The organism is Nocardiopsis flavescens, assembly GCF_900141985.1.
Classification (GTDB): Bacteria; Actinomycetota; Actinomycetes; order Streptosporangiales; family Streptosporangiaceae; genus Nocardiopsis; species Nocardiopsis flavescens.
In genome coordinates, this window is sequence record NZ_FQZK01000003.1 from 285,180 (window position 1) to 400,247 (window position 115,068).

General features: G+C 74.0%; 102 protein-coding genes and 2 tRNA genes (1 of these 104 cut by a window edge). 56 read left to right on the plus strand and 48 right to left on the minus strand.

Features of this window, described 5'->3' with window-relative positions; all coding sequences use genetic code 11:
* The 5 genes from BUE45_RS07950 to BUE45_RS07970 form a co-directional block, all read right to left on the minus strand.
* A protein-coding gene (locus BUE45_RS07950; protein WP_073376978.1) for a polynucleotide kinase-phosphatase crosses the window boundary here: on the minus strand, nt 1–2,197 show its 5' portion. It extends 404 nt beyond the left edge of the window; the window shows 2,197 of its 2,601 coding nt (coding positions 1–2,197); it begins with the start codon at nt 2,195–2,197; its stop codon lies beyond the left edge, outside the window.
* Nucleotides 2,194–3,738, minus strand: coding sequence for a 3' terminal RNA ribose 2'-O-methyltransferase Hen1 (locus tag BUE45_RS07955; protein WP_073376980.1), 1,545 nt, complete (start codon nt 3,736–3,738; stop codon nt 2,194–2,196). Before BUE45_RS07955 ends, BUE45_RS07950 begins: the two co-directional genes overlap by 4 nt.
* Nucleotides 3,739–3,828: 90 nt before the next feature.
* A complete protein-coding gene (locus BUE45_RS07960; protein ID WP_073376982.1) occupies nt 3,829–4,854 on the minus strand; it encodes a hypothetical protein in 1,026 nt (341 codons plus the stop codon).
* Nucleotides 4,855–5,215: 361 nt separating this feature from the next.
* On the minus strand, nt 5,216–6,937 hold the full coding sequence (glpD, locus tag BUE45_RS07965) for a glycerol-3-phosphate dehydrogenase (RefSeq protein WP_073376984.1): 1,722 nt from the start codon (nt 6,935–6,937) through the stop codon (nt 5,216–5,218).
* Nucleotides 6,938–7,019: 82 nt separating this feature from the next.
* Nucleotides 7,020–8,483: an MFS transporter gene (locus BUE45_RS07970; RefSeq protein ID WP_084737024.1), complete on the minus strand. Its 1,464-nt coding sequence runs from the start codon at nt 8,481–8,483 to the stop codon at nt 7,020–7,022.
* 147 nt (nt 8,484–8,630) lie between these two features.
* On the opposite strand from BUE45_RS07970, the gene BUE45_RS07975 reads away from it, so the two are divergent.
* Entirely contained in the window at nt 8,631–9,128 is a 498-nt protein-coding gene (locus BUE45_RS07975; RefSeq protein ID WP_073376986.1) for a MarR family winged helix-turn-helix transcriptional regulator, read from the plus strand.
* 154 nt (nt 9,129–9,282) lie between these two features.
* Here the strand turns inward: BUE45_RS07975 and BUE45_RS07980 are convergent, their stop codons facing one another.
* The 7 genes from BUE45_RS07980 to groES form a co-directional block, all read right to left on the minus strand.
* Complete coding sequence (locus BUE45_RS07980) at nt 9,283–9,807, minus strand: hypothetical protein (protein ID WP_073376988.1); 525 nt, start codon at nt 9,805–9,807, stop codon at nt 9,283–9,285.
* 66 nt (nt 9,808–9,873) lie between these two features.
* A complete protein-coding gene (locus BUE45_RS07985; RefSeq protein ID WP_073376990.1) occupies nt 9,874–10,734 on the minus strand; it encodes a lytic transglycosylase domain-containing protein in 861 nt (286 codons plus the stop codon).
* A 152-nt stretch (nt 10,735–10,886) separates the two neighbouring features.
* Entirely contained in the window at nt 10,887–11,993 is a 1,107-nt protein-coding gene (locus BUE45_RS07990; RefSeq protein WP_073376992.1) for a GuaB3 family IMP dehydrogenase-related protein, read from the minus strand.
* 150 nt (nt 11,994–12,143) lie between these two features.
* Nucleotides 12,144–13,637 (minus strand): IMP dehydrogenase, encoded by a 1,494-nt coding sequence (gene guaB, locus BUE45_RS07995; protein ID WP_073376994.1) that lies wholly within the window; start codon nt 13,635–13,637, stop codon nt 12,144–12,146.
* A gap of 288 nt (nt 13,638–13,925) precedes the next feature.
* Nucleotides 13,926–14,567, minus strand: coding sequence for a sigma-70 family RNA polymerase sigma factor (locus BUE45_RS08000; RefSeq protein ID WP_084737057.1), 642 nt, complete (start codon nt 14,565–14,567; stop codon nt 13,926–13,928).
* A 252-nt stretch (nt 14,568–14,819) separates the two neighbouring features.
* Entirely contained in the window at nt 14,820–16,427 is a 1,608-nt protein-coding gene (gene groL / locus BUE45_RS08005; RefSeq protein ID WP_073376996.1) for a chaperonin GroEL, read from the minus strand.
* 118 nt (nt 16,428–16,545) lie between these two features.
* Nucleotides 16,546–16,857, minus strand: coding sequence for a co-chaperone GroES (groES, locus tag BUE45_RS08010; RefSeq protein WP_073376999.1), 312 nt, complete (start codon nt 16,855–16,857; stop codon nt 16,546–16,548).
* 247 nt (nt 16,858–17,104) lie between these two features.
* Between groES and BUE45_RS08015 the strand changes: the two genes are divergently transcribed.
* Both BUE45_RS08015 and BUE45_RS08020 read left to right on the plus strand, forming a co-directional pair.
* On the plus strand, nt 17,105–18,355 hold the full coding sequence (locus tag BUE45_RS08015; RefSeq protein ID WP_073377001.1) for a THUMP-like domain-containing protein: 1,251 nt from the start codon (nt 17,105–17,107) through the stop codon (nt 18,353–18,355).
* A gap of 433 nt (nt 18,356–18,788) precedes the next feature.
* A complete protein-coding gene (locus tag BUE45_RS08020; RefSeq protein WP_073377003.1) occupies nt 18,789–21,173 on the plus strand; it encodes an apolipoprotein A-IV repeat region-like domain-containing protein in 2,385 nt (794 codons plus the stop codon).
* 92 nt (nt 21,174–21,265) lie between these two features.
* On the opposite strand, the gene BUE45_RS08025 is transcribed toward BUE45_RS08020, so the two are convergent.
* Entirely contained in the window at nt 21,266–22,207 is a 942-nt protein-coding gene (locus tag BUE45_RS08025; protein WP_073377005.1) for a zinc-binding dehydrogenase, read from the minus strand.
* 263 nt (nt 22,208–22,470) lie between these two features.
* Here BUE45_RS08025 and BUE45_RS08030 point away from each other — a divergent pair, with 263 nt between their 5' ends.
* The 3 genes from BUE45_RS08030 to BUE45_RS08040 all read left to right on the plus strand — a co-directional run bounded on the left by BUE45_RS08030 (nt 22,471) and on the right by BUE45_RS08040 (nt 25,595).
* Entirely contained in the window at nt 22,471–22,776 is a 306-nt protein-coding gene (locus BUE45_RS08030) for a lactococcin 972 family bacteriocin (RefSeq protein ID WP_073377007.1), read from the plus strand.
* A 66-nt stretch (nt 22,777–22,842) separates the two neighbouring features.
* Nucleotides 22,843–24,900: a hypothetical protein gene (locus BUE45_RS08035; protein ID WP_073377009.1), complete on the plus strand. Its 2,058-nt coding sequence runs from the start codon at nt 22,843–22,845 to the stop codon at nt 24,898–24,900.
* A gap of 38 nt (nt 24,901–24,938) precedes the next feature.
* Nucleotides 24,939–25,595 carry an ABC transporter ATP-binding protein gene (locus tag BUE45_RS08040; RefSeq protein WP_073377011.1) on the plus strand — a complete coding sequence of 219 codons (657 nt, stop codon included), beginning with the start codon at nt 24,939–24,941 and terminating at the stop codon, nt 25,593–25,595.
* 23 nt (nt 25,596–25,618) lie between these two features.
* Here the strand turns inward: BUE45_RS08040 and BUE45_RS08045 are convergent, their stop codons facing one another.
* The 6 genes from BUE45_RS08045 to alr form a co-directional block, all read right to left on the minus strand.
* Nucleotides 25,619–26,935: a PQQ-binding-like beta-propeller repeat protein gene (locus BUE45_RS08045; RefSeq protein WP_073377013.1), complete on the minus strand. Its 1,317-nt coding sequence runs from the start codon at nt 26,933–26,935 to the stop codon at nt 25,619–25,621.
* A gap of 216 nt (nt 26,936–27,151) precedes the next feature.
* The gene (gene tsaD, locus BUE45_RS08050) at nt 27,152–28,192 is read right to left on the minus strand and encodes a tRNA (adenosine(37)-N6)-threonylcarbamoyltransferase complex transferase subunit TsaD (RefSeq protein ID WP_073377015.1); all 1,041 of its coding nucleotides are present in this window, start codon (nt 28,190–28,192) and stop codon (nt 27,152–27,154) included.
* Complete coding sequence (gene rimI, locus BUE45_RS08055) at nt 28,185–28,622, minus strand: ribosomal protein S18-alanine N-acetyltransferase (RefSeq protein WP_073377477.1); 438 nt, start codon at nt 28,620–28,622, stop codon at nt 28,185–28,187. The genes tsaD and rimI overlap by 8 nt, the downstream gene beginning before the upstream one ends.
* 68 nt (nt 28,623–28,690) lie before the next feature.
* The gene (tsaB, locus tag BUE45_RS08060) at nt 28,691–29,368 is read right to left on the minus strand and encodes a tRNA (adenosine(37)-N6)-threonylcarbamoyltransferase complex dimerization subunit type 1 TsaB (RefSeq protein WP_073377018.1); all 678 of its coding nucleotides are present in this window, start codon (nt 29,366–29,368) and stop codon (nt 28,691–28,693) included.
* 4 nt (nt 29,369–29,372) lie between these two features.
* Complete coding sequence (gene tsaE / locus BUE45_RS08065; protein WP_073377021.1) at nt 29,373–29,894, minus strand: tRNA (adenosine(37)-N6)-threonylcarbamoyltransferase complex ATPase subunit type 1 TsaE; 522 nt, start codon at nt 29,892–29,894, stop codon at nt 29,373–29,375.
* 190 nt (nt 29,895–30,084) lie between these two features.
* Nucleotides 30,085–31,209, minus strand: a complete 1,125-nt coding sequence (gene alr / locus BUE45_RS08070) for an alanine racemase (protein WP_073377023.1) — start codon at nt 31,207–31,209, stop codon at nt 30,085–30,087.
* A gap of 127 nt (nt 31,210–31,336) precedes the next feature.
* Between alr and BUE45_RS08075 the strand changes: the two genes are divergently transcribed.
* Nucleotides 31,337–31,876, plus strand: a complete 540-nt coding sequence (locus tag BUE45_RS08075) for a DUF6069 family protein (RefSeq protein ID WP_073377026.1) — start codon at nt 31,337–31,339, stop codon at nt 31,874–31,876.
* 107 nt (nt 31,877–31,983) lie between these two features.
* Here the strand turns inward: BUE45_RS08075 and BUE45_RS08080 are convergent, their stop codons facing one another.
* Nucleotides 31,984–33,210, minus strand: coding sequence for an ROK family transcriptional regulator (locus tag BUE45_RS08080; protein ID WP_073377028.1), 1,227 nt, complete (start codon nt 33,208–33,210; stop codon nt 31,984–31,986).
* 114 nt (nt 33,211–33,324) lie between these two features.
* Between BUE45_RS08080 and BUE45_RS08085 the strand changes: the two genes are divergently transcribed.
* The 8 genes from BUE45_RS08085 to BUE45_RS08120 all read left to right on the plus strand — a co-directional run bounded on the left by BUE45_RS08085 (nt 33,325) and on the right by BUE45_RS08120 (nt 42,324).
* Nucleotides 33,325–34,467: a Gfo/Idh/MocA family protein gene (locus BUE45_RS08085; RefSeq protein ID WP_073377030.1), complete on the plus strand. Its 1,143-nt coding sequence runs from the start codon at nt 33,325–33,327 to the stop codon at nt 34,465–34,467.
* The gene (locus BUE45_RS08090) at nt 34,464–36,152 is read left to right on the plus strand and encodes a sugar ABC transporter ATP-binding protein (protein WP_073377032.1); all 1,689 of its coding nucleotides are present in this window, start codon (nt 34,464–34,466) and stop codon (nt 36,150–36,152) included. The genes BUE45_RS08085 and BUE45_RS08090 overlap by 4 nt, the downstream gene beginning before the upstream one ends.
* Nucleotides 36,149–37,300, plus strand: coding sequence for an ABC transporter permease (locus BUE45_RS08095; RefSeq protein WP_073377035.1), 1,152 nt, complete (start codon nt 36,149–36,151; stop codon nt 37,298–37,300). The genes BUE45_RS08090 and BUE45_RS08095 overlap by 4 nt, the downstream gene beginning before the upstream one ends.
* Nucleotides 37,297–38,352, plus strand: a complete 1,056-nt coding sequence (locus tag BUE45_RS08100; protein ID WP_073377037.1) for an ABC transporter permease — start codon at nt 37,297–37,299, stop codon at nt 38,350–38,352. The genes BUE45_RS08095 and BUE45_RS08100 overlap by 4 nt, the downstream gene beginning before the upstream one ends.
* 2 nt (nt 38,353–38,354) lie before the next feature.
* A complete protein-coding gene (locus BUE45_RS08105) occupies nt 38,355–39,557 on the plus strand; it encodes a substrate-binding domain-containing protein (RefSeq protein ID WP_073377039.1) in 1,203 nt (400 codons plus the stop codon).
* An 11-nt stretch (nt 39,558–39,568) separates the two neighbouring features.
* Nucleotides 39,569–40,426: a sugar phosphate isomerase/epimerase family protein gene (locus tag BUE45_RS08110; protein WP_073377041.1), complete on the plus strand. Its 858-nt coding sequence runs from the start codon at nt 39,569–39,571 to the stop codon at nt 40,424–40,426.
* Nucleotides 40,427–40,586: 160 nt separating this feature from the next.
* Nucleotides 40,587–41,267 carry a hypothetical protein gene (locus BUE45_RS08115; RefSeq protein WP_073377043.1) on the plus strand — a complete coding sequence of 227 codons (681 nt, stop codon included), beginning with the start codon at nt 40,587–40,589 and terminating at the stop codon, nt 41,265–41,267.
* Between the two features lie 52 nt (nt 41,268–41,319).
* Nucleotides 41,320–42,324: a sugar phosphate isomerase/epimerase family protein gene (locus BUE45_RS08120; protein WP_073377046.1), complete on the plus strand. Its 1,005-nt coding sequence runs from the start codon at nt 41,320–41,322 to the stop codon at nt 42,322–42,324.
* A gap of 24 nt (nt 42,325–42,348) precedes the next feature.
* Here the strand turns inward: BUE45_RS08120 and BUE45_RS08125 are convergent, their stop codons facing one another.
* From BUE45_RS08125 to BUE45_RS08140, 4 genes are all read right to left on the minus strand, one after another.
* A complete protein-coding gene (locus BUE45_RS08125; RefSeq protein WP_073377048.1) occupies nt 42,349–42,585 on the minus strand; it encodes a hypothetical protein in 237 nt (78 codons plus the stop codon).
* Nucleotides 42,586–42,679: 94 nt separating this feature from the next.
* Nucleotides 42,680–43,051, minus strand: a complete 372-nt coding sequence (locus BUE45_RS08130) for a hypothetical protein (RefSeq protein WP_073377050.1) — start codon at nt 43,049–43,051, stop codon at nt 42,680–42,682.
* A 98-nt stretch (nt 43,052–43,149) separates the two neighbouring features.
* Nucleotides 43,150–43,644 (minus strand): hypothetical protein, encoded by a 495-nt coding sequence (locus tag BUE45_RS08135; protein ID WP_073377053.1) that lies wholly within the window; start codon nt 43,642–43,644, stop codon nt 43,150–43,152.
* Between the two features lie 307 nt (nt 43,645–43,951).
* Nucleotides 43,952–44,647 (minus strand): carbonic anhydrase, encoded by a 696-nt coding sequence (locus tag BUE45_RS08140; RefSeq protein WP_073377055.1) that lies wholly within the window; start codon nt 44,645–44,647, stop codon nt 43,952–43,954.
* A 444-nt stretch (nt 44,648–45,091) separates the two neighbouring features.
* On the opposite strand from BUE45_RS08140, the gene BUE45_RS08145 reads away from it, so the two are divergent.
* From BUE45_RS08145 to rsgA, 4 genes are all read left to right on the plus strand, one after another.
* The gene (locus tag BUE45_RS08145) at nt 45,092–45,688 is read left to right on the plus strand and encodes a TetR/AcrR family transcriptional regulator (RefSeq protein ID WP_073377057.1); all 597 of its coding nucleotides are present in this window, start codon (nt 45,092–45,094) and stop codon (nt 45,686–45,688) included.
* Between the two features lie 138 nt (nt 45,689–45,826).
* Nucleotides 45,827–46,660, plus strand: coding sequence for an MHYT domain-containing protein (locus tag BUE45_RS08150; protein ID WP_073377060.1), 834 nt, complete (start codon nt 45,827–45,829; stop codon nt 46,658–46,660).
* 166 nt (nt 46,661–46,826) lie between these two features.
* Nucleotides 46,827–47,717, plus strand: a complete 891-nt coding sequence (locus BUE45_RS08155; protein ID WP_073377063.1) for an MHYT domain-containing protein — start codon at nt 46,827–46,829, stop codon at nt 47,715–47,717.
* A 211-nt stretch (nt 47,718–47,928) separates the two neighbouring features.
* Complete coding sequence (rsgA, locus tag BUE45_RS08160) at nt 47,929–49,041, plus strand: ribosome small subunit-dependent GTPase A (RefSeq protein WP_073377066.1); 1,113 nt, start codon at nt 47,929–47,931, stop codon at nt 49,039–49,041.
* 120 nt (nt 49,042–49,161) lie between these two features.
* Here the strand turns inward: rsgA and BUE45_RS08165 are convergent, their stop codons facing one another.
* Nucleotides 49,162–50,085: a TatD family hydrolase gene (locus tag BUE45_RS08165; protein ID WP_073377068.1), complete on the minus strand. Its 924-nt coding sequence runs from the start codon at nt 50,083–50,085 to the stop codon at nt 49,162–49,164.
* A gap of 95 nt (nt 50,086–50,180) precedes the next feature.
* Nucleotides 50,181–52,001: a methionine--tRNA ligase gene (metG, locus tag BUE45_RS08170; RefSeq protein ID WP_073377071.1), complete on the minus strand. Its 1,821-nt coding sequence runs from the start codon at nt 51,999–52,001 to the stop codon at nt 50,181–50,183.
* Between the two features lie 181 nt (nt 52,002–52,182).
* Here metG and BUE45_RS08175 point away from each other — a divergent pair, with 181 nt between their 5' ends.
* Nucleotides 52,183–52,632, plus strand: a complete 450-nt coding sequence (locus BUE45_RS08175) for a hypothetical protein (protein WP_245832888.1) — start codon at nt 52,183–52,185, stop codon at nt 52,630–52,632.
* A gap of 90 nt (nt 52,633–52,722) precedes the next feature.
* Nucleotides 52,723–55,386 carry a protein translocase subunit SecD gene (gene secD, locus BUE45_RS08180; RefSeq protein ID WP_073377073.1) on the plus strand — a complete coding sequence of 888 codons (2,664 nt, stop codon included), beginning with the start codon at nt 52,723–52,725 and terminating at the stop codon, nt 55,384–55,386.
* A gap of 70 nt (nt 55,387–55,456) precedes the next feature.
* Here the strand turns inward: secD and BUE45_RS08185 are convergent, their stop codons facing one another.
* Both BUE45_RS08185 and rsmI read right to left on the minus strand, forming a co-directional pair.
* Complete coding sequence (locus BUE45_RS08185; RefSeq protein WP_073377075.1) at nt 55,457–56,122, minus strand: AIM24 family protein; 666 nt, start codon at nt 56,120–56,122, stop codon at nt 55,457–55,459.
* Nucleotides 56,123–56,200: 78 nt separating this feature from the next.
* On the minus strand, nt 56,201–57,085 hold the full coding sequence (gene rsmI, locus BUE45_RS08190; protein WP_178378478.1) for a 16S rRNA (cytidine(1402)-2'-O)-methyltransferase: 885 nt from the start codon (nt 57,083–57,085) through the stop codon (nt 56,201–56,203).
* A 106-nt stretch (nt 57,086–57,191) separates the two neighbouring features.
* Here rsmI and BUE45_RS08195 point away from each other — a divergent pair, with 106 nt between their 5' ends.
* The 3 genes from BUE45_RS08195 (at nt 57,192) to BUE45_RS08205 (ending at nt 59,890) form a co-directional block, all read left to right on the plus strand.
* Nucleotides 57,192–58,838 (plus strand): dolichyl-phosphate-mannose--protein mannosyltransferase, encoded by a 1,647-nt coding sequence (locus BUE45_RS08195; protein WP_073377079.1) that lies wholly within the window; start codon nt 57,192–57,194, stop codon nt 58,836–58,838.
* Nucleotides 58,839–59,136: 298 nt separating this feature from the next.
* Nucleotides 59,137–59,343: a cold-shock protein gene (locus BUE45_RS08200; protein WP_073377082.1), complete on the plus strand. Its 207-nt coding sequence runs from the start codon at nt 59,137–59,139 to the stop codon at nt 59,341–59,343.
* 232 nt (nt 59,344–59,575) lie between these two features.
* Nucleotides 59,576–59,890, plus strand: coding sequence for a sec-independent translocase (locus BUE45_RS08205; protein WP_073377084.1), 315 nt, complete (start codon nt 59,576–59,578; stop codon nt 59,888–59,890).
* Nucleotides 59,891–59,896: 6 nt separating this feature from the next.
* Here BUE45_RS08205 and BUE45_RS08210 read toward each other — a convergent pair whose 3' ends face one another.
* From BUE45_RS08210 to galU, 8 genes are all read right to left on the minus strand, one after another.
* A complete protein-coding gene (locus BUE45_RS08210; RefSeq protein WP_073377481.1) occupies nt 59,897–60,421 on the minus strand; it encodes a hypothetical protein in 525 nt (174 codons plus the stop codon).
* A 1,603-nt stretch (nt 60,422–62,024) separates the two neighbouring features.
* A tRNA-Ala gene (locus BUE45_RS08215) sits at nt 62,025–62,098 on the minus strand.
* Nucleotides 62,099–62,169: 71 nt separating this feature from the next.
* Nucleotides 62,170–62,760, minus strand: coding sequence for a divisome protein SepX/GlpR (gene sepX / locus BUE45_RS08220; protein ID WP_073377086.1), 591 nt, complete (start codon nt 62,758–62,760; stop codon nt 62,170–62,172).
* Nucleotides 62,761–63,152: 392 nt separating this feature from the next.
* Nucleotides 63,153–63,872, minus strand: a complete 720-nt coding sequence (locus tag BUE45_RS08225) for a GNAT family N-acetyltransferase (protein ID WP_073377088.1) — start codon at nt 63,870–63,872, stop codon at nt 63,153–63,155.
* Nucleotides 63,873–64,080: 208 nt separating this feature from the next.
* Nucleotides 64,081–64,593 (minus strand): MogA/MoaB family molybdenum cofactor biosynthesis protein, encoded by a 513-nt coding sequence (locus tag BUE45_RS08230; protein ID WP_073377090.1) that lies wholly within the window; start codon nt 64,591–64,593, stop codon nt 64,081–64,083.
* Nucleotides 64,586–65,089: a cyclic pyranopterin monophosphate synthase MoaC gene (gene moaC / locus BUE45_RS08235; protein WP_073377092.1), complete on the minus strand. Its 504-nt coding sequence runs from the start codon at nt 65,087–65,089 to the stop codon at nt 64,586–64,588. The genes BUE45_RS08230 and moaC overlap by 8 nt, the downstream gene beginning before the upstream one ends.
* A gap of 137 nt (nt 65,090–65,226) precedes the next feature.
* Entirely contained in the window at nt 65,227–66,453 is a 1,227-nt protein-coding gene (gene glp / locus BUE45_RS08240) for a molybdotransferase-like divisome protein Glp (protein WP_073377094.1), read from the minus strand.
* A 124-nt stretch (nt 66,454–66,577) separates the two neighbouring features.
* Nucleotides 66,578–67,507, minus strand: coding sequence for a UTP--glucose-1-phosphate uridylyltransferase GalU (gene galU / locus BUE45_RS08245; RefSeq protein WP_073377097.1), 930 nt, complete (start codon nt 67,505–67,507; stop codon nt 66,578–66,580).
* Nucleotides 67,508–67,658: 151 nt separating this feature from the next.
* Here galU and BUE45_RS08250 point away from each other — a divergent pair, with 151 nt between their 5' ends.
* The 4 genes from BUE45_RS08250 to mscL all read left to right on the plus strand — a co-directional run bounded on the left by BUE45_RS08250 (nt 67,659) and on the right by mscL (nt 70,537).
* The gene (locus tag BUE45_RS08250; protein ID WP_073377099.1) at nt 67,659–68,273 is read left to right on the plus strand and encodes a 5-formyltetrahydrofolate cyclo-ligase; all 615 of its coding nucleotides are present in this window, start codon (nt 67,659–67,661) and stop codon (nt 68,271–68,273) included.
* A gap of 178 nt (nt 68,274–68,451) precedes the next feature.
* Entirely contained in the window at nt 68,452–68,805 is a 354-nt protein-coding gene (locus BUE45_RS08255; protein WP_073377101.1) for an FmdB family zinc ribbon protein, read from the plus strand.
* Between the two features lie 501 nt (nt 68,806–69,306).
* Nucleotides 69,307–69,960 carry an SAF domain-containing protein gene (locus BUE45_RS08260; protein ID WP_073377103.1) on the plus strand — a complete coding sequence of 218 codons (654 nt, stop codon included), beginning with the start codon at nt 69,307–69,309 and terminating at the stop codon, nt 69,958–69,960.
* Nucleotides 69,961–70,129: 169 nt separating this feature from the next.
* Nucleotides 70,130–70,537, plus strand: coding sequence for a large conductance mechanosensitive channel protein MscL (gene mscL, locus BUE45_RS08265; protein WP_073377106.1), 408 nt, complete (start codon nt 70,130–70,132; stop codon nt 70,535–70,537).
* Between the two features lie 60 nt (nt 70,538–70,597).
* Here the strand turns inward: mscL and BUE45_RS08270 are convergent, their stop codons facing one another.
* The gene (locus tag BUE45_RS08270) at nt 70,598–71,710 is read right to left on the minus strand and encodes a M15 family metallopeptidase (RefSeq protein WP_073377108.1); all 1,113 of its coding nucleotides are present in this window, start codon (nt 71,708–71,710) and stop codon (nt 70,598–70,600) included.
* Between the two features lie 432 nt (nt 71,711–72,142).
* On the opposite strand from BUE45_RS08270, the gene BUE45_RS08275 reads away from it, so the two are divergent.
* From BUE45_RS08275 to BUE45_RS08285, 3 genes are all read left to right on the plus strand, one after another.
* Nucleotides 72,143–72,215, plus strand: a tRNA-Arg gene (locus BUE45_RS08275).
* A gap of 165 nt (nt 72,216–72,380) precedes the next feature.
* Nucleotides 72,381–72,935: a TetR/AcrR family transcriptional regulator gene (locus BUE45_RS08280; RefSeq protein ID WP_073377110.1), complete on the plus strand. Its 555-nt coding sequence runs from the start codon at nt 72,381–72,383 to the stop codon at nt 72,933–72,935.
* A 321-nt stretch (nt 72,936–73,256) separates the two neighbouring features.
* Complete coding sequence (locus BUE45_RS08285) at nt 73,257–73,484, plus strand: calcium-binding protein (RefSeq protein WP_073377112.1); 228 nt, start codon at nt 73,257–73,259, stop codon at nt 73,482–73,484.
* Nucleotides 73,485–73,821: 337 nt separating this feature from the next.
* Here the strand turns inward: BUE45_RS08285 and BUE45_RS08290 are convergent, their stop codons facing one another.
* From BUE45_RS08290 to BUE45_RS08300, 3 genes are all read right to left on the minus strand, one after another.
* A complete protein-coding gene (locus BUE45_RS08290; RefSeq protein WP_073377114.1) occupies nt 73,822–75,057 on the minus strand; it encodes a phospholipase D-like domain-containing protein in 1,236 nt (411 codons plus the stop codon).
* Nucleotides 75,058–75,191: 134 nt separating this feature from the next.
* A complete protein-coding gene (locus BUE45_RS08295) occupies nt 75,192–75,977 on the minus strand; it encodes a class I SAM-dependent methyltransferase (RefSeq protein ID WP_073377116.1) in 786 nt (261 codons plus the stop codon).
* 64 nt (nt 75,978–76,041) lie between these two features.
* Entirely contained in the window at nt 76,042–76,659 is a 618-nt protein-coding gene (locus BUE45_RS08300) for a class I SAM-dependent methyltransferase (RefSeq protein WP_073377118.1), read from the minus strand.
* A 76-nt stretch (nt 76,660–76,735) separates the two neighbouring features.
* Between BUE45_RS08300 and BUE45_RS08305 the strand changes: the two genes are divergently transcribed.
* The 21 genes from BUE45_RS08305 (at nt 76,736) to BUE45_RS08405 (ending at nt 97,896) form a co-directional block, all read left to right on the plus strand.
* Entirely contained in the window at nt 76,736–77,215 is a 480-nt protein-coding gene (locus BUE45_RS08305; RefSeq protein WP_084737062.1) for a MerR family transcriptional regulator, read from the plus strand.
* 122 nt (nt 77,216–77,337) lie between these two features.
* Nucleotides 77,338–78,405: an STM4015 family protein gene (locus BUE45_RS08310; RefSeq protein ID WP_073377122.1), complete on the plus strand. Its 1,068-nt coding sequence runs from the start codon at nt 77,338–77,340 to the stop codon at nt 78,403–78,405.
* Nucleotides 78,406–78,463: 58 nt separating this feature from the next.
* Entirely contained in the window at nt 78,464–79,483 is a 1,020-nt protein-coding gene (locus BUE45_RS08315; RefSeq protein ID WP_073377124.1) for an STM4015 family protein, read from the plus strand.
* Nucleotides 79,484–79,523: 40 nt separating this feature from the next.
* The gene (locus tag BUE45_RS08320; RefSeq protein WP_084737027.1) at nt 79,524–80,546 is read left to right on the plus strand and encodes an STM4015 family protein; all 1,023 of its coding nucleotides are present in this window, start codon (nt 79,524–79,526) and stop codon (nt 80,544–80,546) included.
* A gap of 46 nt (nt 80,547–80,592) precedes the next feature.
* A complete protein-coding gene (locus BUE45_RS08325) occupies nt 80,593–81,588 on the plus strand; it encodes an STM4015 family protein (protein ID WP_073377126.1) in 996 nt (331 codons plus the stop codon).
* A gap of 151 nt (nt 81,589–81,739) precedes the next feature.
* A complete protein-coding gene (locus tag BUE45_RS08330; RefSeq protein WP_073377128.1) occupies nt 81,740–82,759 on the plus strand; it encodes an STM4015 family protein in 1,020 nt (339 codons plus the stop codon).
* 415 nt (nt 82,760–83,174) lie between these two features.
* Nucleotides 83,175–83,507, plus strand: coding sequence for a hypothetical protein (locus tag BUE45_RS08335; RefSeq protein WP_073377130.1), 333 nt, complete (start codon nt 83,175–83,177; stop codon nt 83,505–83,507).
* Nucleotides 83,504–84,637, plus strand: coding sequence for an STM4014 family protein (locus BUE45_RS08340; RefSeq protein WP_245832890.1), 1,134 nt, complete (start codon nt 83,504–83,506; stop codon nt 84,635–84,637). Before BUE45_RS08335 ends, BUE45_RS08340 begins: the two co-directional genes overlap by 4 nt.
* Nucleotides 84,638–84,645: 8 nt before the next feature.
* Entirely contained in the window at nt 84,646–85,509 is an 864-nt protein-coding gene (locus tag BUE45_RS08345) for an STM4013/SEN3800 family hydrolase (protein WP_073377133.1), read from the plus strand.
* Nucleotides 85,506–86,852 (plus strand): STM4012 family radical SAM protein, encoded by a 1,347-nt coding sequence (locus tag BUE45_RS08350; protein WP_073377135.1) that lies wholly within the window; start codon nt 85,506–85,508, stop codon nt 86,850–86,852. The genes BUE45_RS08345 and BUE45_RS08350 overlap by 4 nt, the downstream gene beginning before the upstream one ends.
* The gene (locus BUE45_RS08355; RefSeq protein ID WP_073377137.1) at nt 86,852–87,757 is read left to right on the plus strand and encodes an STM4011 family radical SAM protein; all 906 of its coding nucleotides are present in this window, start codon (nt 86,852–86,854) and stop codon (nt 87,755–87,757) included. Before BUE45_RS08350 ends, BUE45_RS08355 begins: the two co-directional genes overlap by 1 nt.
* A 102-nt stretch (nt 87,758–87,859) precedes the next feature.
* Nucleotides 87,860–88,663 (plus strand): HAD family hydrolase, encoded by an 804-nt coding sequence (locus tag BUE45_RS08360; RefSeq protein WP_073377139.1) that lies wholly within the window; start codon nt 87,860–87,862, stop codon nt 88,661–88,663.
* A gap of 125 nt (nt 88,664–88,788) precedes the next feature.
* Complete coding sequence (locus tag BUE45_RS08365) at nt 88,789–89,283, plus strand: DUF2087 domain-containing protein (RefSeq protein ID WP_073377141.1); 495 nt, start codon at nt 88,789–88,791, stop codon at nt 89,281–89,283.
* A gap of 50 nt (nt 89,284–89,333) precedes the next feature.
* Nucleotides 89,334–90,167, plus strand: coding sequence for a formate dehydrogenase accessory sulfurtransferase FdhD (gene fdhD, locus BUE45_RS08370; protein ID WP_073377143.1), 834 nt, complete (start codon nt 89,334–89,336; stop codon nt 90,165–90,167).
* Nucleotides 90,168–90,677: 510 nt separating this feature from the next.
* Complete coding sequence (locus BUE45_RS08375) at nt 90,678–91,061, plus strand: DUF485 domain-containing protein (RefSeq protein WP_073377145.1); 384 nt, start codon at nt 90,678–90,680, stop codon at nt 91,059–91,061.
* Complete coding sequence (locus BUE45_RS08380) at nt 91,058–92,758, plus strand: solute symporter family protein (RefSeq protein ID WP_073377147.1); 1,701 nt, start codon at nt 91,058–91,060, stop codon at nt 92,756–92,758. Before BUE45_RS08375 ends, BUE45_RS08380 begins: the two co-directional genes overlap by 4 nt.
* 438 nt (nt 92,759–93,196) lie before the next feature.
* Entirely contained in the window at nt 93,197–94,213 is a 1,017-nt protein-coding gene (locus BUE45_RS08385) for a sensor histidine kinase (protein ID WP_073377149.1), read from the plus strand.
* Nucleotides 94,210–95,028 carry a LytR/AlgR family response regulator transcription factor gene (locus tag BUE45_RS08390; protein WP_073377152.1) on the plus strand — a complete coding sequence of 273 codons (819 nt, stop codon included), beginning with the start codon at nt 94,210–94,212 and terminating at the stop codon, nt 95,026–95,028. Before BUE45_RS08385 ends, BUE45_RS08390 begins: the two co-directional genes overlap by 4 nt.
* Nucleotides 95,025–95,417: a hypothetical protein gene (locus tag BUE45_RS08395; protein ID WP_073377154.1), complete on the plus strand. Its 393-nt coding sequence runs from the start codon at nt 95,025–95,027 to the stop codon at nt 95,415–95,417. The genes BUE45_RS08390 and BUE45_RS08395 overlap by 4 nt, the downstream gene beginning before the upstream one ends.
* 8 nt (nt 95,418–95,425) lie before the next feature.
* Nucleotides 95,426–97,066, plus strand: coding sequence for a sodium/solute symporter (locus BUE45_RS08400; protein WP_073377487.1), 1,641 nt, complete (start codon nt 95,426–95,428; stop codon nt 97,064–97,066).
* A gap of 83 nt (nt 97,067–97,149) precedes the next feature.
* A complete protein-coding gene (locus BUE45_RS08405; protein ID WP_073377156.1) occupies nt 97,150–97,896 on the plus strand; it encodes a hypothetical protein in 747 nt (248 codons plus the stop codon).
* On the opposite strand, the gene BUE45_RS08410 is transcribed toward BUE45_RS08405, so the two are convergent.
* The 4 genes from BUE45_RS08410 to BUE45_RS08425 form a co-directional block, all read right to left on the minus strand.
* Entirely contained in the window at nt 97,890–98,675 is a 786-nt protein-coding gene (locus BUE45_RS08410) for a bestrophin-like domain (RefSeq protein WP_073377158.1), read from the minus strand. The genes BUE45_RS08405 and BUE45_RS08410 overlap by 7 nt on opposite strands.
* Nucleotides 98,676–98,955: 280 nt before the next feature.
* Nucleotides 98,956–101,748, minus strand: a complete 2,793-nt coding sequence (gene pulA / locus BUE45_RS08415) for a pullulanase-type alpha-1,6-glucosidase (protein WP_073377172.1) — start codon at nt 101,746–101,748, stop codon at nt 98,956–98,958.
* A gap of 180 nt (nt 101,749–101,928) precedes the next feature.
* Nucleotides 101,929–103,725: a phosphoenolpyruvate carboxykinase (GTP) gene (locus BUE45_RS08420; protein ID WP_245832903.1), complete on the minus strand. Its 1,797-nt coding sequence runs from the start codon at nt 103,723–103,725 to the stop codon at nt 101,929–101,931.
* A 795-nt stretch (nt 103,726–104,520) separates the two neighbouring features.
* Nucleotides 104,521–105,426: a universal stress protein gene (locus BUE45_RS08425; protein ID WP_073377174.1), complete on the minus strand. Its 906-nt coding sequence runs from the start codon at nt 105,424–105,426 to the stop codon at nt 104,521–104,523.
* Nucleotides 105,427–105,677: 251 nt separating this feature from the next.
* On the opposite strand from BUE45_RS08425, the gene BUE45_RS08430 reads away from it, so the two are divergent.
* Nucleotides 105,678–106,391: a DUF998 domain-containing protein gene (locus BUE45_RS08430; RefSeq protein WP_073377176.1), complete on the plus strand. Its 714-nt coding sequence runs from the start codon at nt 105,678–105,680 to the stop codon at nt 106,389–106,391.
* Nucleotides 106,392–106,608: 217 nt separating this feature from the next.
* On the plus strand, nt 106,609–106,842 hold the full coding sequence (locus tag BUE45_RS08435) for a hypothetical protein (protein ID WP_245832892.1): 234 nt from the start codon (nt 106,609–106,611) through the stop codon (nt 106,840–106,842).
* A gap of 23 nt (nt 106,843–106,865) precedes the next feature.
* On the opposite strand, the gene BUE45_RS08440 is transcribed toward BUE45_RS08435, so the two are convergent.
* Both BUE45_RS08440 and coaA read right to left on the minus strand, forming a co-directional pair.
* Nucleotides 106,866–109,013, minus strand: a complete 2,148-nt coding sequence (locus BUE45_RS08440; RefSeq protein ID WP_073377180.1) for a HelD family protein — start codon at nt 109,011–109,013, stop codon at nt 106,866–106,868.
* A 180-nt stretch (nt 109,014–109,193) separates the two neighbouring features.
* Entirely contained in the window at nt 109,194–110,099 is a 906-nt protein-coding gene (gene coaA / locus BUE45_RS08445; RefSeq protein ID WP_218619513.1) for a type I pantothenate kinase, read from the minus strand.
* 450 nt (nt 110,100–110,549) lie between these two features.
* Between coaA and glmS the strand changes: the two genes are divergently transcribed.
* Nucleotides 110,550–112,403 carry a glutamine--fructose-6-phosphate transaminase (isomerizing) gene (gene glmS / locus BUE45_RS08450; RefSeq protein ID WP_073377184.1) on the plus strand — a complete coding sequence of 618 codons (1,854 nt, stop codon included), beginning with the start codon at nt 110,550–110,552 and terminating at the stop codon, nt 112,401–112,403.
* Nucleotides 112,404–112,547: 144 nt separating this feature from the next.
* On the opposite strand, the gene BUE45_RS08455 is transcribed toward glmS, so the two are convergent.
* Together BUE45_RS08455 and BUE45_RS08460 are read right to left on the minus strand one after the other, a co-directional pair.
* On the minus strand, nt 112,548–112,913 hold the full coding sequence (locus BUE45_RS08455; RefSeq protein WP_073377186.1) for an STAS domain-containing protein: 366 nt from the start codon (nt 112,911–112,913) through the stop codon (nt 112,548–112,550).
* 140 nt (nt 112,914–113,053) lie between these two features.
* Entirely contained in the window at nt 113,054–113,599 is a 546-nt protein-coding gene (locus BUE45_RS08460; protein WP_073377188.1) for an ATP-binding protein, read from the minus strand.
* A 285-nt stretch (nt 113,600–113,884) separates the two neighbouring features.
* Here BUE45_RS08460 and BUE45_RS08465 point away from each other — a divergent pair, with 285 nt between their 5' ends.
* On the plus strand, nt 113,885–114,796 hold the full coding sequence (locus BUE45_RS08465; RefSeq protein WP_084737029.1) for a helix-turn-helix domain-containing protein: 912 nt from the start codon (nt 113,885–113,887) through the stop codon (nt 114,794–114,796).
* The last annotated feature ends 272 nt before the right edge of the window (nt 114,797–115,068 follow it).

The window sequence follows — 115,068 nt, forward strand, 5'->3', positions numbered from 1 at the left end:
GCACCAGCGGGTCGGCCTCGGCCAGCCGCTCCGCCGTGGCCATGTGCCACAGGTGGTCGGCGTCGGAGTACTCGCGCCCCTGGGAGGCCAGGACCGCGAAGGGCGCGAACCGGAGCCCGGCGATACCGTCGGTGTCCCAGGAGTAGCGCCGGTACACCCGGCTGAACTCCTCCATCTGCTCCGCGCTCCGCGCCGTCTTCTCCGCGAGGCGGCCCACGTCCAGGCCCCGCGCGGCGGCAGCGGCCAGGGCCGCGCCGGCCGCGGGCAGGGCGGCGCGGGCGGCGGCGCCCACCGAGGCGTACTGGTCGCGGATGAGCGTGCGGGCCTTGGCCGACCAGGGCAGCACCTCGCCGTCCAGGGCGATCCAGTCGGTGCCCAGCCGGTCCCACAGGCCGGCTCCGGTGACGGCGGCGCGCAGCCGGTCCACCACCCCGGCCCCCAGCGCCCGGTCGGCGAAGAAGGGCCGGCCGGTGCGGGTGTACACGGTGCCCGTGGAGCCCGGCGCGAACCGCCGCTCCGCCGCCGCCCCGTCGCGGCACAGCACGGCGACGGCGCGCGAGCCCATGTGCTTCTCCTCGCACACGACCTGCCCGATGCCGGCGGCGCGGTACCAGGCGAACGCCTCGTCGGGGTGCTCCAGGTACCCGGCCTCGGAGGCGGCCGGCGCCGGGGCCATGGTCGGCGGCAGGTACAGCAGCCACCGGGGGTCGACGGAGAACCGGCTCATCACCTCCAGGGCGCCCAGGACGGACGGCCCGCCGGCGCGCACGGTCCCGAACTCCGTCTCCACGAACAGCCCCGGGCGGCGGCCGCCCGCGCCCACGTCGGTGATGTCGACGACCGTGTCGGAGCGGTCCCCGCCCGCGGAGGGGCCCGGCCCCTCTCCTGCCAGCGGGCGGACCGGCTCGTACCAGGTCCGGCGGGCGGCCACGTCGACGGTCTCGCGCTCGGGGTAGCGCAGCGCGGTGAGCTTTCCGCCGAACACGCAGCCGGTGTCCAGGCAGAGGGTGTTGTTGACCCACTCCGCCTTGAGCACGGGGGTGTGCCCGTAGACGACCGCCGCCCTCCCCCGGTAGTCGCGCGCCCAGGGCAGGCGCACCGGCAGGCCGTACTCGTCGGTCTCCCCGTTGGTGTCGCCGTACAGGGCGAAGGACCGCACCCGCCCGGAGGCACGGCCGTGGTAGGCCTCCTTGAGTCCGGCGTGGGCCACCACCAGCCGCCCGCCGTCGAGGACGAGGTGGCTGACCAGGCCGTCGCAGAAGTCGAGGACCTCCGCGCGGAACTCCTCGCTCTCCCGGCCCAGCTGCTCCAGGGACTCCGCGAGCCCGTGGGTGGGCGTGACCTTGGTGCCCCGCAGCGCCCGGATCAGCTTGTTCTCGTGGTTGCCGGGCACGCACAGGGCGTCGCCGTCGCGCACCATGCCCATGGCCAGGCGCAGGACTCCGGGGGTGTCGGGGCCGCGGTCCACGAGGTCCCCGACGAACACGGCGGTGCGCCCGTCCGGGTGGCGGGCGCCGACGGCCCGCCCCCGGTCGTCCCGGGTGAACGCGTAGCCCAGTGCGGCCAGCAGCTCCTCCAGCTCCTCCCGGCAGCCGTGGACGTCGCCGATGACGTCGAAGGGGCCGGTCAGCTCGGTCCGGTCGGGCCAGGCGCGCTCGCGCTCGACGACGGCGGCGTCGACCTCCGCGACGCCCTTGAGGACGTGGACCTTGCGGAACCCCTCCTTGCGCAGGCGCTTGACGCTCTGGCGCAGGTCGCGGCACTGGCGGGCGATGACGTGGTCCCCGAAGTCGCGGTCGGGCCGAACGCGGTTGCGCCGGCGGGCCACGGACTCGGGCACGTCCAGGACGATCGCGGTGGCCGGCACGTCGTTGGCCTTGGCCACGGCGAGGAGTTCGGCGCGGGCGCGCTGCTGCACGTTGGTGACGTCGACCACGGCGAGCAGACCGCGGCGCAGCCGCACGTCCACGATGGTGTGCAGCAGGGCGAAGGCGTCGGCGCTGGCGGCCTGGTCGTTCTCGTCGTCGCTGACCAGGCCCCGGCAGAAGTCGGAGGAGACGACCTCGGTGGGCCCGAAGTGGCGGGCCGCGAAGGTGGACTTGCCCGAGCCGGACACCCCGACCAGCACGACGAGGCCCATGGCGGGCACGCCGAGGACCCGCGGGGCGGTGTCCGGGGCGGTCGCGTCGGTGTTCATCGGGTGAACACTCCCATCTGGGTCGGGGAGCCGGTGGCCGGGTCCTGGGGACCCACCGGCAGGTGGCGGACGGTGTAGCCGTTGCGCTCGGCGACGGCGTCCGCCCACCGGGCGAACTCGGCGCGGGTCCACTCGAAGCGGTGGTCGGAGTGGCGGAGGGCGCCCGGCGCCAGGCGCTCGTAGTGGACGTTGTACTCGGCGTTGGGGGTGGTGACCACCGCGATCCGGGGGCGGGCGGCGGCGAACACCGTCTCCTCCAGGGCGGGCAGCCGCTCGGGGTCGAGGTGCTCGACGACCTCCATGAGCACGACGGCGTCGTATCCGCAGAAGCGGGCGTCCCGGTAGACGGCGGAGCCGACCAGCAGCTCGGGCCGGGGCGGGCGGGCCCCCTGCTCCCGGACGGCGCCGGTGTCGCCGAACAGGTCGCGGTGCCGGCCCCGGCCGCCCGGGGCGCAGCCGCGGCAGGTCCTGCGGTGGGCCCTCTGGAGGGAGGCGGTGTCGACGTCCGCTCCGGTGATCCGCTCCAGGGCGGGGTCGGCGACCAGCTCGGCCAGCAGGGCGCCGGGGCCGCAGCCCAGGTCCAGGACGCTGGAGGCGTTCTCGGCGCGCAGGACGGCCAGGACCGCCCCGGCCCGCTGCGCGGCCAGGGAGGGCGCGCGCTCCTGCCCCGGCCGGTCCGGGGCGGGCGGCGCGAGGACGTCCTCCAGCCCCGGGTCCGCCTCCTCCTCGGGCAGGTCGTCGGCCTCGGCCAGCCGGGCCAGGGCGGTGCGCACGTAGGTCTGGCGCCGGCCGAGGTAGCGGCGGGTGATCCAGGCCCGCTCGGGGTGGCGGACCAGCCACGCGGACCCCGCCTCGGGGTCCTCCTCGGCCGTGTCCCCGTCGGGGCCGGCGACGCGCAGGCCGCCGGCGCGCAGGAGCTTGTCGACCTCGCCGCGGTCCACCCAGTAGTGCTTCCCGCCGTCCATGGCGGGCAGCAGCACGTACAGGTGGCTCAGCGCCTCCGACAGCACCTGCTCGCCGCTCAGGGTCAACGACAGGTAGGGGGAGTCGCCCCAGCCGGGCAGGCCGGGGTCGAGCGGCACCGGTTCGGCGGACACCCGCCAGCCCAGCGGCTCGAACAGGGCGCGCGCCTTGTCGGCCCCGGCCCGGCAGGGCACCGCGGGAAGGTGGAGTTCCAGGGGCAGCGGGGCGGCTGCCAGCGCCGGGCGGGCGTCGCTCCGCCCCCGGAGCGCGGAGCGGAACACCCGCCCCAGCGCCACCGTGAACAGCGAGGAGGCGGCGAACGGGCGGTCGTTGACGTACTGGGCCAGGGCGAAGTCGGGTGTGCTGACGGACGTGCGCGCCCGCAGCAGCGCCCGGGGGTCGACCTCCAGGAGCAGGGCGGCCGTGCAGCGCTCCGCCGTCGCCTCGGGGTAGAAGACGTGGGCGGTGCCGAAGGACTGCTCGAAGCCCTGGACCCGCCCGGGGTTCTTGTGGAGCAGGTATCCGAGGTCCGTGGCCGGGGCCGCCGGGGTCGCGGTGGTGGTGATCGTCAGTAGCACCCGAGCATTGTGACCCCCGGGTACGGGCGTTGGCGAGGACTTTTCGGCCGCTCCGCGGCGCGGTGCCGCGGGGGTCCGGAAGGACCCGGCCTATCCGCCCGGCGGGGCGGGCGGGGCCCCCGGGTCCCCGGGGCGCACGCCCAGCTCCTCCATGGCGCGGGCGACGAGGGAGCGGGCGTCGCCGAAGAAGCCCCAGGGGACCTCGCAGTAGAGGTTGCCGACGGCGGTCAGGTGCCAGCGGGCGGCGTCGGCCGCCTCCGCCCGGTGGAAGGCCCAGCCGAACAGGTGGTGGGCCTGCACGTCGCGCGGATGGGGGACGGCGCTCCCGACCCAGTCCCGGGCCAGGCCGAACAGCTCCGCGACCGCCTCCCCGTGGAGCCGCCCCATGGCCTGGTCCACCACGAACCCGAACACGCCCTCGGCGGTGAGCCGCTTGTGCTCGGCGCGCAGGAACTCGGCGTGGGCCAGGGCCAGGACGGCGGGCAGCGGGTCGCCCGCGGGGGCGGTGTCGGCCGCCGCTCCGGCGAAGGCGAACATCTCCTCTTCCGAGCCGCCGCGCGCCGGGGACAGCACGCGCACCCTGCCCGCGTGGGCGGCGAACAGGTGCGGGGACCGCTGCCGGATCTCCCGCCACAGCCGGTCCTTCTCCTCCCGGTCGGCGCCCGCGCCCATCGCCACGGTCTGGAGCACGGTCCAGGGCGCGGCGTCGTCGGGGCGCAGGTCGGCCGCGGCGGACAGGGCCCGGCGGGCGTCGTCGAGGGTCGCCTCGGCGGCCTTGCGCTCGGCGGCGCCGCCGGAGGCGCGCAGGGCGTGGGCCAGCAGGGCGCTGCCCAGCCAGAGCATCAGGTCGGCCCGGTCGGCGGAGTCGAGCAGGTCGCCCAGGTCCTCGACCCGGTCGGCGGCGGCCCGGCCCAGCACCTCGGCGGTCGCCACGCGGGTCTCGGGGTCCTCCCGGCTCTCGGCGAGCAGCGGCAGGGCGGCGCCGAGGTCGCCCGCGGACACCTCCTCGGCCGCGGCCCGGAGCATGGGGTCGGCGCCCAGGGCGGCGGAGGTGAGCAGGTGCTCGACCGGGGCGCCGTGGGCGGGGCGGGCGTCGCGGGGGTTCCATGGCCACATGCCGCCGAGGGTAGCGGTCCCCCGGCGGGGAGCGGACCCGGGGCGCGCGGGGCGCACCGGGTCCGCCGCCGGCTCAGGGGGCCGGGGTCGGCTCCGCCTTCGGCCCGGCCGCGGGGGCGGTCCGGCCGGACCGCCGGCGGGCGACCGTCCGGAGGGTCACCGCGATGATCGCGGTGTCACCCGTGTCCGTGGCGCCCGCGCAGCAGGCGGCACGGCTCGGCGCCGTCCGTGTCGGGCGGCCCCGGGTCGAGCAGCACGGTGATCACGCGTCCGGCTCCCGGGGTGCGGGGGTGGGCAGGTACCCCCGCACCCTGACCCGGCCGGTGTGTCCCCGGACACACCAGGGCGTTCCGGGCCCTGGTCAGCGCCGGGCGGCGCCGATGTCCGGGACGATCTCGGGCGCCCCGTGCTGGATGGCGTCCGCCTCCTGGTCGGTGACCTGCTCCTGGGCGGAGCGCTCGGCCTCGATGCCCTTGCGGTAGTACTCGACCTCGCGCTGGGCCTGGGCGTCGTCCCAGCCCAGCAGCGGGGCCATCAGCTCGGCGGCCTCCTCCGCGGCGGCGATGCCGCGGTCCCAGGTCTCGAAGGAGATCCGGGTGCGGCGGGACAGGACGTCCTCCACGTGGCGGGCGCCCTCGGCGCGGACCGCGTAGACCACCTCGGCGCGCAGGTAGTCGTCGGCGCCGGCCAGCGAGCGCCCCAGGTCGGGGTCCTCCCGGACCAGGTCGAGCAGGTCGCGGGCGCAGGTCCCGTAGCGGCGCAGCAGGTGGGAGATGCGGGAGACGTGCAGCCCGGTCTGCCGGGCCAGCCGGTCGCGCTGGTTGACCAGCGCCGAGTAGCCGGAGGCCCCCACCAGGGGCAGCTTGTCGGTGACCGACTTGGGGATGCCGCTGCCCAGGCCGTGGGCGACGGCGTCCACGGCGTCCTTGGCCATGACCCGGTAGGTGGTGTACTTGCCGCCCGCGATGAGCACGAGGCCGGGCACCGGGTGGGCGACCACGTGCTCGCGGGAGAGCTTGGAGGTCTCCTCGGACTCCCCCGACAGCAGCGGGCGCAGGCCCGCGTAGACGCCCTCGACGTCGTCCCTGGTCAGCGGGGTCCGCAGCACCTGGTTGAGGTGGTCCAGGACGTAGTCGATGTCGGCGCGGCTGGCGGCCGGGTTCTCCTTGTCCAGGTTCCAGGCGGTGTCGGTGGTGCCGACGATCCAGTGGCGGCCCCACGGGATGACGAAGAGCACGCTCTTCTCGGTGCGCAGGATCATCCCGGAGGACGCCTGGATCCGGTCGCGGGGCACCACCAGGTGGATGCCCTTGGAGGCGCGCACGTGGATCTGCCCGCGACCGCCGACCATCTCCTGGATCTCGTCGGTCCACACGCCCGCGGCGTTGACGACCTGGCGGGCGCGCAGGGAGATCTCCTCGCCGTTCTCCAGGTCGGCGGCGCGGGCGCCGACCACGTGCTCGCCCTCGCGCAGGAAGCCGACGGCCTCCACCCGGGAGGCGATCCGCGCCCCGAGCCCGGCGGCGGTGCGCAGCACGGTGGTGACGAACCGGGCGTCGTCCACCTGGCAGTCCCAGTACTGGACGGCCCCGGCGAGGGCGTCGCGCTTGAGCGCGGGGAAGACCCGCAGCGCCCCGCTGCGGGTCAGGTGCCGGTGCGAGGGCAGTCCGCGGTTGTTGCGCGAGGTCAGGGCGAGGGTGTCGTACAGGGTGACGCCCGCGCCGATGTAGAAGCGTTCCCAGTGGTGGGCGAACGGGAAGAGGAAGGGCACCGGGCGGACCAGGTGCGGGGCGATGGTGGTGAGAAGCAGGCCTCGTTCCTGGAGTGCCTCCTGGACCAGTTCGAAGTCGAACTGCTCCAGATAGCGCAGGCCCCCGTGGATCAGTTTGCTGGATCTGCTGGAGGTGCCCGAGGCGAAGTCGCGCGCCTCGATCAGCCCCACGGACAGCCCGCGGGAGACCGCGTCCAGGGCGATGCCCGCCCCGACGATGCCGCCTCCGACGACGAGGACGTCCAGCTCCTCGTCGCGCATCGCGGCCAGGGCGTCCTCGCGCCCTTCCGGTCCCAGCCAGGTGTTCGTCATCCCCAGTCCCTCCGTCGCGATGGTTCTTCCTCCCCGGCGCATACCCGCCGGAGGGCCCGCCCACCGGAGCGGAGCCCTCAGGCTAACCGTGCCCGGGTCCGCCGGACGGCACGCCACGCGTGTGCGGGGGTCGGGCGGCGGCGCTCCGGCCTGCGGCCGGGCGGGGCAGCAGCAGGGCGAGGAAGGCCGCCGCGACGGCGGCGGCGCCCCCGGCCAGGGAGGCGGTGCCCAGGCCGCCCCAGGCCCCGGCGACGGCGGCCAGGACGGCGAGACCGAGCGCGCCGCCGATCTGCTGGGCGGTGGAGGCGGCGGCGGAGGCCACCCCCTGCTCGCGCTCGCCGACGCCGCTCCCCGCGGCGGTGAACACGGCCGGGTAGACGGTGCCCGCGGTGAGGCCGAGCAGGACCACGGCGGGCAGCACCGCCCAGTAGGAGCCGGCGGCCAGGGCGAGGGCGAAGGCGGCGGAGGTGAGGCCGACGCCGGCCGTCCCGGCGAACAGGACGGCGCGCACGCCCCACCGGTCCAGCAGGCGGGGCAGCAGCAGTGCGGAGCCGAGCATGGCGGCCACGCCCTGGGGCAGGAAGCCCAGGCCCGCCAGGAAGGGGTCCAGGCCCAGGGTGACCTGGACGTGGGTGGTGTAGACGTAGTGCAGCGTGCCGACGACGCCCATGAGCACGAGGACCAGGCCCATGGACACCGGGAGGTGGCGGTCGCGCAGCAGGGAGGCGGGCAGCAGCGGGCTCGCGGAGCGGCGCTCGACGGGGACCAGGGCGGCCAGGGCGAGCAGGCCGAGCAGCAGGGCTCCGCCGCCGTCGGGCGAGGCCCAGCCGGACTCCGGGACGCGGAAGACGCCGAACACCAGCAGGAGCGCACCCGTGGTGACCAGGGAGGTGCCGGGCAGGTCGAAGCCGCCCGGGTCCGGGCGGTGGCGGTCGGCGGGGAGCAGGCGGGGCGCGAGCAGGGCGACCGCCAGGGCGGGCACGACCAGGACCCAGAACACGGAGGGCCAGCCGAAGGCGCTGGTGAGGATGCCGCCGACGGCCCCTCCGGCGAGCGCGCCGAAGGCTCCGGCGGAGCCCCACACGGCCATCGCCCGGTTGCGTTCGGGCCCGGCGGGGAAGGCGGTGCCGATGAGGGCGAGGGTGGCGGGGAAGAGCGCGGCGGCGCCCAGCCCCTGGACGGCGCGGGCGGCGATGAGGACCCCGGCGTGGGCGGCCAGGGCCCCGGCGGCCGAGGCCAGGCCGAGCAGCAGGGCGCCCAGCACCAGCACGCGGCGGGCGCCGAGCCGGTCCACCGCACGGCCGCCCAGGAGCAGCAGCCCCCCGTAGCCGAGGGCGAAGGCGTTGACCACCCAGGGCAGCGCGGCGCCGTCCAGGCCCAGGTCCCGGCCGATCTCGGGCAGGGCGATGTAGACGACGTTGAAGTCGAGCGAGAGCGTGAAGTGCGCGGTGGCCAGCAGGGCCAGGGCCGCGGCGCCGGCGGCGCGGGGGCGGGCGCCGCCGTCTCGCGGGGAGGCGGCGCCGGGCCGGGGGTCGGCGGAGGTCATGCTCGGGTTTCCTTCCGGGAGAACCGGTTCAGCACTGGATATTCCTGCACTGAAACAAAGGGGAACAGTTCAGCGCTGGAACTTTCAGCGCGAGACTAACCCACAAATACTTCAGTGCGCAACAATCCAGCGTGGTAGCATTTCGGCATGAGTCGAGAGGGATGCCTGGACACGGACGAGGAGCGGACCTGGGACGCGGCCACACTGGCGTTCCGGCTGCTCGACCAGCGGGTGGAGCGGGACGTCCAGGCGTCGTCCGGCCTCCCCCTCACCTACTACGAACTCCTGGTGCTGCTCTCCAAGGCCCGCCACCGGTCGCTGCGGATGAGCGAACTGGCCGAGATCACCCACACGCGGCCCAGCCGCATCTCCCACGCGGTGGGCAAGCTCGCCGCGGGGGGCTTCGTCGAGCGCGTCCACTGCGAGAGCGACCGGCGCAGCTGGTTCGCCAGGCTCACGGACAAGGGGGTGGAGACGCTGCGCACCGCCGGGGCGGAGCACGTGCGGAGCATGCGCGAGAACATGTTCGACCTGCTCGACGCGGAACAGCGGGCGCAGCTGCTGGACATCTCCCGCACCCTGCTGGCCCGCCTGGCGCCGGGCGCGCAGGACCACGCCACCCGGGTCCTCCAGGAGACCCTCTGAACCACGTCCCCGCGGACCCCGGCCCGTTGCGCGGGCGGCGCGGGGCACCGGGGCCCGCCGGCGGTCCGGTGGAGGCGCCGCGGCCCGCCCCGGTGCCGCAGGCCCTCCCCGCGCGTGCCGGTCCGGGCGGGCGCCTCCGCCAGGGGCCTCGCGCCTAGGCGGGGACGGGGCTCGGCTCCTCCCGCACCGCCTCCAGGCGCCGGATGAGCCGGTGCACGATGATCAGCGGGATGATCCCGAACACGCCGAACGAGATGTCGACGAGCTGCCACAGCCACGGGATGCCGCGGATCGGCCCGCAGATCAGCGCCAGCGGCACCACCATCACGCAGGCGATCATCCCGAACTGGATCACCCAGACGTTGCGCACCGGGTCGCGCCAGGGGCCGAGGAACGCCACCGCGATCACCAGGTGCGCGAACGCCAGCCAGTCGGTCCCGTAGAGCACGAAGGGCTGCTCGGCCTCGACCGTGTCCAGGCCGACCCGCACCCGCGAGATCCAGTCGGCCAGCCAGGGGGCCGCCTCGGACACCGGGGCGAGGGGGCCCGCCAGCAGGGAGTCCAGCAGCCGCAGCTCGGCGGGGAGCGGGAAGGCGGTGACCCCGCTCAGCACCAGGCCGACGATGAACAGGGAGATCCAGATCCGAATGCGGCGCAGCAGCGCCGGTCCAGTGTCCATACCCGGATTCTTTCGCGGTGCCGCGCGGGCCGCGCACCGCCCCCGCCCCGACGGGGCGGCCGCCGGTCAGGCCGACGCGTCGGCGTAGGCGTGGGCGTAGGCCAGCACGTCCGCCACGTACTCCGAGGAGCGGTTGTACTCCAGGATCGCCGCCTCCCAGTCCTGCGCGGTGCCCAGGTCGCGCCCCGCACCGCACAGGTAGCGGCCCGCGGACAGGGCGGCGTCGTCGATCTGGTGCGGGTCGGGGTCGCCGGTCCCGGACGCGGAGACGCCCCAGCGCTCCCAGGTGCCCGGGATGAACTGCATCGGGCCGACCGCGCGGTCCCAGGTGGTGTCGCCGTCCAGCGCTCCGCCGTCGGTGTCGGGGATGGCCCGGGTGTTGTTGGTGCCGTCCAGCGGGATGCCGATGATGTTCACGGTGGTGACGCCGTCCGGGCCGATCTCGCCGCCCGCGTAGGTCCCGTGCCGCGACTCCACGAACCCGATGCCCGCCAGGGTCGGCCAGGACAGGTTGCAGGCGGGCAGCTCCTCGGCCAGCGCCAGCTGCGCTCCGGCGTAGCCCTCCAGGGCGCGCGCCGGGATGGTCGTGGCCTCCGACACCTGCTCCAGCCACTCGTCCGCGGGGCGCTGCCCGCTCACCGGGGTGTGCTGCTCGTCCGCGCCCGCGGAGGGGTCGGGGTCCGCCTCGGCCCGGTTGACCTCGGCCGGCGCGGGAGGCCCGCTGAGCTGGTCGTGCGGGGGCGTCTCGATGGTCCCGTCCGGGGGCGCCGCGGCCTGCCCCGAGGGGGGCGACCAGTCGGACAGCGTGCGCGAGATCCGGTCGACGGCGAAGAGCACGCCGCCGGTCAGCGCCAGGCACAGCGCCAGGGTCACGCAGACGGCGACCAGCGGACCCCTGTTCCGCCTGCCGCGGGTACCTCGACCCAATGCCCGCCCCTTTCCTCGGAAGACTCCCCGGAGCCGTCGGGTCGTGTGATGCCGACGGCCGGAACATGGTTGCACACGGCGTTCGGGTGCTCCCCCGGTGCACAACGGAAACGGGGGCACCCCGGTTCCCCGGCGTACCCCCGCGGCACCCGTCAGCGGTGCGGGTTGACCACGACCTCGACCCGCTGGAACTCCTTGAGGTCGGTGTAGCCCGAGGTGGCCATGGTGCGGCGCAGCGCCCCCATGAGGTTCATGGAGCCGTCGCTGCTGGAGGCCGGGCCGTGCAGGATGGCCTCCAGGTCGCCGATGGTGCCGACCCGCACCCGCTCGCCGCGCGGCAGCTCGCCGTGGTGCGCCTCGCTGCCCCAGTGGTGGCCGCCGCCGGGCGCCTCGGTGGCGCGGGCCAGCGGGGAGCCCACCATGACGGCGTCGGCGCCGCAGGCCAGGGCCTTGGCGATGTCGCCGCTGGTGGTCATGCCGCCGTCGGCGATGACGTGCACGTAGCGTCCGCCGGACTCGTCGAGGTAGTCGCGGCGGGCGGCCGCGACGTCGCCGATGGCGCTGGCCATCGGGACGGCGACGCCCAGGACGGAGCGGGTGGTGTGGCCCGAGCCGCCGCCGAAGCCCACCAGGACGCCCGCGGCGCCGGTGCGCATCAGGTGCAGGGCCGCGGTGTAGGTCGCGCAGCCGCCGACCACGACCGGGACGTCCAGGTCGTAGATGAACTGCTTGAGGTTGAGCGGCTCGGCGCGCCCGGACACGTGCTCGGCGGAGACCGTGGTGCCGCGGATCACGAAGATGTCCACGCCCGCGTCGACGACCGCCTTGTGGTACTGGGCGGTGCGCTGCGGGGACAGGCGGGCCGCGGTGACCAGGCCCGCGTCGCGGATCTGCTCGATCCGGCGGCCGATCAGCTCCTCCCGGATGGGCGCCGCGTAGATCTCCTGGAGCCGCTTGGTGGCGGCCACGTCGTCCAGCTCGCTGATCTCCGCCAGCAGGGGCGCCGGGTCCTCGTACCGGGTCCACAGGCCTTCGAGGTCGAGCACGCCCAGGCCGCCCTGGCGGCCGATCGCCACGACCGTGTCCGGTGAGGCGACGCTGTCCATGGGGCTGGCCACGAGCGGCGTCTCGAACCGGTAGGCGTCGATCTGCCAGGCGATCGACACCTCCTCCGGGTCGCGCGTGCGCCGGGCGGGCACGATGCCGATCTCGTCGAGCTCATAGGCCCGGCGCCCGTTCTTGCCCAGCCCGATCTCCACCTGAGCCAACGCTTCGATCCCCTCTGACGTGCCGCCCCGGCCGGTGGACCGGGGCCTTTACTGCCGTCGCGAGTCTATCCGCCCCGGCCCGGGCACGGGTCGGGCCGTCCGTACGGTGCCCGGACGGCCCGGTGCGCGCGGAGCGCCGCGTCAGCGGCCGTTGTAGTTGGGCGCCTCGACGGTCATCTGGATGTCGTGCGGGTGGCTCTCGCGCAGGCCCGCGCTGGTGATGCGCATGAGCTGGCCGCGCTCGCGCAGCTCGTCCAGGGTGCGGGTGCCCGCGTACCACATGGACTGGTGCAGACCCCCGACGAGCTGGTGCGCGACCGCCTGGAGCGGGCCGCGGAAGGGCACCTGGCCCTCGATGCCCTCGGGGATGAGCTTGTCCTCGGAGGAGACCTCGGCCTGGGCGTAGCGGTCCTTGGAGAAGGAGCGTCCGCGCATGGCGCCCAGGGACCCCATGCCGCGGTAGGCCTTGAACTGCTTGCCGTTGATGAAGATGAGCTCTCCGGGGCTCTCCTCCACGCCCGCCAGCAGGCTGCCGAGCATGACGCTGCTCGCACCGGCGGCGATGGCCTTGGCGATCTCGCCCGAGTACTGGAGTCCGCCGTCGGCGATGAGCGGGACCCCGGCGGGGCCGCACGCCTTGGCGGCCTCCAGGATCGCGGTGAGCTGCGGGGCGCCCACGCCGGCGACGACGCGGGTGGTGCAGATGGAGCCCGGGCCCACGCCGACCTTGACGGCGTCGGCCCCCGCGTCGATGAGGAGCTGGGCGCCGGCGCGGGTGGCGACGTTGCCCGCGACGATGTCGGTCCGGGCGTCGGCCTTGAGCTTGGCGACCATGTCGGCCAGGCCGGAGGAGTGGCCGTGGGCGGTGTCCACGACGATGAAGTCCACCCCGGCCTCGACCAGGAGCTTGGCGCGCTCGGTGGCCTCGGGGCCCACGCCGACGGCGGCGCCGACGACCAGGCGGCCGTCGGCGTCCTTGGTGGCGTCGGGGTACTGCTCGCTCTTGATGAAGTCCTTGACGGTGATGAGCCCGCGCAGGCGGCCCTCGGCGTCCACCAGCGGGAGCTTCTCGACCTTGTTGCGGCGCAGCAGCTGGAAGGCCTGCTCGCGGCTGACCCCGACCGGTGCGGTGACCAGGTTCTCGGTGGTCATGACGTCGCGGACCAGGCGGTCCCGGTCGCTCTCGAACCGCATGTCGCGGTTGGTGACGATGCCCACCAGGCGGCCGGAGGCGTCGGTGACGGGGACGCCGGAGATCCGGTAGTGCGAACACAGGCGCTCGACGTCGGCGAGGGTGTCCTCGGGCTTGCAGGTGACCGGGTCGGTGACCATCCCCGCCTCGGAGCGCTTGACCAGGTCCACCTGGGCGGCCTGGTCCTGCGCGGAGAGGTTGCGGTGCAGCACGCCGGCGCCGCCCTGGCGCGCCATGGCGACCGCCATGCGGGCCTCGGTCACGGTGTCCATGGCGGCGGACAGCAGGGGGATGTTGAGGTCGATGTTACGGGAGAGGCGGGTGGCGGTGGTCGCCTCGCCGGGCTGCATGTCGGAGTAGGCCGGCACGAGCAGCACGTCGTCGTAGGTCAACCCCGGCGGCAGCACTTTGTCCCCGTAGTCGCCGATGCTGTCCTGGCCCATGACACAACCTCCGCTGCTTCGCTCCGGCACGCCGGCCCTCCGGCGCCCGCGCGGTGCTCGCCCCCGCGTGTCGTCTCATCCTAGGTCGTCGCCCCGGGGCACTCGGGGGGAACAGGGCGTTCTCCCCGCCGCCCGGGCGGGAAAGTGAGCAGCCTCACTGTTTGGGGCGGGCGGTGTCAGTGGCGGCGGCGCGGGGTGTACCGGACCGGCCCCAGCGCGCGGCAGGAGACGCGGGCGCGGGGGCGGTCGGGGCAGGGGCGGCGCCCGTCGCCCGGGCGCCCGGGGCGCTCAGGGGAGGAGGCGGTTCGCCACGGCCACCTGCCGAAGCCGAGCGATAGCCCGGTGCTGGGCAACCCGTACCGCGCCAGCCGACATTCCAAGTACATGTCCCGTCTCATCCGCCGTCAGTCCCGCTATCACCCTCATGATCAGCAGTTTGCGCTGCTGCTCGGGGAGTTCGTCCAGCAGCTCCCGCGCGCGCTGGGCCTCGACGCCCCGCACCGCGGCCTCCTCCGGCCCGGGCGCCTCGTCGGGGCGGTCCGGGACGGCCTCGGTGGAGACCAGCTCCACCCGGCCGGCGCCGCGCAGGGTGTCGGCGACCTTGTGGGCCGCGATGCCGAAGACGAAGGAGGCGAAGGGCCGGCCCCGGTCCTGGTAGCGCGGGACCGCCGCGAGCAGGGCGATGCAGACCTCTTGGGCCACGTCGTCGGAGTAGTGCGCGAGCCCGGACACCCGGGCCAGCCGGGCACGGCAGTAGCGGACCACCATGGGCCGGACCTCGCGGAGCAGCGAGTCCATCGCGCCGTCCTCACCCCGGACCGCGCGCGACCCCAGGCGGTTCAGGCCGGTGTCGCGCGACGCGGGGTCGGGTTCCCCCGGTGTTCCTGGCCGCTGCGCGGTAACGCCCCCCCGGGCGTTTGCATCCGTCACGCTAGTGATCATGCCCCCGTCCGCCGACCCGACCGCTCCGATCGCCAACTACGGAATGGTTACGTTTTGGAAAAATCACCCGAAAACACCTGAGCGTACACGGTCAAACCCGAGGCGCGCGTGATAGTGAACACGCCCGGAAACCCCCGCGGGGGCGGGGAGGGCGGGGTCCGCACAGGCCGGTGGGCCGGTCCGGGGAGAACCCGGGCCGGCCCACCGTCGTCGTCCGCGGACGGGACCCGACCGGGTCCGTCAGTGGCCGTGGCCGTGGCCGTCGCCGTCGGCCTCTTCCTCGGGCTTGTCCGCGACCAGCACCTCGGTGGTCAGCAGCATGCCCGCGATGGAGGCGGCGTTCTGCACGGCGGAGCGGGAGACCTTGACCGGGTCGATGATGCCCTCGGCGGTCAGGTCGCCGTAGGTGCCCTTGGCGGCGTTGTAGCCGTGGCCGACCTCCAGCTCCGAGACGCGGTGGACCACCACGTAGCCCTCGGCGCCGGCGTTCTCGGCGATCCAGCGGGCGGGCTGCACCAGGGCGCGGCGCACGATGCCCACACCGGTGGCCTCGTCGCCGGTCAGGCCCAGGTCGTCCAGGGCGGTGGAGGCGTGCACCAGGGAGGCGCCGCCGCCGGCGACGATGCCCTCCTCGATGGCCGCGCGGGTCGCCGAGATGGCGTCCTCCAGGCGGTGCTTCTTCTCCTTGAGCTCGACCTCGGTGGCCGCGCCCACGCGCAGCACCGAGACGCCGCCGGCCAGCTTGGCCAGGCGCTCCTGGAGCTTCTCGCGGTCCCAGTCGGAGTCGCTCGCCTCGATCTCCTTGCGGATCTGGGCGATGCGGTCCGCGACCTCGGACTGGTCACCGGAGCCATCGACGACGGTGGTGGTGTCCTTGGTGACCGTGATGCGGCGGGCGGTGCCGAGCACGTCGACGTCGGCGTTCTCCAGGGTGAGGCCGACCTCCTCGGCGATGACCTGGCCGCCGGTGAGGACGGCGATGTCCTGGAGCATGGCCTTGCGGCGCTCGCCGAAGCCGGGCGCCTTGACCGCGGCGACGTTGAGGGTGCCGCGGATCTTGTTGAGCACCAGGGCGCCCAGGGCGTCGCCCTCGATGTCCTCGGCGATGATCAGCAGCGGCTTCTTGTTCTGGACGATCTTCTCCAGCAGCGGCAGGAGCTCGTTGAGGTTCGAGATCTTGCCCTGGCTGATGAGGATCTGCGCGTCCTCCAGCACCGCCTCCTGGCGGTCGCCGTCGGTCACGAAGTAGGGCGAGATGTAGCCCTTGTCGAACTGGAGGCCCTCGGTGAACTCCAGGTCCAGCCCGAAGGCCGGGGACTCCTCGACGGTGATGACGCCGTCCTTGCCGACCTTGTCGAACGCCTCGGCGATCAGGTCGCCGATCTGGCCGTCCTGGGCGGAGTTGGTGGCCACGTAGGCGATGTCCGCGCGCTCCTCGACGGGGCGGGCGCGCTCCAGGAGGATCTCGGACACCTTCACGGCGGCGGCGTCGATGCCCTTCTTGAGGGACATCGGAGAGGCGCCGGCGGCCACGCTGCGCAGGCCCTCGCGGACCAGCGCCTGGGCCAGCACGGTGGCGGTGGTGGTGCCGTCGCCGGCGGCGTCGTTGGTCTTGGTGGCGACCTCCTTGACGAGCTGGGCGCCCAGGTTCTCGTAGGGGTCGTCCAGCTCGATCTCACGCGCGACGGTGACACCGTCGTTGGTGATGGTGGGGGCACCGAACTTCTTGTCGATGACGACGTTGCGGCCGCGCGGGCCCAGCGTCACCTTGACGGCGTCGGCGAGTCGGTCGACGCCACGCTCAAGGGCGCGGCGGGCGTCGTCCTCGAACTCCAGGATCTTCGGCATTCCGGTTCTTCCTTGGTAGGCCTGGCCAAAAGCGAGCATCCCGCCCGCCCGGCGAGGCGCCGACCGGTGCGGGATGCGGAAACTGCTCCGTGCCCGTGTGAACGGGCCGCGTCGAGGACTACTTCTCGACGACCGCGAGGAGGTCGCGGGCGGAGAGGACCAGGTACTCCTGGCCGTCGTACTTGACCTCGGTGCCGCCGTACTTGCTGTAGAGGACGACGTCGCCGACCTTCACGTCCAGCGGGATGCGCTTGTCACCCTCGTCGTCCCAGCGGCCGGGGCCCACCGCGAGGACCTCGCCCTCCTGGGGCTTCTCCTTGGCGGTGTCCGGGATGACCAGGCCGGACGCGGTGGTCTGCTCGGCCTCCAGGGCCTTGACCACGACGCGGTCCTCGAGCGGCTTCAGCACGGTCTTGGTGGCGGTCGACACTGTGTGACCTCCCCCTTCAGGTTTTCGGTGTCCGATAGTCCGGCTACCGCGCACGGGAAGGCGCGGACCGGCTGCGAAAAAAGGGGCGACCGCGGCGGCCTGTCGTCGCGGGTGCCAGACCGGCCTCGTCGCGATTAGCACTCTACCCCCGAGAGTGCCAGAATGGAAATGTGACCGTGACCCCTGGTCGGCGGCGCCCGCGGACCCGGACCGGACCGGGCCGGACCCACCGTGCAGAAGGAGATCCATGCGCGTGCCCGCGTTCGAGGCCCTGCTGACGGGAGCGGGGCGCGACGTCCTGGCGTCGGTGGACGCCGAAGCGGCCTCCCGGGACGCGCTGGCGGCGGCCTCCCGCCTGCGCGAGGATCCCCGGGTGGCCGCCCTCGACCCCGGCCTACCCGTTTCCGAGCTGGTGAACGCCGTTCTCACCCAGATTTCGCTGCGTATTCGCGGACGGGCCAAGTTCGGCCCGCGGGCCGACCTGATGTTCTTCACCCCGAACGGCCTGGAGCAGTCCACGCGCGCCTCCGTCGCGGCCTACCGGGCCGAGCGGGTGGCGGCCGTGCACCGGGGCCCCGCCGGGGACCTGTGCTGCGGGATCGGCGCCGACCTGCTGGCGCTGGCGGCGCGGGGCGTCCCGGTGGAGGGCGTGGACCTGGACCCGTTGACCGTCGCGGTGGCCGGGGCCAACATCGCGGCGCTGGGGCTCCAGGACACCGCCCGGGTCCGCGAGGGGGACGTCACCCGGATCGGGCCGGGCGCGTACCCGCTGCTGGTGTGCGACCCGGCGCGGCGCGGCGGGCGCGGCCGGGTGTTCGACCCCGCCGCCTACTCCCCGCCCTGGGACGTGGCGGTGGGCCTGGCCGGAGGCTCCGGGGCCGCGTGCCTGAAGGCCGCCCCCGGCATCCCGCACGAGGTGCTGCCCCCGGGCGCGGACACCGAGTGGATCTCGGTGGACGGGGAGCTGAAGGAGGCGGCCCTGTGGTTCGGCGCGCTGTCCGGGGGGCCGCGCCGCCGGGCCACGGCGCTGTCCGAGCGCGACGGCTCTCGGACACACCTGGACGAGGTGCCCGGCCTGGGGCCCGCGCCGGTCGCGCCGGCCCGCCGGTACCTGTACGACCCGGACCCGGCGGTGGTGCGCTCGCACCTGGTGGCCGAGGCCGCGGCCCGGGTGGACGGGGCCCTGCTGGACGAGCGGATCGCCTACTTCACCGCGGACACGGCGGTGCGCTCCCCGCTGTGGCGGGTGCTGGAGGTGGAGGAGGTCGTCCCCTTCTCCCTCAAGCGCGTCAGGGCCGCGCTGCGGGAGCGCCGGGTGGGGACGGTGACGGTGATGAAGCGGGGGTCCGCGGTGGACACCGAGAAGCTGCGCCGCGACCTCAGGGCCTCCGGGCCGGAGGCGGCCACGGTGGTGCTCACCCGGGTCGGGGAGCGGCCCTTCGCCCTGCTCTGCCGCGAGCCGTCCGCCGCACCGGGCGAGGCGGGCGCCGCCCGCTAGGGGCCGGGGGCCGGTCCGCCGCACGCCGCGGCCCCGCTCCCGACCTGGGACGATCCGCCGGGGCACCCGGGGCCGACGCGGTCACCCAGAGTAGGACACGAGGTATCGGATCGTTATCTCACGGACCGATATCTTTCGCCTTCCCCTGGGGCACGGGCACTTCGGGTCGTTAGAATGGGCGCGCGATTCCCTCCCCTTCTCATGGATTCACCCGGAAGGCCGTGCGTGAGTGATCCGCGATGCGGTTCGGTCGACGACGTGCCTTTGCCACATGTGCATACGGACAGTCACACTCTGATCACATTGGGGCGTGAAATCCTGCGGGACCGCCGCCCGCCCGGGGACCATCGAGAACCCGACCTGCCCGGAACACCCACCGTCCATTCCCCGGGGCCAGGTGTCGGGAGCGCCAGAGAGAACAAGGAGCACCGCGGTGGAACAGACCAATCACAACTTCCTCAACGGAGGAGGTCAGGCCGGGATCTCCGACCGCATGCGCGACCTGCTCTCCCAGGCGGCCCACGAGCACGACTCGGAGCAGAAGTCGCAGGGCGCGGTCACCGAGGAGATGCGCCAGCGTCTGGAGGGCATGGAGTGGCTCCTGCGTGAGCTGCGCGAGCGGGAGCTCGCGGCGCTCGCCGAGTCGGTCACCGCGGTCGACGGCCGGATCGACGACTTCCTGGCCCGGCCCCCGGAATGGGCCGAGACCCTGGCCGAGCACATCGAGGTCGTCGGCCGCCAGGTGAAGCCGCTGTCCGAGATGTCCTCCCTGCGCGCGGACACCCACCGCATCGCCGGCCACCTGGACACGGCCCTCACCCGCCTCCAGCGCATGTCGGAGACCGGGAACCGCACCGCCGAACAGGTCGGCGAGCTGGGCGAGCGGCTGACCTCCCTGTCGGAGGCCTTCGAGACGCGGCTGGAGGCCCTCGACGGCGCCTTGGCCGCGCTCGACACCAGGACCGGGGCGGTGGAGGCCTCGCTCGCCGCGCTCACCGAGGCCTCCGGCACCCGGCACACCGAGCTCGCGGACGCGCTGGCCGAGAGCCGCACGGCGCTCGCCGAGGCCGTCACGGGGACCCGTGAGGACCTGGCCGCGGCCCTGGGCGAGGCCCGCACGGCGCTCGCCGAGCAGGCCGACGCCAAGGCGACCGAGCTGGCCGGGGCCGTGGCCGCCGCCCGCGAGGAGCTCGCCGGCTCCGCCACCGAGAACCGCACCGCCCTCACCGAGGCCCTCACCACCGCCCGCGAGGAACTGGCCGGCGCCCTGGGCGAGGCCCGCACCGACCTGGGCGAGCGCACCGACGCCCTGCGCACCGCCCTCACCGAGCAGGCCGACGCCAAGGCGACCGAACTGGCCGGGGCCGTGGCCGCCGCCCGCGAAGAGCTCGCCGGCTCCGCCACCGAGAACCGCACCGCCCTCACCGAGGCCCTCACCACCGCCCGCGAGGAACTGGCCGGCGCCCTGGGCGAGGCCCGCACCGACCTGGGCGAGCGCACCGACGCCCTGCGCACCGCCCTCACCGAGCAGGCCGACGCCAAGGCCGCCGAGCTGGGCACCGCCCTGGAGGAGAGGCACGCGGCCCTGCTCGCGCGCCTGGAGGAGAACACCGGCGAGCTGAACGGCGGGCTCTCCGCCCTGGCCGCCGCCGCGGGCGAGCGGCACGAGGCCCTGGTCGGACGGCACGAGGCCCTGGCCGCCGAGCTCGCCCGGGACGTCACCCAGCTGACGACCCTGGCCGAGGAGAACCACGCCGAGGCCACCGCCGCCGTCGCCGACGCCACCGGCGCCGTCGCCGCGCTGCGCAAGGACCACGAGAGCTCGCTGCTGGACCTGCGCACCCACCTGCGCCAGCGCCTGTCCGAGCTGGACGAGCAGCTGGAGCTGGGCCGCACCGAGGCCCGCGAGCGCGCCGAGGCGTCCGCCGAGCGGATGAACGCGGCCTTCACCGAGCGCACCGACGCCCTCTCCTCCCGGATCGGCGAGGACGCCGGGCGGGTCACCGCCGGGTTCGAGGAGCTGCGCACGTTCGTGGCGGAGAGCTCCGCGCGCCTGGCCGCCGACGCCGAGGACCGGTCCCAGACCCTCACCGAGGCGCTCACCGAGCAGGTCGAGGGGCACCGCACCGCCCTGGACGAGCGGCTGGAGCGCCAGCGCGAGGCTCTCACCTCCAAGGTCGACGGGCACCTCACCCAGATCACCGGCAAGGTCGACCACGAGCTGGGCCGCCTCACCGACCGCTTCGACACCTTCGAGGGGCACTTCGAGGGGCAGTTCGAGGGCATGGAAGGCAAGATCGACCGGATCGACGGCCGGATGGACGGCATCAACGGCCGCCTGGACGGCATCGACGGCCGGGTCAACGGGGTCGAGGGCCAGTTCGAGGGCGTCAGCGGGCACTTCGACGGGGTCGACGGCCGCCTGGAGGCCGTGGACGACAGGCTGGAGGCGCTCAACCAGCGCCTCAACCAGCTTCCGCAGACCATGGAGGTCAGCGAGCTGCACCGCCGCCTGACCGAGCTGGTGGAGCGCCCGCAGGTCGACCACGGCGACAAGCTCGACGAGATCGACGACCACGTCACCTCGGCCGTGGCCCCGGTGCTGCGCGAGCTGAAGCAGCGCCCGGACCGGCACGAGCTGGAGGAGACCGTCACCGAGGCGGTCGAGAACTCCCACGACGACATCACCAAGCGGTTCTCCTCGCTGGAGGAGACGGTGCTGGCCCTGGCCGAGGCGCTGCTGCGCCCGGGCCGCGAGGGCGGCAACGTCATGCCCAAGCGCAAGCGCCGCCGCGACGAGGAGGACGACGACGAGTAGGCCGTCCCGGCCGCGCTGACACGGGCGCGGCGGGGGTCTTCCGGGGGGCGGGGCGTCGGCGGCGCCCCGCCCCCCGTGTGTCCGGGGACGGCTCAGGGCGTGAAGACGACCTTGCCGAACAGCTCGCCGTCGGCCATCGCCCGGAACCCCTCGGCGGCCCGCTCCAGCGGCAGCACCCGGTCGACCACCGGGCGCACCCCGGTGCGGGCGCACATCTCCGTCAGCCCCGCCAGCTCCTCCCGGGTCCCCATGGTCGAGCCGATGACCCGCAGTTGGAGGAAGAACACCCGGGTCAGCTCCGCGGGCGGGGCGTCACCGCTGGTGGCGCCGCAGACGACGATGGCGCCGCCGGGCTTGAGGGAGCGCACCGAGTGGGCCCAGGTGGCCTGGCCGACCGACTCGAACACCGCGTCCACCCGCTCGGGCAGCCGCTCCCCCGTCGGCACCGCCGCGTAGGCGCCCAGTTCCAGGGCCCTCTCCCGCTTGGCCGCGTCCCGGCCGGTCACGTACACCCGGTGCCCCGTCCGCACCGCGAGCCGGATCAGCGCCACGGACACGCCGCCGCCCGCGCCCTGGACGAGGATCGTCGAGCCGGGGCGCAGGTCGGCCTTGCCGAACAGCATGCTGTAGGCGGTGAGCCAGGCCGTGGGCAGGCAGGAGGCCTCCTCGAAGGAGAGCTCCGGCGGCTTGGGCAGCAGGTTGGCCCGGGGCACGAGCACGCGCTGCGCGAAGGTGCCGTCGTACTTCTCGGACAGGATCGTGGGGCGGCCCGCCCCGTCCTCGACCACGCCGTGGACGAGGACCTCGTTGCCGTCCTCGTCGACCCCGGCGGCGTCGCAGCCCAGGATCATCGGGAGGCGGTCGGCGGGGAGGCCGACCCCGCGCAGGCTCCACAGGTCGTGGTGGTTGAGGGAGGCGGCCCGGACGTCGACCACCGCCCACCCCTCGCGCGGCTCGGGGTCGGGGCGCTCGCCGGCCTCCAGGGCGGAGAGGGGGTCGTCGAAGGAAGAGCGTGCTGCTGTGATCGCGAACATGTCCGTAGTCGACCACATCCGCCGAACGGAGTTCTAGTGCGGGAGGGGCGGGTCGCGCCCGGCGGGCGGCCGTACGCGTCTGGCCGGTTGCGGACAGCGGCAGCGGGAGCCCGCGGAGTCACCGCAGGTGGGACGCGGTACCGTCGGGCGCGGTGGCGGAGCGGGCGCCCCCGGCCCTTGCGGCACCGGGGGTGTCGGCGTTTTGCTGTGCACTGCCCCGGCACCCCACCCGCCCGGTCCCGGCCGGGCCGAAGGAGCCCCCCTTGCCCGCTTTCCGCAAAAGTACGGTCGTCACACTGCTCGCCACGGTCTTCTTCTCGATGGGGACGGGCGCGGCCCTGGCCGCCCTCCGGGAGGTGCAGGCCGGCGGCGGGACCTGGCGCTACGGCACCGAGAGCGGCCGCGCCCACTCGCAGTACCTCCACAACGGCGTCTGCCACACGGCGACCGTCGCCCGCAGGGGCACCTCGGTCGAGGACACCGCCAGGGCCAACCCCCGCGCCTGGGCGCGGGCCTCCCTCGCGGACAGCGCGTTCCACGTCGAGGAGTCCTACTACAACAAGTGCTGACGCGCCCGACCGCCCGACCCGCACCCGCGGGGGCCGCCGCGGCGGCCCCCGCCCCTGAGAGGCCCCGTGCACCGCATCCTCGTCCTCGCCCACACCACGGTGATCGCCATGGCGATGGTGCTGGGATTCCTCACCATGGCCGCCATGCACCGCTACGGCGACCTGGGAGCGGTCCACTACGTGGGGATCGACGGCAACGGGGGCGGCGCGAGCACGGCGGAGGCGGTCGAAGCCCTCACCGCCCTGGCCGGGGAGCGGCCGGTCTCCGTGGCGGCGACCCGCGCCGACCCCGGGAACGTCAACGGGGGCATGCGGCTGTACGTGCTCTCCTCCGCTCCCGGCAGCGACATGCACTCCTGGGCCGAGACCGGCTACCCGAACTTCACCCCCGTACCGGAGCTGGGGGTGCGGTCCCTGGCGGAGCTGGAGGGGGACGACCCGCGGGGGGCCTACTGGGTCGAGGGCACGCCGGCGGACGCCGAACTGGTCCTGGAGGCGCTGGAGTCGACGGGCCTGTCGGGCACGATCGACCCGGCGCCCCCGGTCGTGGACCGCTACCCGGCCGCCGTCGCCTTCAACGAGTCCCTCGGCACCATGGTGCTGCTGGCCCTGGCCTCGGTGGCCGCCGCCGCGGGCGCCGGGGTGCTGCTCAACGCCCGCTCCTACGGCGTCAAACGGCTGCACGGGCACTCCTACTTGCGCATCCTCGCCTCCGACCTGCGCGGGGCCGCGCGGATGTGGCTGTGGGCCGCGCCCACCGCATCGGCCGCGTTCGCCCTCTTCCTGTGGTGGTACAACGGCTTCGCCCGCGCGGGGGAGCTGGCCGCGGTGACGGGCGTCCTGGCGGCCCTCCTCCTGGCGGTGGCGCTCGGCGCCCACGCCGCCGCGCTCGCCCTCCTGTACCTCACCGACGTGCCCGCGGCGGTCAGGGGGCGGATGCCCGCGCGCAGTGTCACGGTGTCGGTGTACGCGGTGCGGATCGCCTCGGTGGGGCTGGTCCTGTCCGCGGCGACCGCCACCCTCGCGCTCGGGGAGCGGGTGGCCGAGCACCGGGCCGGGCTCGACTCCCTGACCGGTACCGAGGGCATGGGGGCGCCGCGTACCGGGGGCGGTGCCGACTCGGAGGAGTGGTTCGAGGCCCGGGAGGACGTCGTCGACCCCTGGATCACGGACGCCGAGAAGCGCGGCGGGGTGATCATGGTCGAGCAGCGGCTCGCCGAGGATGTGATGCCCCCCGGTACGCGCGGCACCGGCTTCGACGCGCTGTGGGTCAACGAGGCCTACCTCGCACACGCGGGTGTCGCCGTGGACGGGGAGGCGCTGTCCGCCCCCGGTGTGCGCATCCTGGTCCCGGAGTCCCTGGCCGGGCACTCCGACCTCCTGGTGGAGGGGGCCCGCGGCCAGTCCGCGTACTTCGCGGCCGAGGAGCACCGCGACGACCCGGTCACCGTCGTCCCCTACCCCGACGGCCGCACCTTCCCGACCTACGCCACGACCTCCCCCCTGACGTGGAGCGTCCGGCCGGTCCTGACCGACCCGGTCGTCGTCGTCCACCCCCCGGGGTACTTCGGCGGCGGGATGTACTCCACCATCGCCTCCGGCGGCGGGATCGTCTTCCTCGACGGCGACGCCGCCGCCCGGGAGGCCGCCGAGCCGCCCCTGTCCTCCTACGTGGCCGCCGTGGAGTCCGTCACCGAGCGGGCGGCGCTGGACCGCGGCCGTCGGCTGGGGGACCTGCGGGTGAGCGCGTTCAACCTGGCGGCGTCGGTCGGGGTGCTGGTCCTGACCTCCGTCGCCGCCTGTCTGGTGTACACGCGGGCACGGGCCCGGCACATCTTCGCCCGGCACCTCTCGGGGTGGTCGTTCGCGGCGACGCACCGGGGTTTCCTGCTGGTGGAGGCGGGGCTGGTGGCGGTGTTCGTCGGCTACGCGGCCCATGGGCTGTGGGACGCGCTGGCGGGGTTCGGGGCCATCGAGCTGGGCGTGTTCGAGTGGGACGTGGTGCGGGCGCGGGAGAGGTTCGCGCTGTCCGCGGCGGTCGGGGGCGCGGTGCTGGCCGTGGTGCTGGGGGTCCTGGCCCACTTCCACCGCCGGATCGTCCGGGAGGGCGCGTCCCAGGCCTGACCGCCGACCGGTGCGACACGAGGGAGAGGAACCACGCGATGACGGCGACGACCCACTGCGAGCTGCGCGGTGTGCGCAAGGAATACGGCGGCCGGGCCGTCCTGGACGGCTTCGACCTGGCGGTCGGGGCCGGGGAGATGGTGGCGGTGACCGGGGCGAGCGGATCGGGCAAGTCCACGGTCCTGAACCTGCTGGGGCTGCTGGAGGCCCCGGACGGCGGCGAGGTCCGCCTGCTGGGCGGGCGGGCGCCGCGACCGCGCAGCCGGGGTGCGCGGCGGTACCTGCGCGGGCACCTGGGATACCTGTTCCAGAACTTCGCGCTGATCGAGGGCGCGACGGTCCGGGAGAACCTGGAGGTGGCGCTCGCCTACGCCCCGGGGCCGGGAACGGAGAGGGAGCGGACGGCGCGGGCGCTGGAGCACGTGGGGCTGGCGGGGACGGAGGAGCGCCGGGTGTTCTCGCTGTCGGGCGGGGAGCAGCAGCGGGTGGCCATCGCCCGGCTGATGCTCAAGCCCTGCGAGATCGTCCTCGCCGACGAGCCGACGGGGTCGCTGGACGCCGACAACCGCGACGTGGTGCTCGGACTGCTGCGCGGCTTGAACGGGGCGGGCCGGACCGTCGTCGTGGCCACCCACGACCGGGCGGTCGTGGACGCCTGCTCCCGCGAGGTGGCCCTGGACCGCACGGGGATCTGAGCGGCCCCCGGCGGCGGCCCCGTTCAGCGCAGACCGACCACACCGGTGCGGCCGTCGGCGCCGGTGTAGGAGAGCACCACCGCTCCGGGGACCGCGGCGGCGGCGTGGACCACCGCGTCGGCCAGGCCCTCGGCCCGGATCTCCCGGGTGCCGTCCGGACCGGAGAAGACGGCCAGGGCGTCGTGCTCCCCCTCCCCGAACACGCACACGACCCCGCCGGACAGGCCCAGCGCCAGCGGCCGCTCGCCCAGGAGCGGCGAGGGCGCGCCCCGGGCGGGACAGGAAGCGGCTTCCAGCAGCACCTCGCCGCCGGTGTCGCGCACCGTGTAACGGCCGCCCATCAGGCCCCGCCAGGCCCCGTCCGAGCCGGGCGCCCCGGTCTCCCCGGCTCCGACGAACGCTCCGCCGCCCAGGTCCACGGCCTCCCCGGTGGCGGGGTCCACGGCCCACCGCACGCGGGCTCCGGCGACCCCGTCGACCACCAGGCCGCCGTGCACCGCCAGCAGCCGCTCCACGGAGGGGCCCAGGGGCGCGGCCGTGACCCGCCAGAGCTCCTCGCCGGTGGCCGCGTCCAGGCCCACCAGGTGCGAGCCGGGCGTGTGGCCGTCCCGGCCGGGGCCGGAGCAGTCGGCCGCGGCCACGGCGACGCCGCCGGTCACCACCACGTCGTCCACGGTGCCCAGGGCGCCGCATTCGGCCAGGTCCCGTACCGTCACCGCCCAGGCCGTCCGCTCGCCGCCCGCGTGCCGGGCGACCAGGGAGGACTCCTGGCGGAAGACCCACACATCGCCGTCGCACGCGCCCAGCGAGGCCAGGTGGTGCCCGGGGAAGGGCGAACGGCGCTCCATGTAGTTGCGGCCGTAGGTGTCCGAGACGGGGTACCGGTCCAGTTCCGCCCCGGTGCGGGAGTCGAGGACGACGAATTCGGTGTACCCGCCGTCCGGTTCGTTCGCCGGGTCGGTCCACCCCGCGTCGTGCGCGCGCTCCTCGACGACGATGTGGCGGCCGTCGTCGGCGACGTCCGCCAGGACGCCGAGCTCCCCGGCGTCGACCCGGTAGTGCCACAGCTCCTCTCCGGTCTCGCCGGACAGGACCGCGACGCCCTCGTCCTCCAGCACCGCCACCCCGCCCGGCACGGGGAACACGGGGGCGGGCGTCCCCGACCAGCCCTCCCGCGTCCAGGCCACCCCGGCCACCGCTTCGGGGCGGTCCGGGTCGGGCGGGTCCTGAGCCACGCTGTGCCCGGTGGTGGACGCGGGCTCCTCGGCGGAACAGGCGGCGGCGAGGGCCACCGCCGCCGCGGTCGCCGCGAGGCGGCGGCCGGCGAAGGGGGGATGCACGGATTCACTCCCGGGGGGATCGGCTGCTCTCCCCTTCTGACGCCCCGCCCCCGCCGGGGGTTTCTCCGGCGGTGCGCCGGTGCGCTCCCGCACCGGGTCCGCCCCGCCCCACCGGCCCCGGGGAGCCCGGGACGGTGCGCGGGACCGGCCGCACGGATTCGGGGCCCGGACCGGGGTGGATTCCAGCGGTGCTCCGGGCCCCGGGGTGCGCGGGGGTCAGCGGGCCAGCGGGGACTCCACCGGGAGGGAGGTGTCCGTGGCCAGGTCCAGGGAGGACGGCGGCAGCCCCGCGGCCACCACCTCGGCGCCCAGGGCGGCGATCATCGCGCCGTTGTCGGTGCACAGGCGGGGCCGGGGCACCCGGAGGGTGATCCCCGCCTCGCGGCAGCGCTGCCCGGCCAGGGTGCGCAGCGCGGAGTTGGCCGCCACGCCGCCGCTGATCACCAGCGTGCTGACCCCGTACTCCACGCAGGCGTCGACGGCCTTGCGGGTGAGCACGTCCACCACCGCCTCCTGGAACGCGGCGGCGATGTCGGCGACCACCAGCGGCTCGCCCCTGCGGTCGGCGTCCTCGACGTGGCGGGCGACGGCGGTCTTGAGCCCCGAGAAGGAGAAGTCGTACGTGCCGTCCCCCCACTTGCCGCGCGGGAAGCGGATCGTCTTGGGGTCGCCCTGCTGCGCCGCCCGGTCGATGGGCGGGCCGCCCGGGTAGGGCAGCTCCAGCAGCCGGGCGACCTTGTCGTAGGCCTCGCCCGCGGCGTCGTCCACGGTGTCGCCCAGCGACACCACGTCGGTGGCCAGGTCGTTGACCAGCAGCAGCGACGTGTGCCCGCCGGACACCAGGAGCGCGATCGCGGGCTTGGGCAGCGGCCCGTGCTCCAGCTGGTCGACGGCCACGTGTCCGACCAGGTGGTTGACCCCGTACAGCGGCTTGTCCAGCGCCATCGCGTACGCCTTGGCCGCGGACACCCCCACCAGCAGCGCCCCGGCCAGGCCGGGCCCCGCGGTGACGGCGACGGCGTCGATGTCGGCGAGCCCGACCCCTGCGGAGTCCAGCGCGCGCCGGACGGTGGGGGTCATCGCCTCCAGGTGGGCGCGGCTGGCCACCTCGGGCACCACGCCGCCGAAGCGGACGTGCTGGTCCACGCTGGAGGCCACCGACTCGCCGAGCAGCTCGCAGCCGCGCACGATACCGACACCGGTCTCGTCGCAGGACGTCTCGATGCCCAGGACGAGCGGGAGGTCGTGGTCACTCATGGGTACCCTCCTCGGCGATGCGCCGCATGACCAGGGCGTCGGCCCCGTTGTAGTAGCCGCGCCGGATGCCGATGGGCGTGAATCCGAAGCGGCCGTAGAGCTTCTGGGCGCGCGGGTTGTCCGAGCGCACCTCCAGGAACATGTGGCCGACCCCGCGCTCGGCGGCCCGGACGAGGAGCTCGGTGAGCAGGGCTCCCCCGATCCCGGTCCCCCAGGCGGACTCGGCGACGGCCATGGTCTGCACGTCCCCCTCGGGCGGGACGAAGCGCAGCCCGGCGTACCCCACCAGGGCGCCCCGGGCCAGGGCCACCACGTAGTGGCGGGTGGCGGTCTCGGCCAGCTCGTCGCGGAGCATCCCCTCGCTCCAGGCGTCGGCCGGGAACAGGGCGCGCTCCAGCGCCATCACCGCGTCGACGTCGGCGGCGGCCATGGGGCGCAGGAGCACGCCCTCGGGCGGGGCGACGCGGACCGCGTCCAGCGCGGTGTCGGTCACCGGTCTCACTTCACCCACTGGCGGACCTTCTTCGGGGCTCCGGGCACCACGGCGTCGGGGCGGCGGAGGTAGAGCGGCTCGGGCGAGGGCAGGGGCTCCCCGCGGTGCAGCCGGTACAGGGCCAGCTCGGCCAGGGCGGCGGCGTCGGGGTGCAGCGGGCCGGGCGCCCCGGCCGCCTCGCCGAACACGTCGGCGTACATCCGGGCGCCGTCGCCCACCAGCGGCAGCCCGCCGGTGTCGAGTTCGGCCGGGCGGGCCACGGCGATCTCGCCGACCCGGGTGAGGCGGTCGTCGTAGCGGGCCCAGAACACCTCCTTGCGGCGGGCGTCGGTCATGGCGGTGAACGGCCCGGTGCGCCCGGTGGCGAAGGCGAGCGCGTCCAGGGTGGCCACGCCGTGGCAGGGGACGCCGAGCGCGTCGGCCAGGGCGTGGGCCGTGGCCAGCCCCACGCGCAGGCCGGTGTAGGGGCCGGGGCCGATGCCCACGGCGACGGCGTCGAGGTCGGCCAGGGCGACCCCGGCCTCCGCGGTGAGCCGGCGGATGGTCGGGGAGAGCAGTTCGCCGTGGCGGCGGGCGTCCACCGAGGACGCGCTCGCGCGCAGGGTGAAGGCGCCGTCCCCGCCGGACTCGCCGATGGCGGCGGTGACGGCGGGCGTGGCGGTGTCGAAGGCCAGGAGCAGCACGGGTCTAGTCTTCCGTGTTCTCGTCGTCGGCGGGGTCGACGGCGACGGGCAGGTCGGTGTCCGCCCAGCGCCCGCCGACCGGGGTGAGGTGGACGGTGCGGGTGTCGTCGGGGTGGCGCTCGATCCGGATCTCCAGCCGGTCGTCGGAGAGCCCCTCGGCGACGCCCTCCCCCCACTCCACGACGGTGACCGACTCGGGGAGGGTCATGTCGAGGTCGATGTCGTCGACCTCGTCGGGCCCGCCGAGCCGGTAGGCGTCCACGTGGACCAGCGCGGGGCCGCCCACCAGGGAGGGGTGGATGCGGGAGATCACGAAGGTCGGGGAGGTGACCGAGCCGCGGACGCCCAGTCCCTGCCCCAGCCCCTGGGTGAGGGTGGTCTTGCCCGCGCCGAGCGGGCCGGAGAGGATCAGCAGGTCGCCGGGGCGGCTGAGGCCGGCCAGGGTGCGTCCGAGGGCGCGCATGGCGCCGTCGGTCGCGGCGGTGACCGCGGTGGACGCGTTCGCTGTGGTCGTCACGTCTGTCATCGGACTCGCAAGGCTGTGTGTCGGTACGGTTCGGGCGGTGGCCGACCGGGTCAGGGCACGACCGTCGGGTGGTGTGTCCCCCTCACCCCAGGTTAGGCGGGGTGGCGTGAGCGCGTGACCGGTTGTGGACGATCGGCCGGTCGTTCGCGCCGCGGCCCCGGGACCGGCCCGGGCACGGCCGCGCCGCGGGTCAGCCGCCGGCGTACTCGCGCGGGACGCGCGCGCCCACCCGGGTGACGATCTCGTACGGGATGGTGTCCAGGACGCGGGCCCAGTCCTGGGCGCTCGGCGCGCCCGGGTGCGCGGCGGGGTCGCCGAACAGGACCGCGTACTCCCCGGCGGCCACCTCGTCGTCGCCCACGTCGACGACGAACTGGTCCATGCACACGGTTCCGGCGATGACGCGCTCGCGCCCGCCCAGCAGGACCGGCCCCCGGTTGGTGGCGGCCCGGGGCACGCCGTCGGCGTAGCCGAGCGGCACCAGGGCCAGGGTGGTCGCGCGGTCGGTCACGTAGCGGTGGCCGTAGGAGACCCCGCTGCCGGCCGGCACCCGCTTGGTGAGGGCGACGCGGGCGCGCAGGGTCATCGCGGGCCGCAATCCGGGCACGTCGTAATCCGGGATCGGGGAAAGCCCGTAACTCGCGATACCACCGCGCACCAGGTCGAAGCGCGCCTCGGGCAGGGTGAGCAGGGCGGCCGAGTTGGCGATGTGGCGCACCTCGGGGGTGAGGCCGGCCTTGTCGGCGGCCTCCAGGGCGTCGTGGAACACGGAGAGCTGGGAGGCGATCGAGGGGTGCCCGGGCTCGTCCGCGCAGGCGAAGTGCGACCAGATCCCGCTCACCTCGACGTGCCCGGCGTCCTGGGCGCGGGCGGCCGCCTCCACCAGGGGGTCCCACTCGGCACGGCCGGTGCCGCCCCGGTTGAGGCCGGTGTCGATCTTGAGCTGGATCCGGGCGGTGCGGCCCAGGCCGCGGGCCGCCGCCACGACGGCCTCCAGCACGGCGGCGTCGCCGACGCCCAGGTCGACGCCCTTCTCCACGGCCTCGCCCACGGGCTCGCCGGGCGGGATGATCCAGGCCAGGACGGGCGCGGTGATCCCGGCCGCGCGCAGGCCGAGCGCCTCGCCGATGAACGCGGTGCCCAGCCAGGAGGCGCCGCCCGCCAGCAGCGCGCGGGCGGCGGGGACCATGCCGTGCCCGTAGCCGTCCGCCTTGACCACGCCCATGAACGCCGCCCCGCCGGCGCGCTCGCGGAGCAGCCGTGCGTTGTGGGCGATCGCGTCGAGGTCGACGCGGGCGTGCGCGAAGTGAGCCATGGTCCCAGTCTTCCACGTGTGGATTACCTGCGCGGAGCTTGGGTATGTGGCCTACGACCGAGTTCGGACGTATCCGGATGAATACGGAGTGCGACGATACTCGACGCCGTATATGGGGGTATTCGGCATGAGCGATTTCGCAGCTGAACGACCCGTCAACGCGGTTCGCCTGTGGTCCGGCGGCCTGGCGACGGCGGTGGTGGCCGCACTGGTGGTCCTGGTGGGCACCCTGTTCTTCAGGGGTGCGCTCGGGGTCCCGGTGCTGGCCCCGGAGGAGGCCGGCTACCTCGGCGATGCCGGAACGGCGGCGTACGCCTTCATGGCGGGCGTCGCGGCCCTGGCGGCCACGGCGCTGATGCACCTGCTGCTCGTGGCCGCGCCGAGGGCCCGCGCCTTCTTCGTGTGGATCATCGGGCTGATCACCGCCATCGCGGTGGTCACCCCCTTCACCCAGGGCGTGGAGGGCGCGAGCCCGGCCGCGACCGCCGCGATCAACCTGGTCGCGGGCGTGGCCATCGCCGTCCTGGTGAACAGTGTGGCGCGGACCGCCGTGGTCCGCCGCGGCGGTGAGCGCCGCACCACCGGGGAGAAGCCCGCCCTCCACCAGGAGGGCATCCTGCCCGACGTCGGCCAGGCCGAGTTCCGCGGGGAGCCGCGCGGCCTGTGATCCCCTGAACCCGGGTCACCGGGGGCGGAGCCGCAGGGCTCCGCCCCCTCCCCCGTGCCCCGCCCTCCCGCTGGCGCGGCCCGCCGGGCGGCGGTCCCGCACCGGCCTCAGCCGGCCCCCGCGGCGATGAGCCGGTCGGCCTGGTCCGGGCTCAGGCAGTGCTCGACGACCATGACCGCGGCGCCCACGACGCCCGCGCTCTCGGCCGCCGCCGACGACACGATGTTGAGGTGCTCCGTGGCCAGCGGCAGCGACCGCTGGTAGATGACCTCGCGCACCCCGGCCAGCAGGTGGTCTCCCGCCAGGGCCAGCGCGCCGCCGATGACGATGACCGACGGGTTGAACATGTTGACGGACGCCGCCAGCACCTCGCCGATGTCGCGGCCGGCCTGGCGCAGGGCGCGCAGCGCCGGGACCGACCCGTGGCGGGCCAGCTCCACCACGTCGCGGGCGCCGTGCGCGGGCACGCCTTCGGCGGTCAGGGCCTCGGCCAGGGCGGCGCCGCTGGCGACGGCCTCCAGGCATCCGGTGTTGCCGCAGCGGCAGGGCTTCTCCTCCCCGCTGGGAACGTGGATGTGCCCCATGTCCCCGGCCGCGCCCTGGGCGCCCCGGTACACGCGGCCCTCGCTGACGATGCCGCAGCCGATGCCGGTGGCGACCTTGACGAACATGAGGTGGCTGGCGGTGGGCCAGGCCGTGCGGTGCTCGCCGATCGCCATGATGTTCACGTCGTTGTCGACCAGCACGGGCACGGCCAGCCGCTCGCCCGCGTAGCCGGGCACGTCGAAGCCGTCCCAGCCGGGCATGATCGGCGGGTTGACGGCGCGGCCGGTGGAGTGCTGGACGGGGCCGGGCAGGCCGATGCCCAGGCCCAGCAGCTCGGAGACGTCGCGGCCGGCGTGGGCGAGCAGGGCGCGTCCGCGCTCCACCACCCAGTCGAGGACGTGCTCGGGCCCCAGGGCGATGTCGAGGTCCGCGCGCTCCTCGGCGAGGACCTCGGCGGCCATGTCGGTGAGGGCGAGCCGGGCGTGGGTGGCGCCCAGGTCGGCGGCGAGCGCCACCCGGGCCCGGGGGCGGAACGAGAACGTGGTGGGCGGGCGCCCGCCGGTGGAGACGGCCTCGCCCGCGGGGCCGATGAGGCCGCTGGCGAGGAGGGCGTCCACCCGCTGGGTGACGGTGGAGCGGGCCAGACCGGTGGCCCCGGCGAGTTCGGACCGGGTGCGGGGGCGGCCGTCGCGCAGGAGCCGGAGCAGGGTGCTGGCACCGGGCGCGGTGGTGGTGGGAGCGGCCCGGAGTCCCTGGGCCGCGGGGCCGGTCAGCGCATCTTCCGTCATGGGACAAGTCAAGCACAGGATCTATTGATCGTCTCGAAAGAGCCTATTGCGGTCACGTTTCTCAACTTCTGCTTGACCGTCGACATAAGTCCGGCGTACGGTGCCACCATGTCAGTGAGTAAGGTCACAAGCATCGGCAGCGGATCCGATGTCGGAGCGACCGTGCCGAACGCCTACCGGGCCGCCGTGATCGGCACCGGGTTCATGGGCCGGGTCCACAGCCACGCCGTCCGCGCCCACGGGGGCGCGGTCGTCGGGGTCGCGGGCTCCTCCCGTGAGAAGGCCGAGGCCTTCCGCTCCGCCAACGGCGTCGGGCGCGCCCACGCCGACGCCCTGGACCTGGTCCGCAGCGACGACGTCGACGTGGTCCACGTCTGCGTCCCCAACCACCTGCACGCACCCCTGACCCTGGCGGCCCTGGCCGCCGGCAAGCACGTGGTGTGCGAGAAACCCCTGGCCACCGACGCCGCCACGGCACGGGAGATGACCTCGGCCGCCGCGGACGCCGGCCTGGTCGCCGTCGTCCCCTTCGCCTACCGGTTCCACCCCATGGCCCGCGAGGCCCGCGCCCTGGTCGCGGCGGGCGCCATCGGCCGGGTCGGCCTGGCCCACGGCGGATACCTCCAGGACTGGCTGCTGTACCCGCAGGAGGACAACTGGCGGGTGGACCCGCGGATCGGCGGCCCCACCCGGGCGTTCGGCGACATCGGCTCGCACTGGTGCGACATGCTGGAGTTCGTCACCGGCGACCGGATCACCGCGGTCAGCGCCCTGACCGGCCGTTTCAACGACGTCCGCGACGGGCGCCCGGTGGACACCGAGGACCTGGTGACCCTCCAGTTCACCACCGCGGGCGGGGCCGTCGGCAGCGCCGTCATCAGCCAGGTCTCCCCCGGCCGCAAGAACAGCCTGGTGCTGGAGGTCTCCGGCACCGAGGGGTCGCTGCGCTTCGACCAGGAGCGCCCGGAGACCCTGTGGGCGGGCGGGCGCGGGCGGACCGGGATCATCTCCCGCGACGCCCCGGACCTGAGCCGCGACGCCGCGCGCCTGGCCACCACCCCCGTCGGCCACCCCCAGGGCTACCAGGACTGCTTCAACGCGCTGGTCGCCGACACCGCCGACGCCGTCTCCGGGGGCTCCCCCGAGGGCCTGCCGGTCTTCGCCGACGGGCTGCGCGCGGCGGTCATCGCCGAGGCCGTGCTCCTGTCGGCCCGCGAGCGCCGCTGGGTCGACGTATCCGAGGTGGACCGGGGATGAACGCCGCACCCCCCGCAGAACCGGTGATCCGCATGAGCGGGATCACCAAGTCCTTCCTGGGCGTCCGCGTCCTGCACGGCGTCGACCTGGAGCTGGAGCCGGGCCGGGTGCACGCCCTGGTGGGCGAGAACGGCGCCGGGAAGTCGACCCTGATGAAGGTCCTGGCCGGGGTCCACCCGGCCGACGGGGGCACCGTCGAGCTGGACGGCCGCCCCGTCTCCTTCGAGCACCCCGTCCAGGCCCAGCGGGCCGGCGTGGCCACCGTGTTCCAGGAGTTCAACCTGCTCCCGGAGCGCACCGTCGCCGAGAACGTGTTCCTGGGCCGCGAGATCCGGGGCCGGTTCGGCGCCGTGGACGGCCGCGCCATGGAGCGCGCCACCGCCGCGCTGCTCGCCGACCTGGACCTGGAGGGCATCGAGCCCTGGGCACGCGTCCGGTCCCTGTCGGTGGCCCAGCAGCAGGTGGTGGAGATCGTCAAGGCGCTCTCGCACGACGCCCGCGTCATCTCCATGGACGAGCCGACCGCCGCGCTGGCCGAGAGCGAGGTGGAGGTGCTCTACCGGATCATCGGCCGCCTGCTCGAACGCGGTGTGGCGGTGCTGTACGTCTCCCACCGCATGCGGGAGATCTTCGACCTGGCGACCCGGATCACCGTCCTGAAGGACGGTCGCCTCGTCGGCACCGTGGACGCCGCCGACACCCGCCCGGCCGACCTGGTCCGCATGATGGTGGGCCGTCCGGTCTCGTCGGTCTTCCCCGAGCCCCTGGAACCGGCCGGCGCCCACCACGGCGACGTGCGCCTGGAGGTGCGCGGCGGCGGCAACGCACAGCTGCACGACATCTCCTTCGAGGTGCGCGGCGGCGAGATCGTGGGGCTGGCCGGGCTCCAGGGCAGCGGGCGCACCGAGATCGCGCACGCGCTGTTCGGGATCGAGCGCTTCACCCGGGGCGAGGTCGCCGTCGACGGGCGCCGGGTGGACCCGCGCTCGCCGCGGACCGCGATCCGGGCGGGGCTGGTGCTGGTGAGCGAGGACCGCAAGACCCAGGGCCTGGCCCTGAACCAGTCGATCCTGGCCAACTCCCGCCTGGTCCTGGACGCCGTGTGGCCGTTCGGGTCGGGGGCGCGCGCCGCCCGGCTCCCCGGGGTGCTGTCGTCCCTGGAGCTGGTGGCGCGCGGCGGCAACACCCAGGAGGTCCGCTACCTCTCCGGCGGCAACCAGCAGAAGGTCGTGCTGGCCAAGTGGCTGGCCACCGAGCCCGGCGTGATGGTGCTGGACGAGCCCACCCGGGGCATCGACGTCGGCGCCAAGCAGGCCGTCTACCGGCTGATGCGGGAGCTGGCCGCGCAGGGCGTGGCCATCGTCCTCATCTCCTCCGAGCTGCCCGAGCTGATCGGCATGTCCGACCGCGTCGTCGTCCTGGCCGACGGCCGGATCGCGGGCGGCCTGCCCGGCGGCTCCGGCGAGGAGGAGGTCATGGCGCTGGCCACCGGCTCCGCGGCCGAGGCCGCCGGGCCCGGGGTGGAGGACCCCCGGATCACCGCGGCGGCCGGACAGGCCGACGGCGCCGCTCCCCCGGAGGGCACCGGCTCCGACACGGCCGCCGGCACCCCCGGCGCCCCCGGTTCCGCGGACACCCGTCCCGGTCCCGGCGACCCCGCCCGGCACGAGGAGGCCGCACCGTGAGCACCCCATCGGCCTCCGCACCCGCCGGGGTCCGCGCCCTGTGGGCCCGCACCGGCACCACCGGCCTGGTTTACCTGGCCCTGGCCCTGCTGCTGGTGCTCAGCACCGTCTACGTGGCGACCCAGGGCAGGAACCTCTTCACCACGGCCAACACCGTGGACCTGTTCACCCGCAGCAGCCTGCTCGGGTTCCTCGCCATCGGGCAGACCCTGGTCATCCTGTGCCGCTCCCTCGACCTGTCGGTCGGGTACGTGGCGGCCCTGTCCACCGTGGTCGCGGCCACCGTCATGGCGGGCGACCCCGCGCGCGTCCCGCTGGGGATCGCCGCCACGCTCGGCCTGGCGGCGCTGATCGGCCTGGCCAACGGCACCATCGTCACGTGGCTGCGGGTCAACCCGTTCATCGCCACCCTGGGCACCGGGCTCATCATCAAGGGGTACCTGGACACCAACTTCCAGGGCCCGGCCGGCGCGGTCCCCGCCGCGTTCCAGGCTTTCGGCTACACCCGTATCGGCGTGCTGCCGGTCTCCACCCTGGTCATGCTGGTGCTGGCCGTCGCGGCGGTCGTCTTCCTGCACCGCTCCCGCACCGGGTACCACATGTACGCGGTCGGCGGCGATGCCGAGGTGGCCCGCCTGTCCGGGGTCCGCGACCGGGTCCCCGTCATCACCGCGCACGTCCTGTGCTCGATGACCGCCGGCGTGGCCGGGCTGCTGCTGGCCGCCCGGTTCGGCACCGGCAGCGCCCTGGTCTACAACAACGGCTACGAGCTGGAGGCCATCGCCGCGGTGGTGCTCGGCGGGACGTACCTGCTGGGCGGGCGCGGCGGCGTGGCCGGGACCATCGCCGGGGTGTTCATCCTGGCCACCCTCGACACGGTGTTCAACGTGCTGGCGGTGGACCCGTTCGTCAAGGACGTGCTGCGCGGCGTCATCGTCATCGCGGCCGTCGCCATCTACGCCCGCGGCCGGCTGTCCCGGTCCGCGGTGCGGGTCCGCTTCCCCTCCGGCGGTCCGCCGCCACCCGCTCCCGGAAAGGACCCGGACACCGGTCCGCCACCGCCCGGCGGCGCGGGCACGGACGGCGCCCGGCGGGCGCCCGCACCCGTCGCCCCCGCGGCCCCCGTCACCGAGGGAGGCGGCCGATGACCGAGACGCCCGCCCGGCGCTCCGCGCCCCTGGCCCTGCTGTCCTCGCTGGGGCGGGGCGGCACCGCCACCGTGCTCCTGCTGCTGGTGCTGATCTTCGTGGTCATCGCCACCCGGAACCCGTCCTTCTTCGAGGGACCGCCGCTCATGGCCTTCGCCAAGAAGGCGGCCCCGCTCATCATCCTGGCCGTGGGCCAGTACCTGGTCATCGTGTCCGGGGAGTTCGACCTGTCGGTCGGGTCCCTGGTCGGCGCCCAGGTCGTCATCGCGGCCCGGCTCATCGACGGCGAGGAGGGCATGACCCTGCCGGTCATCCTCGTCATGCTCGCCTTCGGCCTGCTGGTGGGGCTGGTCAACGGCCTGATCACGACGCTGCTCAAGGTGCCGTCGATCATCACCACCCTGGGCATGATGCTCGTCCTGTTCGGCGCGGTCCGCTTCTGGACCGGGGGTGCGCCCACCGGCTCCCTGTCCGAGGCGTTCCGGGTCCCGGGCCGGGGCGGGATCGAGGGGGTGCCGTTCCTGGGGCAGCTGCCCTGGGCGGTGCTCATCGCCCTGGCGCTGACCGTCGGCGCCGTGTTCCTCATGCGCTCGCCCTTGGGCCGCTCCCTGATGGCGACCGGCGACAACGACGTCGCCGCCGCCTTCTCCGGGGTGCGGGTCCAGCGGGTGCGCACCCTGGCCTTCGTCGGCTCCGCCCTCATGGCGACCGTCGCGGCGATCCTCATCGGCGGCTTCGCCGGGGTCACCGCGCAGGTCGGCCAGGGGATGGAGTTCACCGCCATCACCGCTGTGGTGCTGGGCGGCGTGGTCCTGGGCGGCGGCCGCGGGACGGTCGTGGCCGCCGCCCTGGGCGCCCTCACCGTCGAGGCGCTCTTCACCCTGTTCAACCAGCTTTACCTGCCCTCCACCATCCAGCCCTCGGTGCAGGGATTCATCATCATCGCCGCGGTGGCCTACGCCGCACGCCGGGGCGATCTGCGACCGCCGGGGCGCCCGCGCCGGCGACCGGACCACGAACCCGAGCGACAGCTCGGGACCCCCAGGAGGTAATCATGCGCGTCTCACGCATGCTGCTCGCCGGCACCGCCGGTCTGACACTGATGCTCTCGGCGTGTACCACCGACGCCCCCGACGACGCCGCGGGAGGCGGGGGCGGCGCCGAGATGACCCCCGACGCGGAGTGGTTCGACCAGGAGGAGTTCGACGCCCAGCTCGCCCAGCGCGAGATCGAGCCGGAGGGCCCGGCCGACGAGCCCTGGCTCCAGGCGATCGAGCCGGAGTGGACGGACACCTCGGAGTTCGTGCACGACTCCCCGGAGGACGCCACCCTGTGCTTCTCCAACGCCTCGGTGTCCAACCCGTGGCGCGTCACCGGCTTCATCACCATGGAGCAGCAGGTGGAGGCGCTCCAGGAGGAGGGCCGCATCGGCGAGTTCCGGGTGTCCGACGCCGCCGACGACGACAACCAGCAGATCTCCGACATCCAGGCCTTCGTGGACTCCGGTGACTGCGACGCCATCCTCATCTCGCCGTCCACCACGGCCACCCTGACCCCGGCGGTGGAGACCGCCTGCGAGAGCGGCGTCCCGGTCGTGGTGTTCGACCGCGGCGTCAACAGCGACTGCATGGTGACGTTCATCCACCCCATCGGCGGCTACGCCTACGGCGCCGACGCCGCGGAGTTCCTGGTGGACAACCTGGAGCCCGGCTCCACGGTGCTGGCGCTGCGCATCCTGCCGGGTGTGGACGTGCTGGAGCACCGCTGGGCCGCCGCGCAGCAGATCTTCGGCGGGAGCGAGCTGGACGTGCTCGGCTACGAGTTCACCGAGGGCGACGGCGCCAAGATCAAGGACCTGGTCTCCCAGCACCTGCAGCGCGGCGAGGTCGACGGCATCTGGATGGACGCCGGTGACGGCGCCGTGGCCGCCCTGGAGGCGTTCGAGGACGCCGGCCGGCCCTACCCGGTGATCTCCGGCGAGGACGAGCTGAGCTTCATGCGCAAGTGGGACGAGGAGGGGCTGACCGCGGTCGCGCCGGTGTACTCCAACTTCCAGTGGCGGACCCCGGTCCTGGCCGCGTCGATGATCCTGGCCGGGGAGGAGGTCCCCGCGGAGTGGATCCTGCCGCAGGAGCCGATCGGCCAGGGCGAGCTCCAGGAGTTCCTGGACCGCAACTCCGACATGCCGTCGCTGCACTACGCCAAGTTCGGCGGGGAGGACCTGCCCGGGTTCCCCGAGGCCTGGACCGACCGGTAGGAGGAGGGCACATGCGCGCGCTGGGGGTCAACACCTGGGTGTGGACGTCGCCGCTGACGGGGGCCGGTCTGGAGGAGATCGCCCCGCGGGTGGCCGCGTGGGGGTTCGACGTGGTCGAGCTGCCCGTGGAGGACGTCGGCGACTGGGACCCCGGCCGCGCCCGGGACCTGCTGGACGGCCTGGGCCTGGCGCCCCGCGTCGTCCTGGTCATGGGCCCGGGTCGGGAGCTCGTCGCGACCGACCCGGGCACCCGGCGGGCGACGCAGGACTACCTGCGGGCGGTGGTGGACGCGGCGGCGGCGGTCGGGTCGCCCGTCGCCGCCGGCCCCGCCTACGCGTCGGTGGGCCGCACCTGGAGGATGTCCGCCGCGGAGCGGGCGTCGCTGGCGGCGGAGCTGGCCGACGCCCTGGGGCCGGTCGTGGAACACGCCGCCCAGGCGGGCGTCCGGCTGGCGGTGGAACCGCTCAACCGCTACGAGACGAGCGTCCTGAACACCGTCGGCCAGGGACTGGAGCTGCTCGCCGACCTGCCGTCGGAGCACTGCGGCCTGGCCCTGGACGTCTACCACATGAACATCGAGGAGCAGGGGATACCGGAGGCGATCCTGCGGGCGGGCGACCGGGTCGCCCACGTGCAGGTCTGCGCCAACGACCGGGGCGCCCCCGGAGCCGACCACCTGGACTGGCACGGGATCGTCGGCGCGCTGGACGCGATCGGCTACTCAGGCCCCCTGGTCATCGAATCGTTCACCGCGGAGAATGCCACCATCGCCACCGCGGCCTCCGTATGGCGGCCGCTGGCGGCGACCCAGGACGCGATCGCCGTCGACGGTCTGGCGTTCCTGCGGTCCCTCCTGAGCGAAAGGTGAAGGGGTGAGGGGCGGCGGGACGGCCTCCGTCTCCGACCGTGCGCGCACAGCGGTCGGGGCGGCCACGCGTCCCGTACGGCACGCCCCCACCCCGCTCGGTTCCGCGCTCGCCGGAAAGCGCCGCCGGACGCAGGGTGACTCCCACCCGCTAGGAGACACCATGCCCGCCGACCACCGGACCCCCCTGACCGGAGAAGACCAGGCCCCTCCGCCGGAGGAGTTCCCCGAACCCTCGCGCACCACCCCCCTGACCTGGTGGCTCACCATCGGCGCGATGGCCGTCGTGATGGCCCTGATCGCCGCGCTCGTCCTCTCCTCCGGGGAGGAGGGGCCGACCGCCGACCCGGGCGCCGTGGACGCGCTGGCCGAGGCCGCGCAGGCGGCGCACGACGACCTGGCCCCGGTCCTGGCCGAGATGGAGGAGTGGCTGCCCGCCGACGGCTCGCACCCCTCCCTGGAACCCGCGCAGGCGTCGGCCGTGCACGGGTGGCGGACCGCGGCGCACGGGGCGGTCGCCGGCCTGGCCGCCGGGGAGGGCGCCGACCCCGTCCGCGCCGCGCTGATCTCCTCGGCGTCGCTGCTGGTGGTGGTCGCCGACACCTACTCCAAGGCCGCCCTGGTCGAGGACGAGGACCTGCGCATGGACCTGCTGCACGTCGCGATGGACGTGCGCAACGAGGCGGTCGTGGGCTGGTCCGCGGCGGCCTCGCACCTGGACGAGGCGGCCCTCGCCGCCGGGCTCGGCCACGTCCACGTCCACCTGCCCGCGCCGGAGGGCCTGGGCGCCCTGGAGCCCGACGGCACCGCGGGGGCCCGGTCCGGGCACGAGGACCGGCACTGACGACCGCCCCGGCCCGTACGCGGGCCGGGGCCCACCGACGAAAGGCCCGACCATGGCACGACCAGTCACCCTCTTCACCGGACAGTGGGCCGACCTGCCCTTCGAGGAGGTGTGCTCCCTGGCCTCCTCCTGGGGCTACGACGGGCTGGAGATCGCCTGCTGGGGCGACCACCTCGACGTCACCCGGGCCGCCGTGGACGACGACTACGTCCGCGACCGCCTCGGCATCCTCCAGCGGCACGGCCTGGGGCTGTGGGCGATATCCAACCACCTGCTGGGCCAGGCGGTCTGCGACGACCCCATCGACCACCGGCACAAGGACATCCTGCCCTCGCGCGTGTGGGGCGACGGCGACCCCGAGGGTGTGCGCCGGCGGGCCGCGGAGGAGATGAAGACGACCGCGCGGGCCGCGGCGCGGCTCGGGGTGTCCACGGTGGTGGGCTTCACCGGGTCCGCGATCTGGAAGTACGTGGCGATGTTCCCGCCGGTGGGCGAGGACGTCATCCGGGCCGGGTACCGGGACTTCGCCGACCGGTGGAACCCGATCCTGGACGTGTTCGACGAGGTGGGGGTGCGGTTCGCGCACGAGGTGCACCCCTCGGAGATCGCCTACGACCACTGGTCGACGGAGGCGGCGCTGGAGGCCGTGGGGCACCGGGAGGCGTTCGGCCTGAACTGGGACCCCAGCCACATGGTGTGGCAGGACATCGACCCGGCCGCGTTCCTGTGGGACTTCCGGGACCGGATCTACCACGTGGACTGCAAGGACACCCGCAGGCGGACCGGCAACGGCCGCAACGGGCGCCTCGGGTCCCACCTGCCGTGGGGCGACCCGCGGCGCGGCTGGGACTTCGTGTCCACCGGTCACGGGGACGTGCCCTGGGAGGACTGCTTCCGGGTCCTGAACTCCATCGGCTACACCGGCCCCCTCTCGGTGGAGTGGGAGGACGCGGGGATGGACCGGCTGGTGGGCGCCGCCGAGGCGGTGCGGTTCGTGCGCTCGCACGCCTACGACCCGCCGGAGGCGTCCTTCGACTCGGCGTTCGGCTCGGACTGAGCCCCGGGCGGCCCCGGCCCCGGGTCACATCATCGGGGCGATGACCACCCGGTACCCGCGGTCGCCGGCGACGACGTCGCGCCGGAAGTCGTTGACCCGGTTGACGGAGTCCTGGACGGCCCGGCCGCTGAACGCGGCCGGGTCGGCGCGGGGCAGGCGGGCGAGGACGGCGCGGACCGCCTCGTCGACGGAGAGCACCGTCTCCCGGTGCTCCGGGACGATGCGCGCGTCGTCGAGGCGGCTGATGGCGATCCGGAACATGGCCGGTTCTCCTCGGGCGTGGGGGCGGCTGTGGGAGAGCGGGGTCTTCCGCAATTGTCCCCCATCGCCGCCCCGCCCGTTCCGGACCCGGCGGTCAGACCTCCAGGGTCTCCTCGATGCCCCGGAGGCGGTGCCGGGCCAGGGCGAGGTTGCCCCGGGAGCGGTCCAGCGCCAGGTAGAGGAAGAGCCCTTGGCCCTTGCGGCTGGTGAGCGGGCGGATGACGTGGTACTGCCCGGACAGCGTGATGAGGATGTCCTCGATGGCGTCGTTGAGGCCGAGCTGGTCCATCGTGCGCATCTTGGCGCGGACGACCTCGGTGTTGCCCGCCGCGGCGACGGTGAGGTCCAGCGTGTTGGTGGACGCGAGGGTGCCCAGCGCCATCCCGCTGCTGTAGTCGACGACGGCGGCGCCGACCGCCCCGTCGATCTCCATCATCTCTTTGAGGCCGGCTTCGATGTTCGGCATGTCCTTCTCTCTCCTTTGAGTGGTTCGGCGCGTCCGTTTCCGGTCGGCCATCCAGCGGCGCATACCGTGGACCGCGCGGCGCGGGGAGGTCCCGCCGGTCACACGGTCACCGCCCGGTCGGGGCGGTCGACGGGCAGGGTGCGCAGCGCGGCGAGGACGCGCTCCAGGACGCCGCGGTCCACGGGTTCGGCCCGGCGGGGCCGGGGGACGGGTCCCCGGCCCGGCAGCCGGGGGCGGTCGCGGCGGGGCGCCGGCTCCCGGGCGGTGCGGGCGAGGCGGCGCAGTTCCCGCAGTGCGAAGCCGAGGTTCCCCTCGTCCCGGCACACCCGGATCCGCAGGCACAGGTCCGCCGACGCGGCCAGGACGGCCGCCAGGACGTGGTTCCGGGCGTCGGAGACCACGACGTCCTCCAGCCCCTGGTCCGCGCAGAGCGGGCCCTCCAGCACGGCCCGCAGGACCGCCACGGCGTCGTCGGCGGTGTCGGCGGCGCCGACGTGCGCGAGGGTGCGCCCGCTCCGCCAGTCGACGAGGTGGACGCTGCGCACGCCGGGGGTCTGGAGCAGGTCCCTCATCTGTCGGTCGATCGCGCGCACATCGGTCCTTCGCGGAGACGGGGTCGGGCGGCCCGCGGCGGACGGGGCCGCGGGCCGCCCTTGCACGGACAGGCACGACGATAGGCGCATTCGCTCCTTTTCGCTGGCTTTCCAGAGATTTATTTAGTAATGCCTGATAGGAGGGCCGCGTCGACAACGGAGAAGCGAAAATTTCACACACGACCCAACCGTCACAGGACAAAGAAAACGGCGACCGCCCGAAATAATACGGGCGATCGCCTTTATTGCCGTGTGGGTTTTTCGGGCCCTTCAGCCCGAGCCCCGCGAACGGCGCCGGAGGTTCGACTCAGAGCCAGTCGACGCCGTACCCCCGAAGGTCGTAACGCGCCGCGACGATGTCCAGGTCGCCCGCCTCGACGAACGGCCGCAGCTCCTCGTCCCGGCGGAGCAGGTCCGCCACGTGCACGGCGTTGGCCCGCACGCAGTCCTCGATGAAGTCGTCGCCGTCCTCGGGGGTCGACTCGACGACCTCCAGGATCTGCTCGACGAGGTAGCCGACGTGGCCGTGCGGGAGTTCCCCGGTGCGGTGCGCCTCCACGGCGGCGCTCACCGCACCGCAGGAGGAGTGGCCCTGCACCACCACGAGCGGGACCGCCAGGTGCTCGACGGCGTAGACGATGCTGCCGAGCACCGAGGAGTCCAGGACCTCGCCGGCCGAGCGGACGGTGAACAGGTCGCCCAGGCCCCGGTCGAAGACCAGCTCCGGGGCGACGCGCGAGTCGGCGCAGCCGAGGATCAGGGCGAAGGGGTTCTGCCCCTGCGCCACCTCGATCCGGCGGTTGCGCCCCTCGTTGGGGTGGCGGGAGGCGAATCGGCGCCAGCGCCGGTTCCCCTCTTTGAGAAGTCGCAGTGCCTCGTGCGCGCCCCCCGCGAACGGGAGGCCGGGTTCGGCCCAGGCCGGCGCGGGAGCCGCGGTGGCCAAGGCGACTCCGGCACCGCCCAGAAGGGAGGCGCGCAGGGCGTGACGACGTGAAATGGCCATGGGGAGTCTCGTTTTTCTCAGTATCGGGGCGGATTGCGCCCGCGGACAAAGAAAGCGGAGAAAAACTACGCTTTTCCCAAAAGGGACACAAGTCACTTAACGCATCTTTAGCGCTCCCGATCCCTTCCGCGCCCGCGCGGTCACCGTGCGTGCCGGACGCGCCCCGGCGGACGGGTCCGAAGCGCACCGCGGCGGGCCCTCGGCCCTCCCGACACGCCCGGATCCCCCGTAGACTCCGTACCGACCGATCGTTCGGTAATCGTCCCCCGCACGGGGCGGGGCCGGACACGCCGCCCGCGGCCGGGCGACCGGCCCGCACGCCGCCCACGACACGAGGTAGATTCGACAACCGTGCCCCGAACCAGCCCTGGCGAGACCGCGCCCCCGCGCCCCGGGAGGCGCCGCTCCGGACGCCCCGGACACGACGCCGACTCCGTTCTGCACGTGGCGGCCCGCGTCTTCAACGAACGCGGCTACGACGGCACGAGCATGGAGGACCTGGCCCGCGCCCTGGGGGTCACCAAGTCGGCGATCTACCACCACGTCTCCAGCAAGACCGAGCTGCTGCGCCGGTCGCTGGACCTGGCCCTGGACGCCCTGTTCGCGGTCACCCGCGAGGAGGCCTCGGTCAGCGGACCGGCGGTGGACCGGCTCGACCACGTCCTGCGCGGCAGCGTCCAGGTGCTGGTGGAGCTGCTGCCGCACGTCACCCTGCTGCTGAGGGTGCGCGGCAACACCGAGGTGGAGAAGCACGCCCTGGAGCGGCGGCGGGAGTTCGACCACCTGGTGGCCGACCTGGTCCGCGAGGGCATCGTCGCCGGGGACATCCGCGACGACGTCGACCCGGCGGTGGCCGGCCGGCTGCTGTTCGGCATGGTCAACTCGGTCGTGGAGTGGTACAAGCCCGACCGCGGGCTGTCCGCGGAGGAGGTCGCCGACACCCTGGCCACGATCGCCTTCCAGGGGCTGCGCCGCCCCCGGCACCGGCCCGGGAACACCGCCGGTGATACCGGACACGGAGATCACGGTCACCTTGGGTGACATTTCCTCCGGATTAAGGGTTTCTTCCAGGGTCCAAGGTCCCAAAAGAGTTACGGCGTAATATCCAGGGGTTCTTTTCCCGGCATCCGCTTTCTATGCTTTCCTTTCGGGAAAGCACACAGCCGGGGATGGCACTACATGATCGACCACTTCGCCTACGGTCCGTGGACTCCGGTGATCGCCTACGCGGTATCGGTCCTCGGCTCCTTCATCGGCCTGATGCTCTCCGTGCGGGCCCGCCGCACCACCAGCGGCTTCGCCCGCTGGCAGTGGCTCCTGCTGAGCGCGGTCTGCCTGGGCGGGACCGCCGTGTGGTCCATGCACTTCATCGCCATGATGGGCTTTCGGGTCTCGGGCACGCCCATCCGCTACGACACCCCCCTGACCCTGGCCAGCGGCGCCGTCGCGGTCCTGGTCATGGGCGTGGCGCTGTACTTCACCATCCGCCGCGGCACCAACACCTGGCTGCTGATCGGCGGCGCCATCGCGGGCTCCGGGATCGTGGCCATGCACTACATGGGCATGGCCTCGATGAACCTGCACGGCGACCTGCACCACGACCCGGTGTACGTGGTGGCCGCGTCGGTGATCGCCCTGGCCGCGGCCACGGCGGCCCTGTGGTTCGTCCGCCGCGTCGCGGGACTGCCCGCCATCACCCTGGCCTCCCTGCTCATGGGCGCCGCGGTCTCCTGCATGCACTACACCGGCATGTTCGGGATGAGTGCGACCGTGAACGACCAGGCCATGGTCCGCACCCCGGAGGGGGCCACCTCCTCGGACCTGCTGCTGCCGCTCGTGGTGGGCCTTTTCGTCTTCCTCCTCGTGTGCAGCCTCTTCCTCATGCTGGGCGTGGAGGACACGCCGCGGCGTCCCGGCCCCGACCCCGAACCGGCCGCGGAAGAAGAGAACACGGAAAGCGGAGAGTATTCTCCCCGTCACGTTTTCGACCCCACGCGGACGAACAACCGATAATCCCATCCGGACATCGGGAGCACGGGGCCGGAAAACTCCGCCGGCCCCGTGATCCGTTCCCTCCCGAACAAACGGATTCCGTTGGCCCCCTGGTTTTCCGGGCGTTTCCTGCATAACATCCATAATCCGCGTCCAGTGTGACGCAGGTCATGGAAAGTGGAGTCCCGTGCTCGACGATGCCTTCGGCCAGGACTGGCTGACCCCCGCCATCGCCTTCTCCGTCTCGGTGATCGGCTCCTTCCTCGGGCTGTCCTTCGCCTACCGGGCCCGGCGCACCTCCGGGTTCGCCCGGTGGCAGTGGACCTTCCTGGCGGCCCTCGCCCTGGGCGGCATGGCGGTGTGGTCCATGCACTTCATCGCCATGATGGGCTTTCGCCTCACGGGCACCGCCATCCGCTACGACCCGGTGCTCACCATCGCCAGCGGCGTCATCGCGATCGTGGTCATGGGCGGGGCGCTCTCCCTGAGCCTGGGCCGCAGGAGCACCCCCTGGCTGCTGCTCAGCGGCCTGCTGCTGGGCGGTGGCGTCCTCGCCATGCACTACACCGGCGTCGCCTCCATGAACGTCCACGGCGAGCTGCACCTGGACCCCCTCTACGTGGCCGCCTCCTGTGTCATCGCGATCGCGGCGGCCACCGCCGCCCTGTGGTTCGCCACCCGGGTCCGGAGGGTGGGCGCCAACGCGGGCGCCTCGCTCCTGATGGGCGTCGCCATCACCTCGATGCACTACACCGGCATGGCGGGCGTGCACCACCAGGCTCCCGACTTCACCCGCTACGGCGCCCCCGAGGGCTCCACCGTGCCCGACCTTCTGCTGCCGCTGATCGTGATCCTCTTCGTCTTCCTGCTCGTGTGCAGCCTCTTCCTGCTGCTCGGGGTCGACGAGGAGCGCACGGACTACAGCCGCCGTCCCGGGCACGCCGCCCCGGTCCCCCCGGACGACGTGGTGCGCCCCGGGGACGCCGGGTACAACCCGCGCCACGCCACGGTGCGCACCGCCGCACCGGTGGAGGAGGCGCGCAGGCCGGCCGACGACGTCTGGACGCGCCAGCGCTGACCGCCCGGAAGAAAACCACTGGCCACCGCGGACCCGCCGAGGGTATTTTCGGCGGGTCCGCGTGCGTCCGCCGCGGAACGTTCCGGAGAGGAGGGCGACCGATGCCCGTGTCCGTCCCTGCCGACGAGCACCCCCTTCCGATGTTCCGCGAGCCCTGAGCGCGCCTCCCGCAGGTGCCCGGCTCGCTTTCTCCGAAAGAAAGAGCCACACCGTGAACATCCGTGTCTCCGACACGTCTTCGCACCCGCTGGACCCGCTGGGCTGGAGCCCGCGCGTGTCCGCGGCCTTCGACGCCGCCTCCCGCGCCTCGGAGCACCCCCTGGTGCCCGGACGCGTCTCCGCGGCCCGCCGCGGCGGCTCGGTGGTCCGCGTCTCCGGCGGGGACGTCCCCGCCGACCACTCCCCCGCCGTCCTCAGGGACGCGCGGGCCGATCCCGCGGCGGCGCCGTGCACCGGCGACTGGGTCGCCCTGCGCCGCTCCGGCGACACCTGGCTGGTGGAGGCCGTACTGGAACGGTCCGGCACCCTCGTCCGCCAGGGCATCGCCAAGGACTCCCACGACCAGGTGCTCGCCGCCAACGTGGACCGGGTCCTCATCTGCGAGGCCGCGGACCAGGGGCCCAACGTGGGCCGGCTGGAGCGGTTCCTCAGCCTGGTCTGGGCGGGCGGCGCCGAACCCGTCGTCGCCGTCACCAAGGCCGAGCTCGCCGGGGACCGGCTGCCCGAGGTCGTCGAACTCGTGCGCTCGGTCGCTCCCGGCATCGAGGTGCACGTGGTGAGCGCGCACACCGGGCAGGGGCTGGAGGGCCTCGCCGAGCGCATGGCGCCCGGCACCACCTGGGTGCTGCTGGGCACCTCCGGCGCGGGCAAGTCCAGCCTGGTCAACGCCGTCGCCGGCCGCGACCTCATGGACACCGGCGAGATCCGCGGCGACAAGCGGGGACGCCACACCACCACCCACCGGCAGCTGCTGTCCATGCCCGGCGGGGCGGTCGTCCTGGACATCCCCGGGGTACGCCGTATCGACGTCCCCGGCGAGACGGAGGGCGTGGACCGCACCTTCGCCGACGTCACCGACCTGGCCGGCCGGTGCCGGTTCCGGGACTGCGCCCACGGCGGAGAGCCGGGGTGCGCGGTGCGCGCCGCCGTCGACGCGGGCGAGCTGGACCTGAGCCGCCTGGAGCGCTGGAACCGGCTGCGCCGCGAGGCGGAGCGCAACCGCGCCCGGGGCGACGCCCGGCTGAGGTCCGAGCAGACGCGCAAGTGGAAGACCGCCACCCGTGAGGGCCGCGAGCGCGGCCGGCTCAAGCGCGGCGGACGCTGACCGCGGCCCCCGGCCCCGCGGGGCCGGGGGCCGCTCGCGCGCGTCCCCGTTCCCGGCGGTCCGGGGCGTCCCCGGGTCCGGGCCGGGTCCGGGAGCGCCGGCCGTCCCGGGTCCGGCGTCTCAGAAGCCGAAGGCCCGCCGGGCGTTGCCGGCGATGGTCGCCGCCAGTCCGTCCTCGTCCAAGCCCTTGACCTCAGCCAGGGTCCGCAGCGTGTGCGGGATGAGGTAAGGCGCGTTGGGGCGGCCCCGGTAGGGCTTGGGGGTCAGGAACGGCGCGTCCGTCTCCACCAGCAGCAGCTCCGCCGGGGCGGCCAGCGCGGCCTCGCGCAGCGGCTCGGCGCTGGCGAACGTCACGTTGCCCGCGAAGCTCATGAAGTAGCCCAGGTCGGCGCAGCGGCGGGCCATGGCGGCGTCGCCGGAGAAGCAGTGGAACACCACCGTGCGCGGGGCGCCCTCCTCCTCCAGCACCCGGAAGACGTCCTCGTGGGCCTCCCGGTCGTGGATCATCAGCGCCTTGCCGTGCCGCTTGGCGACGGCGATGTGGCCGCGGAACGACTCCTCCTGCGCCCGCGCGCCCTCCGGGCCGGTGCGGAAGGTGTCCAGGCCGGTCTCCCCGACCGCCACCACCTCCGGGAGGGCGGCCAGGGCGTCGATCGCGGCCAGCTCCCGCCGCAGGGCCTCGAAGCCCCCGGGCCCCCGGGCCTTGCCGGCCCAGTCGCCGTCGTCGACCTCCACGCCGTCCGCGCCGTCGCCGTGGACGACGCGCGGCGCCTCGTTGGGGTGCAGGGCCACCGCCGCCCACACCTTCCCCGGGTGGGCCGCCGCGGTCTCGGCCGCCCAGCGCGAGGACGCCAGGTCCACGCCGACCTGGAGCAGCGGGGTCACCCCGACCGCCTCGGCGGCGGCGATGATCTCGCCGACGTCCGGGGTCTGCATGTCCATGTGGGTGTGGCTGTCGGCCACCGGGACCCGCAGCGGCTCCGGCGCCGGAGGCGGCGTCTGCGCGTTGCGGGCCTCGACGGCCCTCCCCGACCGCTTGCCCATGTTCTTCCCTCCACGACGGGCCGCGCCGACGGGCGGGCCCGTCGGCGCGGCGGTGTGTCCGTATCTTCCCCGCGGGGCGCGGCCCCGCGCCGGCCCTACCCGGCGGTGCCGCCCTCCAGCCGGGCCAGCTCCTCGTCCACGATGGACGGGTCGAGCTTGGCGAACAGCGGCTCGGGCCGGCCCAGCGGGGTGCCCGGCACGATGGGGGTCGACTCCCAGCGGGCGGCGTTGTCCGCGTAGTCGCCCGTGATGACCGGGTAGTCCACCTTCTCCGCCGAGCCGCCGATGGTGTCGTGGCCCTTGTCCAGGCGGGGCATGCCCGTCCAGGTCCCCTCGCCGCCCAGCATCGCGTACACCTTGTTGGCCGACTCCGGCAGGAACGGCGTGAGCAGGGTGTTGGCGTCCTGGACCAGCTGGAGCGCCACGTGCAGCACCGTGGCCATCCGCTCCGGGTCGGTCTTCTTCAGCGCCCACGGGGCCTGCTCGGAGATGTACTTGTTGGCCTCGGCGACGGTCCGCATCGCCTCCTGGAGCCCGGCCTTGAACTGCGAGCGCTCCAGGCGGGCGCCGACGGTGGCGAACGCGGCCGCGGACGCCTCCAGCACGCGGCGGTCCTCGTCGGTGAGCTCGCCCGCCGCGGGGATCTCGCCGAGGTTCTTGGCCGCCATGGAGACGGAGCGGTTGACCAGGTTGCCCCAGGCCGCCACCAGCTCGTCGTTGTTGCGGCGCACGAACTCGGCCCAGGTGAAGTCGGTGTCCTGGGTCTCGGGCCCGGCGGCCATGATGTAGTACCGCAGCGCGTCGGCGGAGTAGCGCTCCAGGAAGTCGCGCACGTAGATCACCACGCGGCGCGAGGAGGAGAACTTGCGCCCCTCCATGGTGAGGAACTCGCTGGAGACCACCTCGGTGGGCACGTTGAGCGCGCCCAGCGGGCCGGGCTCGCCGCCCCGGTCGCCCCCGCCGCTCACGCCCAGCAGGATGGCCGGCCAGATCACCGAGTGGAAGACGATGTTGTCCTTGCCCATGAAGTAGAAGGACTCCGGGTCCTCCCCCTGCCACCAGCGGCGCCACGCCTGCGGGTCCCCGGTGCGCTCGGCCCACTCGATGGACGCGGACAGGTACCCGATGACCGCGTCGAACCACACGTACAGCCGCTTGTTGGCGTTGTCGCTCCACCCGTCCAGCGGGATCGGCACGCCCCAGTCCAGGTCGCGGGTGACGGCGCGCGGCTGGAGGTCGTCCAGGAGGTTCACGGAGAAGTTCAGGACGTTGGGGCGCCACTGGCCCTCCTTGCCCTTGAGCCACTCCGCGAGCACGCCGGCGAAGGCGGGCAGGTCGAGCATGAAGTGCTCGCTGTCCACGAACTCAGGGGTCTCGCCGTTGATCTTGGAGCGCGGCGAGACGAGGTCGATCGGGTCCAGCTGGTTGCCGCAGTTGTCGCACTGGTCGCCGCGCGCGCCGTCGTAGCCGCAGATCGGGCAGGTGCCCTCGATGTAGCGGTCGGGCAGGGTGCGCCCCGTGGACGGGGAGATGGCGCCCTTGGTGGTGCGGGCGAAGACGTAGCCGTTGTCGTACAGCGTGGTGAACAGCTTCTGCACCACGGCGTAGTGGTTGCCGGTGGTGGTGCGGGTGAACAGGTCGTAGGACAGGCCCAGGGCCACCAGGTCCTCGGCGATCACCCGGTTGTAGTGGTCGGCCAGCTCCCGGGCGGAGACGCCCTCCTGGTCGGCCAGGACCTGGATCGGGGTGCCGTGCTCGTCGGTGCCGCTGACCATCAGCACGTGGTTGCCCGACATTCGCTGGAAGCGCGAGAAGACGTCGGAGGGGACCCCGAAGCCGGACACGTGGCCGATGTGGCGCGGTCCGTTGGTGTAAGGCCAAGCGACCGCGGTCAGGATGTGGCGATTCGACGACATGCCCTAAGCCTAAAGCCGACGGGGCCCTGGCACGCACTCCCGGTCGGCGGGCCGGAGGGAGTACGACCCGGTACGGGAGATTCCCCGGAGACCGCGGGTACCCGTATGCTCTGCTGGACGAACACGCGCGCACTGTGACGCATGCGACTCGGCGCCCGGAGGCGCCCCCCGACCTGAGGCGGTGGTCACCACGGTTCCCCGTGCCCTGACCCGTGCCGTCCGTGCCCGGGCCCGCGCCCTCGCGGCCCCGCTGGCCGCGGGGGTGGCCCTGCTCGTCGTGTTCTCCGTGCCCGGGGTCGGCGCGGGCGAGCCCGTGCTCCCGGCACTGCCCTCCTACGGGGTGGCCAGCGCCACCGGCGCCGCGGACGCCGAACCGGGGCCCGACCGCGTGGAGCGGGCCGGGCACGACGACCACCGCGTCTCCGTCGGGCCGCCGCCCGCGACCTGCGACACCAGGTCCGGGGTGCGCGACCTGCCCGACGCGCTGCCCGTCCCCGTCCTGCGCCTGGCCTCCTGGGACCAGCCCTGGTGGCCCGCGGACCCGCCGCGCGCCGAACCCGCGCCCCCGCAGGCCGTGCCGCGGGACCTGCCGCCCACCCGGGCCCCGCCTCTCACCGCGCTCCCGTCCTGATCCCATCCCCGGACGCCGCATCCCCCGGCCCCGTGCCCGCAGCGCGTCCGGATCTCCATCGGCTTTTTCGCAGTGAGAGGTAACGACCCCTTGGCCACGTCCACATCAGCATCGACGGGGGCAGGGGCGCGCTGGCTGCGCGCCCTCGTGTCCCTGCTCGTCATCGCCGTCGCCTTCGGCGCGGCGTGGTTCCTTCCGCCCCGCCTGGGCCTCGACCTGAGCGGCGGCACCCAGATCGTCCTGGAGACCCAGGACGGCCCCGACGGCACCCCGGCCAACTCGGAGAACACCGACCAGGTCGTCGAGGTGCTGCGCCAGCGCATCGACCGCCTCGGCGTGGCCGAGGCGACCATGTCCCGCTCCGGTGAGAACCGGATCATCGTGGAGCTCCCCGGCGTGCAGGACCCCGCCGAGGCGGCCCAGATCGTCGGCCAGACCGCCCAGCTGTCCTTCCACCCCGTGCTGGGCGTGGGCCAGGGCGGCGGCCAGGGCGTCCAGGCGCCCGGCGACTTCGCCAACGCGCCGCAGGGCGAGGCCGACGAGGCCCGCGCCCCCCGCGACACCGAGGAGGCCCCCGCCGGCGAGGAGGCCCCCGCCGAGGGCGGCGAGGGCGGCGGCGAGATGACCGACGAGGAGCTCCAGGAGCTGCTCGGCGGCATGGGCGGCGGCCAGGGCCAGCAGCCCGGCCAGGCCGGGCCCAGCGCCGAGAACCCCGAGGACGTCGTCATGACGCTCCCCGACTCCGACGGCACCTACCTCCAGCTCGGCGAGACCTCCATCAAGGGCGACCGGGTGTCCAGCGCCGAGGCCGCGCTCGACAGCGTCAACCGCGCGCAGTGGACCGTCAACGTGGGCTTTCGCGGCGAGGGCCGCGACCAGTGGCGCACGCTGACCGCCGACGCCGCCTGCTTCCCGCAGGGCGACCCGCGCCGCCGGGTGGCGATCGTGCTCGACAACCAGATCATCTCCGCCCCGGAGGTGAACCCGGAGATCGGCTGCGACGCGGGCATGCCCGGCGGCCAGACCACGATCACCAGCCCGACCTTCACCCGTGAGACCGCCGACGAGCTGGCCGTCCTCATCGAGGGCGGCTCGCTGCCGCTGCCGGTGACCGAGGTCCAGCGCCAGACGGTCGGCCCGACCCTGGGCGCCGAGGCCATCCAGGCCAGCGCGATCGCCGCGGTCCTGGGCATCGCCTTCACCGCCCTGTACATCACCCTGGCCTACCGCCTGGTGGGCTTCCTCGCCTCCCTGGCGCTGGCGTTCTACACACTGATCGCCTACGGGGCCCTGGTGGCGCTGGGGGCGACACTCACCCTGCCGGGCCTGGCGGGCTTCGTGCTCGCGATCGGCATGGCCATCGACGCCAACGTCCTGATCTTCGAGCGGGCCCGCGAGGAGTACCAGCGCCAGCAGTCGGTCTACAAGGCCAACCGCTCGGCCGGGATGAAGGAGGACGAGGGCGGCAAGACGAGTGCCCTGGCCCGCCGTCGCCGCCGCGCCGTGCCGCCGAGCCTGGAGAAGGCGTTCGTGGAGGGCACCTCCAAGGCGTGGAGCGCGGTGCTGGACACCAACGTCACCACCCTGCTCGCCGCCGCGCTGCTGTTCTTCCTGGCCTCGGGCACCGTCCAGGGCTTCGGCGTCACGCTGAGCATCGGTACCCTCGTGTCGATGTTCTCGGCGCTGGTCATCGCGCGCGTGTTCGTGGAGTGGGCGGTGCGCCGCGCCGTCATCCGCAAGCACCCGGCCATCAGCGGCCTGGACCGGATCGGCCCGGTCCGCACCTGGCTGGTCAAGCGCGACCCCGACATCATGAAGCACCGCTCCAAGGGGCTCATCGTCGCGGGCGTGCTGGTGGCGGCCTCCCTGGTCGCCCCGCTGGTGCAGAACGTCAACCTGGGCGTGGAGTTCACCGGCGGCCGCGTCCTGGAGTACCAGGTCACCGGTGACCGGCAGGTGAGCGTGGACGAGGCCCGCGCGATCGTCTCGGACCTGGGCTTCGCCGGCTCGGACACGGCGGTGGTGCAGGAGGCCGGCGACGGGGACATCTCCGTGCGCACCGGCCAGATCAGCGACACCGAGGCCAACTCCATCACCGAGGCGCTGACGGAGGAGACCGGCGGCGTCGAGGTGGTGAGCGACGAGTTCATCGGCCCGAGCATGGGCGACGAGCTGCGCAACCGCGCGCTCATCGCGCTGGGCGCGGCGCTGGCCCTGCAGATGATCTACCTGGCCTGGCGCTTCCGCTGGTCGTTCGGCGTCTCCACGATGCTGTCGCTGGCGTTCAACATGCTGCTCGTGGTCGGCCTGTTCATCTGGCTGGGCAAGCCGATCGACGGCGTGTTCCTCGCCGCGATCCTGAGCGTCATCGGCTTCACCGTCAACGACGCGGTCGTGGTGTTCGACCGCGTGCGCGACGAGTGGGCGCGCGACGAGAAGTCGTCGTTCACCGACATCGCCAACCGGGCGATCATCAACACCCTGCCGCGTACCGTCAACACGACCGTCGGCGCGTGGATCATCCTGGGCTTCCTGACCTTCTTCGGCGGGTCCTCGCTCCAGGACTTCTCCATCGCGATGCTGGTCGGCCTGACCACGGGTGTGGTGTCGACGGTCTTCGTCGCCGTCCCGCTGGCCGTGTGGCTCCAGAAGTGGGACCGGACGCCGGCCCCGCACGTCATCAAGGAGCGCAAGGCCAAGCAGCGCGTCGCCGCCAAGGCGGCCCGCGAGGCGGACGACGGCGCCGTCGTCTGACGCCCGCGCCGCCCTACGGCGGAAGGGCCCCGGGGACGCTCGTCCCCGGGGCCCTTCCGCGTTTGGGGGCTCAGCCCGCCTGGACGGGGACCGGCGCGCCCTCGGAGGCCTGCACCAGGACGAAGCCCTGGCCCTCCAGGGACAGCTGGAACGCCTCGCCGCTGCCGCGGCCGATGAGCGCCCCGGCCTTCATGGTGCGGCGCACGCCGGTGCGCAGCGTGCTGGACCAGGCGACGGCGGAGTCGGTGTCGACGAAGGTCGGCTGATCGATGTTGAGGAGCACGGGGGTGCCGTGGCAGGCGATGGCGATGCGCCCCTGCCCGGTGAACGTGGTGTTGAACAGCCCGCCGGCCGTGATCCCGGCCCCCTGCACGCGCTGGATGTCCCAGGCCAGGCCGGACTCGAAGGCCAGCACGTTGTCGCCGTTGACGGTGATGGCGTCGTTGCCCTCCAGGTCGACCAGGTGGACGTCCCAGGCGTCGCGGGCCAGGAAGACGTCGCCCCGGCCGCTCACCTTCATCAGGGGCATGCCCTCGCCGGTGAACGCCTTCTTGAGGAAGCGGCCGACGCTGCCCGCGCCCTGGTAGTCGAACTCCACCTGCCCCTGGTAGGCGATCATGGCGCCCTGGCGGGCGTAGAACTCCCCCGCCAGCCCGACCCTGAGCATCTTGTGGTTCTGCAGGTGCATCCCCGGCTGGCTGATCTCCTGGGCCTGCTGGAAGAGCTGGCTGCGCATTCTGGATCTCCTCGTCGTGAGCGGTGTCCCGCCGGGTTGGATGCGCTGCGCCGGGAAAGGTTCCCTACGCGGGCGCCCTCATTCCGCGGCGTCGGCACCGACCCCGTGCACCAGATCGTAGACACGGCGCTTGGGCACACCCGCCTCCTTGGCCACACGGGCGATCGCGTCCTTGCGGCGGGCCCCCTCCTCCTCCAGGGCCTGCACCGCGGCCAGCAGGTCCGCGTCGGAGGCGGCCCCGCCCGCCGGGCGGGCTCCCCCGACCACCACGGAGACCTCCCCCCGGACCCCGTCGGCCGCCCAGGCGGCCAGCTCCGCGAGCCCGCCGCGGCGCACCTCCTCATAGGTCTTGGTGAGCTCCCGGCACACCGCCGCGCGGCGGTCGGGACCGAAGGCCTCGGCCATGGCGGCCAGCGTGGCCGCCACCCGGTGCGGGCTCTCGAAGAACACCATGGTGCGCCGCTCGGCCGCCAGGTCGGCCAGGTACCCGGCCAGGCCCTTGCGCGGGGGGAAGCCCTCGAAGCAGAACCGGTCGGTGGGCAGGCCGGAGACCACCAGCGCGGTGGTCACCGCCGACGGCCCCGGCACCGCCGTCACCGGGATGTCCTCGGCGGCGCAGGCCGCGGCCAGCCGGTAACCGGGGTCGGACACCCCGGGCATGCCGGCGTCGGTGACGACCAGGACGTCCCGGCCCTCGCGCAGGTCGGTGAGCAGCTCGTCGGTGCGGCGGCTCTCGTTGGCGTCGTAGTAGGACACGACGCGGGCGCCCTCGGCGCCCCCGGGGCGTACTCCGGCCCGGCTCGCGAACTGGCGTAGCCTGCGGGTGTCCTCCGCGGCGATGACCCGGGCGTCCTCCAGGACGCGCAGCAGCCTGGGCGGTGCGTCTTCGAGGTTGCCGATGGGCAGCCCGGCCAGGGTCAGGGTGCCGACCCTCGGTTTACCATCGCCCTCAACCACTGTCATCCCCGTCCTGTCACGCTACGGTGGCTTCTATCACGCCACCCGAAACCTGTCTCCGGTCCGTCCGCAAAGGGACAAGACCCTCTCCGACCCCAACCTACGAGCCGAGATGACCACCACCGCACTTTCCTCCGAGGTCGAGTCGACCCCACCCGCTCCCTCACACCCCTCCTCCCTGCGGAACCGGTTCCTGCCCACCGACCCGACCCCGGCGTGGATCGCCTGGCTCGGGGCCGTCCTCGTCGCCGCGTTCGCCGGCGCGCTCCGGTTCGTCGGCTTCGGCCAGCCCGAGCGGATCTACTTCGACGAGACCTACTACGCCAAGGACGCCTACGGCCTCCTGGGCTACGGCTACGAGCACGAGACGGTCGAGGAGCCCGTCGACGCCGACTCCCTGCTCCAGAGCGGTGAGACGGCCATCTTCACCGGCGGCGGCGACTTCATCGTCCACCCGCCGGTCGGCAAGTGGATGATCGCGCTGGGCGACCGGCTGTGGGCGCTGCTGCCGTTCGGCGAGTCGATGACCCCCGAGGCCTGGCGGTTCGCCGCCGTCCTGGCGGGCATCGCGTCGGTCCTCATCCTGGTGCGCGTGGCCACGCGGATGACCCGGTCGGTGCTGCTGGGCTGCACCGCGGGCGTGATCCTGGCGCTGGACGGGCTGCACTTCACGCTGAGCCGCGTCGCGATGCTCGACATCTTCCTGACGCTGTGGGTGCTGGCCGGGTTCGCCTGCCTGGTGATCGACCGGGACCGGACGAGGGAGCGCCTGGCGCGGCTGGCCGAGGCCGGGGCGGACATGGCGGCCGTGGGCTGGTTGGGGATGCGCTGGTGGCGGCTGGCGGCCGGGCTGTGCTTCGGGCTCGCGGTGGGCACCAAGTGGTCGGCCCTGTTCTTCGTCGCCGCCTTCGGCCTGCTCACCGTGGCGTGGGACTACGGGGCGCGCAGCAGCGTGGGCCAGAAGACCCCGGCCCTGCGGTGGCTGGGCTTCGACGCGATCCCGGCGTTCGTGCAGACGGTGGTGGTGGGAGCGTTCGTCTACCTGGCGTCGTGGTCGGGCTGGCTGTTCACCCGGGGCGGCTACAACCGGGACTTCGCCGACGGCACGGCGCCGGACTTCCTGCCGGGGTTCCTGGCCGCGCCGCTGGAGGCGCTGATGAGCCTGTGGAACTACCACACGCGCATCATGGGGTTCCACGACGACCTCAGCAGCGACCACACCTACATCTCCCAGCCGTGGGAGTGGATCATCATGCGCATGCCGGTGATGTTCCACTACAACGGCGAGGCGGTGGGGTGCCCCGGCGGCGACTGCGTCACCTCGATCGTCTCCATCGGGACGCCCGTCGTCTGGTGGCTGTCCATCATCGCGCTGACCGTCCTGGTGGGCTGGTGGGTGACCTTCCGGGACTGGCGGGCCGGGGCCGTGCTGCTGGGCGTGGCCGCCGGCTGGCTGCCGTGGTTCGCCTTCCCCGACCGTCCGATGTTCCTCTTCTACGCCCTGCCGATGCTGCCGTTCCTGGTGCTGGCGATCGTGCTGATGCTGGGGCTGGTGATGGGCGCCGGAGAGGAGAGCCCGCGGTTCTCCCCCTATCTGCGGGCGCTCGGCGGAATCGTGTTCGGAGTGGTGATGCTGCTGATCATCGCGCACTTCGCGTACCTCTACCCGGTGCTGGCGGCCTATCCGCTGGACAAGGAGGTATGGGACGAACGGCTGTGGTTCCGGGTGTGGATCTACGGGCGCGACGCACTGACGTGACCTGCGCGGGAGAACGGATCGTTCTCCATTAGTGGCAGGGCGCAAGGAAATCAATGCTTTCGCGTAGCCGAAACAGGACACTCCGGGAGGGGGGATTCCCGCGCCGAAAGCCTCGGCAGGGGACCCCCCTCCCTGGTACTGTCTGCAACTGGTTGCTGTTGTAGTTTCCATGGATGCCCGAGGCGCCTCGCGGAACTTCACGTGGGCGCTTTTGCGGGGGACCGTTCTCTTCTCTTCGGCGCCCGGCGACCCGGGGCCAGCAGGGTGCGGCCCCGTTGTAGTCCCCAAGGGAGAGCACATGGCTCAGGGCACCGTGAAGTGGTTCAACTCTGAAAAGGGTTTCGGGTTCATCGCCGTCGAGGGCGGCCAGCCCGACGTTTTCGTGCACTATTCGGCGATCTCGGGGAGCGGCTTCCGGAACCTGGAAGAGGACCAGCGGGTCGAGTTCGACATCATCCAGGGCCCCAAGGGCCCGCAGGCCGCGGACGTCCGCACCATCGCCTAGACAGAGCGTGGCGGGTCCTCGGAGACCCGGCGGAACCGTCCAGGCGGGCGTTTCCCTCCACATGCGTTCCCGGCCCCGCCCCTGACCCCGGGGGCGGGGCCGGCCGCGTCCGGCGGCGCGGCCGGGGCGTTCCCCGGATGTCCGCACCGTGATCCGGTCACGGTTACCCAAGCGCACCGATACCGGTTAACCTGCTTGAAGCCGGTCGGTATCCCGAGAACGAGGGTCGCGCATGTTCAACATCAGCGGAGGAGAGTTCATCGTCCTCCTTCTGCTCGCGCTGTTGATCTTCGGCCCCGACCAGCTCCCCAAGGCCGCCCAGCAGGTGGGCCGCGTGCTGCGCCAGCTGCGCACCATGGCGAACTCCGCCACCAAGGACATCAAGGACGGTCTGGGGCCCGAGTTCAAGGACTTCGAGGTCCAGGACCTCAACCCCAAGCGGTTCGTGCAGAAGCACTTCTGGGAGGAGGGCGAGGACGAGCCGCAGGACCGGCCCGCCGCGCGGCTCAACGGCCGCCGCCCCCCCTTCGACGACGAGGCGACCTGACCGGCCTCACCCGGCCAGGACCAGGACGAAGGCCCCCAGCGCCAGCAGGATCAGCGAACCCACGATGACGGCGGGCGAGCCGAAGGCCAGCACGAGCACCTCGGCGGCCAGCGCCCCGCCGATCGCCGCCGCGGCCCACGGCCAGCGCGCCTCCGGCGACCAGTCGTAGCGGCGCTCGCGTGCGACGGTGACACCGAAGGCCGCGGCGATGAGCCCCCAGAACGCCAGGTGGGCGACGACCCGCGCGGAGGGGTCCACGTAGTCGGCCATGCCGCCGACGATCATCACGTAGAAGACCGTCCCGGTCACCAGGCGCCAGTAGCCGCGGCCGCGCTCGACGGGGATGTCGCGCAGCCGGGCCGGGGTGGTGCGGCGGAAGCGCTCGGCCGCCACCGGCGGCGGGTCGGGCTCCGGGGGCGGAACCGGATCGGGGCGGGGTCGCGGGGGTTCGGGCGGCGGCTCGTACCCTCCGACGGGCTCGGGGCCCTCCGGGTACTGGTGGCCACCGGGGTACTGGGGGGAGTCGGACACGGTCCGCCCCTTCACGGTCGGCGCTGTCCGGCCGTGCGGCCGGGGGACTCTCGCCTCTCCCCTACCCGGTGCCCGGCGGTGTCAAATCCCCACCCGTCACGGAGAACGAGCCGGGCCCGGACCCCGGCGGCCGCGGTCGGCGCGCGTGAGGGGCCCGGGCCCGCAGACCTCAATGGACTAGAGCCAGGAGAATCCGCTGGAGCGAGAGCAGAGCGCCTGCTTGATCATGACATGTACCTTTCGTGTGGCTTCAGCCCATCCCTGGACCACCTTGGACCACCCGACCGACCCCGACAAGACCCTCACCCGGATGTTCATCATTTTATGACGTATCGGGACACAAAGGACGGAAGGGCCGCGATCCAACGGAGCGGCCTCCGCGGGAATCCCAGATCAGCGGTACCGCGTTCGCGATCGCAGTCCGCACCCTCCCCGGGGACCTGCAAAAACAAGTCCACCCGGCGGCAAAATCGCTTCGCCACGGCTGACCGAGAGTGATCACCGGAGTTTCTCCACCCGCCCGGCGGGACGGCACACCGATCGGAATTGCCGCCCCTTTCCCCAGAATATCCCGGACCCTTCCATAAACCTCCCGAGAGTCCCCTCTCCCGCCGACGGGAAAGAGCGGTCCGACCGGTGGGCACGCTCCGTGATCACCGCGCGGTGGAGGAACGCGGACACCAGGGGCCACCGGGGACCTCGACGCCCCTTTACAGACGTACAAAACTCCGGATTATCGACGGTCCTTTTCAGGGAGATGCGCATCCCTCGACCCCCTCGCATCACATGGTCGCCCGGTTCCTTGCCGTTCGACCGCAATGCTCGGGGCGAGTCGTGAAAACGGGTCGGCCGTTCGGGCGTACAGGGCTATCCTGGATCCGCACCGGACCCCGCCACAGGGGATAGCCGCTTCGCCGGTGACACTCGGGGCTCCGGTCCGGAATCGACACCCCGCGCGAGGGGATATCCGGCCGACCCGATTCCGGGGACCGTGCACCGCACGGTCCCCTTCTCCCTGCCGGGTCCCGACCGCCGCAGAATCTGCGACCCCCGCGCGCGACCACCGGACCGACCGGGCCCGTGGTCACGCACTCCGGCGGACCGCGCGCAGCCATCCGCTCCAGACCGGCCCCACGAGCACCCGCGCGGCGACTGCCGGACCGACCAAGCTCCGGGTCGCAGCCGGCCGTCCCCGCCGGGCGACCGCCCCACCGCCGCGCGGACCGACCGCGTCAAGACCCGCGGACACCCGCGCGCGACCCGACCGCCACCGGACCGCCCCGGCTCCCGAACACCCGCGGCACCCGTCGGCGGACCGCGCTCAGCGCTCCTCGGAGACCGGCCCCGCTTCCCGTCCCCATGCCGCCCCCCAGCGGCCCGTGGACGCCTCTACGGCCCTCGTTGCACATCAGCCCCGTCCGCAACAGCGGCACGTCCACACGCGGGCACCTCACCCGCCACAGCGCGGCACGGGCCGCAGGCGAGTCGAGGGGAGGGAGGGGGTGGAGCCGCACGGGAACCGCACCGGATCTCTCCCGGGGTTCTCACAACGACAGAGGCCCCGCCCGGTGGGCGAGGCCTCTGGTGGTCTTCTGACCTGCTGTGGAGCTATGGGGATTTGAACCCCAGACCCCCTCGATGCGAACGAGGTGCGCTACCGGACTGCGCCATAGCCCCTTGTTGAAGACGAGATAAGACTAGCAGGGATCCGGGGATGCTCCGAACCGGTTCCGGAGCCCCCGGAGGCGTCAGTCGCCGGCCGCCCGCAGCCGCGCGTCGGCGTACTGGTCGTAGACCTGGTTGCGGCGGTCGCGCAGGGCGATGATCTCCGCCTCGCGCTCGGCCTCCCGCTCCTCCTGCTCCTGGAGCTCGGCCGTCCTGCGGGCCCGCAGGGCCGCCCGGCGCCGGGCCTCCCGGACGGCGGCCCGCTGCTCGGCGTCGGCCTTGGCCGCCTCCCGCAGCAGCACCAGGTGTCCCCCCAGCAGGAGCACCGGAGGCACCGTCACCCACCAGGGCCCCAGGCCGAGGGCGACCGCGACGGCCGTGCCCGCGGTGAGCAGGACGAGCGCCGTGGTGCGGCGGCGCCGGCGGGCGATGACCCGGGACCGGCGCTCGCGGCCCGGCGGTCCGGGGAGGGGCGCGGCCTCGACCGCGACCTCCTCGGGCTCCTCCGCGTCCTCGTCCTCCAGGACGTCGGCCTCGGCCGCGTCCACGGTGTCCTCGTCCTCGCGCCGCGGGTCCTCGGGGACGGCGTCCACCGGGTCCTTCCGCAACAGCATCGGCACGAGGACGATGAGCCATACGACCACGATGGCCAGGTACAGAGGAGAGCTGCTCATCACCCCTCCTCACGATGACGGCCACTGAACGTTGATCGACACCTCGCCGACACCGCCGCGCGCGGTACGTCCGGGGAGGGGAACGTCCGTCCTGGGGACGGGGTTCCCGACCTCGGACCTGTCCGGGAGGTATCCCGGACATATCCGCGCGCTGCCCGCATCGTCAATGCGTCTATGTTCCGCACGGTACGACCCCGTGTCCATAAATGCGCCACATTCCGACCGGAGTGTCGCAAGATTGTGGACTCTCGATTTCGGTCGCCGGAGGCGGATGTCCGTCAGTGCAGGTCAGAGCATGACTGCGCAGAGCAATACCAATTCAACGCAAAGTAATTGATCGATGTCGCTAAAGAGAGGTTTAAGTTCCGGTCACACCCGTGATCGTGCCACGTTCAGTTCGGCCGGGGCCGCGGACTCGCCGGATGCCGGGGATCTCCGCCGCCGTTCGGGTCCTGTGGCCCCAATGGGGTTCCCGGACCGGAATCGGGCTCCGGCGGAGTCCCCGAGGATCTGTCCGAACGCCACCGGTGCAGCAGCCCGTCCGGGACCTCCTCGGACGTGAGCGCGTAGCAGATGTGGTCCCGCCAGGCCCCGTCGATGTGGAGCTGCCGTCTGCGCACGCCCTCGTCCCGGAAGCCGAGCTTGGTCGCGACGCGTCGGCTGGCCCGGTTCTCCGGCCGGATGTTGGCCTCGATCCGGTGCAGGCCGACCCGGAAGAAGGCGTGGTCGACGGCGAGCGCCACGGCCGTGGGGGTGATCCCCCGTCCCGCGTGGGCGCCGTCGATCCAGTAGCCGACCTGTGCCGATCGGGCCGAGCCCCAGACGATCCCGCCCACGGACAGCTGCCCCACGAAGCGCCCCGCGTAGAACACGGACCAGGGCATGGACAGGCCCTGGCGGGCCTCCCGCCGGATGGCCTGGATCATGGCCACGTAGGGGGACAGCCCGGTGGTGCGCAGCGGCATCTCCGGATAGGTGGGCTCCCAGGGCCGCAGCCACTCGGTGTTGCGCGCCCGGGTGTCGCGCAGGGCGGCGGCGTCGCGGAGCCGGAGCGGCCGGAGCTCGACCGGACCCTCCGCCAGGGTGACGGGCCACCCTTGTCTGCGATTCACGACAGTCCCTTCGCCACCGTCCGCCGGGTTCCGGCTCCCGCGGGGTCTCCAGTATTCCACTCCTCGGACACGGCGTGTCGTCGGTCACCCGTAGTCCCAGAAACGGATGGGACCTAATGTCGTTGATTCCTCACCGGAAAGGGGCCTCTTGGTCAAGGAATTCTCTCTGAACGGAATGCCCGAGATGTGATTCCCGTCATTGCCCGGTTCATTCGGAAGCAGAGTGATCCGCGCCACGCAACTGGTCGAGCGCGTGGCCCAGCACCGGCCCCAGAACGTCCATTCCGTCGCCCGCCCCGCCCCGCGAACCGGGCAGGTTGACCACCAGCACCCGCCGGTCGCCGCGCACGACCACCCCGGCCAGGCCGCGCGAGAGGATCGCGGTGGGCACGCCCTTCTCCCGCCCCGCGGACCGGATCGCCTCGGCGATCCCCGGCACCTCGTAGGAGAGCAGCGAGCGGGTGGCCTCGGGGGTGAGGTCCTGCGGAGTCACGCCTGTACCCCCGGTCGTCAGCACCGCGTCGGCGCCCTCGGCGACCGCGCGCTCCAGCGCCTCCGCCACCGGCGGGCCGTCCGGGACCACCCAGGGGCCCAGCGGCTCGAAGCCCAGGGCCCGCAGCCGCTCCGCGACGACCGGGCCGGAGCGGTCGGGGTACACGCCCGCCGCCGCCCGGTTGGACGCCGTCACCACGGCCACGCGCCGCGCGGGGGCGTCACTCACCGCGCCTCCAGTGGCCCTTCTTGCCGCCGGTCTTCTCCTCCACCCGGACCCGCGTGACCTCGGCCCCGGGGTCGACGGCCTTGACCATGTCCACCAGGCCCAGGGCGGCGGTCATGACACTGGTCAGCGCCTCCATCTCGACCCCGGTGCGGTCCGCGGTGCGCACCGTGGCCCGGATGTCGACGCCCTCGTCGACGACGGTGAGGTCCACGTCCACCCCGTGGACGGCGATGGGGTGGCACAGCGGCACCAGGTCGGGGGTGCGCTTGGCACCCTGGATCCCGGCGATCCGCGCCACGGCCAGGGCGTCGCCCTTGGGCACCCCTCCCCCGCGCAGCGCGGCGACGGCGGCGGCGCTGAGCAGCACCCGGCCGGTGGCCGTGGCGGTGCGTGCGCTCACGTCCTTGGCGGAGACGTCGACCATGCGCGCCGCGCCCGACGCGTCCAGATGGGTGAGCCCTCCGGGGCTCCCGTCCGCCCGTGGGGTGTCGCTCATCGTCGCCGTCCTCCGTGTCCGTGGCCCTGTGCGCGGGCCCCGCGGGCCCTCCACGAAGGTACGGTACGCCAGCCCCGCCGCGTCCCGTGCCGCCGGACCGCGGGGCCGGTCCGGCGAGCCCCCCCGGAGCCGACGGCTCAGACCGGGTCGGGCAGGACCAGGGCGTCCACCACCGTGCCCAGCGGCAGCTCTTCGACGTCCTCGGGCACGACGATCAGCGCGTCGGTGGTGCTGAGCGCGGTCAGCTGGTGCGACTCCTGCCGGGTCAGGGGCGTCACGGCGGCCTCCCGGCCCGGCCCCGCGGGGGCCAGGACCCCGCGCAGGTAGGAGCGGCGCCCGGGCGGAGAGGCGACCGGCGCGGTCAGGCGGGCGCGCACGCCCTCCAGGGAGGTGGGCGGCAGGCCGCGCAGACGGCGCAGCACCGGCAGGACCAGCACCTGGAAGGAGACGAACGCGCTCACCGGGTTGCCCGGGAGGGTGACGATGGGCGTGCGGTCCGGACCGATGACGCCGAACCCCTGGGGCTTGCCCGGCTGCATCGCCACCTGGGTGAACTCGACGGTGCCCTGGGCGCTGAGCACCTCCTTGACCACGTCGTAGGCGCCCATGCTCACGCCGCCGGTGGTGAGGACCAGGTCGGCGCGGAGCAGCAGCCCCTCCAGGGTGTCGAGGACCCGGGCCGGGTCGTCGCCGACGAACCCGTGCCGGTGCGCCTCGCAGCCCGCGTCCCGGGCGGCGGCGGCCAGCATGAAGCTGTTGGACTCCCAGATCTGGCCCGGGCCCAGCGGGCGGCCGGGCTCCACCAGTTCCTCGCCGGTGGAGAGCACCACCACGCGCGGGCGGGGGAAGACCGACACGGTGCGGCGCCCCACGGCTGCCAGCACGCCCATCTCCCCGGCGCCGACCCGCGCCCCGGGCTCCAGGACCACCGTGCCGGCCCCGATGTCACCGCCCGCCCGGCGGATGGCGTTGCCCTCCCGGACCGGCCGGGAGAACGCGGCCCGGGCGGGGTCGCCGTCGGTCCACTCCACCGGAACGACCGCGTCGGCCCCCGAGGGCAGCGGGGCACCGGTCATGATGCGGGCGCACATGCCGGGGCGGATCGCGACCGGGGACGGGTCGCCCGCGGCGATGTCGGCGACCACCGGCAGGCGGACCGGGTGGCCGGGGCCGGCCTGTGCCAGGTCGGCGGCGTGCACGGCGTACCCGTCCATGGAGGAGTTGTCGAAGCCGGGCAGGGACACCGGCGAGGCCACGGTCTCGGCGAGGACGGAGCCGTGCGCCTGGAGCAGGTCGACCTCGACCGGCCGGGGGTCGTCCACCACGGCCAGGATGTCGGCGATGTGCTGTTCGACGCTCTTCACGGGGGCTCCTCCGATTCGCGGCCAGGGCGTGGGCGCCCGCGGGCGCCCACGCCCCATTGTGGCCGGGCCGGGGAGGGGCGGCGGGCACCCCCGCCCCGGTCCGTGCGTCACATGGCGGGAGCGGTCAGGCGCGGGGGGCGTGCCGGTCGACGAACTCGCGCAGCCACGGGAGCAGCTCGTCGGCCAGGTCCGGGCGGCGGCAGGCGAAGTCCACGACGGTGCGGATGTAGTCGGCCTTGTTGCCGGTGTCGTAGCGGCGCCCGCGGAACAGGACGCCGTGGACGGTGCCGCCCTCCTCGGGCTTGCGCCGGGCCAGCTCGCGCAGGGCGTCGGTCAGCTGGATCTCGCCGCCGCGGCCGGGGGGAGTCTCGTGCAGCACCGGGAAGACCGCGGGGTCGCAGATGTAGCGGCCGATGATCGCCCAGCGGCTGGGGGCCTGCTCCGGGGAGGGCTTCTCGACCAGGTCGGTGACGGTGACGACGTCGTCCTCGTCGGTGGGCTCGATGCCCGCGCAGCCGTAGAGGGAGACCTGCTCGGGCTCGACCTCCATGAGCGCGACCACGCTGCCGCCGTGCCGGTGCCGGACCTCGATCATGCGGCGCAGCAGGTCGGCGGACTCGATGAGGTCGTCGCCGAGCAGGACGGCGAAGGGGTTGTCCCCCACGTGCGCCTCCGCGCACAGGACGGCGTGCCCCAGGCCGCGCGGCTCCCCCTGGCGGACGTAGTGGACCTGGGCCAGGTTGCTGGGCTCCAGGACCGAGCGCAGCCGCTCGGCGTCGCCCTTGGCCTCCAGGGCCTCCTCCAGCTCGTAGGCCCGGTCGAAGTGGTCCTCGATGGAGCGCTTGTTGCGGCCCGTGATCATGAGGACGTCGTTGAGGTCCGCGGCGACGGCCTCCTCCAGGACGTACTGGATCGCGGGCTTGTCCACGATCGGCAGCATCTCCTTGGGAGTCGCCTTGGTCGCCGGGAGGAAGCGGGTCCCCAGGCCGGCCGCGGGCACGACCGCCTTCGTCACGGGTGCGAGGGCGGAATCTGGCTGGTCGCTGGCGTTCATGTCGGCACTCTAGGACAGTCTCCGGTGCTCCACGATGCTCCGGGCCGTCCCGGGTGTCGAGAAGTCCCGGCGGTTTCGGGTCCGGGTAGGACGAAAGCCATCCGCCGTTCACCGGGGGCGCCGCGGGGGCCCCGCTGCCAGACTGGCGCCCATGGACGAGACGACACGGTCGGAGAAGCGGCGGATGCGGCGGGACCTCCTGGCGGCGCGCCGGGAGATGGACCCCGGGGAGCGCGGGCGCGCCGGGTCGGCGGTGCGCGACACCCTCACGGCGCTGCCGTGGCTGGCCATGGGCGGCACCGTGGCCTGCTACTACTCGGTGGGCACCGAGCCGGACACCCGCAAGCTCGTCGCGGCTCTGTGGAAGCGGGGCACGTACGTGCTGCTGCCCGTCTTCCTGCCCGACGGGAACCTCGACTGGGCGGCCTACGAGGGGCCCGACGGGCTGGAGCCGGCCGGGCACGGGCTGCTGGAGCCCACCGGGCACCGCTACGGGACGGGGGCGCTCGCCACCGCGGACGCGGTGGTGTGCCCCGCGCTGGCCGTGGACCGCTCCGGCGGCCGGCTGGGCCGGGGCGCGGGGTGCTACGACCGGGCCCTGGCGCTGCGGGGGCCGCACTGCCCGGCGATCGCGGTGGTGTACGACGGGGAGCTGGTGGAGGCGGTCCCCGGCGAGGAGCACGACCTGCGGGTGGACGCGGTGGTCACCCCGGGCGGGGGGCTGCGCGTGTTCGACTCCGGGGTGTGGCCGACCGGGCGGGGGTAGGCGCGGCGGGCCCGGGACCGCGGGATTAAAGCGGGCACCGGGGGGCGTTGACAGGGACGATCGCGCTCCGGCCGACGACGACGCCCCCGGCCGGGTCCCCGCTGTCACGGCCCCGGCCGCCGAGCGCGTACTATTTAGCAGTCAACGGGCGAGAGTGCCAGCAAGGAGGACCCGAACAGTGCCTACGTACCAGTACGCGTGCACCGAGTGCGGCGCCCAGATGGAGGTCGTGCAGAGCTTCAGTGACGACGCCCTGACCGTCTGCCCCGAGTGCGAGGGGCGGCTGCGCAAGGTCTACTCCGCGGTGGGCATCGTCTTCAAGGGCTCGGGCTTCTACCGCACCGACAGCGGCAAGACCTCCAACAGCTCCACCATGGCCGGCTCCGGTGCGAGCACCGCTCCCGCGGCCGACTCCGGCGCGGCCAAGCCGTCCTCGGGCTCGGACACCTCCTCCACGTCGTCCTCGTCCTCCCCCGCCAAGAGCGAGAGCACGAGCGGCAGCACGGCCAAGACCGCCGCGACCGGCGGCTGAGCCCCCGCCGACCGAACCCTCCGCGCCGCCGAGCCATCGGCGGCGCGCGGCGCGTCCGGGGCCGGCACCCGGGTGCGCCCCCACGGAAGCGGGCCCTGAGAGCGCGGGGCGCGCCGGGGCGCCTCCGGTCCCCGAACACCGCGCGCGAACCCGCGTACGGACGGGCCCGCCGGGCCGAACGGCTCCGGCCCCCCGGTCGGCCGCGTGGGCGCACCGCCGCGCGCCCGGCTCCGCACTCCCGCACACGGCCCTTCCCCCGACCGGACACTCCCGCACCCGCGCACACCGCCGAACGGCGAGGCGCCACGCGCTCAGAGCCTTCGCGCCCTCGCACACGGCCCCTCCAGCGGTCGGCACCACCTCCCCGCCGGGCACCCCCGCAGCCGCGCACACCGCAGGACCGGCCGCGCCGTGCGTCCGCGCGCCGGGCGGCGCGCGAAACCCGGAAGAGGGCCTGTGGACAACCGCTCCCGGAGGGTCCGGCGGGCCTATTTTCGGATCATGACCGACACCCCCCGCCCGCCCTACCGGCACCGCGGCGCGCTCACCCGGTTCGTGGACCGGCACCGGCGCGCCCTGGCCGCGCTGTTCACCGCCGCCGCGCTCGTCGCCGCCGTCCTGGCGGTGCGCCCGCCGCCGCCCGCCACCGTGGAGGTCCTGGTGGCCGCCCGCGACCTCGACGCGTCCGGGCCGCTGGCCGCGGGCGACCTCGTGCCCGCCTCCCTGCCGGCCTCCGCCGCTCCGCGCGGCGCGGTGGACCCGGGCACCGCCACCGCCGGCCGCACCCTCAACGCCCCCGTGCGGCGCGGCGAGGTCATCACCGACGCCCGGCTGTCCACCACGCCCGCGCTGCCCTACGGCGACGACCTCGTCGCCGTGCCCGTGCGGGTCGCCGACCCGGGGGCGGTGTCGCTGCTCTCCCCGGGCGACCGGGTGGACGTGCTGGCGGCGCGGGGCCGCGACGAGTTCGCCCCGGCCCGCGCCGGACCGGCCTCGGAGGTGGTCGGCGACCGCCCGGTCCTGGCCGTCCCGCCCGAGGCGGACCACGGCGGCGAGGGCGGCGCGCTCATCCTCATCGCGGCCAGCCCCCAGGAGGCGCGCGAGCTGGCCGGGCGGGCCGCCGACTCCCGCCTGTCGATCACCATCCGCAGCTGACCGCTGACCTACCGCCCATCACCATCCGCAGTTGACCACTGACCTTTTGTGGTGAAAGCTGGCCGGGCGCCCCGCCCGCCCCACCCGTGCCCCCGGCGCGGCCGGGTGCTGGAACCTCCGGCAGGTGGCGCGTTCCGCACAGCACACACGAGACACGTAGGGCTCTGCCATGGATGGCTTCAAGAAGTTCCTGCTCCAGGGAAACCTGGTGCAACTCGCGGTGGCGGTCGTGATCGGCACGGTCTTCGCCAACCTGGTCACCGCGTTCACCGAAGGATTCATCACCCCGCTGATCGGCATCTTCGGCGGGATCCCCACCTTCAGCGACCTCTACTTCGAGATCAACGGAAGCCGGTTCCTGTACGGCTCGTTCATCGACGCGCTGATCTCGTTCCTGCTCACCGCGGCCATCGTGTACTTCTTCGTGGTGCTGCCGGTGGCCAAGCTGATGGAGCGCTTCATCAAGGCCGAGGAGGCCACCACCCGCGAGTGCCCGCACTGCTTCACCGAGATCAACAAGAAGGCCGACCGCTGCTCGGCCTGCACCAGCGAGGTCACCCCGGAGACCGCCGCCTGACACGCCGCGGGGGCGGCCGGCGGGCCGCCCCCGGAGTCCTGCGCCGCGCGGACCCGGCCGTCAGCCGGTGTACTCCCAGTGCCAGGGCTCGAACGGACTCGACTTGGCCCAGGCCGGGTGGATCCACCCGTGGTCGGCACCGTTGGTCTCCATCCAGTTCCACCGCTCCGAGCGGAAGTTCTGGATGCCGCAGCCCAGGTCGATGGCCTGGCCCAGGCCGTGGTTGCTGGTCCCCGGGACGGCGGCGAAGCCGGGCGGCTGCTCGGCGTAGACCCGGTGCTGGTTCGGCAGGTCGCGGTAGGCGCTGTTGATGCACATGTTCTCGCCGAACCGGTCCACGTACTTCACGTTGAGTTCGAGGAAGTCCACGGCCGCGTCGGCGCGCAGGAACTTGTCGCCGTAGAGCTCGCACAGGGCCTCCGACGGCAGCAGGCCGTTGGGGTAGCCGCTGGCCAGGTCGGCCTTGCTCGGGTCGCAGTTGGCGGCGGCCATGTACGACTCGGGGTCGATGCCGCGGTTCTCCAGCTCGTCGGTGAGCGCCTGGGTGCTCTCCTCGGACTGCGTGCGCAGCCGCTCCACCTCGGCCCCCAGGGACGCCTGCTCCAGCTGGGTGGTGGTCTGGAGCTCCTGCGCCTGACCGGCCAGCCCCACCTGCTCGTCGCGCAGGTCGGTGGCGTCCTGGATGAGCGCCTCGTTGTTCTCCGAGAGCTTGGACGCGTAGGACTGGGTCTGGAGGTCGTCGTCGAGGTCCCCGGCGACCAGGACGCCCAGCGGTCCGGCGCTGGGCTGCTGGTAGAGCGTGCTGGCCAGCTGCGCCAGCGGCTCGCGCATCTCGCCCAGTTCCAGCTCGGTCTGCTGCAGTTCGTGGATGGTCTCCACGAGTTCGCCCTGCGCCTCTTCCAGGGCCTCCTGCCGATCCGTGTACTCGGAGGTGGCCTCCTCCAGGTCCTGCGCGGACTGCTCGGCCTGCTCGCGCAGCTCCTCCAGGCTCGCGGCCGCGGGCGCCAGGGCCACCGGCGGCGGCGGGACGACGATCAACCCGGTGATCAGCAGCAGGGTCAGCGTCCGGGCGAGACCGGCGTTCCAGGCACGGTGGCGGGCCGCGGTCGGCGCACCACCCGCCGCTTCCGGTACGCGGGGTCCCCGCCGCGCCGAATCAGAGGTGAACGGCACGAATGCTCCTCCGGCTGCTTCTAATCCTCGAACGCCTACCCGTGGCCGCAAGGCAACGTACTACATGTCCACTTGCGGTCACACGGGAACGGCCGACCGGGCGGTGCGGAATCCGGGAGGACCGATCCCCCCGCTCCGCACGCACCGTGCGGTCACCGATGTCACTGCTGGTCATCGTGGTGCGGTAGGTCACACAGGCCGACCGCGCCGCGCGGCGCGGGGGCAGGAAGGGACCAAACCCGACAGTCCTCGTGAACAACCTCACACCGCCACCAGGACAACCAATCGTAGGTCAGAGTACTGCGCCATGCACGCAGAGTCCCCCACCCGGAGAGCCGCCACACCCTTCGACACCCCGAGCACGCCCATCCTGGGTTAGGCTTGGCCCGGTGGCGGGACAACGCATACCTGCGCGCGTCCCGCGCGACCCATGGCTCCATAGCTCAGGGGATAGAGCACCGCTCTCCTAAAGCGGGTGTCGCAGGTTCGAATCCTGCTGGGGCCGCCCATCCCGACCTGCGGTTTCTCCTCCGGGAGAGGCCGCAGGTCGTTTTTCGCGACACCGACGCCGCCCCGCCCGACACGGGACCGCCGACCGTCCTTGCCAATAATATGACAATCGGTCTATTTTTCAACCGTGGGCATCAAAGGCGAAGAAACACGCGCTCGCATGGTCACCGCCGCGCGGGCCCTCATCGAGGCGCAGGGCTACTTCGGCACCGGGGTGAACCGCGTCCTGGCCGACAGCGGGGCCCCGCGGGGCTCCCTCTACTTCCATTTCCCCGAGGGCAAGGACCGACTGGTCGCCGACGCCCTGGAGGAGGGCGGCCGCGAGGTGGAGGCCCTCCTCGCCGCCGCGGAGGCGGAGGGACTGAACGCCGCCGGGACCACCCGGCGGCTGCTCGGCGCGCTGGCCGCCCGCATGGAGGAGTCCTCGTACGACAAGGGGTGCCCGGTGGCGACCGTCGCCCTGGAGGTCTCCGGTACTCCGGAGCGGGGCGGCAACGAGCGGCTGCGCCTGACCTGCGCGCGGATCTACGCCGGGTGGGAGCGGGCGCTGGCGGACCGGCTGGTCGTCGAGGGCCGGCCCCGGCCGGAGGCGGAGGAGGCCGCCGGTGCGGTGCTCGCCCAGATCGAGGGGGCCCTGCTGCTGGCACGGGTGCGGCACGACCGCACCCCTCTGGACCGGGCGGCACGGGCCGTGGAGGTCCTCCTCGCCCGCTGAGCGGACACCGCGCGGGCAGCCCTGGACACCCGCTTTCATTACCGAAGAATATGCAGACCGGTCTACAAAAAGGAGAAGCGATGACCGGGAACGGAACACCCCGGAGCCCGGCCACGGGGCCGACGACGCCGCGCTGACCTCGGTGGACGCCGACGCCACCCGGCCCTGGCGTCCCGGGGCGGGGGCGCGGCGGCGCGCCGGTCGGCGGCCGGCCGGGATCGGGAACGGACTTCCTCCCGGAACGCCGTGTCGCCATGACATCGCGGAGCGGCCGACCGATGATGGCTGCGGCAGCAGCAGCACCATCCGGGGGGCCACGGGATGAAGGATGCGGGCGGAGCGCGCCGCGACGACCACGACGACGAGCCGCGGGGGCGGACGGCCAGGCAGCGGGGCGGATCGCCCGCGGCCATCTCCGGGGCCCTGAGCCGCACCCCGCACCCGGGGCCCCAGCACTGGGGCGGGCCGCGCCCGCGCAAGGCCGAGCGGGACCCGTTCTTCTCCGGGAGGCTGGTCCCGCCCCCCGGGGAGCGCCCCCGGCGCCGCTAACACGCCACGGCCCCGCCCCCGCCACGGCGGCGGCCCGCCGGACGCCTTCTTCTGACGCGTCCCGCGCGGGCGGGGCGGGCCCGCTTCGGGGGGAGCGGGCCCGCCCCGGCCCGGCACCGGGCACGGCCGCGGCCGGGACACCGGTACGGGTCGACCCCGCGGCGCGGCTCCGTGGCGGCGCGCGACCCCGGCCCCCGGCGCCCTCGGCGCTCGCGCGGGGCCGGGGCCGCCTTCGGGGAGGGGTCGTCGGAATCGAACCCGGGCGCCGTGCGCCAGGGCCTTCCGGACGGGTGCGGTCGCGATCGGAACCGGACCTGCCGGCGCGGGCGCCCCGGACTCAGAGCAGCGGACGCCAGGGGGCGAGGATGATCTCGCTGAACTTCGCGGCGAAGGGGCGGCCCCGCCACTCCTCCTCGGTGAGCTCCCGCGCGTTGGTGAGGTCGTTGGCGAAGACCTCCTCCAGGTGCCGGGCCACGCCCTCGTCGAAGATCTCGGCGTTGATCTCGTAGTTGCCGGTCAGGCTCAGCCGGTCGACGTTGGCGGTGCCGACGGTGCTCCACCGGCCGTCCACCGTCGCCGTCTTGGCGTGCACCATGGCGTCCTGGTACAGCCACAGCCGCACCCCGCCGCGCAGCAGCACCGAGTACTGGCCGCGGGCCATCCAGTCGGCCAGCACGTGGTTGGAGTTCTCCGGGATGAGGATCTCGACGCTCACGCCCCGCTCCGCGGCGTCCACCAGCGCCCGCTGGAACTCGCGGTCCGGGATGAAGTACGCCTGGGTGATGAGGACGTGGTCCTTGGCCCGGTCGATGGCCTCCAGGAACATCGCCCTGATCGGGTAGATGAGCTGCTCGGGCACGTTGCGGTGGACGCGGAACCTCGCGTCCCAGTGCGGGTCGCCCAGCATGCCCAGCTCGGGCTGGCGCAGCCCCCGGTTGGCGTTCCAGAAGTCGACGAACGCGTTCTCCAGCTCCCACACCGCCGGGCCGTCCACCCGCAGGTGGGTGTCGCGCCACTCGGTGGCGTAGACGGAGCCCACGTTGTAGCCGCCGACGAACCCGGTCTCACCGTCGACGGTGAGGATCTTGCGGTGGTCCCGGCCGGACTTGCGGACGTTGAGCAGCAGCACGCCGGGCCGGAACGCCGGGTAGCGCAGGACCCGCACCTCGGGCGGGAAGCGGAAGAACGACCGCGGCACCACCAGGTTGGCGAACCCGTCGTAGATGACGTACACCTCGACGCCGCGCGCCGCCGCCTCGATGAGCGCCTGCTTGAACGCGGTCCCGGCCCGGTCGTCCTTGACGATGTAGGACTCGAACAGCACGCGGCGCCGGGCCCCCCGGATCGCCGCGAGCATGTCCTCGTACAGGTCCTCGCCGTAGGTGTAGACCGTGGCGGTGGTGTCGCCGACGGGGAACGCCCCCGGGGCGGTGCGCGGGAAGAACGCCCGGTGCGGGCGCACCTTCCGCCGCCAGTGGTTGATCCCCATGAGGGTCGCCGCCACCGCGATCTGGGCCGTCAGGAGGCCGAGCAGCCCCCATTTGACCGCGGACTTGATGGTGGACCGTCGCACACTAGCCTCCCGAACAGGACGTCCGCCGCGCCGGGCGTCCGTTCCCCGTGACCGCCGTTTCCGGCACAAGGTGGACGTCAACCGTAACCTGCCGGCGTCCTCCCCGGCGGCCGTCACCGGCCGTGTCCGGTGTGTCAGCCGCGGCGGCGGCAGACCAGCAGCTCGGTGGTCGGGCTCTCCCGGCGCCCGCGCACCAGGCGCCGCTCCAGCGGGTACAGGGCGGCCCCGGCCAGCCAGCCGGTGGGGGCGGTGAGGGTGGCGGCGCGCAGGGCCCCGCCCCACGCCTTGCGCCAGGGCGCGGAGGCGTCGACCTGGGCGTTCATGAGGACCAGCATGGGCACCCGCAGCCGCACGTCGAACCCGGCCTTGTCGAGTGTCCCGGCGATCCACTCCAGGGTGCGGTTGACCTGGTGCTCGCCGCGCTGCTCGGGGCGCTGGAGGCAGTTCTCGGAGATGACGAGCGTCCCGCCGGGGCGCAGCACCCGGGCGAACTCGCCGACCGCCGAGGTGTAGCGGTCGTCATCGGTGATGTGGAAGAGGACGTCCATGCACGACAGGGCGTCGAAGGAGCCGTCCCCGAAGGCGTCGAGGTCGGCGGCGTCCTGGCGGACGAAGCGGTGGTCGGGGAAGCGCTCGCGCAGCCGTGCCACGGCGGCGTCGGTCATGTCGCAGCCGGTCACGTCGGCGGCGCCCAGCCGGTCCCAGAGCCGGACGTAGAAGCCGGTTCCGCTGCCCACGTCCAGGACGCTGGGGTCGGTGAGGCCCTGGCTCCCCACCCGGCGCAGGAACACCTCCTCGCGGACCTTGTACATCCAGGTGTTGAAGGGGCGTCCCAGGGCGCGGTACCCGACGCCGCTCTCTGTCCAGTCGCCCGCCAGGCGGCGTTCCCAGAAATCGCGCAGTTCACTGTGTGTGGCCATGCCACCACTCTCACACCGGGGAGGCGGGGATGTCCCGCCACGACACCGCGTGTCCCGGCCCGTGTCATCCCGTCTGCGGCCGCTCCCCCGGCGTGCCGGGGCGGTGGGCGACGACCCTCTCCACGAATCCCAGGGCGGTCCGATCGTGACGGTCCACCGCGAACCCGACCTCCCGGGCGAGCGCGCGGGGCAGCCGCCGGGGCCGTGCCCGGGCCGACTCCCGCCAGCGCCAGGGGACCCTGGTGTACTCGATGTGGTCGGCGAGCAGCAGCAGCCCGCCCGGGCGCAGCACCCGGTACATCTCGGCCAGGGCGCGCCGCTGGTCGGGGATGGTGCACAGGGCCAGCACGCACAGGACGGTGTCGAAGTCGCCGTCGGCGAAGGGCAGGTCCTGGGCGTCGCCCTCGACCAGGGTGACGGCGCGGCCGAGCGCCGCGGCCCGGCGGCGGGCCAGGGCGAGCATGGCGGGGCTCAGGTCGAGGCCGGTGAGCCCGACGCCAGCGGGGTAGTGCGGCAGGTCGTGGCCGCTGCCCACGGCCACCTCCAGGGTCCGTCCACGGGCCCGTCCGCACAGCCGGGCCCGGGTGTCGCCGATGACCAGCCGCTGCAACCGTTCGCCGCGGTCGTACCCGGCGGCCATCCGGTCCCAGTCCCCGCGGACCCGTGCGGTGTCCTCGTCCATGGCGGTCCCCTCCCTCACCGGTCTTCCCGGCCCGCGCCCCTTGACACGGGCCCCCAGTGTGGAACTTCATGTGGACATGAGGTCAAGCAGCGGGAAGCCGCGCGTCGAAGAGCTGTCCATCGGTGACCTGGCCGCGGAGTTCGGCCTGGGCCCGCACGTGCTGCGGCACTGGGAGGCGATGGGGGTGCTGGAGCCGGTCCGCCGGGTGGGCGGGCGGCGCCGGTACTCCCCCGGGCAGCGGCTGCGCGTGGCGCTGGTGCTGGGCGCGCAGGACGCGGGGATGAGCCTGGACCGGATCCGGGACCTGGCCGGGGCGGGCGCGGACCGCCGCGGGGCGGCGCTCACCGAGCACCTGGCCGAGCTGGACGAGCGGCTGGAGCGGCTGCGGGCGGCCCGCGAGATGGTGGCGCACGCGGTGGCGTGCGAGTCCGGGGACGTGCTGGAGTGCCCGAACCTGCGGCGGATGCTGGAGGAGGCGGTGGAGTCGGGCTGCCACGCGCGCAGGGCGCGGGGGACGGCTCCGAAACCGCCGGAGCGGCCGGCGGCGCGGGCCTGAGGGCCCGCCCCCGCGGCGGCCCGCCCGGGACGGACGCGGGGGTTCCCGGTCCGGACGTGTTCGTCACCGGGCTCTGCTATTCCTGGTTCCTCCAGCGCACCACCGCCCCCAGAGGAACCCCCATGGCCTTCGGCACGCACCTGACCGAGTTCGCGGGCCTGCCCGCCTTCGGGTACCGCTCCCCGCAGGGGACCGCCGCCGAGGAGGAGTGGGCCCGGGAACGGCCCTACGCCCCGGCGTGGACGGCCGATCCGCTTGCCCTGCTCGCGGCCCTGCGCGCACCGGGCTCGGTGGCCTGGCGGCTCGACGACCCGCACGGGGCCGAGGCGCCGGTCGGCGGCGGGGTCCCCGGCTACCTCGACCGGTTCCTGTCCGACACCGACCCCGGCGCGGTGGCGGCCGTGATCACCGGAGACTTCTACCCGTCCGACAGCACGGGGGACACCTCACCGGTACGCGAGGCCCTGGTGGAGCACGCTGCCCGCCTCACCGGGCTGCGCGCCCTGTTCCACGCCGACGTCGTCTCCGGCGAGTGCGAGGTGTCGTGGCTCCGCAACGGCGACCTCGCCCCGCTGCTCGACGCGCTGCCCTCCCTGGAGCGCCTGGCGGTCCGCGGCACCGGCGACATGTCCCTCGCGGTCGGGCGGCACGCGTCCCTGCGCTCCCTCACCCTGGAGGGCGGCGGCCTGCCCGCCGACCTCGCCCGGGACGTGCTCTCCGCCGACTACCCCGCGCTGGAGCACCTGGAGCTGTGGCTGGGCGTGGAGGACTACGGCGGCGACGCGTCCGTGGACGACCTCGCCCCGCTGCTGGAGGGGCGGGTCCACACCGGCGTACGCTCCCTGGGCCTGCGCAACGCCCAGCGGACCGACACCTGGGTCCGGGCCCTCGCCGAGAGCCCGCTCCTGGACCGCCTGGAGTCCCTCGACCTCTCCGGGGGCACCCTCGGCGACCTGGGCGCGCAGACCCTCCTGGACACCCCGGGATTCCGGGAACTGGAACGGCTGGACCTGCATCACCACTACATGTCCGAGGAGACGGAGCGGCGCGTCCTGGAGGCCTTCACCGCTGCGGGCGTCGCCGTCGACGCGTCCGGCCGGCGGGAGCCGGAGGAGAGCCACTTCGAAGCGGCCGAGGACATGGAGGACGAGGAGTGGGCGTACTACTACTACCCCTCCGTCACCGAGTGAGCCCGTCACCACAGCCCCGCGGCCTCCCGCCGAACCACGCCCCCGAAAGGCCCCGACCGTGACTTTCCGCGCCCACCTGACCGAGCTCGGCGGACTCCCCGTGTTCGAGTACCGCTCCCCGGAGGCCGTGGCCGCCCAGCACACCTGGACGGAGGAGCACCCCCGGGGCCGCCGGGAGACGACGGACCCGCTGCCGCTGCTCGCCGCCCTGCGCACGCCGGGCGCGTTCGCCTGGCGGCTGCGCGACTCCGAGGGGTGGGAGTCGCAGGAGGGCGGGGACTTCGTGCTCCGGTACTACGAGCGGTTCTGCTCCGAGGTACCGCCCGCGTCGGTGGCGGCCCTGGTGGTCGGGAACGTCGAGGAGACCTTCGACATCGCCGAACCCGACCGGGTCCGGGACGCCCTGCTGGCGTGCGCGCCGCGCTGGACCGGGCTGCGCTCGCTCTTCTACGCCGACCTCACCTACGACGAGTACGAGGCCTCGTGGTTCGAGCACGGCGACCTGTCCGGCCTGCCGGACGCCTTCCCCGGCCTGGAGCGCCTGGGCATCCGCGGCACCGGCGAGCTGTCCCTCCCGGTGGAGCGGCACGCGTCCCTGCGCTCCCTGACCCTGGAGGGCGGCGGTCTGCCCCGCGCCCTGGCGGAGCAGGTCCTGGCCTCCCGCTACCCCGCGCTGGAGCACCTGGAGCTGTGGCTGGGCGTGGAGGGCTACGGCGGCACCACGGGCCCGGACGACCTCGCCCCGCTGCTGGAGGGGCGGGTCCACACCGGCGTACGCTCCCTGGGCCTGCGCAACGCCCAGCGGACCGACACCTGGGTCCGGGCCCTCGCCGAGAGCCCGCTCCTGGACCGCCTGGAGTCCCTCGACCTCTCCGAGGGCACCCTCACCGACGCGGGCGCCGAAACCCTGCTCGGCACCCCCGCCTTCCGCGGCCTGCGCCGCCTGGACCTGCACCACCACTTCATGACCGCCGAGACGGAGAAGCGCCTGGTCGAGGCCCTCACCGCCGCCGGCGTCGAGACCGATACGTCCGACCGCCTCCCGGCGGCGGAGGGCTACCCCTCCGTCACCGAGTGAGGCCCCCCGAACGCCCCCTCGCCGACGAAAGGCACCGGACGTGACCTTCGACACCCACCTGGCCGAGTACGCGGGACGCCCCGTGTTCGAGTACCGCTCCGCCCAGGCCCTGGCCGCCCAGCGCGCCTGGGCGGAGAGGCACCCCGGGGGGCGCCGCGAACTCACGGACCCGCTGCCGCTGCTCGCCGCCCTGCGCACCCCCTCCTCGTTCACCTGGCGGCTGAGCGACCCCGAGGGCTGGGAGTCGCAGGAGGGCGAGCCCGTCCAGCGGTACTACGAGCGGTTCTGCGCCGAGGTCCCCCCGGAGTCGGTGGAGGCCCTGGTGATCGGCAGCCACGGGGAGCGCATCGACGTCTCCGAACCCGAACTGGTCCGGCGGGCCCTGGTGGAGGCGGCGCCCCGGTGGGCCGGGCTGCGCTCCCTCTTCTACGCCGACCTCACCTATCACGAGGCCGACGTCTCCTGGCTGCTCCTCGGGGACGTCTCCGCGATCCCGAACGCCTTCCCCCGGCTGGAGCGGCTGGGCTTGCGCGGCACCTCCGAGCTGTCCCTCCCGGTGGAGCGGCACGCGTCCCTGCGCTCCCTGACCCTGGAGGGCGGCGGCCTGCCCGCCGACCTCGCCCGGGACGTGCTCGCCTCCGACTACCCCGCGCTGGAGCACCTGGAACTGTGGCTGGGCGTGGAGGACTACGGCGGCACCACGGCCCCGGACGACCTCGCCCCGCTGCTGGAGGGCCGAGTCCACACCGGCATCCGCTCCCTGGGCCTGCGCAACGCCGAGGACACCGACACCTGGGTCCGGGCCCTCGCGGATTCCGCGGTCCTGGAGCGGCTGGAGGTCCTGGACCTGTCGATGGGCACCCTCACCGACGCGGGCGCCGAAACCCTGCTCGGCACCCCCGCCTTCCGCGGCCTGCGCCGCCTGGACCTGCACCGCCACTTCATGACCGCCGAGACGGAGAGGCGCCTGATCGAGGCCCTCACCGCCGCCGGTGTGGAGACCGATACGTCCGACCGCCTCCACGCGGACGGCGACGGGCTCTACCCGTCCGTCACCGAGTGACGTCCACCGCCCTCACCCTGCCCGACCCGACCGAAAGGCGCCGGCCTTGACCTTCAACACGCACCTCACCGAGTACGCGGGGCTCCCCGTGTTCGGGTACCGCTCCCGGGAGGGGATGGCCGCCGCGGGCCGCGGGGGCGCGGACCCGCTGGCGATGCTCGCCGCCGCCGGGGACCCGGGCGCCTACGCCTGGCGGCTGAGCGACGAGGAGGGCGACGAGCCCCGGGACGGCGGGGACTTCGTGCTCCGGTACTACGAGCGGTTCTGCGCCGACGTGGAACCGGCGTCGGTGGCGGCCCTGGTGGTAGGGAACGTCGAGGAGACCATCGACGTCGCCGATCCGGGGCCGGTCCGGGACGCCCTGCTGGCATGCGCGCCGCGCTGGACCGGGCTGCGCTCGCTCTTCTACGCCGACCTCACCTACGAAGAGGCCGAGGTCTCCTGGATCGAGCACGGCGACCTGTCCGGCCTGCTGGACGCCTTCCCCGGCCTGGAGCGCCTGGGCATCCGCGGCACCGGCGACACGTCCCTGGCCGTGGAGGAGCACCGCTCCCTGCGCTCCCTGACCCTGGAGGGCGGCGGCCTGCCGCCCGGCCTGGTGAAACAGGTCCTGGCCTCCCGCTACCCCGCGCTGGAGCACCTGGAGCTGTGGCTGGGCGTGGAGGGCTACGGCGGCACCACCTCGGCGGAGGACCTCGCCCCGCTGCTGGAGGGCCGGGTCCACACCGGCATCCGCTCCCTGGGCCTGCGCAACGCCGAGGACACCGACACCTGGGTGCGGACCGTCGCCGGCTCCGCGGTCCTGGAGCGGCTGGAGGTCCTGGACCTGTCGATGGGCACCCTCACCGACGCGGGGGCGGAGGTCCTCCTGGGCACCCCCGCCTTCCGCGGCCTGCGCCGCCTGGACCTGCACCGCCACTTCATGACCGCCGAGACGGAGAGGCGCCTGGCCGAGGCCTTCACCGCCGCCGGTGTGGAGACCGACGTGTCCGGGCGCGAGAGCAGCGGGAGCGGACGCCCCTACCCGGCCGTCACGGAGTGACGCCGGGGCCGTGGCGACGGCCGCCCCGGGCACGGGGCCCGATCCGCGCTGCGGCACCGGTGCGGGGCCCGGCCGGCTCCGGTCGGCCGGTCCGTCACCGCGGACTGCTAGACATGACCCACGCGACACCCCCTCACCAGGAGAAGCATCCATGATCGGCGACCACCTCAGCGAATTCGGCGGACTACCGGTGTTCGAGTACGTGTCCCCCACGGGGATGGCCTCGACGACGGAGCGGTACGGCCGCGCCCCCCGGCCCGACGCCCTGGCCCGGCTCGCGGCCCTGCGCACCGTGCGCGACTACGCCTGGCGGCTGGCGGTCGACAGCTACGACCCGGAGGAGGACTTCCGGGAGTACTTCGCCTCCTTCATCGAGGAGGCGGAGACGGAGCGGGTCCGGGCCATGGTGATCGGCCCCGCCGGCTCCTCCGACGGCTCGGAGCCCGGCACCCCGGCCCGCGACGCCCTGGTCGAGCACGCCGGAGCGCTGACCGGCCTGGAGTCCCTGTTCGTGGGGGACATCATCGCCGAGGAGCAGGAGGTCTCCTGGATCCACCAGCCCGACCTGGCGCCGGTGCTGGCGGCCCTGCCCCACCTCACCGAGTTCGCGGTGCGCGGCACCGGCGACCCCTACATGCACGAGAAGAGCCAGCTGGGCCTGGACATCGGGCGGCACGACTCGCTGCGCTCCCTCACCGTGCAGAGCGGCGGCCTTCCGGCCACGGTCGCCCGCGGCATCGACACCGCCGACCTGCCCGCGCTGGAGAACCTGGAGCTGTGGCTGGGGGTCGACGACTACCGGGGCGACACCACCCCCGAACACCTGGCCCGCACCCTGTCGGGCGAGGCGTTCCCGCAGCTCAACCACCTGGGGCTGTGCAACGCGGAGAACACCGACCTGTGGGTGCGCGCCCTGGCCGACGCCCCGGTGGTGGAGCGGGTCCGCTCCCTGGACCTGTCGATGGGCACCCTCACCGACGAGGGGGCACGGGTCCTGCTGGACTCCCCGGTGTTCCGCGGGCTGGGGAGGCTGAACCTGGAGCACCACTACATGACCGAGGAGACGGAGACCCGCGTCAGGGACGCCTTCACCGAGGCGGGCGTGGAGATCCGCGTCGGCGACCGCCAGGAGAAGGAGGACGACTGGCTCTACCCCGCGGTGACGGAGTGACCGTGCCCGCCCGGCCCGCGGCGCCCCGGCCGCACCGCCCGCGTGTCCCCGACCCCCGCTGCGGGGGTCGGGGCCGGCGGGGCGGGAGCTCCGCCCCGGCGTCCAGGGTGCCGGCATGGGCGGACGGCGGCGACTCGACCTGGCCGTGCTGGTGCAGACCGCGGCCCTGGCGGCGGTCCCGCCGCCGGTGGCCGCCTTCACCCTCGTCCACCGGCTCGGGCCGGGCACCGGCGCCGCCCCGGGGGCGGTCGCGGCCGTCGTGGCGAGTGACCCCGGTGCCCCCCGGGCAGGGGCTCCCCGGAGGGCGGAACGTCCCCGGCGGCTGCTAAACCTGGAACCCCTCGAAACCCCAGGTGGAAGAGGCCGGGCGCCCCGGCACCCCCTCCGCCGCAGAGCGCCTCCGCTGAGGAACCCCGTGCCCATCACAGACCACACCGCCGAGTCCGCCGGACCGCCCGCCACCGGCTCCCCCTCCCGGGAGGTGCCGCGCCGGCCCGGGCACCCCCGGCGGGACGGCGGGAAGACCCCGTCCCCCGCGCCCGCGCTCCCCGAGGCGGTGTCCGCGCCCGGGTGCCCGGACCGCTTCTGCGACTTCTCCGACGAGAGGGAAACGGAGCAGATGCGGGCCGGTGTCCGGTCCGCGCCGCACGGGGCGAACGCGGCCCCCTCCGCCACCCGGGAGCCCGGTGTGCGCGCCTCCGGCGGCGACGGACCCGGGCCGTACCACCGCACGGCGGTGTCCGGGTGAGCGGCGCGGGCGTGCGCGACCGGCCCCTCGTCGTCGTCGGCGTCCCCGGCAACCGGCGCCTGGAGCTGTTCCGGGCCGCCGCGGCGGCCTCCGGCCGGCCCGAGCCGGCCGTCCTCCCCTGGCGCGACCTCGCGTCCGGCCCCGTGGAGGTCCCCGCCGGGGCCCTGGTCCGGGTGGACTCCCCCGGCGGCGACGTCGCCACCGAGCGCCTGCTGCGCGGCTGGGACCGCGACCCCGACCCCTACCGGGCCGAGGGCACCGGCGACCACCACGCGGGCCTGCGCACCGCGCTGGACCGGCTCGCCGTCGCCGTCGCCGCGGCCCCGGGCGCGCACCTGCTCCAGGACGTGGACGACCTCGTGGTCATGTGCGACAAGCGCCGCTGCCACGCCCGGCTGGAGTCCGCAGGGGTACCGGTGCCGCCGGCGGTGGGCACCCCCGTGCGCGGCTACCGGGACCTGCGGACCGCCATGGAGGCGCACGGCTGGTCCCGGGTGTTCGTCAAGCCCGCCCACGGCTCCTCGGCCTCGGGGGTGATCGCCCTGGCCACGGCCCCCGGCGGCCGGATCCGGGCCGTCACCTCCGCCCGGCTGACCCGGGACGGGCGGGGCGGCCCCGCGCTGTTCAACAGCCTGAGGCTGTGCACCTACACCCGGGAGGAGGACGTGGCCGCCGTGGTCGACGCCCTGGCGCCCGACGGGCTGCACGTGGAGCGGTGGCTGCCCAAGGCCGGGTTCGCCGGGAAGACGATCGACCTGCGGGTGGTGGTGACCGCCGGGCGGGCGCACCACGTGGTGGTGCGCTCCTCGTCCTCCCCCCTGACCAACCTCCACCTGGGCAACGCCCGCGGTGACCTGGAGGCGCTCATGGACGACGTCGGCCCCGAGCGCTGGGACGCGGCGATGGCCGTGGCCGAGGCCGCCGCAGGCCGCTTCGCCACCCTGCACGCCGGGGTGGACCTGATGGCCTCCCCGGGCTGGCGCTCGTTCGCGGTGTGCGAGGTCAACGCGTTCGGCGACCTCATCCCCGGGGTGCTGCACGAGGGCCGCGACACCTACGCCGAACAGCTGCACGCCCTGGACACCGGCCGGTACCCCGTTCCGTCCGCCCAGGTCGGCAGCGCATCCTGAAGGACACCATGGACACCACCCTTCCCGACATGAACGCCGTGGTGGGCACGCACGACCTGCTGCTGCTCACCCTGGACACCCTGCGGTACGACGTGGCCGCCGAACTCGCCGCGGCCGGGCGCATCCCCCACCTGGCCCGGCTGCTCCCGGGCGGGCGCTGGGAGGAGCGGCACGCACCGGGCAGCTTCACCTACGCGTCCCACCTGGCGATGCTCGCCGGGTTCCTGCCGACCCCCGCCGCGCCCGGGCCGCACCCGCGGCTGTTCGCCGCCGCGTTCCCCGGAAGCGTGTCCACCGCCCCGCGCACGTGGACGTTCCAGACCCCGGACCTGGTCTCGGGGCTGGCCCGCGCCGGGTACCGCACGGCGTGCGTGGGCGGCACGGGGTTCTTCAACCGCAGGTCGGCGGTGGGCTCGGTCATCCCCGACATGTTCCAGGAGAGCCACTGGGAGGAGTCGTTCGGCGTCGCCGACCCGCACTCCTTCGAGAACCAGGTGGCGCGGGCCGTGGAGGTCTCCCGCGCCCGGCCGGCGGATCAGCCGCTGTTCCTGCTGCTCAACGCCGCCGCCCTGCACCAGCCCAACTGGTTCCACCTGCCCGGGGCGGACGCGGGGGCCGGGGACACACGGGAGAGCCACGCCGCCGCCCTGGAGTACGTCGACCGGCACCTGCCCCCGCTGCTGGAGGCGATGGCCGCGCACCGGCCCTGCTTCGCGGTCGTGTGCTCCGACCACGGCACCGCCTACGGCGAGGACGGCCACGTGGGGCACCGCATCGGCCACGAGGTGGTGTGGACGGTGCCCTACGCCCACTTCTTCCTCCCGCACGGATACACCGCACCCGACGCCACCGCCGAGGAGGCCCCAGCGTGACGACCCTTCCCCTGGTCCCGGCCGCCGAACCCGTGGCCGCCGACTCCCCGTACCGCTCCTACGTCTACGCCTACCCCCACAAGAGCGCCTACCGCCCGTTCGCGCGGCGCCCCCTGCTGGCCGACCTGTGGCGGGACGAGGACGTGCGGGCCCTGTCGCTGTACCTGCACATCCCGTTCTGCGAGATGCGCTGCGGGTTCTGCAACCTGTTCACCCGCTCCACCCCGCCGGCCGAGCAGGTCGCCGCCTACCTCGACGCGTTCGAGCGCCAGGCCCGGACGGTGGCCGCCACCCTGCCGGAGGGGGCCGCGTTCGCCCGGGCCGCCCTGGGCGGGGGCACCCCCACCTACCTGGAGGCCGACGAGCTGGCCCGGGTGTACGACGTGCTGGAGTCCGCGTTCGGTGTGGACCTGGCCGCCGTCCCGGTGTCGGTGGAGACCTCCCCGGCCACCGCCACCGCCGACCGGCTCGCGGTGCTGGAGGCGCGCGGGGCGACCCGGCTCAGCATGGGCGTGCAGAGCTTCATCGACTCCGAGGCGCACGCGGCCGGGCGGCCGCAGAAGCGCGCCGAGGTCGACCGGGCGCTGGAGCTGATCCGCGCGCACACCACCGCCGACCTCAACGTGGACCTCATCTACGGGATCGACCGGCAGGACGCGCGCACCTGGGCCTACTCCCTGGACACGGCGCTGGAGCACGACCCGGAGGAGGTCTACCTCTACCCGCTGTACGTGCGCCCCCTCACCGGGCTGGGCCGCCGCGGCGGCTCCTGGGACGACCACCGGCTGCGCCTGTACCGCCAGGGCCGCGACCACCTGCGGGAGCGCGGCTACGAGCAGGTGTCGATGCGGATGTTCCGGCGGGCCGACGCCCCCGAGTCGCCGGCCCCGGACCACAGCTGCCAGACCGACGGGATGGTGGGCCTGGGCTGCGGGGCCCGGTCCTACACCGCCTCGGCGCACTACTCCTTCGACTACGCGGTGGGCGTGGGGCAGGTGCGCTCGATCATCGCCGACTACACCGGGCGCGACGCCGCCGACTTCGCCCGCGCCGAGGTGGGCTTCCGGCTGGACGACGACGAGCGGCGCCGCCGGCACCTGCTCCAGTCGCTGCTGCGCGCCGAGGGCATGGACACCGCCGACTACGCCTCGCGGTTCGGGTCCGGGCCCCGGGAGGACTTCCCGGAGCTGTTCGCCGCCCTGGACCGGCGCGGCTGGCTCGCGGACGGCGGGGCGGGGCGCGTGCTGCTCGGCGAGGAGGGCCTGGCGCACTCCGACGCCGTGGGGCCGATGTTCTTCTCCGACCGGGTGAACGCGCTCATGGCCGAGTACGAGGCCCGCTGATGGCGGCGACCGCGCCGCTGCCGCCGCACCTCACCCTGCTGTACCGGGGGCCGCTGGCCAGCTGCGACTACGACTGCCCGTACTGCCCGTTCGCCAAGCGCCGGGACTCCCCGGAGACGCTGCGCGCGGACCGGGCCGCCCTGGAGCGGTTCGGGGACTGGGTGGAGGCGCGGGCCGACGAGGACCCCGGCACCCGGGTGTCGGTGCTGTTCACCCCGTGGGGCGAGGGGCTGGTGCGGACCTGGTACCGGCGGGCGCTGGCGCGGCTGAGCGCGCTGGAGCACGTGGAGCGGGTGGCGATCCAGACCAACCTGAGCGGCCGGGTGGAGTGGCTGGCCGGGTGCGACCTCTCGTCGGTGGCGCTGTGGACCACCTACCACCCGGGCCAGGTGACCCGGGAGCGGTTCCTGGCCAAGGCGCTGCGGCTGGTGGAGCTGGGGGTGCGGTTCAGCGTGGGCGTGGTGGGCGAGCCCGGCCACCTGGAGGCGGCCCGGCGGATGCGCGCCGACCTGCCGGAGGAGGTGTACCTGTGGGTGAACGCCGCCGAGGGCCGGACCTACACCGACGCCGAGGCGGCCGACTGGCAGGCGCTCGACCCGCACTTCCACTACAGCCGCCACCCGCACGCCAGCCGGGGGCTGCCCTGCCGGACCGGCGACAGCGTGCTGTCCGTGGACGGCGACGGGAACGTGCGGCGCTGCCACTTCGTGGACACCCCGATGGGCAACCTGTACGACGGCTCGTTCCGGCGGGCGCTGGGCCGCCGCGGCTGCCCGCGGACCGACTGCGACTGCCACATCGGGTACGTGCACCTGGAGTCGCTCGACCTGTACGACGTCTTCCGCGGCGGGGTCGTGGAGCGCGTCCCGGCCGTGCGCCCCCGCGCGCTGCCGCTGCTCCCCTAGCTCCCCCGCCGGGCCCGTCCGGGGACGCGGTGCGTCCCCCGGACGGGCCCCGGTCGGCCCCGCGCCCCCGGAGCGTCACCGGGGCCGGAGATAATCCGACACATGGTCTTTCCCCGGGTCATCGCAACCGATCTCGACGGCACCCTCCTCGGCCTCGACGGCCGTGTCTCCGAACGCAACCGCCGCGCCCTGGCCGCCGCCGTGGCCGCCGGCGTGAAGCTGGTCCTGTCCACCGCGCGGCCTCCGCGCACCACCGCGCACATCGCGTCCCTGTTCACCTGCTCCGCGGTCCTGTGCGGCAACGGCGCCGTGGCCGGGCTGCCCGGTGCCGACCCGCTCGTGCGGGCGCTGGACACCGCCACCGCCGCAACGGTCGTCGGCGAGCTGCGCGGCGCCCTGCCCGGGGTGGGGTTCGGGGTGGAGACGGGGACGGACTTCTACCACGACACCGACTACGACCTGGAACCCTGGGTGCCGCGCGACTGGGTACGCGAGGTGGTCGGATCCACCGACGAACTGCTGGAGCGGGCCCGGCCCATCACCAAGCTGCTGGTGCGCTCGCAGGGCGTGCCGGTGCACATCCTGCACGCGACCGCGGAGCAGGCCGTGGGCGGGCTGGTGGAGGTCACCTACTCGGGCGGGCACGGGCTGCTGGAGATGAGCGCGTCGGGCGTCGACAAGGGCAGCACCCTGGCGCTGGTCTGCGAGCGCTGGGGGGTCTCCGCGGAGGAGGTCGTGGCCTTCGGGGACATGCCCAACGACCTGCCCGCCCTGTCGTGGGCGGGGGCCGGGTACGCGATGGAGAGCGGGCACCCGGGGCTGCTGGACCCGGCGCTGGGGCTGCGTAAGGCGCCGCCCGCCCACGAGGACGGGGTGGGGCGGGTCGTGGAGGAGCTGCTGTCGTGAGCCCAGGGGCCGCGCCCCGGACGCCGCGGGCCCGGGAAAACCGCTGGCCCGCGGCGCCGGGCCCGCCCTAGGGTTCGGGTGCGCCGCCGCCCGGCGGCGGGAGCAGCGACCCCCGGGAGCCCCGCATGCCGCACCCCGCCCGTCTCGTGTCCGCCCTGGCCGACGCCGAACGCCTGGAGCTGTACGCCCGCGTCGTCACCGCCGGGGCCTGCGGCGTGCCCGCCGCGGAGTTCTCCGGGGGCCGGGCGCCGCGGCACCTGGCCGAACTGGTCGGGGCCGGGCTGGTCCGTGAGCAGGACGGCCGGGTGACGGCGGTGACGGGGGTGTTCGCCGCGGCCCTGCGCGAGCAGCGGCCGGCCGCGCCCCGGGACCCGGTCGACGACCTGTTCCGGGACGGGCGACTGGTCTCCGTGCCGGCCCGGCGCGAGGTGCGCTCGAAGGTGCTGGACCGGATCTCCCGGCGGCTGTTCGCCCCGGGGACGGACTACGACGAGAAGCAGGTCAACGCCGTGCTGCGGACCTGTTTCGACGACACCGCGGCGCTGCGCCGGTACCTGGTGGACGGGGGTCACCTGGAGCGCACCGACGACGGTGGCGTCTACCGTCTGGCCTGCGGGTAGCGTGAACGCGCACCGCACGCGGTGCACGGAGAGCGAGGACGGTGAGGGCTGTGGGTCGCGTCACGGTACGGGACAGGGTGCTGCGGATCAGGGACGGCGCGGTCGGTGAACGGGTGGACACCCTGGTCGCCGAGGAGCCGATGGAGATCCGGTTGAACGGGCGGCCCCTCACCATCACCATGCGCACGCCCGGCCACGACTTCGACCTGGCCGCCGGGTTCCTGGTGGGCGAGGGCGTGGCCTCGGCCGCCGACGACGTGCGGGCGGTCCGCTACTGCGCCGGGGCGACCGAGGACGGGTCCAACACGTTCAACGTGGTCGACGTGGGCCTGGCCCCGGGGGTGCCGGTGCCGGAGACCTCGCTGGAGCGCAACTTCTACACGACCTCCTCGTGCGGGCTGTGCGGCAAGGCCAGCCTGGACGCGGTCCGGCTCCAGGCCCGCTGGGACGTGGCCGACGACCCGGTCCGGGTGTCGACCGCCACGCTCTCGGCGCTGCCGGACGCGCTGCGCGGGGAGCAGAAGGTGTTCGACCGCACCGGCGGCCTGCACGCGGCCGGGCTCTTCGACGCCCAGGGCGCCCCGCTGGTGGTCCGCGAGGACGTGGGGCGGCACAACGCGGTCGACAAGGCCGTGGGGTGGGCGCTGCGGGAGGGCGCGCTGCCGCTGGGCGGCACGGTGCTGGCGCTGTCGGGCCGGGCCTCGTTCGAGCTGGTGCAGAAGGCGTGGATGGCGGGGATCCCGGTGATCACGGCCGTGTCGGCGCCGTCGTCGCTGGCCGTGGAGCTGGCCCGGGAGGCGGGCATCACCCTGGTGGGGTTCCTGCGCGGCACCTCCATGAACGTGTACTCGGCCACCCACCGCGTGGTCCTGCCCGGGGACTGACCCCCGCGCCCGGGGCGCGGCCCCCGCGCGCACGTCCGCCCCCGGCGCACGAGGGGGACCGCGCAACGGCGCGGCGGGTGCCGACCGCCTCGGCGCGCCCCCAGGCCCCGGCAGCCGCGACGTCCCCGCCCACCCCGCAGCACCGCGCACGGGGACCGCCCGCTCCGCTCCCGAGGGCACCGGCCGACGCGGCACACCCGCCCGCCCCGCGCGCACGTCCGGTCCCGGCGCACAAGGGGCGACGTGCCCCCGGGGGCGGGGCCTCCCCCGCAGGCCGCGACCGCTGGCCGACCGTTCGTCCTCCACGGCGACCGCTCGTCGCACGGTGGGCGACCGCTCGCCGCTCGACGACCTCGTTCGGCGCGTGCGCCCGCGCGCCCCCTCCTGGCCGGGCAGTGCGACTCCTTACAGTGCCGGGTAATACAGGTCACATTCGGGAAATCCGGATGTAACGCCACCCGGCTCTACCAGCGCACAGTCCCCGCCATCCCCCGGAGGTACGACCCACACATGGCAACGAAGCAACCGCCCGAACCCCCGGCGGAGGGGGCGGCGAGCCCCGCGAACGGGGGGCTGTCGGAGGCCGACGTCGTCGCGATGCACAGCGATCCTCGGTTCCTCCTGCTCAAGCAGCGCCTGTACCGCTTCATCTTCCCGATGAGCCTGGCCTTCATGGTCTGGTACCTGCTGTACGTGCTCATGTCCGCGTTCGCGCGCGACCTGATGAGCACCCCGGTCCTGGGCCAGTTCAACCTCGCCCTGGTGTTCGGCGTGCTCCAGTTCGTGACGACCTTCGGCATCGCGATCCTGTACTCGTCGTACTCCCGCAAGAACCTGGACCCGGCCGCCGCCGACGTGCGCAAGGCCCTGGAAGAGAAGGCGGCCGACGAGTGAACGCCTCCCTCCAGTACCTCGCCGCGGAGACCACCGCGGTCAGCGACACCAGCCGCGCCGTCACCATCGTCCTGTTCAGCCTGGTCGTGGCGGCCACCCTGTACATCACGGTGTGGGCCAGCCGCCGCACCCACAGCGCCACCGACTTCCACTCGGGCGGGCGCGGGTTCAACGCCACCCAGAACGGCTTCGCGATCGCGGGCGACTACATGTCCGCGGCCTCCTTCCTGGGCATCGCGGGCATGATCGCCCTGTTCGGCTACGACGGCTTCCTGTACTCCATCGGGTTCCTCGTCGCCTGGCTGGTGGCCCTGCTGCTCGTCGCCGAGCTGCTGCGCAACTCCGGCCGCTACACCATGGGCGACGTGCTCTCCTACCGGATGCAGCAGCGCCCGGTGCGCACCGCGGCGGCGGTCTCCACCGTCACCGTGTCGATCTTCTACCTGCTCGCGCAGATGGTCGGCGCCGGCGCCCTGATCTCCCTCCTCATGGGCATCCAGCCGGGCGAGACCTACCTGGGCATGTCCGGCGAGACCGCCAAGATCGTCGGCATCGTGGTCGTCGGCATGCTGATGACCATCTACGTCTCCTTCGGCGGCATGAAGGGCACCACCTGGGTCCAGATCGTCAAGGCCGTCATGCTGATGACGGGAGCGGCGCTGCTGGTGCTGCTCACCCTGTCGATCTACGGCTTCAACTTCGGCGCCCTGATGAGCGACGCGGCCGAGGCCAGCGGCCAGGGCGCGGCGTTCCTGGAGCCGGGCCTGCGCTACGGCGTGGAGGTCGCGGGCGACCCGGTCCAGACCCTGTGGAACAAGCTCGACCTCATCAGCCTGGGCATGGCCCTGGTGCTGGGCACGGCGGGCCTGCCGCACATCCTCATCCGCTTCTACACCGTGCCCGACTCGGTCACCGCGCGGAAGTCGGTCAACTGGGCCATCGCCCTCATCGGCACCTTCTACCTGTTCACCCTGGTCCTGGGCTTCGGCGCGGCGGCCATCGTGGGCCACGAGGCGATCACCGCCCAGGACCCGGCGGGCAACGCCGCGGCACCGCAGCTGGCACAGGCGGTCGGCGCGCACTTCGGCGGCGAGGTCGTCGGCGCGGTGCTGCTGGCGCTGATCGCGTCCGTCGCCTTCGCGACGATCCTGTCGACGGTGGCCGGCCTGGTCATCGCGTCCTCCTCGTCGCTGGCGCACGACTTCTACAACTCGGTCCTGCGCAGGGGGAAGGCCACCGACGTCGAGGAGGTGCGGGTCGCCAAGATCGCGGCCGGCGGCATCGGCCTGGTCGCGGTCGTCCTGGCGGTCTTCGCCCAGGGCCTCAACGTGGCGTTCCTGGTGGCCCTGGCCTTCGCCATCGCCGCCTCGGCCAACCTGCCCACGATCCTGCTCAGCCTGTTCTGGAAGCGCTTCAACACCCGCGGCGCCCTCTCCGGCATCTACGGCGGCCTGATCAGCGCCGTGGGCCTGGTCTTCTTCTCGCCGGTGGTGTCCGGCGCCGAGACCTCGCTCATCACGGGCGCGGACTTCTCCTGGTTCCCCATCGCGAACCCGGCGCTGTTCTCGGTCCCGATCGGCCTGGTCTGCGCGATCGTCGGAACGCTCACCTCCAAGGAGCAGGACTTCTCGAAGTTCGCCCAGATCCAGGTCCGCGCGCTGTCCGGCGCGGGCGCGGAGAAGGCCGCGGACCACTGACGGACCCGCCGGGCCCGCGCCCACCGCGCGGGCCCGGCACCGGACCTCCGGCCCGCCCTCCCCTCCCGGCGGGCCGGAACCGGGCGGGGGCTCCCGCCGGAGCCCCCGCCACCGGACCACAGAGGCTCCGCGGCGGCCAACGGTGGCCGCACACTCCCGACCGGGGGTCCACCCTGCCTCCGGGTACCGGCCACCGCCCCGGACCCTCATCCCCCACCGGGCCCGTCACCCCCGTCGGTGACGGGCCCGGCCCGTGCCCGGACCGCCCTGCCCCGTGCGAAGATTCCTACGGAAGCCGAAAGGTGACCCGGACAACGTGAGCGCTGACACACTTTGCTGGGATATCGTCGTCATGTGTCGTACCGGTGGCCGTCGTGGTTGTCCCCCTCCCGACGTCGCCGCCCCGAGTCGTCGGAGCTGCGGGCGAGCGTCGAATTGATGCGCCAGGTCCACGCCCTGGGCGTCGACCTCCGGGACGGGCTGCACGGCAGGAGCGTGCCCGCCGCCGCCAAGCGCCTGCGGCGGCTGCTCGGCGCGGACGGCGTCGTCCTGGCCGACCTGGACGGCCCGGTGGCCGGCCACGGGCGCCGGCCGGAGCCGGCGGAGGTGGACTCCCTGCTCGCCCAGGTCTTCGAGTACGGCAGCAACGTGCGGACCCGCCTGAGCGACGGCACGACGGTGTGCGCCGTCCCCCTGAACGTCGCCGACGAGATCTCCGGCGCGCTGGTGGCCTCCGGCGACCCGGTGGAGGCCGACGTCGAAGCCGCCGCCGCCCTGGTGTCGGACTCCCTGGACCACGCGGCGCTGCGCCGGGCGCGGGCCCGGATCGCCGCCGCCGACCTGCGCACCCTGCGCGCGCAGATCTCCCCGCACTTCGTGCACAACGCGCTGGCCGTCATCGCGGCGCTGGTGCGCACCGACCCGGACCGCGCCCGGCACCTGCTGTCGGACTTCGCCGACTACCTGCGGTACGGCTTCTCGGAGAAGGGCGACTACGCCACGGTGGCCGACGAGCTGGAGGCGGTGCAGACCTACCTCGAACTCCAGCGGGCGCGGTTCCACGACCGGCTGGACATCACCGTGCGGATGGCGCCGGAGGTGCTGCCGGTGGCGATCCCGTTCCTGGTGGTGCAGCCGATCGTGGAGAACGCGATCCGGCACGGGCTGGAGCGCAAGGAGGGCCGGGGGCACATCAGCGTCTCGGGGTTCGGCGAGGGCCCGCTGTGCGTCGTCGAGATCGAGGACGACGGCGTCGGCATGCACCCCGACCTGGCCCGCGCCCTGCTGGCGGGCACCGGTCCGGAGTCGCGCAGCATCGGCCTGGCCAACGTGGACCAGCGGCTGCGCGCGGTCTACGGACCCGAGTACGGTCTGGTGATCGAGACCGCGTTGGGGGAGGGGACCAAGGTGACCGTGCGCGTTCCGAGGTTCACCCGGGGGGTGGTGGCGCAGTGAAGCCCGCGCTCCGCGTCCTGGTGGTGGAGGACGAGGCGTCCACCCGCCAGGAGATGGCGTCGCTGCTCGGGGACATGCCCGAGGTGGCGCGGGTGCTGGTGGCCGAGAACGGCGCGGCGGCCGTGCGCCTGCTCGGGGTGGAGTCCATCGACGCGGCCTTCCTGGACATCCTCATGCCCGGACTGGACGGCATGGACGTGGCCCGGGTGCTCAGCGTCATGTCCGAACCGCCGTCGATCGTGTTCGTGACGGCGTCGGAGGCGCACGCCGTGGAGGCGTTCGGCATCGGCGCCGTGGACTACCTGCTCAAGCCGATCCGGCCGGAGCGCCTGGCCGAGGCGGTCGGGCGGATCGCGCAGCTGCGCCGCCCGGAGGCGACCGCGCCCCCGGCGGAGGACCTGCACGTGGTGCAGATCGACACGGGCCGGCGCACGGTGTTCGTCAAGCGCGACGACGTGCAGTTCGTGGAGGCGCAGGGCGACTACGTGCGCCTGCACACCGCCGAGGGCGGGCACCTGATCCGGCTGTCCCTGTCGTACCTGGAGGAGGTGTGGGCGGCGGCGGGGTTCGTCCGGGTGCACCGGGGGTTCCTCATCGCGATCCCGTGGGTGCGCGACCTGCGGGTGACCTCCTCCTCGGGCCTGGTGGCGGGCACCCCCGCCGGGGACGTGCCGGTGAGCCGCCGGCACGGGCGGCACCTGCGCGCCCTGCTGCTGGAGGCGGCCCGCCGCGACCAGCTCGGGCGCGCCGCCAACGCCCAGACCCCGCGGCCCCGGGACGGTGAACCCGACGGCTCCCCGCGGCAGGCGCCATGAGTCCGCGCCGGGAGAAGCTGACCAGCCCGCAGACCCGGATCGCGCTGGCGCGCGGCAACCGCCCGGCCCAGCACCTGCTGCCGATCCCCGGGCCGGTGGACACCGAGGCCGCGCGGCGGCTGTTCCGCCGCCAGCGCCGGACGGCGGTGCGCACGGTGGCGCTGCTGTCGCTGCTGCTGTTCGGGATGAGCGGTGCCTTCGCGCTGTGGCCGCAGCTGACGGTCCTGCGGGTGTCGGGGGTCCCGGTGTCGTGGGCGCTGCTGGTGGTGGCGGTGTACCCGCTGCTGTTCCTGCTGGCGCTGTGGCACGTGCGCTCCGCCGAGCGGGCCGAGGAGGACGCGGCGGCCCGGGGTGAGGGGGCCGCCGGGAAGGGGCCCACCGAACCGTGATCTCCGTCATGGCCATCGGCCTGGTCCTGGTCACCAGCCTCGTCATCGGTGTGTACGGGGTCCGTGCGGCCCGCTCCACCTCCGACTTCCTGGTGGCCTCGCGCCGGGTGTCGCCGAACTGGAACGCGATGGCGATCGCCGGGGAGTACCTGTCGGCCGCCTCGGTGCTGGGCCTGTCGGGGCTGCTGCTCAAGAACGGCCTGGGCACCATGTGGTACGCGGTGGGGTTCTGCGCGGGCTACGTGGCGGTGGTGGCGCTGGTGGCCGGGCCGATGCGCCGGTCGGGGGCGTTCACGGTGCCGGACTTCGCCGAGTACCGGCTGGGCGCGCCCCGGCTGCGCAAGCTGTGCGGCTGCGTCGTGCTGGTGATCATGCTGCTGTACCTGGTGCCCCAGTTCAAGGGCGCCGGGGTGGTGCTGGCCCTGGTCAGCGGCACCCCGTACTGGGTGGGCGTGGTGCTGGCCGGGATCGTGGTGAGCGGGTCGATCGCGGCCGGGGGCATGCGGTCGGCGACCTACGTGCAGGCGTTCCACTACGTGGTCAAGCTGCTGTTCATCGCCATCCCCGCGGTCTACCTGGTGGCGCACGCGGGCGCGGACGTGCGGGCGCAGGCGCTGCACCCGGAGTGGGGGACGCACTTCTCGGACACCACGCCGGTGGAGTTCACCGTGGACACCCGGTTCGGCCTGGACGAGCCGGTGGAGGTGACCGCCCCCGGCGGCGGGCGGCTGGAGCTGGCCGCGGGCGACCACACCGTGCCCGAGGGGACGGTGTACGTGTTCCCGCAGGGGTCGGCGGTGCCCCACCCGGCCGGACTGCCGGACCTGGGCGGGGAGCGGTGGAGCACGCCCCTGCTGAACTCGGGCGGGTTCCCGCTGTTCGAGACGTGGTCGACGCTGCTGGCGATCACCCTGGGCTGTATGGGCCTGCCGCACGTCATCATGCGCTTCCACACGAGCCCGACGGCGCGCACGGCCCGGCGGGTGGCGGTGGGGGTGATCGCCCTGCTCGGCCTGTTCTACCTGTTCCCGGCGGTGTACGGGCTGCTGGGGCGGGTGCTGACCCCGCAGCTGGTGCTGTTGCAGGGCACCGACACGGTGGCGGTGGTGCTGCCGGCGCAGGCGGTGCCGGGGTCGGCGGGGACGGTCCTGACGGCGCTGGTGGCGGCGGGGGCGTTCGGCGCGTTCCTGTCCACGTCGTCGGGGCTGCTGCTGGCGCTGGCGGGCGGGCTGTCGCACGACCTGTTCCAGGGCAGCGTGCCGCGGCTGCGGCTGGCGGTGGCGGTGGGCGCGTGCGTGGCGGTGCTGTTGGCGCTGCCCGCCGAGCAGATCGACATCAACGTGCTGGTGGTGTGGGCGTTCACGGTGGCGGCGTCGACGTTCTGCCCGCTGCTGGTGCTGGGGATCTGGTGGCGCAGGCTGACCCTGCCCGGCGCGGCGGCGGGGCTGTCCGTGGGCGGGGTGACGGCGACCGGCGCGGTGGGGTGGTCGATCCTGCTGCCGACGCCCGACGGGTGGATGACGGTGCTGCTGGCGCAGCCCGCGGCGTGGACCATCCCGCTGGCGTTCACGACGATGGTGGTGGTGTCCCGGCTGACCAGGCCGCCGGACTGGGCCGAGCACGCGGTGCTGCGCCTGCACTCTCCCTGACCCCGGGCGCGGTGTTCCGGACCCGCGGGACGCGCCGACCCCGTACGATCTCCGAGTGTCATACAACGAGCACGAGGAGTGATATGACCTCCCCCCGCCGCGCCTTCGCCGTGCTGGCCACGGGTCTGCTGCTGATCGGCGGAGCCCCGGCGGCGCAGGCCGCCGCCGGCTCCACCACCGTCTCCGAGGGTCCCGTCTCGGTCTCCACCGGAGAGGGCGGCGTGCGGGTGGACGCGCCCGGCGTCCACGTGGAGACCGGCCCCGAGCGCGTCGAGACGCGGGCCGGCCGGACCCCGGTCGCCCACGTGCTGATCTGCGCCGACGGGACCCGGGTGGTGGTCCACTCCGGCCGGGCCCCGGCGTGCCCGCCGCGGGAGCCGCAGCCCGAGCCGCCCGCGCCGCCCGCGCCGCCGGCGCCCGAGCCGCCCGCGCCCGAGGTCCCCCCGCCCGGCGGGGAGGTGCCGCCCCCGCCCGCACCGGAGCCGGAGCCCGGCGCGCCCGCCGAGCCCGGGGACCCCGCCGACCCCGAACCGCGGCCCGGGGAGCCTGCCCCCGACGGGGAGCCCGGGGCCGCCGCGGACCCCGCCCCGGCCCCCGGGGCGGCCGAGCCCGCGGACCCCGCGTCCCCTCCGGCGGACCCGGTGCGCCAGGACCGGCCGGAGGAGGCCGTGGCGGCGGCGGCCGGACTGCCCCCGGCCGACATGACCGGGGGCGGCGCGACCGTCTCCCCGGCCTTCGGCACGATGCGCACCACCGCGGTCCTGCTGGTCGTGGTGGCGGTGGCGGCGGCCGCGTCCGCGGGTGCCGCCGCCCGCGCGAACCGTCAGTAGGCGGACAGCGGGGCCGTCATGGCCCGGTCGATGTCGTCGAACCCGGCCAGGGCGTCCTCGATCCCGCCGGAGTCGTGGGCGAGGACGCCGCTGAACGGGTGGCCCATGTAGAAGAGCAGCACGACCGTGGCGAAGACGAACACCAGGTTGGCCGCGGCCCAGAAGTAGGCGATGCGGGAGCCGTTCCTGAGCATGGCGAACGGCAGGATCGCGACGGCGGTCGCCGAGAGCGCGGCGATGCCGGTGAGCAGCGGCGGCATGACCTCCGTCGCGGCGTCGGCGCGCTCCAGGCGGGCCTCCCCCAGCGAGTTCAGCTCCTGGCGGGCGGTGAGCCGGTCCAGGCCGTCCCCGGTGTCGGAGACCGACAGGGACCGCACCGAGGCGGCCAGGTCGGCGTACGCGGCGTCGGCCTCGGGGCTCAGGCCCCGGCCGGCGACCATGGCGGGCCAGTCGTCCTCGACCACGGAGCCCATGTAGTCGCGCAGGCGGTCGCGGACCTCCTCCGACTCGCTCTCGGGCAGGGCGACGGTGCTCCAGTACAGGGACTGGGCGGAGCCGACCTCGGACATCAGCCCGTCCTCGGCCCCCTTGAAGCCCTCCCAGCCGATCACCACCCCCATGGCGGCGGAACCGAGGTAGAGGGCGAGGACGCAGGGGGCGACGACGATGCCGATGGCACCGCCGGAGTCCTCGTCGTCGACGCGGAAGCGGCCGACGGCCAGGACGGCCCCCGCCACCATGGTGGCCAGGACGGCGAGGACGAGGAGCAGGGTGATCATAGGGGTTCCCGACGGCAGATTTTGTGACTGTCGGTCACATGATTAGCACGGACCGGAATCGCCTTGGGGGAGTTCGCGGAAACACCCGGGAATGTGCGGCCCGCGAACGGGCGGGGCTCCGGCGGCCGGAGCGGGTCGGCCGCCGGAGCCCCGCGGGGTCAGGGCCCGTCCGCCCGCGGGCGGCGCCCTCCCGGCGCCCTGCGGCGGACCCGCCGCAGGGCGGGCCGCGGGCGTCGGCCGTCCCGCGGCCCGGGCCCGCCGCAGGCGCCGCCGCACGCCCTCACGGCTCGTTCTCGACGAACACCGCGACCGTGCGCGGCGGCACGGACAGGGTGCCGGTGCCCGGGTCGAAGCCCGCCTCGCGCACGACCCCGTCGCCCGACCCGGCCTGCACCGGGTGCAGGGCGACGTCGGCGCCGGCCAGGGCGTCCACCTCCTGCTCCGCCGCCGCGGGCGTCGCGTTGAACACCACGGTCACCGAGGACCACTCCCCCGCCAGGCCGGCGGTGTCGATGTGCATCGTGATGACGCCGAGCGCCTCGTCGGCTCCGCTCAGCGGGAAGGACACCCGTTCCTGGACCTCCTCCGCGGTGCCCAAGGAGAACGCGGGGGTGGACTCGCGGATCCGCAGCAGCTCGCCGAAGCGCTCGCGGGAGGCGTCGGTCGCCGTGCAGTCGGCGACCAGCGCGGGGTCGGCCAGCAACGGGCGGGCGTACACCCACTTGTCCTCGTTGTCCCAGGCCGGGGGCAGCCCGACCCCGAAGTTGTTGCCCTCGGCGCAGTCCCGGGGATACCGGTTGAACCAGTCGCCGGAGTCGTAGGAGTTGCGGTCCAGCGACTTGGAGCGCAGCCGCTCGCTGCCCGCGTGCACCAGCACCGGCCCCTGGCCGAGCAGCGCCGTCCCCAGCGACAGCGCCTGCATCCGCACCCGGTCCTCCATCGGGGTGTGCGGCGGGAGCTTGTAGGCGAGGGCGTCGTAGAGGGTCTCGTTGTCGTGTGCGTCGACGTAGGCGACCGCCTCCCGCGGGGACAGGTTGTACCCGCCCGGGGCGCCGTTGTAGTCGACGCCGCCGCCGGTGACCTCGCGTCCCGAGGAGTCGGTGAACCGGTAGTCGCGCAGGTTGCCGGTGAGGCCGACCTTGATGAGGTCCTGGTGGCCGCGCAGCCGGTCCGCCTGCTCCCGCGCGGTGCCGTTGGCGGGCGAGCCGTTGGGGTCGGTGTACAGGCCGCTGCCGAAGCCCTGCACCCGGGGGTCCTCGTCGAAGGGGCCGCCACCGCGGACCGCGTCGCGCAGCCGGTCGTTGAACGTGCCGATGCCGGTCCCGGCCATGTTGGCCTGGGTCGCCTGCTCGAACCGGGCGTCGTCGGCGACCTCGCCGAAGTTCCAGCCCTCGCCGTAGAGGAGGACGGCCCCGCCGTCGACGCCGTCCTCCTCCGGGGTGAGGGCGTCCAGGGCGGCGCGCACGTCGAGCATGTTCTGCTTGGGGTGGTGGCCCATGAGGTCGAAGCGGAACCCGTCGACCCCGTGGTCGCGGGCCCACGTGACCACCGAGTCCACCACCAGCTTCCCCATCATGAGGTGCTCGGGCGCGGTGTTGGCGCAGCAGGTGGAGGTCTCCACCCCGCCGTCGGCGTCCAGGCGCTGGTAGTAGCCGGGGACGACGCGGTCGAGGACGGACTGCTCGCCCTGTCCGGCCTGGTGCGTGTGGTTGTAGACCACGTCCATCACCACCCGCAGGCCGGCGCCGTTGATGCCGTCGACCATGGTGCGGAACTCGGCCACGCGCTCCTGCGGGTCGGCGGCGTAGGAGCCCTCGGGGACCGTGTAGTGGTAGGGGTCGTATCCCCAGTTGAAGGCGTCGCGCGCGCGGACGCCGTCGATGCAGGCCTGCTGCCCGGCGGAGTCGGGGGCGAAGGACTCCAGGTCGCAGTCGGGTTCGGCGCGGTCGTCGGGGTCCTCGGGGACCGAGGCGATGTCGAAGACGGGCAGCAGGTGGACGTAGTCCATGCCGTCCCCGGCCAGGCCGGCGAGGTCGCGCATCCCGGCGCTGTCGGCCTCGCCGAACGCGGCGAAGGTGCCGCGCAGGGCGGCGGGCACGGTGGGGTCGGCGACGGAGTGGTCGCGCACGTGCAGCTCGTGGATCGCCGCGTCCTCGAACGGGACGGCCGCGGGCTTGCGGTCCGGGTCGCCCCAGCCCCGGGGGGCGAGGCCGGGGTCGTCCAGGTCCACCAGCCGGGAGCTGACGGAGTCGGTGGACAGGTCGACGGAGTAGGGGTCGGTGACCCGGTTGTCGACGAAGGCGCCGCGGCCCCCGTCGGCGTAGGGCGAGAACACCCGCACGTCGAAGGTGTAGTGGCGCCCCGCCCAGGCGGCCCCGCCCCTGACCGACCACACCCCGGTCCGGTCGTCCCTGCGCAGGGGGACGGTGCGCCGGACGCCACCGGTGGCGCCGGTGGTCAGCACCAGGTCCACGGAGCGGGCGGTGGGCGCCCAGAGGGAGAGCGTGGGTCGGCCCGCGCCGTCCCAGGTGGCGCCGAGGTCGGCCGTCGCGGCCGCGGCGTAAACGTCGTCGAGCACGCCGGGGATCTGGACGCCGGTGGCGGCGGTGACGGTGCCGTCGGCGTCCCGCTCCACGACGGTGAGGCGTTCGGTGAGCGCGGTGCGCAGGCGCTCGGCGCCCAGGTCGCCCGCGTCGAGGACGGCGAGGCCGTCCAGGTGGGGGCGGGCCGCGCGCTGGTCGTCGGTGAGCCCGCCGGGGTCGGGGGTCAGCTCGAAGAGGTCGTGCTCGCCGGTGATCCGGCCGCCGACGATGTCGAAGTCCTCGTCGGCGGAGGCCGCCAGCGCGTAGGAGGCCGCGGGGTCGGGGTCGGCGGGCCACAGCACGGTGGTCGCGTCGATCCAGTGGGCCCGCTGCCGGGTGAGGTCGACCCCCTCGCGCTCCGCGGCCGGCCCGGCGGGGGCCGGGAGCGCGGTCGCGCCCGCGGGGGCGAGCAGGACCAGGGCGGACGCCGCGGCGAGGGCGGCCAGGGCGCCGCGGGGCCGGGGCCCGGGGCGCGCGTGCGGAGGTCTCATGGGGGGCGGTCCTCTCGGAGCGGGGGCGTCCACCGCACGGTAATGAGACCCGGATCACCGCGCAAGGGTTTCCAGTCGTTTTCTGAAAACTTGCGTTCAGATGACGGAAGGCCGGAAACGCGCCGGGGCGCGGGCACCCCGTGGTGCCCGCGCCCCGCCCCCGCCGTCGCCCGGTCCGCGCTAGCGGCCCAGCCGGTCCAGCAGGGCGTGGTACTCGTCCCAGAGCTCACCCGGCAGGTGGGCGCCGAAGGTCCGGAAGAAGTCGGGGACCAGGGCGGCCTCGCGCTTCCAGGTCTCGGGGTCGACCGAGAGCAGGAACTCCAGGTCCTCCTCGGAGAGGTCCAGGCCCTCGGTGTCGATGCCGCCCTTGGCCGGCAGCAGGCCGATGGGGCTCTCGACGGCCTCGGCGGTGCCCTCCAGCCGCTCGACGATCCACTTGACGACGCGGCTGTTCTCGCCGAAGCCGGGCCACACGAAGCGGCCGTCGGCGTCCTTGCGGAACCAGTTCACGTAGAAGATCCGGGGCAGCAGGGACGGGTCGGCGCCGGCGCCGACCTTGATCCAGTGCGCGAAGTAGTCGCCCATGTTGTAGCCGCAGAAGGGCAGCATCGCGAACGGGTCGCGGCGCAGCTCGCCCACGGTGCCCTCGGCGGCGGCGGTCTTCTCGGAGGACACGTTGGCGCCCAGGTAGACGCCGTGCCGCCAGTCGAAGGACTCGGTGACCAGCGGGACCGCGGTGGCGCGGCGACCGCCGAAGAGGATCGCGGAGATCGGCACGCCCGCCGGGTCCTCCCACTCGTCCGCGATGGTCGGCGCCTGCCCGGCCGGGGTGGTGAAGCGGGAGTTGGGGTGCGCCGCCGGCTCGGGGGAGTCCGGGGTCCAGGGGCGGCCCTTCCAGTCGGTCAGGTTCGCCGGGGGCTCCTCGGTGAGGCCCTCCCACCACACGTCGCCGTCCTCGGTGAGGGCGACGTTGGTGAAGATGCTGTTGCCCCACAGGGTGTCGATGGCGTTGGCGTTGGTCTTCTCGCCGGTGCCCGGGGCGACGCCGAAGAACCCGGCCTCGGGGTTGATGGCGCGCAGGCGGCCCTGCGCGTCGAAGCGCATCCAGGCGATGTCGTCGCCGACGGTCTCGACCTTCCAGCCGGGGATCGTCGGCTGGAGCATGGCGAGGTTGGTCTTGCCGCAGGCGCTCGGGAAGGCGGCCGCCATGTAGTGCGTCGCGCCCTCGGGCGAGGTGACCTTGAGGATGAGCATGTGCTCGGCGAGCCAGCCCTCGTCGCGGGCCATCACCGAGGCGATGCGCAGCGCGTAGCACTTCTTGCCCAGCAGGGCGTTGCCGCCGTAGCCGGAGCCGTAGGACCAGATCTCCCGGGTCTCGGGGAAGTGCGAGATGTACTTGGTGGGGTTGCAGGGCCAGGCGACGTCCTCCTGGCCGGGCTCCAGCGGGGCGCCCACGGAGTGGACGGCCCTGACGAAGTCCCCGCGCTCCTCGATGAGGCGCAGGGCGGCGTCGCCCATGCGGGCCATGACGCGCATGGAGACGACGACGTACGGGGAATCGGTGATCTCGACGCCGAGCTGGGAGATCTCCCCGCCCAGCGGGCCCATGCAGAAGGGCACGACGTACATGGTGCGGCCGCGCATGGAGCCCCGGAAGACCTCGCCGAAGGTGGCGCGCATCTCGTCGGGGGCGATCCAGTTGTTGGTGGGGCCGGCGTCCTCTTCGCGCTCGGAGCAGATGAATGTCCGGTCCTCGACGCGGGCCACGTCGGTGGGGTCGGAGGTGCAGTAGAAGCTGTTGGGCCGCTTCTGCGGATCGAGCCGCCGGAAGGTGCCCTGCTCCACGAGCAGATCGGTGAGGCGGGTCCACTCCTCGTCGGAGCCGTCGCACCAGACCACGGCGTCGGGCCGGGTCAGCTCCGCGACCTCGCGAACCCAGGACACCAGTTCTTCGTGGGAGGTCGGGGCCACGCCCAGATCAATACCGACAGTCACAGCGGCTCCTTCGTGGTTCGAGATCCCTCGCATCATGAACGACGCTCCCCCGCGATGACCAATTGGTATAGGCCAATGGTCTAAATATGTGCGGCTGGAAGAGCGGATTCCGCTGCCCCACAAGGCTTTCCGAAGGCACACCACCGCGCCGGAAGGGGTCGTGGTGACGCGTGTTCCGCACCTGCCGGAATCCGGTTCCCCCTGCGCAGCGGGGAAGTGCCGCCCCGGGGACGACACGGCGTGTGCTTCGTCACACACGCCCCGGCCCGCCCGCCGCAGGGCGGGTGGACCGCCGTCCGGCGCCCCGGCTCCGGCCTGCGGATATCCCGGGGCCCCGGCGCACGCGACCGGCGTCGCGGCCGGCGGTCTCCGCCCCCGGCGGGCGCACGCGTCCGCCCCGGCCGCCGACGCGCGCGGCACGACGGGCCCGGCCGCCGACCCGGTCGGGGGCACTGCGGGAGGCGACCGCCGGGCCCGGGTCCGGCGCGGCTCCGGTGCGGGCCCCAGGTGGCGCGGACGCCGCGAGCCGGTCCGTCCCCGGGCGGGGCGGCGCACCCGTGCGGGGGCCGAGCGGCCGGGTACCGCCGCCGGATGTGGCGGCGGGGCACCGGCGGGAACGGTGCGGGCGGGCAGCCGCCCGCGGCGACCGGGACGCTCACCGCGCTCCTCGCGGGGGCCGGTCCGTGCCCGCTCACCTGCGCCGCGGTGCTCCCCGGGAAGGGCGCCCCGGCCCCGGGCGGCACGGGAGGGCGGCCGGGCGCGGGCCCCGGGGCACGGCTACCGCAGGATGGCGACCGGGCCGCGGGCGCCGTGCAGCACCGAGTGGCTGACCGAGCCGAGCAGCAGCCCCCGGAACCCGCCGCGGCCCCGCGAGCCGACCACGATGAGGTCGGCGGGGGTGGCCTCCTCCAGCAGGGCGACCACGGGGTGGGCGCGCACCACCCGGGTGCCCACGCCGACCTCCGGGTGGCGCAGCCGGGCTCCGGCCAGCTCCTCGGTCAGGGACTGGCGGGCCGCCTCGGCGGCGGTGGTGTCGTCGAACAGCTCCGGCGGGATCGGTCCGGTGGCGGCGGCGAACGCCACCAGCGGCTGCCAGGCGCTCACCGCGATCAGCTCGGTGTCGGCGAACGCGGCCTGGGCGAACGCGAAGTCCACGGCGCGGCGGCTGGGCTCGGACCCGTCGATGCCGACGATGACACGGCCGCGGACCCCGTGCGCGGAGGCGTGCTCGTGCGGGAGGACCACCACCGGCACCGGGGAGCGGGCCGCCAGCTCGATGCCGACGGAGCCGACGAACGCGGCGACGATCCCCCGCAGTCCGCGCGAGCCCACGACCACGGCCACCGCCCCCTCTCCGGAGGCCTCGGCGAGCAGCGCGTCCACCGGGCGGGCGTAGGACAGCCGGGTCAGCACCCGCAGTTCGGGGAAGAGCCGCGACACCCAGTCGGCGGCGTAGGACAGCAGGCGCTCGGCGCCGCCGGTGTCCGCCTCGTCCGGCGGGACGTCGATGCGGGTGTGCGCACCGAACACCCCGACGGAGGTCAGGGCTCCGGCGGCGGCCACGATCCGCACGCCGAGCCCGCGCAGGACCGCCTGCTGGGCCGCCCACTCCAGCGCGTGGCGGCTGGAGTCGGTACCGTCGACCCCCACGATCACCCACCGTGTCGTGGTCGGATCGTCCATCGTGCGCACTCCTTCGTCGGCCGGGTCGCCCGTACGTACCCGTTCTCCTCCGTTCTCTGCATGATGCCGCGCCCGGGCACGCGCGCGGATAACGGTGACGCCGCGAGTTGGCCGACGCGGGGTCTCGCCGAAGGGTGACCACGTGCCTACCGGGGCATAAGGTCCCCTGACGAACCGGTGTGACCGGGAGCGCCTGGAAATCCTCCGTCCGAGAGACGTCGAGGGGGATCCAGGTGAGAACGGAGGGTCCGATGTCGTACTCGGGACATTGGCACTGGGACTACAGGGACGGCCGGGTCGCCGCCGTGGCCGCCGCGATCGTGTACAGCATGTGGACGCTGGAGGTCCTCATGCCCGGCGGGGCCGCCGGGCAGGGGGCGCTGGCCGATCCGGACGCGGTGTTCGGCCGCTTCCTGGACAGCGCGCACCGCACCGGGTCGATCCTGGTGGTGCTGGCGGCGGTGCTGGGACTGACGCTGGGGGCCCGCCGGACCGGCCGCCTGCTCACCGTGTCGTGGTGGTCGATGGCCGTGTTCGGCGCGGCGTCGTTCGTCGCCTCGCTGCTCCCGGGCCGGTGCGTGGTCTCCACGGACGTGGCGTGCGCGTCGGAGGCGCTGGGCGAGGGCGTGGGCGGGGCCACCGCCGCCCAGCCGGTCATCGCGACCGTCACGATCGTGGCCGCGCTGCTCGGCGCGGTGACCCTGGCCCTGGACCGCCGCGGCGCGGCCGACCCGGCCTGGGTGTGGGTCGCGGCGCTGGCGGCCCTCCAGGCGCTGGCCGCCGTCGCGGTGCTGGTGCTCGCCGTGCTCGTGTCCGGCGGCGACGGCGACCCGGGCGTCGCCCTGGGCTTCCTGGAGCGGGCGCACCTGGTCACCGTCGCCCTGTGGCTGCTGGCCGCGGGGGTCCTGCCCGGCCCCTGGAAGCGGTCCCGCGCCGCGCGCCCCCCGGTCGCGGTCGGCCGGTGACGCCCCCGGTGGTCGGGGGCCGCCGTTTCCCGGTGGGACGTCACGCGGACATCCCCGAACCCACCGCGCTCAACACCATCAAGGAGGTCGAGAACCTGCGAACCGGGTCGAACACCACTACGACGCATGGTGCGAGCGGGACGGCCGCTCCTGGTCCATCGACGTACCGGACCTGCGCATCCACACCTACGCGCACATCCTGGGCGAAGCCGAGGTGATGGCCGGGGACGCGATCTCGGGGGTTCTCGACGTCCCCCTGGAAGACGTGCGTGTCTCCCTCCACGTGCAGGGAGCGGACGACACGGTGTCCCGGGCCCGAGAGGCCCTGGCGGGCGCCATCGGCGCCCTGGTCGAGATCGGTGCCGGCCGGCGCGACATCGCCCTGCTGCTCGGCATCTCCCACCAGAGGGTCTCCCAGATCTCCGCGGAGCGGTCGCGGGCCGCGGTGTGACGCACCGCGGCCCGCGGGCGCGGTCAGCCGGTGGTCCCCTCGGCGGCCAGTGCCTGCGGCAGCGGGCGGGCGTGGACGACGTGGAGGGTGCTCACGGCGCGGGTGAGGACGACGTAGAGGCGGTTGAGCCCGCGCTCCTCCGCCTCCGCGATGGCGGCGGGCTCGGCGACCACGACCGCGTCGAACTCCAGGCCCTTGGCCAGGCCCGCCGGAACGGCGACCAGGCGGGCGGCGTCCAGGCCGGTGTCGTCGTCCAGGACGGGGACCTCCAGCCCCCGAGCGGCCAGCTCCGCCAGCAGGGCGGGCAGGTCGGCGTCGGCGGCGATCAGCCCGACCGACCCCTCGCCCTCCAGGGCGGTGCGGCAGGCCCGGGCCACGCCCTCGGCCAGGCCCTCGGCCGCCGGGGTGACGCACAGTGAGCCCGCGGCGCGGCGGACCGCGACGGGAGCGCCCAGGCCCCGGGCGATGCTCGGCAGCAGCCGCGCGGCGAAGTCGATGATCTGGGCGGGCACCCGGTACCCCCGGTCCAGGACGCTCAGGTGCCCGGTGGGCTTGCCCAGGTGCTCCAGCAGCGTCGACCAGGTGCGGGCCGCGGACGGGCTGGTGCCCTGCGCGATGTCGCCCAGGACGGTGAGCGATCCCGACTCGCAGCGGCGGCCGATGGCCCGGCACTGCATGGGGCTGAGGTCCTGGGCCTCGTCCACCACGATGTGCCCCAGCCCGCCGGGCCGTTCGACGAGCGCCCGGGCCTCGTCGATCAGGGCCAGGTCCTCCGCCGACCAGCGGGCCGACTTGGGGCCCCGGGGCCGGCCCGGCAGCAGGACCGCCTCCTGCTCCCGCGCGGTGAGGATCCCGTCGGCGGCCCGGGCCAGCCGCCCGGGGTCGGTGAGCAGCCCCAGCACCAGGGACAGCGGTTCCACCTTGGGCCACAGGGCGGTCACCGCCGCGCGCACCGCCGGGTCGCGGCGGACCTGGGCGTGGGTGCGGTCGTCGCAGACCTCCCCCTCGGACTCCATGAGGGTGAGCACCGTGTGGGCGATGCGGTGGGAGAGCAGCTCGCGGCCCGAGCCGTAGGCGACGCCGCGCCCGGCCAGCTCCTCCAGCAGGGGGCGCAGGTCCTCCGGGTAGAGCCGCCAGCGGCGCGAGCCGCGGCGGACCACCAGTGCCTCCACGGGTTCGCGCAGGTGGGACCAGAGGTCGCGGCGGAGCACCTCGGCCATGCGGGCGTCGCCCTTGGTGCGGGCGGCGAAGGGCTCCTCCGTGCGGCGGACCCACCCGCCGGCGGCCCGGAAGCGCTCGGGCAGGTCCCGGGTGAGCAGCTCCGCGACGGTGGCCTGGCCCACGTCGACCTCGCCCAGGGCGGGCAGCACGTCGCGGATGTAGGAGAGGAACGACCGGTTGGGGCCGATGATCGCCACCCCCGACCGGGACAGGCGCTCGCGCTCGGTGTACAGCAGGAACGCGATGCGGTGCAGCCCCACCGCGGTCTTGCCGGTGCCCGGCGCCCCCTGGACGCACAGGGTGGTGGCCAGCGGGGCGCGGACCAGGTCGTCCTGCTCGGGCTGGATGGTGGCGACGATGTCGCGCATCGGCCCGGTGCGGGGCCGCTCGATCTCGGCCGCCAGCAGTGCGCCGGGGCGCTCGTCGGGCGCGGGGGCGCCGACGAGGTGCTCGTCCTCGAACGCGGTGAGGACCACCTCGGGGTCCTCGTGCGGCCCGCGGCCGACGGTGGTGAACCCGTAGCGCCGGCGCACCCGGACCAGCATCCGGTCGGCGGGCGAGGCCCGGTAGTAGGCGACGCTGACGGGCGCGCGCCAGTCCAGGACCATGGGGCGGCCCCGCGGGTCGTGGACGTGGCGGCGGCCGATGTGGACCCGGTCGGGTCCGCGGCCGGCGTCCTCGTCGAGGAAGACGGTGCCGGGCTCGAAGTCGAGGCGGCCGAAGAACAGCGGCGCGCCGGGCATGTCGGCGAGCGCGGCCAGGCGGCGCCTGCGCCCGCGGGTCAGCGCGGCGTTGGTGACCTTGTCGGTGACGACGTCGCCGAGCATCAGGTCGGTGCCCTCGACCTCCTGGCGCATCGCCCGCAGTGCGGCGCGGGCCCGGGCCAGGGAGTCGCGTTCGGCGGCGAGCTCGGGGTCGAGGGGTGCGGTGGCGGGATCGGTCGTGGTCATGCGGACCTCGGGTGGATCGACGGGACACGGCACGGCGTCGCGCGTGCGCGGGTCCCGCCCCGGTCGCCCGCGTGGGGCCCGGTTCGTTCCGATCCTCGTGAAGCGCACGGCGTCCCCAGTCCGGGGTGGGCCGTGGAGAGAGAAGGACCAGCCTACCCGTGCCGGCCGGTCCGCCGCCCGTCAGGTCTTGCGCAGGCGCACCCGGCTGACCCGGTGGTCGTCGCCCTTGAAGAGGACGAGGGTGGCCCGGCCCCGGGTGGGCCGGATGTTCTCGACGAGGTTGACCTCGTTGATGGTCCGCCAGGTGTTGGCCGCGAACCCCAGGGCCTCCTCCTCCTTGAGGGTGGTGGCCATGTGGTGGAAGTAGGAGCGCGGGTCGGAGAACGCGGTCCGGCGCAGCTCCCGGAAGCGGTCCAGGTACCAGCCGCGGATGTTGTCCACCTTGGCGTCGACGTAGATGGAGAAGTCGAAGAAGTCGGACACCGCGAGCCGCCCGGCGTGGGCCGGCTGGAGCACGTTGATGCCCTCGACGATGAGGATGTCGGGCCGGTGCACGGTCTGCCGCTCGCCGGGGACGGTGTCGTAGTTCAGGTGCGAGTAGACGGGGATGTCGATGCGGTCGGCCCCGGCCTTCATCTCGGAGACGAACCGGACCAGGGCGCGCCGGTCGTAGCTCTCCGGGAAGCCCTTGCGGCGCATGAGGCCGCGCGCTTCGAGCACCGCGTTGGGGTGGAGGAAGTTGTCGGTGCTGACCAGTTCCACGTCGGGGTGGTTGGGCCACTGGGCCAGCAGGGAGCGGAGCAGGCGCGCGGTGGTGGACTTGCCCACCGCGACGCTGCCGGCGACGCCGATGATGAACGGCGAGGGCCGGTCGGCCTCGCCGAGGAACCCCCGGACGGCGGCATGCCGCTGCTGGGTGGCGCCGACGTACAGGTTGAGCAGCCGGGACAGGGGCAGGTAGACGTCCCGCACGTCGTCGAGGGACGTCGGGTCGGTGGTACCGCGCAGCCGGGAGAGCTCGGCCTCGGTCAGGGAGAGCGGGGTGGAGGCCCGCAGGGCCGCCCAGGCCTCCCGGTCCAGTTCCACGTACGGCGTGGAGACGCCGTTCTTCGTCGCGTGAGACACGAATGACCACCCTAGACGAGGGCCTCGACCGGACCGGGCGGCCGGTCCCGGGTAAGCCCGGAACGGGTTCGGAACGTGGTGGACACCACACGTTCACCCGGGCGCCCGCCCGCCTCCTCCCCGCGGTCGCCGGCGGCGCCCGCGTCCACGGGCCCTTTCCGCAGGCCTACCCTTTGCGGGGCGCGGGGGAACACGCGGGGGCGGGCTCCGGCCCGGGCGCCCCCCGCAGAATTTTTTCGGCCGGGCGCGGCGGGGCGGAATCGGCCCCCACTCGCGGACCCCGCACGTCCCCCACCTGCGCGGTCTACCCGTGGTACACCAAATGGTCTATACCGTTACCTGCGAAAACGACTATTGGTATCAAGTGGTGGTTGGTCGATTCAGCGTCCTTTTTGGCCTACGCTGGCGGCCATGTGCGGAATCGTTGGCTACGTCGGGCCGCAATCGGCGCTCCAGGTCGTCGTGGACGGCCTCGCGAGGTTGGAGTACCGCGGATATGACTCCGCGGGTGTCGCAGTGCTGGGCGAGGGCGCCCTGCACACCGAGAAGCGGGCGGGAAAGCTCGCGAACCTGCGGGGGGCGCTGGAGGAGCGCCCGATCAGCGGTGAGGGCGCGGGCATCGGCCACACCCGGTGGGCCACCCACGGAGCCCCCAACGACGTCAACGCCCACCCCCACGTCGACAACGACAACCGGGTGGCGATCGTCCACAACGGCATCATCGAGAACTTCGCGGCCCTGCGGCTGGAGCTGGAGGACCAGGGCTGCAAGTTCCTCTCCGAGACCGACACCGAGGTCGCCGTCCACCTGCTCAGCGTGGAGCTGGCGGCCCAGGCCGAGCGGGACCTCCCCGCCGCCGTGCGCGCGGTCTGCAAGCGCCTGGAGGGCGCCTTCACGCTGGTCGCCGTCTCCGTGGACGACCCCGACCTCGTGGTCGCCGCCCGCCGCAACTCGCCGCTGGTCGTCGGCCGCGGCGAGGGGGAGAACTTCCTGGCCAGCGACGTGGCCGCGTTCATCGCCCACACCCGCGAGGCGGTCGAGCTGGGCCAGGACCAGGTCGTGGAGCTGCGCCCGGACTCGGTGCGCGTCACCGACTACGACGGCAACGCCGTCGAGGTCAACGAGTACCACGTGGACTGGGACGCCTCCGCCGCCGAGAAGGGCGGCTACGACTACTTCATGCTCAAGGAGATCGTCGAGCAGCCGCGCGCGATCGCCGACACCCTGCTGGGCCGCCTGTCCGTGGGCGGGCAGCTGACCCTGGACGAGATGCGGCTGTCCGCGGCGGACCTGCGCGCCGTCGAGAAGATCGTCATCATCGCCTGCGGCACCTCGTACCACGCGGGCCTGATCGCCAAGTACGCCATCGAGCACTGGTGCCGCATCCCGTGCGAGGTCGAGGTGGCCAGCGAGTTCCGCTACCGGGACCCGATCCTGGACCGCCAGACCCTGGTGATCGCGATCTCGCAGTCGGGCGAGAGCATGGACACCCTGATGGCGGTCCGCTACGCCCGCGAGCAGCGCGCCAAGGTGCTGGCGATCTGCAACGTCAACGGCTCCACCATCCCGCGCGAGGCCGACGGCGTGCTGTACACGCACGCGGGCCCGGAGGTCGGGGTGGCCGCCACCAAGACCTTCATCACCCAGCTGGCCGCCTGCTACCTCATCGGCCTGTACCTGGCGCAGGTGCGCGGGCTGAAGTTCGGCGACGAGATCGACGCCGTCATCGCCCAGCTGGCCACCATGCCCGAGCAGGTGGAGAAGGTGCTGGACACGGTCGAGCCGGTGCGCGAGCTGGCCCGGTCGCTGGCGGACGCCGACACCGTCCTGTTCCTCGGCCGCCACGTGGGCTTCCCGGTGGCGATGGAGGGCGCGCTCAAGCTCAAGGAGCTGGCCTACATGCACGCCGAGGCGTTCGCGGCGGGCGAGCTCAAGCACGGGCCGATCGCGCTGATCGAGGAGGGCCTGCCGGTGGTCGTGGTGGTGCCCTCGCCGCAGGGGCGCAGCGTGCTGCACGACAAGATCGTGTCGAACATCCAGGAGGTGCGCGCCCGCGGCGCCCGCACCATCGTGATCGCGGAGGAGGGGGACGAGTCGGTGCGCCCGTACTCGGACGTCCTCATCGAGATCCCCGCCGTGCCGACCCTGCTCCAGCCGATCGTGGCGACGGTCCCGATGCAGGTGTTCGCCTGTGAGCTGGCGCTGGCCAAGGGCAACGACGTGGACCAGCCGCGCAACCTGGCCAAGAGCGTGACCGTGGAGTAGCCCCCACGGGGAGTGCTCCGGGGCGCGTCCGACACCGTCGGGCGCGCCCTCGGCGTTCTCCGGCCCCGGCCGGCGCGCGGCAGGCGCGCGCCCGTGTGGGGGGGGGAGCGAACGAAGGGTGCGGGCCCGGGACGGGCCCGAGGGTCAGTGGGCGGCCGTGCGCGAGCCCGCGTGGGCCGCGACCGCGGACGCGAGGTCGTCGTGCGTGGGCAGCAGGGTGCGCAGGTCCAGCACGTCCAGGATGCGTGAGAGCTGCCGGGGCGGGCAGGCGAGGGCCAGGTGGTGGCGTTCGCGAGCGGTGGTGCGCATCGCGTTGATGAAGGCGTTGACCCCGGAGGCGTCGATGAACTCCACCGCGGAGAGGTCGACGACGACACAGCCCTGCGCGGCGGCGGCCGTGATGGCGGCGTACGCGGTCTCGGCGGTGGCGATGTCCAGCTCGCCGCCGAGCGCGACGACGGTCGCGCCGTCGCAGATGAATCTGTCACGCCCCGTGTCCAGCACGTCCATGCCCCGCTCCCCGCGTCGAAGAACTTCCCCTGTCGGACGCGATCGGTCGAATACCGACATGCGTTGACAGCCTACTCTGCTCCGGGGCGCGCCAGAGTGGACCAAAGACAGGGATGCGGGTGCGCGGTACGGGGCCGGGGTCAGCCCTGGGCGCCGCAGACGGCCCAGACGACCTTGCCGCCGCGGACCGGGTTCCAGCCCCACTCCTCGCTGAACGCGGCGACCAGGCTGAGCCCGCGGCCGGACTCGGCGAAGTGGTGGGCGTCGACCTTGTGGGGCGCGCGGTCGCTGGTGTCGGCGACCAGGCACGCCACGCTCCGCTGCTCCCCCAGCCTGCTCAGGCGCACCACGACGGGCGTCTCCTGCGGGGTGCGGTCCGGGGCCAGCGCGTGGCGACAGGCGTTGCCCACGAACTCGGAGAGCACGAGCCGGACGTCGTCGGTGACCCCGGCCAGGCCCCACTCGTCGAGCATCCGCTCGGCGAGGCGGCGCGCGGCGGCCACGGAGTCGGGGACCGAGGGGAAGGCCCCGGTCACGGACTCGGACGTGCGGTCGGTACGGCCCAGGGGCGTGCCACCCAGCGGATCCGCCCAGGGCCCGCCCGGAAGCCGGGGGGCCTCCGCCAGGGAGGGACGGCGCCAGGATGCCCCGGAGTGCCGCTCCGACGACATCAGCTCTGCGTTCATCACGGTCCTCACGAGTGGTGATGCGGGTTCGCTCGGCCTTGCCTGCGGGTGGCATCGTGTCTTACGGATGTAAGTCACGGATGCACGTGCAGATCAACGCCCGGCAAGCCTATAGGACGAACAGCCCTTATTGGTAGATCCCCTACGAAGAATTCACACACAGGCACCTGCGTTTACAGTCGACACACCAGGCGTCTCAACGCCCAACAGGACCCCCTGTTCCCTCCCGAATGGGATCGGTATACTGGGCGGTCGCTCGCGCCAAAGCCGCTACAGGGAGGCGATGTGGTCGCCGATCACGCAGAGAACTTCCAGGTCACCCGGGATTTCCTTGCGAATTCCAGTGGTGGTCCCACCGTGCTGCGCATTCTTCTCGGAACACAGCTCCGGAAGCTGCGCCAGGAGAAGAACATTTCCCGGGAGGACGCCGGATACGCCATCCGCGCGTCCCACGCGAAGATCAGCCGCATGGAGCTGGGGCAGGTCAGCTTCAAGCGCCGTGACGTGGAGGACCTGCTCAAGCTGTACGGCGTGGGCGACGCCGGCGAGCGCGAGGCGCTGCTCGGACTCATCACCAGCGCCAACGCACAGGGCTGGTGGCACCAGTACAGCGACGTGCTGCCGAACTGGTTCGGCGTCTACGTGGGGCTGGAGGAGGCCGCGTCGGTCATCAGGACCTTCGAGGTGCAGTTCATCCCCGGCCTGCTCCAGAGCGAGGGGTACGCACGCTCGGTCATCCGGCTCTCGCGCACGGCCACGTCCGAGGAGGACATCGACAGTCGCGTGCAGATGCGCATGCACCGACAGCGCAGGTTCACCGAGAACGACGGCCCCCGCCTGTGGGCCGTCATCGACGAGGCCGTGCTGCACCGGCCCTTCGGCGAGCCGGCCGTGATGCGCGGCCAGATCGAGCACCTCGTCGAGATGTCCCGGCGGCCCAACATCACCGTCCAGGTGGCGACGTTCGCCATGGGCGGGCACCCGGCGGCCGGGGGCCCGTTCAGCATCCTGCGCTTCCCCACCCCGGAACTGCCCGACGTGGTCTACCTGGAGCAGCTGAGCAGCTCGCTGTACTTCGACAAGTTCGAGGACACCAGCCTCTACGCCCAGACGATGGACCACCTGGCCACCCAGGCCCCGCCGCCCTCGGAGACCGAGAAGATCCTGCACTCGTTCCTGGAACGCTACCGGGACTGACACCCCGCCGCGCACCGGCCCCGCCCGCCCCCGAATCCCCCCATCCCCCGGCCCCCTTCCCGACGCCCGGTACCGCTCCGCGACCGGGCGTTCGCCGTGTGCGCACACCCGTGCGGTCCGCGTGACCGCCTTCGGCCACGACTGGGAAACGATCGGGGGCCGCGGAACCCCTCCTCCGCACCCCCGCGTTAGCCGTGACATGCGCATCCTCACCCCTGGACCTTGCATCTGTACTTACGGACGTAATCACGTATGCACGTGCATGAGCTACG

Coding starts and splice junctions, on each gene's coding strand:
- BUE45_RS07960 (WP_073376982.1), bottom strand. CDS start 4,854: ATGTGGCCATGGAACCCCCGCGACGCCCGCCCCGCCCACGGCGCCCCG.
- glpD (WP_073376984.1), bottom strand. CDS start 6,937: ATGACGAACACCTGGCTGGGACCGGAAGGGCGCGAGGACGCCCTGGCC.
- BUE45_RS07970 (WP_084737024.1), bottom strand. CDS start 8,483: ATGACCTCCGCCGACCCCCGGCCCGGCGCCGCCTCCCCGCGAGACGGC.
- BUE45_RS07975 (WP_073376986.1), top strand. CDS start 8,631: ATGAGTCGAGAGGGATGCCTGGACACGGACGAGGAGCGGACCTGGGAC.
- BUE45_RS07980 (WP_073376988.1), bottom strand. CDS start 9,807: ATGGACACTGGACCGGCGCTGCTGCGCCGCATTCGGATCTGGATCTCC.
- guaB (WP_073376994.1), bottom strand. CDS start 13,637: ATGGGCCAGGACAGCATCGGCGACTACGGGGACAAAGTGCTGCCGCCG.
- groL (WP_073376996.1), bottom strand. CDS start 16,427: ATGCCGAAGATCCTGGAGTTCGAGGACGACGCCCGCCGCGCCCTTGAG.
- BUE45_RS08015 (WP_073377001.1), top strand. CDS start 17,105: ATGCGCGTGCCCGCGTTCGAGGCCCTGCTGACGGGAGCGGGGCGCGAC.
- BUE45_RS08025 (WP_073377005.1), bottom strand. CDS start 22,207: ATGTTCGCGATCACAGCAGCACGCTCTTCCTTCGACGACCCCCTCTCC.
- BUE45_RS08040 (WP_073377011.1), top strand. CDS start 24,939: ATGACGGCGACGACCCACTGCGAGCTGCGCGGTGTGCGCAAGGAATAC.
- tsaD (WP_073377015.1), bottom strand. CDS start 28,192: ATGAGTGACCACGACCTCCCGCTCGTCCTGGGCATCGAGACGTCCTGC.
- rimI (WP_073377477.1), bottom strand. CDS start 28,622: ATGGCCGCCGCCGACGTCGACGCGGTGATGGCGCTGGAGCGCGCCCTG.
- tsaE (WP_073377021.1), bottom strand. CDS start 29,894: ATGACAGACGTGACGACCACAGCGAACGCGTCCACCGCGGTCACCGCC.
- alr (WP_073377023.1), bottom strand. CDS start 31,209: ATGGCTCACTTCGCGCACGCCCGCGTCGACCTCGACGCGATCGCCCAC.
- BUE45_RS08075 (WP_073377026.1), top strand. CDS start 31,337: ATGAGCGATTTCGCAGCTGAACGACCCGTCAACGCGGTTCGCCTGTGG.
- BUE45_RS08080 (WP_073377028.1), bottom strand. CDS start 33,210: ATGACGGAAGATGCGCTGACCGGCCCCGCGGCCCAGGGACTCCGGGCC.
- BUE45_RS08090 (WP_073377032.1), top strand. CDS start 34,464: ATGAACGCCGCACCCCCCGCAGAACCGGTGATCCGCATGAGCGGGATC.
- BUE45_RS08100 (WP_073377037.1), top strand. CDS start 37,297: ATGACCGAGACGCCCGCCCGGCGCTCCGCGCCCCTGGCCCTGCTGTCC.
- BUE45_RS08105 (WP_073377039.1), top strand. CDS start 38,355: ATGCGCGTCTCACGCATGCTGCTCGCCGGCACCGCCGGTCTGACACTG.
- BUE45_RS08110 (WP_073377041.1), top strand. CDS start 39,569: ATGCGCGCGCTGGGGGTCAACACCTGGGTGTGGACGTCGCCGCTGACG.
- BUE45_RS08115 (WP_073377043.1), top strand. CDS start 40,587: ATGCCCGCCGACCACCGGACCCCCCTGACCGGAGAAGACCAGGCCCCT.
- BUE45_RS08120 (WP_073377046.1), top strand. CDS start 41,320: ATGGCACGACCAGTCACCCTCTTCACCGGACAGTGGGCCGACCTGCCC.
- BUE45_RS08125 (WP_073377048.1), bottom strand. CDS start 42,585: ATGTTCCGGATCGCCATCAGCCGCCTCGACGACGCGCGCATCGTCCCG.
- BUE45_RS08130 (WP_073377050.1), bottom strand. CDS start 43,051: ATGCCGAACATCGAAGCCGGCCTCAAAGAGATGATGGAGATCGACGGG.
- BUE45_RS08140 (WP_073377055.1), bottom strand. CDS start 44,647: ATGGCCATTTCACGTCGTCACGCCCTGCGCGCCTCCCTTCTGGGCGGT.
- BUE45_RS08150 (WP_073377060.1), top strand. CDS start 45,827: ATGATCGACCACTTCGCCTACGGTCCGTGGACTCCGGTGATCGCCTAC.
- BUE45_RS08165 (WP_073377068.1), bottom strand. CDS start 50,085: ATGGGCAAGCGGTCGGGGAGGGCCGTCGAGGCCCGCAACGCGCAGACG.
- metG (WP_073377071.1), bottom strand. CDS start 52,001: ATGTCGTCGAATCGCCACATCCTGACCGCGGTCGCTTGGCCTTACACC.
- BUE45_RS08185 (WP_073377075.1), bottom strand. CDS start 56,122: ATGCGCAGCCAGCTCTTCCAGCAGGCCCAGGAGATCAGCCAGCCGGGG.
- rsmI (WP_178378478.1), bottom strand. CDS start 57,085: ATGACAGTGGTTGAGGGCGATGGTAAACCGAGGGTCGGCACCCTGACC.
- BUE45_RS08195 (WP_073377079.1), top strand. CDS start 57,192: ATGACCACCACCGCACTTTCCTCCGAGGTCGAGTCGACCCCACCCGCT.
- BUE45_RS08200 (WP_073377082.1), top strand. CDS start 59,137: ATGGCTCAGGGCACCGTGAAGTGGTTCAACTCTGAAAAGGGTTTCGGG.
- BUE45_RS08205 (WP_073377084.1), top strand. CDS start 59,576: ATGTTCAACATCAGCGGAGGAGAGTTCATCGTCCTCCTTCTGCTCGCG.
- sepX (WP_073377086.1), bottom strand. CDS start 62,760: ATGAGCAGCTCTCCTCTGTACCTGGCCATCGTGGTCGTATGGCTCATC.
- moaC (WP_073377092.1), bottom strand. CDS start 65,089: ATGAGCGACACCCCACGGGCGGACGGGAGCCCCGGAGGGCTCACCCAT.
- galU (WP_073377097.1), bottom strand. CDS start 67,507: ATGAACGCCAGCGACCAGCCAGATTCCGCCCTCGCACCCGTGACGAAG.
- BUE45_RS08250 (WP_073377099.1), top strand. CDS start 67,659: ATGGACGAGACGACACGGTCGGAGAAGCGGCGGATGCGGCGGGACCTC.
- BUE45_RS08260 (WP_073377103.1), top strand. CDS start 69,307: ATGACCGACACCCCCCGCCCGCCCTACCGGCACCGCGGCGCGCTCACC.
- mscL (WP_073377106.1), top strand. CDS start 70,130: ATGGATGGCTTCAAGAAGTTCCTGCTCCAGGGAAACCTGGTGCAACTC.
- BUE45_RS08280 (WP_073377110.1), top strand. CDS start 72,381: ATGGTCACCGCCGCGCGGGCCCTCATCGAGGCGCAGGGCTACTTCGGC.
- BUE45_RS08285 (WP_073377112.1), top strand. CDS start 73,257: ATGAAGGATGCGGGCGGAGCGCGCCGCGACGACCACGACGACGAGCCG.
- BUE45_RS08295 (WP_073377116.1), bottom strand. CDS start 75,977: ATGGCCACACACAGTGAACTGCGCGATTTCTGGGAACGCCGCCTGGCG.
- BUE45_RS08300 (WP_073377118.1), bottom strand. CDS start 76,659: ATGGACGAGGACACCGCACGGGTCCGCGGGGACTGGGACCGGATGGCC.
- BUE45_RS08305 (WP_084737062.1), top strand. CDS start 76,736: ATGAGGTCAAGCAGCGGGAAGCCGCGCGTCGAAGAGCTGTCCATCGGT.
- BUE45_RS08310 (WP_073377122.1), top strand. CDS start 77,338: ATGGCCTTCGGCACGCACCTGACCGAGTTCGCGGGCCTGCCCGCCTTC.
- BUE45_RS08330 (WP_073377128.1), top strand. CDS start 81,740: ATGATCGGCGACCACCTCAGCGAATTCGGCGGACTACCGGTGTTCGAG.
- BUE45_RS08345 (WP_073377133.1), top strand. CDS start 84,646: ATGGACACCACCCTTCCCGACATGAACGCCGTGGTGGGCACGCACGAC.
- BUE45_RS08355 (WP_073377137.1), top strand. CDS start 86,852: ATGGCGGCGACCGCGCCGCTGCCGCCGCACCTCACCCTGCTGTACCGG.
- BUE45_RS08360 (WP_073377139.1), top strand. CDS start 87,860: ATGGTCTTTCCCCGGGTCATCGCAACCGATCTCGACGGCACCCTCCTC.
- BUE45_RS08365 (WP_073377141.1), top strand. CDS start 88,789: ATGCCGCACCCCGCCCGTCTCGTGTCCGCCCTGGCCGACGCCGAACGC.
- BUE45_RS08375 (WP_073377145.1), top strand. CDS start 90,678: ATGGCAACGAAGCAACCGCCCGAACCCCCGGCGGAGGGGGCGGCGAGC.
- BUE45_RS08385 (WP_073377149.1), top strand. CDS start 93,197: ATGCGCCAGGTCCACGCCCTGGGCGTCGACCTCCGGGACGGGCTGCAC.
- BUE45_RS08395 (WP_073377154.1), top strand. CDS start 95,025: ATGAGTCCGCGCCGGGAGAAGCTGACCAGCCCGCAGACCCGGATCGCG.
- BUE45_RS08400 (WP_073377487.1), top strand. CDS start 95,426: ATGGCCATCGGCCTGGTCCTGGTCACCAGCCTCGTCATCGGTGTGTAC.
- BUE45_RS08405 (WP_073377156.1), top strand. CDS start 97,150: ATGACCTCCCCCCGCCGCGCCTTCGCCGTGCTGGCCACGGGTCTGCTG.
- BUE45_RS08410 (WP_073377158.1), bottom strand. CDS start 98,675: ATGATCACCCTGCTCCTCGTCCTCGCCGTCCTGGCCACCATGGTGGCG.
- pulA (WP_073377172.1), bottom strand. CDS start 101,748: ATGAGACCTCCGCACGCGCGCCCCGGGCCCCGGCCCCGCGGCGCCCTG.
- BUE45_RS08425 (WP_073377174.1), bottom strand. CDS start 105,426: ATGGACGATCCGACCACGACACGGTGGGTGATCGTGGGGGTCGACGGT.
- BUE45_RS08430 (WP_073377176.1), top strand. CDS start 105,678: ATGTCGTACTCGGGACATTGGCACTGGGACTACAGGGACGGCCGGGTC.
- BUE45_RS08435 (WP_245832892.1), top strand. CDS start 106,609: ATGGCCGGGGACGCGATCTCGGGGGTTCTCGACGTCCCCCTGGAAGAC.
- BUE45_RS08440 (WP_073377180.1), bottom strand. CDS start 109,013: ATGACCACGACCGATCCCGCCACCGCACCCCTCGACCCCGAGCTCGCC.
- glmS (WP_073377184.1), top strand. CDS start 110,550: ATGTGCGGAATCGTTGGCTACGTCGGGCCGCAATCGGCGCTCCAGGTC.
- BUE45_RS08455 (WP_073377186.1), bottom strand. CDS start 112,913: ATGGACGTGCTGGACACGGGGCGTGACAGATTCATCTGCGACGGCGCG.
- BUE45_RS08460 (WP_073377188.1), bottom strand. CDS start 113,599: ATGAACGCAGAGCTGATGTCGTCGGAGCGGCACTCCGGGGCATCCTGG.